Here is an 87,990-nt window from a genome sequence, read left to right on the forward strand (position 1 = left end):
GGCCGCGATCGATCGAAGGTCAAGATTCTGTATTGGGACCGCACCGGCTTCGCGTTGTGGTACAAGCGGCTTTCGCGCGGCCGGTTTCCTTCGCCGGCGACGCTAGCCCAGCGTGGCTTCACGCTGGCCGAATTGAACGCTTGGCTCGAAGGCATCGAGATCCCTGCGGTTCGGCCCCACTGCACCGTCGCTGCCACGCGCATCTTGTGACTTGTAAACCTGCCGGCGCTGGCGCATCATGGCGCCATGCTTCCGGTACTGACACCCTCCGACCTGCCAGCCGATCTCGAGGCGGTACGTACCCTCGCGCTGGAGCAGAACCGGGTCGCCCGCGCGCTGTGGGAGCAACTGGAGATATTGAAGCACCAGATCGCGCAGCTTAACCGCGCGCACTTCGGCGCCAGCTCCGAACGTCTGCCGGGTCAGGCCGAACTCTTTGCCGCGCCGCTCGATCTGCCGTCACCGGCAACCGCCTCAGAGGTCAAAGTGGCGGGCCACACCCGCAAGGGGCGCCCGGCACTGCCCAAGGACCTACCGCGCACGCGGATCGAATACGATCTGTCCGCGGCGGAGAAGGCCGCCTTCGATTCACTGCAGCGCATCGGCGAGGAGCGCAGCGAGACGCTGCATTACGAGCCAGCCAAGCTTACCGTCATCGAGCACATCCGCTTCAAGTATGCGGCCATGAAGAACGATGAGTCCACCATCGTGACCGCCACCGCGCAGCCCTCGCCGTTACCGAAGAGCAACGCCAGCGCGGGCCTGCTCGCCAACATCCAGGTCAATACCTTTGTGGACCACTTGCCGATCCACCGGCAGGAGATGGGCTACGCCCGCCTGGGCATTCATCTGCCGCGTGCCACACTGTGCGAATGGAAGTTGGGGTCGGCCGAGCTGCTGGAGACGCTCCTGCCATCCTTGCGCACCCACATCCTGCAGGCACCGCGCCTGCACCTGGACGACACCACGCTGCCGTTGCTCGAACGCGGGCGCGCCACCACCAAGCAGGCGCACCTGTGGGGCTACCTCGGAGCCGGTCAGCGGCAGGAGAATGGGCTGTGGGTCGATCACCCGCCGGCGGTCATGTTCGAGTTCGCCGAATCCCGTGCCGCCACCCATCCGCTCACCTTCCTGCGCGACTATCGGGGGTACCTGCAGGCCGACGCCTACAGTGGCCACGATGCCCTCTATCGCACCGGCCGCATCATCGAAGTCGGTTGCTGGGCGCATTATCCCGAGTGCGGCTTTATCTGGTGCGCGACGCATTAGATTCTGTCCACACGAGGAGCCAGGGTGGCGCAGCCCCACATAAATCCAGCGCGTTCAATGAGCTTTTGAATCCGATTAGGACGAGCTTGCGTATATGCTTGCATGGACACGCAGTCACCCAAGCCCCAGCCCTCCGAGAGCACACCTAGCGTGCAGGACATTCTGCGCGTATGGCATGGCGATCGATGTATCCGTGCAAGTACCGCGCAGCAGTACCTGCAGTGGATCGGTCGGTTTCGACGCTATTGCCGTGCCCGTGGGCTGGAGGAAGGCGCCGAGCTATCGCGCGCCGGCGTGAAACGCTTCCGGGCTTGGTACACGCGCTTTCGCAAGATCAACCCCGTGCATCTCGGTCTCGCGAGTTCGTCTCTGCGTTCGCTGCGGCGCGTTTACGAAGTCATGGGCTTGCCGGTGTCGCCGTGGCAATCCATCGAACGCCGTCGACGACCTGCTACGGCGGTTCTGCGTGGCTACGCTGACTACCTTGGGCAACATCGTGGCAACCCTGAGATCACGATTCGCAAGAAGCTCGACGATGTCGGCAAGCTCTTGGAGCACCTGCGTCGATCTGGCAAATCCTGGCGTCGTCTGAGCTTGCCCGACATCGACGCATTCCTAATCGAATGCGCCAGTCGCTATGCACGTTCGACGACAGCCGGCATCGCCAGCACGATTAGATCCTTTTCCCGGTTCCTGCTGGCCAGCGGGCGCATTCGCACCAACTTGGCCGATGGGGTAATCTCGCCGGTACAGCCCAGGTTCGAACGCCCCCAACGCGCGTTACCGTGGGAGGACGTTCGGCGACTGCTGCGCGCTGTGGACACAAGCACGGCACGCGGACTGCGCGACCATGCGCTGCTGTTGATGATGAGTACCTATGGTTTGGGCGCTGGCGAAGTGATCGGCTTGCAACTGCAGGACATTGACTGGGATGCCAGCACGCTGCAGATGTCGCGACCGAAGACCGGCGTCAAATTCGTGAGTCTGCCTATGTGCGTATCGCCACACAGTCGCTGCGTGAGGTCTCTCTTCCGGTGCCGCGATGAGCACGAAGACTACCGCCACCGCCCTGGCTCGCGACGCAATGCAGTTCCTGGCGTTCAAGCGGGCCATGGGCATGGGCTACCGCCGTGCCGAGTTCGTGCTCAACGGCTTCGTGCGCTTCGTCCGTGACCGGCACGGCGACCGCCCGGTGGCATTAGACCAAGTGGTGACACAGTGGGTGACGCGGATCGAAGGCCGCAAGGCCATCACGGTGGGTAACGAATTCGGTGTCGTGCGCCAGTTGTGCCTGTTCCGCCGCCGCAGCGATCCATATGGCTTCGCCCCCGATCACGCGGTGGCGCCGGTCAAGGAATCGGTGTTCGTGCCTTACATCTTCAGTCGCGAAGAGGTGCTTGCCTTGCTGGACGCTGCCACGCGGCACGAAGGTCGCAACATGTGGGGTGCGATGTTGCGCGCGCTCACGCTCGTACTGTACTGCACCGGGATGCGGCTGGGCGAAGCTACCAGGCTGCATCTGGCCGACGTCGATCTACGCATGGCCGTTCTGACAGTGCAAGGGGCGCTCGCGCATCCTGGCAATCCGCGACGATTTAGTCGCCGAACTACGCTTCTACCTGCGCCAGCGCAAGGAAGTCCTGTCGGCAAGCCGGGCCGACGATCCATTGACACTCTTCATCCGTCGCGACGGATCAGCGCTCACTGTGCGTGCGGCCTCGGATGCGTTGCGATATCTGCTGCGTGCGCTCGGTTTGAAGCCGCCACGCGGGCGATCGGGTGCCAGGCCTTACGAGTTGAGACATGCCTTCGCCGTACATCGGCTGACCGCTTGGGCCGTTGAGGGTGTTGACGTGCACGCGAAGCTGCCGTGGTTGTCGGCCTACCTTGGCCACCAGAACGTCCTCGGCACGGAGGTGTATCTCAAGGCCACGCCTGAGCTGTTGCAACTCGCGAGCCAGCGCTTCGAACAGCTCTCGCGCCGCAAGCGCAGATTGCCATGAGCCGGTCACAGGATGGGCTGTTCGCACATGTGCAGTCGTACTTCACAGAGTACCTGCCAACGCAGCGAGGTGCCAGCGTCCACACCATTCGAGCCTACCGTGATGCACTGACGCTGTTTTTCAAATTCGTTGCTGACCAGCGCCGCCGAGCGGTTGCTTCCTTGCAGCTCGGCGACATCGACGCTGATGCCGTGACGCGCTTCCTGAATCATATCGAGACGCAGCGATCGAATTCTGCAGCAACACGCAATTGCCGGCGAGCAGCGATCCGTGGGTTCTTCAAGCATCTCCTGCGCAACGACTTGGCGCACTCGCAGCAGTACGTGCGAGTACTAGCGATCCCGGCAAAGAAGGCTCGTCAGCGGCCAGCGACCTACCTTGAGGCCGAGGATGTCCGCCTGATCATCAGCATGCCCAACCGGCGCACCGTCGACGGTTGGCGTGACTACACGCTTCTGCTCTTTCTTTACAACACTGGTGCTCGGGTCAGCGAGGCTGCCGAACTTCGATGGGACGATCTGCAATTGACCTCACCACGACAGGTTCGTTTGCACGGCAAGGGTAAGAAGGAGCGCCTGTTGCCGCTTTGGACGGAGACGGCCAACGCGCTGCACCGACTGCGCGGTATGTCAGGCGCTACCGATGAGCAGTGCGTATTCCTCAATCGAAACAGCCAACCTATGACCCGCGATGGTGTCGCCTACGTTCTCAGCAAACACGTAGCGGCGGCGGCTCGCGACAACCCAGTGCTGCGACGCAAGCACATCACGCCACACGTCATGCGTCACAGTTGCGCCGTTGCGCTTCTGCAATCAGGAACCGACGTGACGGTAATCCGTGACTATCTCGGCCACGCCAGCGTCGCCACGACCGGCCGCTACATCACGACCAACCTGCAGATGAAGCGCGAGGCGATGCTCGCATTCTGGACGAAGTCTGGCATTGAACCGGCGAACGCGAAGACATGGAAGCCAAAGGGCGATATGCTGGCGTTCTTGAAGTCCCTGTGAGCAATCCAAATTTATCTGAAGCTCGGATCATCGATCGACCGCATGAACGCCCGCTAAGCGACTTCATTCAAGATAAAACCGCACTCGGGATAATGCGCCTAGTACTAAACCGCTGACGCGGTAGTGGGAGGTGGGCACAGGTCTATGGCTGACGTTTCATGAAGAGGGTTGTCTGGCGCTGAACCCCAGCGAGGTGGTGAGCGGTGTCGCCAGGAGCAGTATGTGAATGCCCGGTTGGGCATTCCACCCACTGCTTCCAGGAGGCTCGCCATGACGCCACTGCGCCAACGCATGCTGCATGACATGCAGATCCGCAACCTTGCAGAGAATACCCAGAAGTCCTATCTGATTCAGGTATCCAGTTTCGCCCGGCACTTTCGCCGTTCGCCCGAACTGCTGGGTCCAGAGGAGATCCGAGCCTGGCTCGTCTATCTCCGTGAAGAGCGCAAGCTGGCACCCGCCAGTCTCGGCGCAACGATCGGCGCACTGCGCTTTCTCTACCGCGTGACGCTCAAACGCGACTGGAGCGACGAGGACTTTCCCTTGCCGAGGAAGCCGGTCCGACTGCCAGTCATCCTCAGCCTGGAGGAGATCACGACCTTCTTCGAGTCGATCGCCAGTCTCAAGCAGCGCACCATCCTGATGACCGCGTACGCCGCCGGACTGCGGGTGTCAGAAGTCGTGCATCTGAAGGTCACCGATATCGACAGCAAGCGCATGGTCATCCGTGTGAACCAGGGCAAAAACAGGAAAGATCGCTACGTCATGCTGTCGCCGCGGCTGCTCGAGATCCTGAGACTGTACTGGCAGGACGCTCACCCGCGGGAGTGGCTGTTTCCGGGCAACCGATCAGCCGCGATGCCGTGGGCCAGGCATGCCAGCTTGCACGTAAGCGCAGCGGCATCAAGAAACCCATCACACCGCATTCACTGCGGCACGCCTTCGCCACGCATTTACTGGAGGCCGGCACCGACGTGCGCCGGATCCAGCTGCTGATGGGCCATCGCAGCCTTTCGACGACGGCGCGCTACTTGAAAGTGGCTACCAGCACCGTGTGCGCGACCCCGAGTCCCTTTGACCTGCTGCCGCATCCCGCACCCATCCCGCCTGAGCCCACACCGCCCGCATACTTCTGAAGCCGGCGATGCGACCGGCGCTCGAGGTGGCGGACATCTTCCGCCGCTGCGGCCCAAAGTACCGGCAGACCCATGCCGACGCCCTCAGTCGTGCCCAGCGGCGCACGATGAGCGCCATCGAGCTGTGTCGCACCGCCGCGCTCGGCGGACATGTTGAGCAGTGCGATACATGTGGTCATCAGCGCATTGCCTACGACTCGTGCCGCCATCGCTGCTGTCCGAAGTGCCAGTCGCTCGCCCGCGCGCAATGGCTCGAACGCCGGCGCGCCGAACTGCTCCCCGAGGTCGAGTATTTTCATGTCGTCTTCACGCTGCCCGAGCCCGTCGCGGCGCTCGCCTACCAGAACAAGAGGGTGCTCTATGACATCCTGTTTCGCACCAGCGCCGAAACGCTGCGCACGATCGCCGCCGACCCGAAGCACCTGGGCGCGGAGATCGGCTTCCTCTCGGTCCTGCACACGTGGGGGCAGAATCTGCTGCACCATCCGCACGTGCACTGCGTGATACCCGGCGGCGGCATCGCCCCGGACGGCGAGCGCTGGATCGCCTGCCGACCCGGCTTCTTCCTGCCCGTGCGAGTCCTCTCGCGGCTCTTCCGGCGGCTCTTTCTCGACCAACTGCGTCGCGCGTTCGACGCCGGCGCGCTGCGTTTTCATGGCCAGCTCGAGCCGTTGCGCGATCCGCGAGCGTTCGCCGCCTGGCTCGCGCCCGCCGCTCACGCGGAGTGGGTCGTCTACGCGAAGCCACCGTTTGGCGGCGCCGCACAGGTGCTCGATTACCTGGGCCGCTACACGCATCGCGTCGCCATCTCGAATAACCGGTTGCTGCGCTTTGATGGCGATTCGGTGCTCTTCCGGTGGAAGGACTACCGTCACGAAGCCCGCCACAGGACCATGACGCTCACGGCCGACGAGTTCATCCGCCGCTTCCTGTTGCACGTGCTGCCCGTCGGCTTCAAGCGCATCCGCAGCTACGGGTGGCTCGCCAACTGCCACCGGGCGGCGCGCCTCGCCACCTGCCGACGGCTGCTCGGTGTCGAGCCGCCCGCTGCTGCGTCACCCGCCATCGGGGAAGACTACCGTGACCGTTACCAGCGGCTCACCGGCAGGTCACTGCGCGATTGCCCCGTCTGCGGCAAGGGCCACATGGTCCGCATCGAAGGCGGTGTGCCTGGCATCCTGCCGCGGGCTCCACCTGATCCCAGTCATGGACATTGACCGGCATCAGCACCAGCCCCCAGCACGTTGGTCTTCCCCATGCGGCCAACGCGAACCAACTCGTGCTTTGCCGTCTTCGCACCATCACAATGTCGCGAAACTCCGCACTATCTGCCCGCTGACCCTCGCATTCTCACTGTCTTCGCGCGACCGGCTCTGTCAGACCGCCCGCTTCCGGCGTGCGATGGCCACGCGCCGGGTACCGCAAATCACCGCGCCGTTCATTCAATGCCCATAGACGCCAGCGCCTGCGGAGCGGTTTAGCACAAACGATTTTTTATTTACCGCTCGCGGACCGATCTCGCCGGCTCGACTCATGCATCTGAGGCCGCGACCGCTAAACAAAAAATCCTCTGCATTATGCCGAGCTCGGCATAAGGCTCATGCCAGGCGATACTTCATCAAGGCCGAGGACGCCATTCCCAAAGCGGCACGCTCGCCAGATCAGCTACCTACGCGCTTCGTCAGGCTGATTGCCAAGCTCTATGCCGCCGAGGCGCGCAGCGCGCAATGGACGGCTGAACGACGCTTGCGCTTACGCGCGCGCTACAGCGCTCGGGTTCTCGATCTCATCGAAAAGCTGCTCACCGAGCATCGTGATACCGTCGTGCCAGGTGGCTTGCTTGGCAAGGCTTTGCACTACCTCAACGGGCAGTGGCCGAAGCTGATCCGTTACATAAAAAACGGCTCTTGGCCGATATGTAACAACCCTTGCGAGAACGCGATTCGCCCATTTGTCGTCGGGCGCCGCGGCTGGCTATTCGCCTCCACCGTCGCAGGCGCGCATGCCAGTGCCAATCTTTATTCCCTCGTTGAGACATGCAAAGCCAACGGCATTGACCCGTATCGCTACCTCGTCTGGCTGTTCACCAAGTTGCCTCTGGCCACCACGGCCGATGACTATGCCGCGCTGTTACCTTGGGCTATGCCTGAGGCAACTGTGAGTGACGTCGTTTATTGACTGCATACAGTGAAAACCGAGATAGTGCAATGGGTGTGCGACACGCTCAACGCCGCTCGGGAGGCCGCCCCGCAACCGAGCGCCACGCCGGCCTGCCCGAGCTGCCGATCGGCTGGCAGCTTGCGCACCGCACTAGCCTTCCTTCGGCGGCAGAGCAGCCCAGCGAGGACAAGCACGAAGGAGCGCTCCCGCCAGGATGGAAGCTAGCCGAGCGAAAGACCCACTTCATCCTGACAAATGGGAATGACGTCGTCGCCACCATGGCAAGACCGAATGCAGCGACGTACGCAGCTATCTTTTCCGCCGTAATCGTCAAAGGAGCCATCTAAGATGATCGAAGACTGCAAGCCTACCGAGAATTTCCAGGCAGGAGTCCAATTCGCTGAAGGGCAAGATGCAAAGGAGTTGCTCGGCGCAATCCTGGGTATCCAAACCGAACTCCAGTACGGTGCGGTGACACCTGAGAACGCCGTGGAGCGCATGCGCAGAGCTCTGCGTGTCATGCCGCAGCCAGTAACACACCGCGAGGGCGCGCAGGCGGTGGTGGTGAACGCCCCGGAGCACATCGTGTTGGTTGTGGGCGACATCGCCGATAACACCTCATTCGGTGATCTGCATGAGGTCACTTGGTGCGCTGGCCGGCAACACGACGCCGACGTCGAGTACGTGCGCGCAGATCTCACCCGCGCCATTCGAGCCCAGCCCCACGCCCCCCAGCCGCCGGAGCAGTCAGCATTCCAGGCGCGCGTTCAACCCTGGATGCTGGCGTGCTTTGGCGCCGAGATCGCTGCGAATAGCCAGGAACGCAACTACCGCTTCCTCGAAGAGGCCTTGGAACTCGTGCAAGCGTGCGGGGCCACGCAGAGCGAGGCGCATCAGCTTGTGGACTACGTCTATGGGCGCCCAGTTGGCGAAAGAGCCCAGGAAGTCGGCGGCGTTATGGTGACGCTGGCCGCGCTTTGCCTGGCGCAGGGTCTGGACATGCACGAGGCCGGCGAGACAGAACTCGCGCGCATCTGGACGAAGGTCGAGCAGATCCGTGCCAAGCGGGCCGCGAAGCCGATGTCCTCGCCCTTGCCTCAGCACGTCGGGACCGTCCATGACGAACGGGCCGCTGTTGAGTACTACAATCAAAACCCTTCTGCCGCTCTGTTCGACATGAAACGCCGCTTCGCCGGCCCGCACTCGAGCGCCGAGGCGGTGGCCAATGACTCGCGTGCCATGGGCGAGAACTGGTCCGTGCGCGTCGAGCAGGACGGTCGCACGATCTTGACCATCAGCGATCAGCACTTGTCCGGCGAGGAGGGCGCCGACGAGAACCTGATCGTCGGCGCGGCCCGGCATCTGCTGGCGTTTGTCGGCTACGGCCTGCCGCCATCGAACTTCGACCCCGATTCCCGGGAGCTCGTGACCGCAGAACAGCCCTGCATTGAAGGGCATCCGGACGATGCCGCAGTGAACCGCTTCGCCGCCGCCATGAAGGCGAAGATGGCTGCCAGCCGCGTGAAGGGGCGTCGAGGCTGGGATGATCCTGAACGATGCCCGGCGTCGTTTCTAGCGGCGGCGCTGATTGGCCACATTCCCAAAGGGGATCCCGTGGACGTCGGCAATTTCGCCATGATGCTGTTCAACCGGGCCGACTCATTGGGCGCACTCCCAACGGCCTGGCGAGAGTTGCTAGAGGAGGAAGTCTCCGCAGAGTCCCTTACCCAGGCACGCGCCCTTCTAGCCTCAGAGCAGCCCAGCACGGCAGCGGTGATCGATGGACAGGTTCTCCTAGCAAAGAGCGTGTTCGGCGGCCTCAACTCCTTGCGCTGGCTCCTCAACATCACCACCGAGTTCGACCGCAAGGATGTGCGCACGCGGCAGGCGGCGCGTTTGCTCGACGAGTACCAGGACAAGCACGGCCGGACGAACCGAGCACTGCTGGAGACCTTGTGGAAGGCCCTGCATGACAAGCTCTCCCTGGACGATACGCTGGAGTGCTTAGCAGCGAGTCCAGGGCAGCACAGCAACGAGAATCGCGATGCGGAGCGGTGGCGCTCGATTGAGCCGCGCCTGCACGTTGTGACGGAGGACTGCGACCAGGGCGACAGCGTGCCGAGCGTGGTGGTCTCTTTGATAGGGATCCAGCCGGACATGGATATGGTCGTCGGCAAGCACGAAACGCCAGCCGCCYGGGTCGATGCCGTGATCGCCAAAGGAAAGAGAAATTGAGCCGCCCGCATCTGAGGTCGTGCGGCGCCCTGAGTGGACGCAGCCCAAAGACCGGCCTGCGCGTAGCTTCCCGTCACTGTTGGACCGGCGGCGCCTGGGGCAAGGGCACGTGCGAGTTCTGCGGACGCACCCTGGATGAGGTGTTGGCGAAACGTGTTGCTGAGCCTGGCGGCGCGGACCACCTCGCTCGGTCGATCGAGAACAGAGACTTGCCATGACCAACATGACTGAAAACGCGAAGCAGCCGGGCCCCTTCCGTGCCCTGCTACGCACGATGGTTGCGCGCCTGGGTTCTGCCTTGGAGCGTAAGCCGGCTTGCTCGCGGCCCGAAGTACTGGAAGGGACTATGGGGCAAGCCTTCGGCCCTGGAGCGGCTTCGGTGTACCCGGAGCGGCCGCCCTTGCCGGATTCTCAGGCTCCGGAGGCCAACCCCTATGTACTAGCCATCGGTGGCGCACTATTCGACGCCGGCTACCGAATCTCGCCTGTCGATGCCGGAAAAGTGCTCGATGCTGTGCGGAGGGTTCACGACATCACACCGTACCTCACCCCAGAGCAGGCACGAAGGCGGGAAGAAGCCGAAAAAGAGGCAGAACGTCTTCGCCAACAATTGGCCGCCATCGCCCCGGCCCTTTCCGAAGAGGCCAAGAACAAGGCTATTCGTGAGGCTGCTGAGCTGATCGAGGCGGAGGCTGCCAACGTCGCGAGAGGGAATGCCACGGATGGCAACTGGGGAGATGACCACGAACCGAAGGCCGCCCACGACGAGATGCTCGCTAAGGCGGCGGCACTGCGCACCTTCCTGCCAACGGGAGATGCTGCATGAGCGAGAACAGCAAGATCGAATGGACCGACGCCACGTTCAACCCGTGGATCGGCTGCACCAAGGTGTCCCCGGCGTGCGACCACTGCTATGCCGAGGTGTCCACGCCGGCGCGCGTGCTGGGCGTGACGTGGGGCGCCAAGGAAAATCGGCACCGCACGTCGGCCGCCAACTGGAAGCTGGCGGAACGCTGGAACAGAGAGAAATTCTTCGAGTGCGCGGCCTGCGGCTGGCGCGGCGAGGAAAAGGACTCCAAGGCGTGCGAGTTCGGCCACGACTATCCGCACCGCCATTGCCCAAACTCAGCCTGCCACACGACCGAGGTACTGACTCCCGCACGCCGCCGTGTCTTCTGCGCCAGCCTGGCCGACGTGTTCGACAACCAGGTTGATCCGGCCTGGCGCGCGGACCTGTTCGACCTGATCGAAAGAACGCCCAACCTGGACTGGCTGCTGCTGACGAAGCGCATCGGCAACGTGCCTGCCATGATGCTCGAGGTCGCGCAGCACCTTTTCTGGATGGACAGGCTCGAGACGCCGAGTATGCCGGACAGCGTCTGGCTCGGCGCCACCATCTGCAACCAGGACGAAGCCGACCGCGACGTCCCGAAGCTGCTTGCCGTGCCGGCCCGGGTGCGCTTCCTATCCGTTGAGCCGCTGTTGGGGCCGATCAGGCTGCCGCATGATGCACCGTCGCCAATTCCCTTCTACTGCGATGCGCGTGATCGCGGTATCGACTGGGTAATTGCCGGTGGCGAGAGCGGCCCTCATGCACGGCCGAGGCATCCGGCCTGGGCGCGGAGCCTGCGCGACCAGTGCGCGGCGGCGGACGTGCCGTTCCTGTACAAGCAAAACGGTGAATGGGCAGACGGCTCCGGAGACTTTGGTGCCGGCAGATTCGAAACCGCTGCGGTAGCTCTCGACGGTCGAGTTGTGCCAGGCGGCTACGACGCCGTAGCCTATCCGAACGGCGCCACAGCGGCAGACGGCTGGGCGATGGTCCATCGCGCAGGCAAGAAGGCTGCAGGCCGCCTGCTCGACGGCGTGCAGCACGATGGCTTCCCTCCTTCGAACCCTCCGCAAGAAGGGAACATTTAGTCCGTGTCGTCGCCCATAATCGGCATTGCGAGTTGACCCCTCGCCGTTCCCGATGGGTGTAGGTTTTCATTGCCTACACCCTCTTTTTTTGTCGCTCGCGATTGCACAGCCCTCGCACATTGGACCGGCGCATGGTTGCGCTGGTCATTCGGGATTCGAGAATAGGCATCCATTCACACAAGGATGCCCGCTATGGCACCACCTCCACGCCAACTCGATCTCTTCGGTGCGATCGCCGAGGCCTATGCGGATTCCGCTGATGGCTCTCTCGAGAACCGCAGCCTCTATCGCCAGCTCGCACAGCGCCCGGAACTCCGATTGGACATTGAGCGCCGGGTCCCGATAGGCGCCGCCGCCGCGATGCACAGTCCCGCTACGCGCAAAATCCGCTGGCACCAGATCACCATGAGGCAGTTGGGCATCATCGAGCGGGTTGAAGGCGAACGCGGCCTTTGGCGACTGAGCGAGAATGCACGGCAGAAGCTGCACAAGGCCAGCGCCGGTGTTCGGCTAGTCGCCTTCAGCACGGATCTCGGTGTAGCGGTCTGGGCCCGCTCACGGGACGTTTTTCCGCGCCTGGGAGAGCCGATCTCGCTCTGCGTTACGTCGCCGCCCTACCCGCTCCGCCAGGCGCGAGCCTACGGCAACCCGAACGAAGCGCAGTATGTCGACTTTCTCTGCGAGGCGCTGGAGCCTATCGTCCGCGAGCTAGTACCGGGCGGCAGCATCGTGATCAACATCGGGAACGACGTCCACCTGGCAAGAAGTCCAGCGCGATCCCTCTATGCCGAGCGGTTGCTGCTGGCGCTGCATGATCGGCTCGGCCTCTCTCTCATGGACCGCATTCCGTGGGTCAACTACAGCAAGCCGCCTGGCCCAACCTGGTGGGCTTGCGTCAACCGCGTCCAGCTAAGCAGCGCGCACGAGTTGGTCTATTGGCTCACGAATGATCCCGCCCGGGTACGCTCAGACAACCGCCGCGTGCTACAGGCACATACCGAACGGCATAGGAAGCTGATCGCCGCTGGCGGCGAGGCGCGAACCGCCATCTATGGCGATGGCGCCTATCGGCTGCGGCCAGGCGCCTTTGCCGGCGATACAGCGGGGAAATTGCCGCGCAACGTCATCGAGCGTGGCCACGCCTGCGCGGATACCCAGCTATATAGGAAGCGTGCGAAAGAACTCGACCTTCCAATCCATGGCGCGATGCAACCGACGGACATCCCGGATTTCTTCGTGCGCTTCCTCACGGAGCCGGGCGACCTGGTAGTGGATCCGTTTGGCGGCACGGTCCGAACGGGGCTGGCGGCGGAGAGGCTGGGGCGTCGGTGGCTGGTGACCGAATGGATGCTGGAGTATCTGCGCGGCGCGGCCGAGCTCTTTCGAGGCTGCTCTGGCTTCGGCTTGCAACCGGCACTTGCATCCGCCAACTGGTCGGTATCGTAGGTTGGCCACGCCGACCCGAAGAATCGAAGAATCCAACAGGAGAACTGCCATGACTGCACGGACAGACCGCCAACCACTTCCACTTGCGGAGGCAATCCGCAAGCTCGAGCATCTCCACGCGAACGACCGGCGCGACAGCATCCTTGCGGTCACTTACGACCCTGGCTTTGCCACGATAGGTGGCACGCCCTTTAAGCCCGTCCTGGACATCCATCCGGGGATCGATTGGGACGCCGGGCGGATCTTTCTCGATATCGGTCCGAAGCTGATGGCACCGAACGAGGACCTGGACATGCTAAAGGCATTGGTCCGAGACTACTCCGAGGCCATCGGCTTCGTATTGCTCGCCTTGCGCAATACCCAGCTCACCCCAGAGGCTCGATTGCTAGCAATCGGCCGCACGGTCGCGGGAATTCGCTGAGCATTCCTTGCCCGGAGTTGGCGCCCCTGCCTGAGCCCCGGGCAATATGCCGGGTTGCATCGGCTAAACGGTCCGTATCCTAGCCAAAGAGCCTCGGCATTGCGCCGTGGCCATAGCGCAGGAGCGAAAAAGAGAATGGACCCGTGGCGCCCTATCCAGTTTATGCAAGGCCGCTCGCTCGTCGCGCCGGCGATGCAATCGAGGTCCAGCGCGGTCGATTCGCCGGTCGCCGCAACGCCGGAGGTTCGCGCCCTCCTCGCCAACGACTGCGTCGTCGCTATAGGTGTCAGCGGCGTGCCTGCGCCATTGCCACCGCACGCTATCTGGACCAAATTGGCCACGCCGGCCCCCGCGTGCTGGTTCATGCCGATCTCGGCCGATCGTGGCTCCCAGCCTGCTGCCGGCAGAGATTCGCGAGCGCATTGAGCTGGCGAAGGTGGCGGCTACGGAGCGCCAAGCGATGGAAGCCATGCTGCCCGGCCACCTCAAGTATACGGCAGGATGGCCGACGTCGGTACCGACTCACGCCGAGGCAAGCCTGATCGCCCGGGTGCGCCGGCGCGTGTCCAGCCTGGTCGGCATCGACGCGCGGCATGTGACGCCGGATGCCGTCAATGCGAGGTATGCAGATCTGCTGGCTCGCCGCGGGCAACGCGAAGGCGGTGCTGTTGGTTCGGCCCGCATGTACACGCCAGACCTTTTCTCAGAGATCGCGAATCGGGAGATTTTGTTGTAATAGCCATACATCTTGGTGGCATCTTGATTGACCGGAGTTCGGGCCGTCCAATGCCCATCTCGCGCGATCTCAGGAACTCCCGTCACATGCCGCCAGAGGCTCAAAAACACGCGTGCAGGAGGCCCTCTACGCACTCGTCTGCGGTGCAAGCGCCGCATTAGCCATTCCGAGCAACAGGGCTATCTGGTTTTCGCTTTGTGCCCCGTCTGTCACAAACCTGCGGGACGTGGACATTCGAACCTCTCCCTACTCTTCTATCGTTTCTTCTTCATCGAGAAGCCGGGGTGTAAAGTCATCGCGACGCTCAAGCCAACGCAGTCTGCGGCGCGATCGCAATGCGGCGTTGGTGCAGCGGATTTCACTTTTGGAAATGATGCCGGCGGGAGTTGATAGACCGGCATAACTAGGCAGGGAAAGCATGACGGGTCAGTTTCACGACATTCTGACGGCAAGCAGTTACAGCGACAGCCGCAGCTATAAGCTAGCGTTCCACGGATATCGGGGAGTGTGGCAACAGGAACTTGGCCGCGCTAGCAACACATTCTTGAGCGCGAACATGGGAATACCCGTTGAGCGTGTTCCTCTCGCGGAGAAGGCCTGCTTCTTCGACACCGTCGTTCTGCAGCGCATCCCCCTCCACATCGACCAGTCCGGTGCACCCCCCACAACGGTGTGGCCTGACGTCGAGACACAAAGCACGCCCACCACTCCAGTCACACCCGCTAGGCAAGGCCTCACTGAGCGTCAACAGGACGTGCTCACCCACTTGCTTGAAGGGCTGCCAAATAAGCTCATCGCGCGCCGCTTAGGCCTGACGGTAAACACCGTCAAGGAACATGTCTCTGCCATCTTGCAGCGCCTTGGCGCACGCTCACGAACTCAGCTGCTATCGGGGATGAAGCCATTCCGCGCGCATGAGGTGCATGCCGGCAATGCCGCCAACGCGGCGGCACATGATCAACCCGCCGGCGCCGCACTCAGCAGCACCCCAATCAAGCCGGAGGAGCTCGGCCTCACGAGCCGCCAGGGTACCGTATTGCGCCATTTGCTCGACGGGCTATCCAACAAGGCGATCGCACAGCGCCTGGGATTGACGGAGAACACCGTCAAGGAACACGTTTCGGCGATCCTGGAACGGCGTGGCGCGCGGACTCGCATGCAGTTGATATCGCACATGAGGCAGGTCTTCACACCTCCGCCCGCTTCGGAGTCAGATAGCGACTGCCAACAGGCCAGCTGAGACGCTACACTTCGCAGCCGTCGCCTTCGGGGGATCTGGAAACCGTCCCGTTTAGCTTGGCGTTGTATGCGCGATAGGCTCGCTTCCGGGGCGCGCTGTTCGCTGTGATCGCCTCGATATCGAGCACCGTTCGGGAGCCGGCCTCGGAAGTCGTTCCCCGCGCTATCACGCACTTACTCTAACGCCGTGATTGGCGGCTTCGGCAGCATCCAGCACCGCGCGAGCATTCCGCGGATCAAGCAGGAGCGTTGCCTGCAGAGCACGCGCGAGCTGCTGTGCAGCAAGACGCTGTGGCGCCGAAAAGCGCTGCCCGGCAATCCAAGCGTCGACGTCGTCGCGGATCCCATTGGCGTCCGCGTCCAGCCCGCGTATGTCTTCGTCTGCCTGGCCGGCGCCGGCGACGACACACACCGCCGCTATGGCGGCCGCGGCTACGATAGATTGCCAAACTTGCACGGTGTATCTCCCACAAGCGCGCGTGCGACAGAAGCGGCGACCAGCGTTGGTAGTGCGGCCGCCTGGAAGAGCTCAATTGACTTGCATCTGCGAAATTGGCAAGCCCGAAGACCAATCGACCTTGCGCAGGTAGTCCGGTTTCTGGCAGGCGTCCGCCAGTCTCTCGATCCCCGCGGCCTGGAGCCAACGGCCGAACGCAAGTGGATAGCCCGGTTCGTCGACGCCAATCAGACAAAAGACCTGTCCTGTATCGTCGTTGTCCGCCCAGTCGATCCCATCGGCTAATAGGTCCTGACTGGCAGACTTCAGCAGCTCGTCGAGAATCAGGTCACTCAGATAGATCCCGACCGTTTCTCCCTCCTTCCTCAGATGAGGCAACTCCAGATAGGGGTCGGCTTTTAGATAGCCGAGAATCGCCACGGTGTACTCGTCTCAGTCGCGGAAATGATCCACGACCAGCACGCCCCATTCGGTCCGCAGCGCGCGCCGCGGGCGAAGCGCGTCTTCCAGTTGCCCAAAGTCGTCGCCGCCTTCGAGGGCTACCTCGGCCCTCGCAACGCCAATGACATAGTCCGGCAACGGCGTCAATGGCCAATGCTCCAGCGCCTCGACGCCGATACCTCTTGCCAGGATTCCGGCAATCTCTGCGGCCGAGTATTCGCGGTCCTCGTGCATTTCCTTCTCCAAGTTGGCCAGCGACGGTCCGTCGCCGGCGAGTTATCGATCGTTCGGGGCCTTCGCCAAGATGCGGTACAACGCTTGCCGCGAGATCCCAAGCTTCGCCGCCGCCGCTTTCTTCTCTTGGCAGCAGCTATCCAGCGCAGCCCTGACCTCCTCTCGTGACGGCGGTTGCCGGCGCGCCGGCGCATGCTTGCCCAGGTAAGCGTTGCTCTTGGATTCCCTGGAGTGGCCGGCGGCCTCAACAACCCGCTTCATCCCCTCACGGTGCAGGGCGTCCAAAGGCTTCGTTCCCCCTTGGATCGCGGAAAATTCCCCGGTCACCCGGTGGTACAAGCCGTTGAGATATTGGTGCCGTAAGCCGTGCGAGGTGATCTCCAGCTCGCGCTTTGTCACCCCGTGGACCCTCAAGACGTAGTCATAGTGATTGCGCCACTGGTCTAGGCTGTACTCGATAGGAATCGTGGTGCCGCTCATGCTATTGGCCATCCGACATGCATCTTCGAGCAGCTTGTACTGCGCCTCGGTCTCGAGCTGCACCTTGCGTGGCCGCTTTGCTTTCGTTCCATCGTCCACCCGCAACTGCCCATCTGCCGTTACTCGATGCGGCTTCAGCAGGAAGGACTCCTTTTTGCGAAGGCCGAAGGCGGCCTGAAGTCTCAATTGCGTCGCGACGTGCCGGTCGGACTGCTCGATCTTCCGCAATACCCCATCGACATCTACCCCACTGGCGTCCCACGTCTTCTCAACCTCAGCAAAGTACGTGCGTCGGTAGTCGTCAGGACGCTCAATGTAGTCGTCAAGCTTACCGACCAGGTTGTGCTTGCCCATCCAGGCGGCAATCGTGCGCAAGTACGTCAGCTTGTTCTCCACCGTCCCGGGCGCCTGCTTCAGCTCCAGCACCCATTTGCGCACAAGGTGCTCGATGTGCTTCTGCTTCAGGTTCCACGGACTGGTCAACTTGTAGCCGTCTTCCCGCAACTCCCGGAACGAGGCCAGCAGGTTGATGACACGCCGATACTGGGTCTCGAACGACACCGGCTTGTCGCTCAACCGATTTGGGCTGCGAATCTTCTTCAAATGTCCCGCAGCGAGCAGCTTGAAAGCGTCGATGAATGATGGTGGCAAGCCTGATCGCTCTGTGATCGCTGCGTAGTCGATGGTGATCACGGCTCAGCCCTCTTCCCGGAGCGACCGCCCCGCCATCGATCCTCCTCTGTTTCTTCGCAACTGCGTCAGCACGGGCCTACTGCTCATCCCCATCCCAGTCTCCATTCGCGCCGGCGCCGTCGAACTGCCCGCCTCGGCAGAAACCCCAGCATGGCGCTCGACCTCGCTAGAGCTGGCGGAATCCGGCAGGCTGGCCGCACCGGCGTAGGTCGAGGACGCATCGTCCGCCGCACGCCGAGCGTCAGGCTTCACGACGAGACCTCGCCACCCCAGGACACCTGGCCCAGACGCTTGATGCCGGCCTGCCAGCCCGCACGGCAGCGATTCGTGCCGAAATCGAGGGCGTGGGCGGGGCGGCATCCCTGCCAAAGCGGAATCGAGTACGTGACATTTAGAACTCGCAGTGCCGGATTGAACTTGACGGACGCGGCTCTTGCGATTGCCGCCCCGGCCTTGGCGCAAGCTGGACGCCTTCCCAGTGTCTTTCTCGCTCGTACGCCGTCATGCCCACGCCCCAGGCCTTGGAGGGCGGCGCTGGATCTGGCTCCGGAATAGGCGCGGGCCTAGGCTCTGGCCGCCGAGGCTCCTCCCCGTCAGGCGCCAATTGACCCAGCGCCCAGTCGAAGAAAGCCTCCGCCTCTGGCTTGCAGGCCCTGACAATCAGCCGGCGAAGGTTGTACTCGCTGAGAAAGACGAGTGCTCGCCCGCCACTATTGGTCTGGATCTCCTTGCGAACAATTCCCGCATCTGGAAGGCAATGATGGGCCACCATCGCTCTGCTGTTCTGCATTCCGAGACAGTTCCCAACATCTGACGCGCAATACCAACGACGGCCTTCGGTATCCCGGAAACCCCGTACAACGGCACCAGCGCTGCCGAGTGGTAGAGAAAGAAACTGAGCGTCGCCAGGATCAGCACTGATTTGCCCCTCCCCCGTCGCTAGCGAATTGTTCTCATGACGCACAATGGCCATGCATACGTCGGCGGCTACTCGGGGACGCTCGACGCCCCCGAGTTCGCTCTCCCGCACCGCCAAGCCTTGCGCCTCTGGTCCGCGCCGGGACGGAACTAGGTCGTCAAGCACCCAGTCCAGATATGCATCAGCCTCAACCTTCTTGCACCGCGCAATTAGCCTGCGCAAATTGCCTTCGCTGAGATACATGAGAGGCTCACGCTTGCCGCCGCTCTCAGTAATCCGATGGCCGATGCCCCCAGGCTCGCGACAAATGCGTGTGATCGTCGCCCGAAAATTCGTCAGACTGAGGGCGTTAGCGGCGTCGATCGCGCAGTACCACTGATGCCCCTGCGGGTCGGTGAACCCGCGCACCGTCGCGCCCTGCCTCCCGAACGGAAGACGGCCTACTGGCTCACTCCACGCTTCCTCTGACGCGTTGGATGTTTGCTCTTCAGGTAGCTGTCCCATCTGAACCAGGCGCTCCTAAGCCGGCTGGTTGGCAAGTTGGAGCGCCACGAGGGCTTTCCAACCGCTCACCAGGATGTCGACCTTAGCCGCCTCGATGCCTAGCAGGTGCCCGATTTGCCCCGCTGTATTTCCCTTATCGCGAAGCTCAGCGGCCTGCTTCATCTGCGCATGCCGCAGCTTCCGCGTGCTTTCCTGCCACTTGGCGAGGTGCTCGAGCACTTTTACCTCGTGCTCCAGCTCGGCGATTCGCAGATCCTTCTCCTCCGATTGCAGCCGGTACCGAATTGCATCCTGGCGGGCGAATGACAACTGAATCGGCAGCTTGCTCAGATCGGACAGCGCCTCTTCCAAATCTGGGCTAGCGGCGGGGAGCGGCGGGGGCGCTTTTCCTTCGTTCAACGTATACACACCGCGCGTCCGAAGGGCAGGTAGGACTTCGCGCGTCACCCAAAGCCGGAATTCCTTGGCAGCTGGCAGCTTGCTGGCGAAAATCAGCATGTAAAGATTGCTCTCGTTGATAAAGTTCAGAGCCTGGATTCCGCTGGTAGTGGGCACCTCGTGCTTCGCGAGTCCCCCCGCGTCTTCACAGTGCGCGGACACTGCAGCATGTGGATTGGAGTAGCCGAGGACTTTGCAGACGTCCAACGCAGACACCCACGCTTGACCATCCTTGTCGATAAGCGAGCGGACAGTTTGCTCCCCATAGAGAAATTGAACAACGTCCACTGGCCTTCTTGGCCTCCCCTCATTTCGGAGCGTCAAAAACCCCTTCGTCCATACAAACCTCCGTTCCCGATCCTCTAGGAGCGCATATCTCCACTACGCCCGCCTAGCGCGCCCGAATAGGTGCGCCATACAGTATTTATACAACGAAATTCTGGCGACGCCACAACCAAATGCGTCCGTAATTCGGATCGCATTCGCGCTGCGTTAAACCCAAACAGCTCCGTCCTTTAGCGATTCCGCCGATGAGCCAAGCGCGTGGAGCAACGCAACCCGACCGTCGCAGCAACGTCTCCGTCACCGCTCCCACGCGCCCTACCGCCGACCGTGGATTCTGATGGGCATTCTGTGCAGGCTGCCTTGATTGCATCGGGCTTCGTGACCAGTGTCCCCGCCCTCCAGGCGATCGGGATGTGTGTGTATTGGGTGTGCCGTTAGGCGTGTCCGTGTCCGGAGAAACTGTGTCTCATCCAGACGCATTTGCTAAAACAGACCGCTAAGCCAAGCGGGATCGCGTGTCCGGTGTCCTCAGTATTGGCAACCCTAGGCGCACCAGCGAACGAAAAGAAGCCAGTCACCGTAGGAAGCGGACACGCAAGCGTGGCAACCAAAAGGCGACTGGCTATTGGGCAAGCTGCAGCGACTCCATCGGAGCGCTCGGCGAGCTTGGAGATTGAGTTCCTGCCGTTACGGACGGCACCGTTGAATTCTTGAGCCCACTACCGCCAGGGCATACCGCAATAGTCTCGCATTTCAGCTCCTCTGTGGACCTAGAGAGCAGCTGTTTTTCGATGAGTATTTGCTTTTGACTTCAAAGCTCCGATAGAAAAAAATATTGCTACGAACATGCTACGGAATTGATTAATTTTATAGCTTTTTGTACTTAATAAGCCACCCCATTTTTGCTTATTTTTTAAGCATGCTACGAGCATTTCCCGAACAAGGCGAAAGCATGAGAAAAACCGATTCGATTTACGTAGAGATTTGCATAAATCCCGACGACGGCCCCTTGCATAAAAGGCTAAAACAGTATCCAAGCCATGCTGGGAGCCGCCAGCGCGCGCAATATGCGAAGTCGCTTCTCATTCGGGCCTTCGAGATGCTGGAGAAAGCTCAATACGGCACCGTTTCGACGGCGTATTCGCCAGTTGCGCAGCGCCAAGGCGAGTCCAAAATCGGGAAGCACGATTTCTAAGGAGCAGCTTTATGTCGAGTCACAACGCCGCCCGATTCGCGGTAGGAATGGATGTTGGCTTCGGGAACCTCAAGCAGTGTTGGGGCGATGGCGAGYTGGTGTACCCAGCGCGCACCAAACCGGAAGGCACTGGCTCAACGGCCGACGCCCATCGTCTGCACCGCAAAGAGCACAGCCTGGACGAGGTGCGCGTCACTGTCGACGGCCAATACTACCTAGTCGGCCCAGACACGCACCTGCATGCCCTGGAGCCGATGATCGCCGACGACTATTGCAGCCGCCCTGAATACAAAGCCCAGGTAATCGGCGGCCTGCACTACATGTTTTTGAAGACCGGTATCCTCCGTCGAACCATCCCGGTTCTAATCCTCGGCCTGCCGATCTCTACCTTCAAGCTCCATCGCGACCAGCTGCAGGAGCAATATCAGCACAAGGCACTTTCCGTTCCAGTCCCCGCTCCGCTCCAGGGTACGTATGGACGGGAGGTGTCGGTCCGGATCGAGGAAGTGAGCATCCTGCCGCAACCCGTCGGCAGCCTGGTCGCCTGGGCTGTGGACGAAGGACAAGACCGCAGACGCGAGATTGAGGATGACCGCAACAACCTTACGATCGATCCAGGCGCACGAACATTCGACTGGTATGCGTCGCGAGGGACTAAACCGGTCTACGATGAATCCGGCGCCATTTCAGGTGGCGTGACATCGATCGTCTACTCGCTCGCCGATCACATGACCAAGGCGCTGGGAACCTACATTGATTATCGGACCGCCGAGCTGTGCCTGTCACGCCAGCAGTTGTCCTTGGTGGGTCTGGGCAATGTCGATATGCAGCCATTCCATGCGCGAGCCAAGGAACTCGTCGAGGAGATGGTTGACCGCTTCATGAACCGGGTTAAGTCGTCTGCGTTCGACAACGTGCTTCTCACCGGGGGCGGTCTGGGTCTGTTCGAGGAAGCGCTTCGCAAGCGCTTTCCGGCCGCCGACATCCGGAAGGTCTCGAACCCGATCATGGCGAATGCGCGCGGCTATTACTGCTGGGGCGTCTCCTCTTAGGCGAGACTCTATCGGCTTGTCCGGCCCGCCCCCCGCACTCAGGGGCGGGATCGCTTCCCCGCCCCATTCCGCTGTTCACCGTGAACACTTCTGGCCTCTCTAAGTCGTTGTTTTTATTGGCAGAAATGGGAATTCTGGAAAATATTTAGCTAGCTCTTTACCGGAATTCAACATCGTCGGACGGCGCCGCCTAGGTGTCGCTACGCGACAGGCCGAATTGGATGGTGATCGCGCCGACCACATTGGCGTGCTCCTCGAAGCCGCACTCCACCGAATCGCGCGGTTGGCTCCGCGGCCCGCTCGAATTTGCCCGCGCGGGCAAATTCGTGGCCGATCAAGCCATTGATTTATAAAGAGAAATTAACAACTTGTGGCGAAAAATCGGGACCATTTTGGCCGATTATGCTCTCTCGGCTAGCCCCGAATGCTCTATCTCGTTGGCGAATTCCGGCAAATAATTGGCCATCCATTTGCCGGAATTGCTTCCAAACTCGCCGGTGCCAGGCTGAGAGCAGCCGCGTTTTCCACACCTTTCGGCCTCAGTGCTGCGCGCGGTTCCGCATAGACTATCCGGATGCCATCTCCATTCCCTCCCATCCCTCCGCTCGATCACTACTACACGGTTGCACAGCTTCTTGAGCGCGGCTGGAACAAGTCGCTTATCCAGCGCCTCCTTGGTGCCGCCGACGAGGCATATCGCCTGAGCGAGACCAGCTCGGGCCGCCCCTCCCTCCTCTACGGGCGCTACCGCGTCCTGCAGGTTGAGGCATCGGATGCATTCGCCCAGGCCAAGGAAGCAGCCCGCCAGCGCGCCGCCAATGTCATTCCAGCGCTCGAGCGCAAGCGCGCGCAAATCATGGAGGTGTCCGAGCAGACGGCCATCGAAGTACCCGTCGTCGAGATGGAGCAGCTGCTTATCGGCCGGTCGTACCTGCTATCGGACGAGGAGGCTGCCGTGGAGGCGCTGATGCGCAGGATGCGCATATTCGAGTACGAAATCGATCTCTATCATTGGCACGTTGGGATTCGAGAAGCACGGAAGGCGTTGCGCCTCCGCTTCCTCGATGCGATCCCTGAGAAGTATCCCGCGCTGCTGGCGGCATGCGAGGCACGAGCACTCACGGAAACGGGCGCGGCGGACGGGCAGCCCTTTGGCGGCTAAGCGAGTACCAAGCTTGCGCGCCTGGACTTAGCGCACCGCCCCAACCCAGCCGTCGACCGCGGCCTTAACCTTCGGCCAGTAGGCGTCTCGGTACTCCGGCGTCTCCGAATGGTAGGCGCCGACGGCCAGCCAAGAGTTGCCGTAGCGGTCGATCTTCTTCCTATATAGATAGGCCGCGACCATCACGTTCGTGCAGGGCACCATGAGTTGCGGCGGCGCGATGCCGAAACGCCGCAGCTCCGGCAGGTGCACGCTGTTTATCTGCATCGCACCGTAGTCTATTGAGCCATCCGAGTTGCGGCTAACGCTGTCCGCGCGAAAGCCGGATTCGACAAAGGCTATGCCGCGCAGAACATATGGGTTGACGCCATACCGCGCGGCGGCCTCGTCGAAACAAAAGGCTTGGGCCGGCCCGGCCGCAACGAGGAGAAGCGACGCGACCAGCTTCAACCAAAGGAGAGCGGGACGTCTTGGCCTGGCGCCCATCAGTTTGGACAAATCTGATAGGTCACGCCGCCCCAGGCCGACGCGTAGGGTCCTCCATCGTTCCATGCGCCCCATTGGGTCGCGACACCGCCCGGACGGAATCCTCGCGCAGCCATCACCGACACCATTGCGTTATACATCGATCCGCCCGGGGAGAGTTGCGGGTAGTTGGGCCAATCCGCTCGCCCGGCTATCGTCGCAATGACAATTTGGTCGCCACCCCACGCGTATCGCACGGTTACCGAAGCCGGCTCCGAGGAGAAGTCCGAAGCCCACCCGACGATACTAATGAACTGGGTGCCCGAGTAGTAGCACGCCGGTGGTGGCGGTGGTGGCGGCACGTACACCGGCGGCGGCTTATCGTTATAGCAGGTGCCAACACCAGGGACGTATGCGGAGCCGCCGCCTTGGTCGGTGGGCCAGTAGCCGTGGTTTTGGCAGGTGTCAGTAATCTTTGGTGTGCATCGAGCCACTCCTCCGACTGTCCTCCATTCGTAGCCGGGCTTGCAATCTGCAACTGTGATCGGCACCTCTGGAAGAGTAATGAGTTCCGCCCAGGCGGGCCTGAGGCAGGCAAGCGCCGCGGCAGCGGCAAGTATTAGGGGTCGCGACATGGAGATTCCTCACCGAATGTTCTCTGGTTGTCCCGCCGGATCTCTCCCCACAAGAATGTGGGAGACGGCTCTATCGCAGTATGGGTACATCCGGCCCACGCATCGCGCGTGAAAGAACTACAGAAGAATAGCGGATTCGATTGCTACGGAAGTGTGCAACCATTCTTCCCCACTTACGGGGGATGCTATGCCTCAAAGTGTGGTCGTCGAATCGGTGCATGCTAGAGTTGCACGGACAAATGTTCGCGATAAATTGAGGTTGTGCTTCAAAGCACCAACCCATCGGAAAGGTCAATCAATCATGCAAAAGACAATCCTCATTTTGTCCATCGTTGCTGCGCTGTCGGGGTGCGGTGGTGGTGGTAGTGAAGCCGTCAATACTCAGCCGTCGACCAGTTCCCCTACCACGCCCACAACACCTACAACCCCTGTTACGCCGGCAGTGCCCACGTCAGTTTCTCCGGCCACGAGCGTCCCTGCTCCGACGTATGCCGCCACTGATGAACGCTCCAAGCTGTTCGCGTTGCTCAATAACTACCGAGTGCAGATGGGTGTCGGGGCGCTCGCGCAGGATCCGCTCCTCGACATCGCGGCCCAAGCCCACTCCGACTATATCAATATGAACGGTATCTTGCTGGCACATGCCGAAGATCCGCTAAAGCCCGGCTACACCGGTGCGAATCCTCGTGACCGCGCAACGAAGGCAGGCGTCCCCGCATCCACTTGGGTAGCGGAGGATATCGGCGGCGGTGGTTCTGCAGCTTCATGCATCATCGGTCTAACGAACAGTGTCTATCACCTGCAATCACTAACTAGCAATGCTGAGTCAGTTGGACTTGGTTTCAAAACCGCTTGCGTGATTGAGCTTGGCACATTCACCGGACAAACTGGAGTGTCGACGAACAGCGGCACTCCAGTGGGAGGCGGTCAACAGATGTCAGCAACTGCCATTGCCTATTCGCCACTGGACGGAGAGACCATTGATCGGGCGCTGGGCGGTGAAACGCCGCAACCTGCACCGGACATCGCCAATCCCGGCCATCCAATTATGGTCCGGGTTCGCGCAGATCTCATCTCGGACGTGCTGAGTGTCGGGTCGTTCACGCTTGTGGATGGGAACGGGGCTTCGGTCCCCGGTCGAATTCTGATAGCTCCGAACGCGAAGTCGGCATCGGTTGGGTCAGCCGTGACCGACAGCGGGCTGAACCCTGGGGTTGCGTTTTTCATCCCCCTGACCCCGCTTGGCTCTGCAGTCACCTACACCGCGACGTTCAGCGGCGCGCGCAACGGCGTGCCGATCAGTAAGAGTTGGTCCTTTAAGACCTATCCCTAAAGCAAGTTCTGGATGGCCCGCTTCGGCGGGCCGTTTCTCGTAACCAGCGTAGCGCCATCTACAAAGGAGAGCGGGCACTGGGGCGACGCCACGCGTCGTGCGCTACCCCTCCCTGGCCCTACAGCCGAGGTCTCCCGCGCCAACGGATGAGTAAGCAAACTATCACGGCTATTGTCGGATTTATCCTGGCGATCACAGTAACAGCTTGCGGTAAGTCCACCGCGAACTCCCAGAATTTCGGCACAGCCATCAGCACGTATTTAGCGGAAAATGGAGAGCTCTGCCTCGGATTGAACAAGTGGCCGCTGGACATCAAGACAGAAGATTTCACCGACAGCGCCTGGCGCCGGCCTGGTAGCCCGGTAACGAAGATGGACGCTCTGGCCGCAGCCGGGCTTGTGGCCTATTCAGAGGAGACGGTGGACCTTCGCAGTTCCGATGGCCGGAGTCCTTACCTCCAGAAGATGCGTCGCTATAAACCAACTCCAGCAGCGAAGCCATTTTTCCGCACCGGCTCGCGCGGCCAAGGAATGGCGGACGCCGCCGATGGTGATCTATGTTACGGCAAAAGAAGTCTCCTAAATGTCACGAGATGGGAAGGCCCTGAGACTGTCCTTGGTACCCAGCGGGCGCTGGTCCATTACACCGCGAAAGTCGATCTCGCTCCATGGTCCAACTTGCCTGACGTTCAGGCCGCATTTCCCAAGCTCAAAGGGAGCGCTGCTGGCGAACGCGCTGAGATTCTCCCTGTTGTGCTTACGGACCGGGGCTGGATCGTCGCATTCTAGTATCCTCATATGCACGGATTGCGTTGGACGTGCGGCGCTTTGCGCACTAGTGAGGCCACGCCCGCAGCAATGGATCCAGAAGGCGCTAGGCGAGAGACGTGCTTTGAGGGAGGCTTCGAAGCCAGTTTTATCCCCCCAAAGCGGGATTAGATAGCTTCTCGAACAGCCCTATGCTGGAACAGTCGTTAAGCCCCCCCGACTTAGTCGACACACTCCGTGAAGTCGCCGATCCTAGCTAGGACGGCGACTCTTTTTTCCTTGCGTGTGCGATGGTGCCTTGTTGCCCTTCCGCCATAAAATCGACATGCCAGCCGGTCCGAATTTCCCTTGAGGAATTGAGAACGTTCGCCGCAGTGTTAACTGATGGGTCTCTGCTTAAACACGCGACCTTGCGCGTCATCGCTGAGCAAGAGGATCGTCGGCGCCGTCAGGAAGCGAAGGCACTTGAGCAACTAATGCAGCACGACTAGCACGTCAGCTCGTGCGCGAGAAATCGGCTAGGCAGGCCCGCGAGCGCTGGCCGCTGTTTTGGCCTCAAGGCGAGCGGATCGCTGGGACGAGGTAGCACCGGTTCTGCGCGGCTGCGACCATGTACCGGATGTGCCCGCCTAGCACGTGCCCTCATGGCGGGCGCAGAGCAGCCGACATGCCGCTGCCGACCTACACCGGCAGCCGTCGCCAGCGTCCGTCCCAGCAGCCGAGCCCCATGTCGCTCTGTCCCGCACCGTCCCGCTTTCCCGCAGCCCCGAAGGTTGCTCCACCGGCGGCACCGGTACTGCCCCCCCGAGCTGGCAACCGTCTTTGTCCGCCAGGACGTCCGCGGGAGGCCGTCAGGCATCCCTGCGCAGGCACCAGGCCGCAGCTCGATCTTTCCGCGATGCCGGAGGCCGCCGACGCCTGTCTGCACGACAGCAGCATAGTCCCCCTGCCAGGACCGGCGCCGAGCAGGCAGTCCGCCCCGCGGGCGTCGTCGGCGCCCGTCCCAGAGACCAAGCCGCCTCAGCCGTCCCGCTGCCCCGAAGGGCGCACCTGAGCAAATGTCCCGCGCTGAGCCCGACACTCAGACGAAATGCCCTATAATTATTCCGGATATCTGGAATATTTAATAGGTACCTCATGAGACACTCATCATCTTGGGTCCCCTCGTCTGAAGTTGCCTTCATTGCGGGCCTTACGGACAAGGAGATCAACCGGGCCGTCGACGAAGACGTGTTGCCTCACGATCTGGTAGATCGCGAGGATGGGCGTCAGTTCGCCCGCATAGTTGGACCGTTCGCAAAGTTCTATTTCGAAACTAGCGATGATCTCAGCAAGTCCTTGCGCCGCAGAGTGCTTGAGATTCTCACGGATCGGCTTTTGAGCCGAGGTGATTCTGAGATCTTTCTAGCGTTGCATTTTCCGCTCTCCGCATTCGATTGGAAGGTCAAACTCTCATTTGGATCGATCGAGCTGTCCGACTTCATTCTCGTAGGTCTGGATCGTGCCGCCAGCGTCGAACGGGCTAACCGGAGTATCACGGAGGACCCGGCTGTCATGGGAGGTGTCCCTGTATTTGCGGGCACGCGAGTGCCGATTGACATTGTGACAAGTTCCAAAGCTGCCGGACTAAGCCACGACCGCCTTCGGGAGGCCTACACATTTCTAACGTCAGATTTGATTCAGGACGCTGAGGTCTATCAACAAATCCATCCAAGGCGCGGCCGGCCTCGCAAACTCGCAGATGCCAATCCAACGTGGAAAGTTCAGAGCACTAAGATCGTACGTCCAGGAAGCTCACGATAATGGGCTTTAAGTTCCTCATAGACGAATGTCTCTCTCCGGACCTGGTTTCGATGGCGCTATCTGCTGGGCATCCTGAGACCACTTGCGTGCGGAACCGGGGCTGGCTGGGCCTCAAGGATCATGATCTGATGCGCCACGTTCTGGCCGAGGACTACACATTGGTGACTCACAATGCGCGGGATTTCCGAGGACCTACCGGCGGGCCACCGAGCGGCATCCATGCGCGCGCGGAGATCCACGCGGGACTTGTTTGCCTCAATTCTGAGTTTCCGATGGACCTGATCCGACAGCGAGATTTGTTTGGTGTCGTCTTGACGGAACTGGGGGGTTGCGACGACCTTGTTAACACTGCTATCGAGGTCTTTGAGGCTGCAGATGGGCAGATCTCGATTATTCGATACAGCATCCCATAGCCGATTGAAAAAAAGCCCCGCCAGCGGGGCTTTTTCTCGATCAGCATCCCTCGCTCAATAGGCGCACCCCGTCGTGAGGATACCGACCAGTTGTCCGCCCATGTTAGCGACGTCATTGCCGCTATACCAGCCGCTAGCGGACCTTCCAGAAGCCTGCGCGTACCACGTGTTCCCGTTGTCCACCGCAGCATAGTAGCTGCCCTCGATCGTCGGCATAACATGGCCCGTCCCATTCACGAGTAGTAGCTTCCCGGTATACAGCGCCCACGGGGTGCCACCCGGGCAGTTGTCCTTGGCGAAGATCATGCCGTCCGTGACGTTCTCGATCTTGCGGGTGACCGTCATCGCCCCGAATGCCGTCGTCAGTAGCTGATACTGCCCCCCTCGGCAGATGAAGCCAACGTTGCTGCCGCTGGTTGCTATCTGCCCGTTGGTCCCGCAGGCCATGCCGGCGATGATATTGGCGACGGCCGTGCCGACTGGCTGCCAGATGCCATTGCCGCACACCACCAGGCCGGTGCCGTTGGCATTGGTCCGTGTTGATCCTGGCACGGTGCAAGCGGTGTTGGCCGTTGCCGTGCCGCGAAGATAATTCTCCCCCGTTGTCGCCACGTCCTTCGATTGAACGGTCCCGGTCGGATTGGAAAACCCAGCCGCGTTCAACGTCGACGTGTTGGTGCCGTCCGTGACCGTGACACTGCCGTTGCACTTAACCTTAATCTGGCCGTCAAAGCTCGTGATGCTCACGCAAGGCCCGATCAGGTCTGACGCGATATTCGCGTAGCCGTAGCTGCCGAACCCGACCCGAATGCCTAGGATCCCGGCTRGTGTGCCGGCGACCGGATTCGCGGTGCTGCTGCCCCCTGCCCCGGTCAACACTGCCGGCGCCGCCGGGAACGAGATATAGCCGTCGGAGCCGATCGTCGAGCTCGCCACGGCCAGGAGCGGAATCCGCGGCCGCCCTGCCTCGTCGTTCAGTGCCTGCGCCGAGTAGGCAAGCCCCATCACCTCGCAGTTCGCTCCAGGGCATGCCTGTAGGGCAAGCTGAACCTTGAGGGTCTGGCCGAGCGGCGTCCGGAGGCCAAAGCCAGTTGGCAAATACTGCGTGGCGATCAGTTCCTGCACTGTTGGCGCGAGCGCATTCGCGAACCCGGGTACCGCGCCGGCTACGACCTGAGTCTTGTTGCCCACCACGTAGCGATTGACGGCGGTGCGTATGGTGGTGGCATATTGGCCTGCACCGATTGCTTGGTTGTCTTCGATCTCGCGGATCATCTCCGGCAGCTTCACCGTCGCAATGATCATGGCCGCGATAATGAGGTACAGCCCCATCTCGATCATCAGGAAGCCGCCATCGCGGCGCTGCCGGCGAGCGGCCCTATGGATTCGGAGCTTTGGCATGGATGATCGCAAGATGGATGTCGCGTTGGTGGAACTGTGGCGCGGCTCACGGCCGCGCCACCGGAGACTGCAGACGGCCCGACGCTAGTATTGCGCGCCGGACTCAGGTGGTTACAGCGCCTTGATGACCAGCGTGTTCTTGTCGTTCGAGCAGGCAATCTTCGACGGGTCGACGACGCCACCGACCGCCTTCACGACCGAAGCGGTACCGCCATTCGGTGCGATCGACAGGAACGCGACGCTGCTGGCCAGCGCGGACACCAGCGGCAGGCAGGCGCTATCGGGGATCTGCGTCAGCGCATATTGCACCGAGTCGCCGGCCGTATTGACGGTGCCCGTGGTCACCGTAAGCGTGCCGCCACCCAGCGCAAGCGTTGGGGTAGCACCACTCGCGTTGATGCTACCCAGGCCACGGAAAAAGCCGCCTGATGTGAGCGCCGCATTGGTGACGTTGGCGTAGTTGCCCTGATACCCTTGCTTGACCTTGCCGATGAGACTGGTGAGGTCGCCGGACAGCGATGTCGCTTGGCTGGCGGAGCTGTTGCTGGAGAAATACAGGATCACACCGACCAGGGCGAGCGCGACAATGACCAGTACCAGGCCGACTTCGACCATGCTGTAACCGGCCTGCGCGCGCATCAGGGTCAGTTTGGAAGCACCGGCGGCGCGAAGGCGCTGCAGTTCTGCGCGATGAACGGCGCGACGGCGGGATAGCGTTGAGGCTTGCATACGAGGTAGCTCCTTGAGCGGAAATGGTCCTGGGTGTAAGGCCGCGATGCGCCGCCTTCGAGACACAGTTTCCCTGTCGGTGCCCGCAATCTCGGCTCGAATGCGCTAGCAAAGTCGTCCTGATTCGGCGTGCCCGCGCAAAAGCAAATCGGGGTGCCTTGCGGCACCCCGACGTGATTCCCAGCCAAGCGTCTGCCTAGCGCTTCAGGCTCTTGATCTGCGCTTGGTTCTTGAAGTCGTTGATCATGAACAGCGTCGAGCCATAGAGTCCGAACATCAGCACCACGCACGTGAGCATCAGTGCGAACCGGGACTTGCCGGCCTTCTTCTGCATCTCGACTGGGGCCGTCGTCATGATGAGCGCGCCGACCTCGTTGAGCATCGTCGACAGCTCCGCGTATTCCGCGATATCCACCACGCGGTAATAGTTGCGCTCATTGACAATGCCCGTGTTGAACAGCGCGCCCTTGGAAGTCGGCTCTTCCTCCATATTCCGCATGATCTGGTCTATGTGCCATGCCAGCCAACTCACCGAGTTTTGCCGGATGCGCTGCAGCGCGTCCGCGATCTGGATGATCTGCGAGCCGATCAGCTTGGTGACCGAGCCCAGCGCCACAAAGAAGGCCGCGCCCTGGAAGTCCCGGTACATCTCATAGGGCAAGAAATGATTGTCCAGCCACGCGCGGCCGGGCCCGGTGTACCGCGGCAACGACCAGAAGATCCAGACAAGGACGGCGGACACGACAGCGATCTCCAGTGGCCACCAGGTGCGGATCAGCGTCGCCGCGCCGAACAGGAAGCTGGGCAGCAGGCCGATGGATGCCGGGTCGGCATTCGCCGTCATGGCCTTCTCGAGCTGCGGCATGACCATGAATGCCTGAATGGCGAGGAAGACGTGCAGCAGCACGATCAGGACGAGGCCAGAGGCCATGGTCATGATCATTTCCTGCTTGGTCTTGGCCATCGCGACGATGTTTTCCCCCAACGACTGCAGGCCGGAAGCCAGGTCGCCGGCATTCTCCGACACGGCCAGCAGCGTCAGGTCCTCGTCGGGCACAGTGCCACGAATCGATTCGGTAAAGGTGCCCGTCTCCGCGAAACGGATCAGCCAATACTGGGCCATCTTGCCGATCGCACGCTTCTGGTACCGCTTCGCATAGTTCTCCAGGAACTGTGTGATCGGCACCCCACGCATGGCGCGCATGCTCTGCGCGAGGTCGACGTAGAATTCACCGCGCTCGCTGCTGAACTCGTGCTTGGTGGTAAAGCCCACCGAGTGCACCTTGGCAACCGGGTCCGATGACGACTTACGAAAAAATGGCATTGGATGTCTCTAGTGCGTGATGGAACTGCCTAGGCCACGCGGCGCAGGCCCGTCTCGGAGGCGAGCTGCATTTCGTACTGCTCGAAGGTGCCGAACTTATATTCGACCTCGCGCGGATCGATCTCGCCGCGGGAGACCTTGAACATCGAGACTTCCAGCACCGTCTTGCCCGTGCTGGCCTCCTCATAGAATCGGGACCGGTTGAGCGAGCGCACGTAGGCCTTCAGCTCCAGGTTCTGCCGCTCCCGGAACATCTTGAGCATGGTCTGATCCAGCTCGATCATCTCGGCGACGACCGTTCTGCCCTTGACACCATGCAATTCCGGCAGCCCGGCCCGGCGGCAATGCGGGCAGCCCTCTGGATTGGCGAACCGCAGGACCTTCCGGTCGATACCAAACACGCGCTCGATGCGGGCAAGATACGCCTCGCTGATCCACTTGGCCTGCACATGGTCAACCTTGCACTTGGGACAGTTGATCGGCAACAGCGCCTGGTACACCAGCAGGTTCATGAAGCCAGGTGTCGCGATCACGTCGCGCGGGATGCCCAATTCATCGGACGTGAGGCGCATGGTGATGGTGTCGATGGCGCTCGGTGCGTGCACCGTCGAGAAGGCGCGGTGACCGGATTCAGCGATATCTCGGAAGAGTCCCGCGCTTTCATGGTCCCGGATTTCACCGATCAGGACCGCATCCGGGTCCATCCGCTTGAGCTGGCGCTTCACCGCCAGAAACGGGTCGTTGCCAGTATCGTTCATCGACCGGGACACGGAGAACTGGGTGGTGTCCGGGATGATGTACTCGACCGGATCCTCCACGGTGTACTTCGCCATGGTCGACGGCAACATCGTCATGATGGTCTGGGCGGTGGTCGACTTACCCGACCCGACCACACCGGCGGTGATCGTACCGCCGCCGAGGCGGCCGATGGTACGCTTCCAGGCCGCGATCTGGTCKGGCAGGTAGCCGAGCTCCTCGAGCGTGCGAATCGACTGGGCCTCGTCCTGGGTCAGCATCCGCATGACGATCTTGGTGCCCTTCGCGGACTGGTTGGAGGCCCAACGAAACAGCAGGCGGTGGTCGGCAACATCCGCCCGGATCTGGCAGGCCTGCGGCTTGTTCTCGTTGAAGGCGTTCTCCGAACCAGAACGGCTATGGATGTTGTAGAGATACGCCGACGTATCCAGCAGGTCGCCAGTCTTGATCTCGAATTCCCGCGGGCGGATCAGCTTGCCGTCGACCCGGAAGCCCACCTTGGACCGCTCCTGCAGCCGTTCAATCTCGAAGTGCAAGTCGGAGGCGTTGGTTTCGACCGCGAACCCGACGATGTTCTCAAACTGTGACCAGAGTGCGGAGTTTCTGTTGCGCGAATTCAGTCCGCTGGCCAGCGCTTTCGTCTTCGGCTTGTTCTCCATCACCCCATCGCGGCATAGCTCCACCATCACCACGGTCGACGCGATGTAGTAGATCGGCTCTGCGGCCTCGCGTTTGAAGGAAAGGGCCTTGATCAGCTCGTTGGCGATGTCCGAGTTGATCATGTTCTCGGTCAGGATCAGCGCGAAGCGGTTGGCCTCCGTCTCAACGGGGCAGATGTAATGCCGGAATGAGGCCTGAAGGTTGATCTCCTCGTACAGCTTCTTGGTGAACGGCGGCAGGTCGTCAATGTGTTCGACCGGCTTCGGGGCCGTCTGGTAGCCGCCGGCCGCCGCGCTGGCGCGGCGGCCATGACTAGCGGCCGGCGTCGCCGGCGCCAGGCTAACGGAGAGCGGCGCCTGTGGCGTCTTCCTCCCAAACAATCGATTGAGCACGGTCGGTCCTTTGGAATCACATCGTGGGAGCCCAGACGGTGTGTCCGCCCTTGCCGCGCTGCCCGACTGGGGCGAGGACCGCACCTTCTGCCGTCAGGCGCCGTACCTGGTAACCGGCAACACGCGCGCCGGTGCGGATCGGATAGATGCGGCCGTTCCAGTTGAGGCGTCCGTGATAATCCATAGTGCCGTCCGCGTTGCTCACGCCGTAGATAGCCGCCACATACGGCTTCGCTTCCACCGCAGGCGCTGCGAGAACACCTGGGCCGCCTGCCGGCGCTGCCACCGCCACACCCGGGGTGGCGATGCCGGCCACGCCCGCGCCTGGCTTGAGCAATTCGTCGTTGAGCCGCTTGATCGTGAGCTTGTTCTCCAGACGTTCAATTTCCCCCACCGTCGGGACGTCGGTTTGGGCAGTCGCCGCCTGGCAGAGCATGGCCGCGGCAAGCGCGGTGATAATTTGGGTCGTCTTCACGGTCAGGTCCTTTTCTTACTTGGTGAGAACCGCGCCCGCCACTTTGACGGTCGCGAACGATTCGGCAGTGCCAGCCTTGCCATTGCGCTCCAGGTTGAGGGACAGCGCGGTGAGGTAGGCATACTCGGGGAAGGTCTTCAGCACCGCGGCAGTGCGAAGTGGCAACTGCACGGTCCACGTCGCCTCCCGGTACAGACCTGGCACTGCATCTTCGGGAACGCCATCAGGAAGCCGGAAGGGCTTGATGTTGCCCATCTTCGGTTCCGTGCCCAGCACGGCCATCTTTTGCAGTGTCGGGATAAAGTCCTGTGTCAGTTCGGCCCGCGATCGGGCGAGCTTGAGCACGTCCCCAACCGTCTTGGTGCTAGCCAGGGGCGCCGTGATCGAAACCCGCACCGTGCGCTGGTCTGGGTCGAATGCTGCGGACTTCGCCCACTCGGCTGGGGCCGCTGCCAGGAAGCTCTCATTCGACGCCTGGGAGAAGTTGCGTTCGAGCCGGACCACACAGCCCAAGCGCGGGGTGTCCTTGGGTTCGCAATCGACCGACTTCACGCCCCAGCCGCCGACCGACACCGGCAGTCCCCTCACCCAATCCAGGTAGTCATTGATACCCGTGGCGAGGAACAGCGGCGAGGCGCTGACCACGCTGAGCGCTTGGGCATATTGTTCCGCCGGGGTCTGCGTCTTCCGCACCGCCTCTTCCGCGAGCTGCGTTGCCCGCCACTTGCTGTAGGTTTGCCAGCCGACGCCGATGCCACCGAGCAGGACGAGCAAGGCGACACCCTGGATTGGCGTGACGCGCAGTTTCGGCCGGCGCATGGCAGCGCTGGGATCCGCGAGCAGCGCCAGTTCCAGCAGGCTCAGCGTCTCGATGCCATCCAAGCGTGCATCGCCGATCAGGCTGAATGGCTCGCTGCCACAGATCTTGGTGAACTCATCGATCAGCGCCTTGACCTCCGCGGCACGCAGAAAGGCGTGATCGAAGCCCTGGCGTGGCCGCCGGTGATGAATCCCCACGGCAACATAGCCGTCCTGACCGGGAATCTCCGACACGTACATCAGATTCTGCACCCCCGTCGCGCGCAGGATCAGCTGCGCGCCGGCGTAGACCGTCGCCCGCTTCGCGGGGCGCTTGGTCTTCGCGGGCAGCAGGCCAACGTATTGCCCGGCACGGTCCGCCCACAGCATCGTGGCGCCGGCCTTGCGCGCGACCGCCTCTTCACTGCCTTGCCGCAGCAGCACTTGCCACTGCAGGCCAAAGGCCACCGACTTCCCATCAATGGTGAGTATCACGATGCCCCCGCGCTCAGATATCGGCGTCGCGGATCACCGCCGACACCAGCACGATGGTGGTGGTCCGGGTGCGGCTCTGCGTAAGCGAGCCGCCAAGGGCCAATGGCGCGCCGTCGCCCATTGTGCGGCGGTCGTACTGCGAGTTGACGCGGTCGAAGCCCGTCAGGATGAGGGTCTGCCCATTCTTGATCGGCACCTCCTGCGTCGAACCCTCCCCGTTCACATTGGGCAACTGCACGGATTGGGCGCTGCTGCCGCTGCCAGACACGAACGTCTGCAGGCTCTGCAGCACGGACTGGTCCAGCGACAAGGTCAGCATCACGCTGTCCTTGTTGGTGGCGTTGGGGAACAGCACCAGTTTCAGGCCGGTGGAGTCCTGCGCGGTCTGGATACCGGGGGTGGAGCCTCCGCCAGAGATGGAGGCCACCCCCGGCGTGGTGTTGCTCACGTAGGAGAACGTGTTGCGCACGTTGTAGCTGATCGCGTGGCGGTTGCGCGTCGACAGCGGCAGCTCGGTGGAGGTCTGGACCCGGCCGATCTCGGCCAGCGCGCGGATGATCGCCTGCGTGCCGCTGCCCGCGCCCGACATGATGTTCAGCCCCAGCGTGCCGGCATTGCTGCTCACCAGCGAAGCCGGCGAGACCGCCGACAGGCTGAAGGCAGGGATGTGCGCCAGGGCCTTGGTCAGCAAGGCATTCCAGTCCACCCCGCTCTCCCCGGTGTCGGTGGTGGTGATCTGCACCGTCTGGACGCGCAACAGGACCATACGGGACAGAATCTTGATCTGTTCCTTGATGATCGCGTCAGCACGCTCCACCGCATCCTGCGTATCGGTGATCGTGATGGTGCCGGTGGCCTGGTTGGCATTGATCGTGCCCACCCGGGTCAGCACGCTGTCGGCCGCTTCCTTGATGGACGTCAGCTCGTTCAGGCCGCTCGCCTCGCTGCGCACCGCGTTGGCGGCCTGCTGTGTCGTCAGCGCATTGCTGTTGTTGCTCTGGTAGGTCGGCCCCGACAACGCCGTCGAATAGGAGTTCGTGGCCGGGGAAACGGGCAGGTTCCAGCTCTTGGTGACCAGGCGGTAGAACTTGATCGCATTGGCCTGATCGTCGTACTTCCATTGGATCTGCAGCCGGCTCGCGATGTTGTCGAGGATCTGCGCCAACGGCGCTTCCATCCGCGGGAAGTCCAGGTCGGTAGGCGAGTCGGGCTGAACGATCCCTGCGCCGCCACCCGGTGTGGGCAGCGGCAGCGGTGCCGGCGGCAAGCCACTGCCTGCCGTCGGCGGTAGGCCCGTGGGCGACGGCAACGGCACCGGCGGGATCGGCTGGGCGCCCAGCGTACCGACCTTGGCCGCGCCCGTATCCATCGTGCCGCTCTTGGGCATGAGCGACAGCGCCGCCAGGTAGACGTCCGGCGTGATGCTGACGGTGATACCCGTGACCAGGCCGATGCGCTGCGCCGCCTCGGCGAGAGACACCCTGCCGGTGGGGAACAACACGGCCGTCTTGAAGCCGCGTTGCAACGCGCGCGGCAGACGGACGTCCCGGGCCAGCGGCACCGATTTGCCGACCAGGTAAGGACGGTTGACCTCTTGTGCCTGCTCGACGTAAGCACGATTGGCATCGATCGCGCGGTTGATCTCGGCCCGCTTGGTATCGGCCTTGTTGGCGGCGTTCTGATACTCGCCCATCGCGCGCTGAGTCAATTCCGGGGAAACGCAGCCGGCCAGGGCGGTGGCGGCAGCCGCGCACGCGGCGAGTTTGAAGGTGATATTCATTGGTTTCAATCCTTGGTGGGCAGGCTGTCCCTTGCGGCGCGGCTTACTCGGCGCGATCACACAGGGCTGTGGCCGGGATGACGCGCACCACGGCGTTGGTGTGGAAGCACGGCTGCACTGCGGCATCGCTCATGTCTGTGGCACGCAGGACCTCCCGGACGGCGGACTTGAAGTCGCCCGGGAACTGATCGCTGCCGACCAGCGGTATGTCCCGCTCGGCGCTCCAGACCAGCGACCAGCCAGCCGCGCTGGCCCAGCGGGTCAACAGCATGCGCACGTTCTGATCAGCGGGAGTCACTTGCCACCCCGATTGGGCCGGTGCTGGCACCGACGCAGAAACGGGTACGGATGCCTCGCGCTGAGCGATCCGCTCTGCGATCAGGTCCGGTTGTGCTGTGCCCTGGGGGACGCGCCCGCTTTCGCGGACGATGAAGTTGGCTGCGCCGGCTGAACTCGAGACCATCAGGCCCAGCAGCAGGGTCGCGCACGTTTGTTTGATGGCCATCTCGACCTCTCCGTTGAAGAAATTGATACCTGCTCGACGCGGGCCGGGTGGCACGCCACCCATCCACGCTGCTTCACTTCGATGCCACCGGCGACGCCGGCGACACCTCGTTCCAAAGGGAATGCACGCGCATGATGAACTCGGGGTCGCCTGCCGCACTGATCGATGTCCAACCCTTGGCCTTCGCCTCCGCGATCACCGCCCGGATCTCGTCGTCGGAGGAGCCGGGGACGGCGAGCCGCGCGTCATCCGCAGCCGCTGCGGTTGTCACTGGCGCTGCGGTAGGAGCGGTGCGATCCGCCTTTGCCTGCACTGGCGCTGGGGCGGCTGTGGGAGCGGGCGTGGGCGCCGCGACGGGAACCGCGGCTGGGACCGCGGCTGGGAGCGGGGCTTGTGTCGCGGCAATCTCGCGCGGCGTAACCAGATCCACGACATAGGCCTGGCTCGAGTTGCCCGTGCGACGGATCTCGTAGCGGCGGCCGTTTGCATACGCGATGATCTCCACCGGCATGCCGCGCACCAGCAACGCATCCTGCCGACGCACCGCGTCAGGGACGGTCAGGGCAACACCCGGATGGGCCTGGATGTACGTGTTGACCCCGTCGTTGAAGACGATGCGCACGGGCGACTCGGCGCCTTGCGCCAGCGCGCAGGTCGCCGCGCCGGCCAGGAAGAGGGAGGCAATGGCTGTCTTGATCACTTTTCTGCGCTCCATGGCGACATGAGGGTGTCCCGTGACACCACAAACAGGAACTCGGAACCGGCATCGCCGGTGAGCGTTGGCTGGATATTCAGGTTGCGCTGGAGCATGGTTCGCACCGTCTCGGACAGCGACTGCGCGAAGACGGAGCCACCCAGTTGCGTGCCGCCGGCGCCGACATTCACCGTGACGTTCTGCGAGGACTTGGACGCCAGCAACGAAGCCGCACCAACCACCAGCGAGCTGCCGAAGATCTTGAGGAAGTGGTTGTTGACGTCAGCATCCAGGCCGGACATCCCTTGCATGTCAGTGGCGGACGCGCCGGACAGTGGGATCCACGTGCCGTTGGGCAGGATCAGCCGTTGCATCGCCAGAAGCACGCGGGTCTGCCCGACCTGGACTTCGTTCCGATAGACACCCACCAGCGTCGAGCCAGCAGGAATCAGCGGAACGCGCTGCGTGACCGAGTCGTAGACGGTCGACGTCACGCGAGCGGTGACCTTGCCGGGCATGTCGCTATTCACGCCCGTGATCAGCACGCTCCGAACCACGGTCCCCTCATAGACCGCGGCCTGCCCATAGGCCGGCTGCTGCCGATTGGTCAGGTTCGGCGCGTCGTTCGCGGCTTGCTTCAGGAACGCGCTATCGCCAGACCGAACGCTCGCTGCCGGCTGCTGTTGGCCAAGTTGCGACAGCAGCCCGAGTTGGCGCTCGGCGAGGGCCTCCGCGCTGGCCGGCCCCGGTGCCGCCGCTGTCTGCACCAATTGCCCCCCGGCAGATGAGTCCGTGGCACTGGTCTTCTTCAGGGTCACCGTGGCCCCGGTCGCGATGGGCGCGGCCCAGATCTCTTCCTCGCGGCTGGGGCCACCAGCGCCGACGGCTGGGTCCGGCGTAGCGAGCGCGCGCGAGGCCGCGCTTCCGTTCCCCATCGGCGTCGGCATCGGCGCGGGCGTGCTCCTCCCCTCCGCTGCCGGCGTGCTTGCGCTCGCGTCTTCTTGCAGATCGCGCAACAGGCGCTTGCCGGCCAGTTCCGGTTCCGGCAAATCGGCTTTCGACACGGGCGCTGGCGCCGCCACGCTGCTCGGGGACTGTGGCCAGAACATCCACGTCACCACAGCCGCTGCGAGGAGAATCAGTCCGAGGATATGCAGATTGCGGCGTGCCTTGCCCTTGGTCAGCGACGGCGAAGGCTCGCTACTCGCGACGGGCCGCGGCGCCGCCTTACGCGCATCCTCGGCGAAAGGGTCTTTGAGATCCGGCGCCATCAGTTGCCCCAGCTCCACCGCGCGGTCTTGCGGATCACCCGCACTTCACGCTTGCCGAGCTTCAGCAGCAGCTTGTTGGCGACGCGATCGACCACCACGTAGTCGCCCTTCACCACGTAATTCACCAGCGACGGCTTGTCGTCTTCATAGAGGAAGACGCCAGGCTGGTCCTGAACGCTGGGCAGCCGGAGGAAGGTTTGCCGGCCGTCGTTGAACACCGTGGTTGGCTTGAAAGGGGCGTCGCCCTCCATCTCATAGCCGAACTCATAGGCCGTCGGATCTGGCACGCCACCCAGCTCCTGCGATTTGAGCCGCGCCTTATCATTTGCCACGGTCTCAACCTTGTCCCGCTCCTTGAGCGTCAGAGCAGCCTCCACCTCCGGGTAGTGGAAGGTCACCTTCTGGAAGCGCTTCGCGCCCGGTTCGCCCGAGCGCAACTCGAGCTGGTAGGTGCGCTTGTCGGTCACCACCGTGAGCGTCGTCACCAGATTCGGTCGCAGCGGCTTGATGTACAGATTGCGGGGCCCGCCACTCACGCGCCACTGAATCGAATCCCCGATGGCCGGCATCTCGACCACGCCCTCGCCTGCCTCCAGTTCCAGGTGCRTGATCATTCCGGGCGTCGTCAGCACCCGGAAGATTGCGTCGGGACTGTAGGTAAACATGACGATGCGACTTTCGTCCGGCACCTCGATCGGCAGCGCGGCGGCCGACACCTTCTCGTCGGCCGACGCAGCAGGCTGGGGCTTGGCGTGCGCCGCCGGGACACAGATGGCGGCGCCGAGAAAAATGGTCAGGAGTCGTCGCTTCATTTCGTCGCTTCATCATTGAGGTTGAAGCCGGTGATGTAGACGCCGGCGGGATCTTTGAGGATCTCTTCGCGCGTAGTCGGCTTGACCACGTTGAAGTTGATCGTCATGGCATAGCTGCGCGATTCGGGCGCGGCGCCGGGCGCCCGGCGCGTGGTGGTGCGAAACCGGATCAAGGCAGCGTCGCTGCCCAGGAAGTTGATCGAGAGGTTCTCGTACTCGCGCACCAGCCGCGGGTTGTCCCGCAGCAGCACGAGCGGGTTCTCCTTGCGACGCAGGTCACGCAGCTGGTCGCTCGCCGTGCCGATCGTCTTCGAGGCGGCGCGCGCCAGGTTCGCCTCGACCGTCGCCCCGTTGATGGCAAACACCTGTTCGACCCATAGGTTCAGCGCGTATGACAGCGCGGGCTGGTCCGGCACCCAGGCGCCCGATTGGTTGGTGTCGATCACCCGGCGCCCGGAGTCAGACTGGTGGATCACGACGGGCTCCACCGTCTTGAGCGGAAACAGGCGAATCGATGCTGCGCCGTTTGCGACTAGCGCCACCGCCTCGATGCACGCGACCAGGAACCAACGGTTGCGCTCAATGCGCGAGCCGGCGCCCATCTCATAGTGGACACGGCGCGCGGCCTCTTCGGGGGGACCGGGTGTGAAATCAGGCGGGGCCTTGCTCGCGGACCCCGCGTTCACGGATTTGCGGAATAGGTTCATGAGGCCCATTCTTGGACCAGTGGGAACTTTTTCCGCTTCGAATGCTGATGCGAATTCGCTCTGATTCGGAATTCGATAGGGCATGTGGCGCGCGACCAAAGAAGAGGCCCGCCGAAGCGGGCCGTGGTGTGCCTGGACACGCAGCGTATGCGCGCTAGGACTTGCCCCTTCGGGCAGCCATCCTGCTCGCAGCGCGCTGGCCACTGGTGCTGTTCACGGTCTTGAATGGCCGGGCCTGTCCTTGCCCTCCCTTTGCCGAGGGTCCTCTGGACCCCGATCCTCCGCCACTGCGCCCGAGCAACTTGTTCGTGAGCATCGTAGCGCCCGCGGCTGCGGTCTTTACGCCTGGGATCTTCATCGCCACATCCTTCAGGACGCCTCCTGCCTCGCCGGCAGCCTTAGCCGTGCTCTTGCGACCATCCCCAGTCACCACACCGAGATTGCCTGGGAACAGCGTCGAGACAATCTGCGGGATTTGCCCGAAGATCCGTGACGCGATCAGCGACATACCCAATATCGCGAGCGCGTCCAGCGCCACTGTGAGGCCCCCGTTCCCTGCGACCGCCGCGAAGTGCATCGTCGTGCTAAGTCCGTCAAATGGCGCCGCCAACAACTCAAGCACAAGGGCGGCAAAGAAGTTCAGAAGGAGCGCCTGAATCAGGAAACCCACCCAGCTGCTGATCCAAGGCCGCGTCCAACTGGAAGCACCGAAGGCGATGAAGATGGGGCCGACTGCCGCACCCACCGCAGCAAGGAACGGCCCCAGGAAGATCACCGCAACGATGTCTACAATCGCCCTGATCATGACGTAGGTCGCCATCAACAACAGAGCAATGGCCACAACACTCCCAAAAACTACCCCAAGCGTGGCGAAGCCAAACTTGGCGCAATAGAAGGCCGCTACCACATTTGTGAGGCCACCCATGAGTGTATTCAGCATCGATCCCACAAGCTTCAACACCGCCACCCAGGGGGACGAAGCTGCGGACGAGATTAGCTTACTGACACCCACCAGGGCGTCGACAAACTGATCGTAGTAGCCAAGGAAGAGCGCGACGACCGATGCGGGCAACACGACATCGATCACGACTGTAATGGGGGTGCCTTTCTCGGTACCCAGCGCGACGATCAGGCCCCATAGCAGGGAAATCAGTGCAAGCGTCCCGCCAACTACTTTGGCGGGCACCATGAGTTTGGCTGCGGTGCCTTTCGCCTTCGTCAACAAACTGCTCTCAAAGCCCTCAAGGACCTGCAACTTTTCGCCGATCTTTTCCATCCCGGCGAAGTAGTCTGGGGCGGAGTCACATACTCCGGAGGATGCATCGGGCTTCGCCTTGCCTGCTTTTATCGGATAGCCAATGTAAGGGCCGGTCTCGCTGCCGATATCTGCGCTGGCCTGGCCGAACGCAGGAAGCGTACCGGCCAACAGTAGGGTGAGCGCGGCGAACAGCCGCAGGAGGATGACGCTGAGCGGAGTCATTGGTGAGAGCCGTGCCCTATTTGATGCCAAGCTGCTGAAGCCGTTGGCTGATACCTGTGGCGTAGTCGATTGCGTTACGGTCGGCAGTCTGCGATTGCGCTGTATCCGCCGCCTCCTTCTTGGCAGCACTCGCCAGTTGCGCCGAGACAGCGGCTGACTGCAGCTGGTTCTGCTCGATGAGCGTGTCCAGCGCGGCGGTCGCCACCTGGATCGCCTGGGTGGCCCCGGGCACGTTGCCGATCTCGTTGGCGATCTTTAGGCGCTTCTGCTGCGCAATCTGGATACCCTGGTTGAGCGCCTCATGCTTGTTGATCAGGTTCGCGGCGTTCGCATTGCCCAACGCCGCTCGCTGCGTGATCCCATTCACAAAACTCCCGAAATTGTTGGTTTGCGACGCCCCATACAGGGCCGTCACATCGCCGATGAAATCGGTCTTCTTGCCCAGGGCCTGCAGCAGGGCATCGTCGGCACCATTCAGGCGTCCGATCTGCGCGACCATCTGTTCTGCCTGCGCCAGGTCGCTGATCCCCAGTTCGCGAAGCTGGATCATCTTGCCGGAGTTGATCACCATCTGCACCGTTCGCGCCGCGTTGGCTACCGCGATTGCCTCCTGCTTCACAGTGGACGCCGCCGTCACGGAGGTTTGGATCCAGTTGGTCGGATCGAAGACGATCCCGCCGCCGCCGGCATGGGCTTCAGTGCCGGCAATCAGGGACGCGATCAGGGTCAGGTAAACGGGACGGAGTAGATTCATGATGCGGCGGTCTCCACGAGGTAGTTGGCTTTCCAGTTGGGCTTGCCGCTTCGCTTGTGCTCATCAAAGCGGCGTTGCAGGTGCCCCTCGGATCGCAGGAATGCGAGCGATTTCGAATCCAGGGCGGTACGGATGACACGCGCAAAGCCGTTGCTCAGAATCAGGTACTCGCGCTGCGGCATCAGTGTCTTGACGATATCGACGTTCTCGTTCGTCAGGCCAAAGTACTTGATATAGGCCTCGCGATGCGCCTCCGCACTCTTGTTGGCGAGCAGGATCTTCGTCAGGATGTTGTCCGTCATCGTGGCCGAGATCTCCGAGGAGGTAATCGAGGTCGGCGACTGGATCGTCAGCCACAGGAAGGCATTCTTCTTGCGGAAGGTCTTGAGCCAGTCATCCAGGCGGGGGGCGAACGCGGGGTGATTGACCAGGAACGACGCCTCTTCCAGATAGATGAAGGTCGGTCGGCCATCGAGCGACTCATGGATCTTCCGGAAGGCATAATCGATGAACGCGCGCGCCAGCCGATCCACCGCCAGCAGATCCTTCATCTCGGTGCAGGTCCAGCTCGACAGCGAGTAGTCGTCGGTGGAAGAGTCGAACATGCCATACGGCCGCCCCTCCAGCCATTCGCCCAGCTCGGTGCCCAGATGCCGCGGAAGCTGAATGGCGAGGGTGGACAGGCGAATGTCCTGTGTCGACATGGCCAGCTTCTGGATGGCGCTGTCGATGGCATCGCGATCCTCGGCGGTGCAACGATAGCCGCCCTCCATGATCCGCTGGATGACCCATTCCCGGGCCCACAGCTGCCCATCGGGCGAGCCGTCCCGCAACACCGCCAGCGGGTTCAACCGCATCTGGCCGTGCTTCATGTCGATGTGCTGCCCACCGTGCAATTCGGTGGTGATGCGGCAGGAGTTGTCCCGGTCGAAGATGTAGACGTTGGACTGCCCAATCTCCGGATCGTAATACCGCCGGAACTGGCTGAGGCAGAGAGACACAAAGGTGGTTTTGCCGCCGCCGGTGGGCGCGATCAATACGGCATGGCCCACCTGCCCGACGTGCGGGATAAAGTGGTATCGCCCGCCATAGCCGTCGATGAACTGCGCAAGCGCCGAGACGGGCCTGCGCAGGACTTCGGAGAAATAGGGGTGCTCGCGATAGCCCTCATCCATCGTGAAGATGGGCGACGCGTCGGCCACGTTCTCCAGGCTGACCAGATGGTAGCGGGATTGCCTCGCCCACTGCCCCGGGAGCATCGCTTCCCAGGACGGTCCCAGGTTCTGCCGCTCGCGTACGGATTCGAACTCGACATCCGCCAGACGGCCGTGGACCAGCTGGCAAGCGATTGTCAAGTCATGTTCCGAATCGGCATAGACTGCGATGGAGAGATTGTGGTACGCGAAACCCAGCCCCTCGGACGACAGACGGCGCATGGCCTCCTTGCATTCGTCGTGCAGGTCCTGCTTGCCACTATCCGGCTCGGGCGTCGCGTCCGCCATCTTCTRTGCCACATAGTTGAACGGCGAGAACAGCGTCATCCGGTAGTAGTTCACCGCCCCCTTCAGCTCGGTCTTCGCCTGTTCCTTGCCGAGAAAGCGGATGATGTGGCAGATCGTCATTTCGACATCCGACCCAATCAGCGCTTCGAGCAGCAACGGCGACGTGGGGGAAGGCCATTCCTTCACCCCGATGACGCCGCAGTACCGCACGTCCCCTTCGCTCTGGAAGGCCATGACCTGCTTGCCGGTCGTGATGTAGCCGTTTGCGATCCAGCCGTCGAGCAGCACACCCTGTGGCTTCGCGGGCGGTGCCAGGCGTGTCGCCGGGTTGGCGAGATGAAACAGGGCGTTGGAGAACTCGCGGCGCTCCAGCCGCTCGAATCGCATCGTGGGAATGGTCGTGTCGAACATGCCCAGCAAGCCCTCGAACTCCCCTACCGCCTGCTGCAGCCGGTCCCGGTCCCGCAGCACTTCGGTGCTGGCCGAGACGGACCCGAGCGCGCCACGCAACAGYGCGACGGGAAGGCTCCTGCCCTCCTCGTTCATCAGCCGCGTGACGCTATCCAGATAGCCCTCCACGCCCTGGTGGCCGGTGTAGAGCAGGAAGAACCAATGCCGGAAGCGGTAGGAAATGCCCGACCGGAAGGTGTTGCCGATCAGCCGATCGAGCTGGGCTGCCGTGGTGTTGTCGAAGTCGCCTTCCGGATACGTATAGTCCTTGCGCTTGTCGACGATCCACCAGCCAGTCAATCTAGAGTCGAACTGGCCGAAAGCGCGCTGGAGTTGCGTGACGGCCTGGTCGACGAGGTCGTCATCGAGGTTGTCCGGGTCCGGCCCTTGATAGGCGTAGGCCGCCAGCAGGGAGCCGTCCTTGCACAGCAGCAATTCCGGCGTCACAAAGTCGAGCCACGGCAGGATCTCCTGCTGAGGGTGCTCGACCTCGTCCTTCTTGTACATAATCTCTAGCATCGCACCCCTCGCCCATAGCCCACCGGCCGCTGCGCCCCCTTGAAGCGGTCCCGTACGTGCGGCTGGTAATGGTCTGCCGTCTCGGCATACTTGAGATAGATGTCGATCACCTGCGGATCCTTCCGGTACGCCCAGCGCAGCACGGCGTGCATCACGATCCCCGCTGCCAACGGCAGCGGCGTGGTCGCGAGAAAGCACGCCAGCCCCACGCCCGGCCAGATCATGGCCATGGCCTTCAGGCCGATGCCGCCCGAGAGCATGGGCTTCTGCAAGGCGAGGTAGGTGACGGACTCGCGCATCAGATCGAGCAGGCCGGCGGGATCAGCCCGGTGGCGGCTACGAGCGTGTAGGCGGCGACGGCGATCACGCAGCCCAGGAAGATGTACTGGCCCAATTCCGAGAGGTGTGCCTGCTTGTTGAAGTAGCCGATCACCCACAGGAAAATCGCCAGCACCGCGATCGCGCCTACGATCTGCTTGAAATAGTTGATCAGGAAGCAGAAGGCCTGCATGCCGCCGGAGGCGGACTGTGCAGCCGCGGAGGCGGAGAAGACCGCCAGGACCGTCAGCACGACGATCTGGTGCGGCTTGAGCCTAAACTTCTTCAAGTACGTATTGACCATGTTCATCCACTCCTTTGACAAGACAGATTTGTTCCACGCGGCGCTCGATGCCGACTTCGTGGTTGGTTAGCATCCGGGCATGCTTCTTTGCGTACACCACCAGATGGATCGTCTTTGCGAGGTAGCGCCGCGTCGTCCTGGCGTCGAACTGCGCCCCCGGCGGCAAAGACTGCTGAAATAGAATTTCGATGGCATCGAGGGCTTCCTCGGCGCCATTCGCGTGCACCGTCGTGAGCGTGCCGTCATGGCCACTGTTCATCGCGCGGATCAGGTCATAGGTGTCGTCGCCGCGCGTCTCGCCCAGGATCAGGCGGTCTGGCCGGAAGCGCATCGCCAGCTTGACCAGTAGGCGGGCTGTCAGCCCGGCCTGGTGATTGGCTACCCAGGCCACATGATTCGGGACCGTGATGTTGAGTTCGCGGGCGTCTTCAATCGTGATGACGCGCTCGTGCGGCGGCACCTTGCCGAGGAAGGCATTGGCGAGCGTGGTCTTGCCCGAGGAGGTGCCGCCAGCGACCAGCAGGTTCTTGCCTTGCCGAATGAAGAGCTCGATCACCTTGTCGGCCTGCGCCTTGGTCAGCATCTCGCGGGCGACCAGCTGCTCCAGCGTCGGACGCTTGTCCGGGGGCAGGTGCTTGCGAATGGAGAAGGTCGAGCCGTCGGGCGCCGTCGGTGCAATCGCGCCGGCAAAGCGCATGCCGTCGAGCGTCGCATCCACGATGGCATCGGCCGAGGAAGCGACCGCATCCTTGCGAACCTGTTTCGCRATGGCCTGAATGGCGATGTGGATCTCGTGCTCGGCCAGCCTGATGCCGGTATCGACAACCTTGCCGGCACGCTCGACAAAGACGGCCCCACCCGGGTTGACCATGATTTCGCTGACCGCCTCGTCCGCCAGTAGTGGCAGGAGCGGCTTCAGGCTGCGGGCGATCGCGTCGGCGATGATGTTGGCTTGGATCATGGCAACCATGATCCCGCGCCGGCAGCGGAATTTTCCGGCGAAACGCGCACAGAAACTTGCCGGATTCGAGAGTTAGGCGCCCGTCTGCAGGTTGGCAGCCATGACCCAGACAGCCGCGGCCGTCGCCAGGAAGAAGCCGCCCAGCACCATCGGCGTCAGGGTCAGCGGCGTGATGGGCACGAACATGGCGAGCCCAATCGCGAGAAGGACGAAATGCATGCTCGAGTAGAAGAAGATGGGGTTGTGCTGGCCAAAGTCATAGCGCTTCTTGAGCCGTGAACCAATGCCGTCCACAAATGCGGGCAAGGCAAAACCAATGGCCGCCGTGAGGTAGAGCGGGCCGAGCGCAAGCACGCGCCAGAGCACGCGGTACACCAGCATCCAGAAGCCAGTCACCCAGTCCCGAAGCCAGCCGGTCGCGCCGGCGGAAAGCCCCGGGCCGCCCATTCGTTGCGGTTGCGTGAGGGACACGCTGCGCTTTACCCAACCCGGGGCGACAAACCAGCGCTCGAACTTGTCGTCGGCCCTGGCTGTCACCTCCCGATGCTGGCCGCCCCAATTCGACAGGAAGCGCACCTCCGCTGGTTCGACCTGGAATGACTCGGGCGCCATGACGCCCGGCAGGATCAGCAGCGCGACCAGGGGCGCGAGCAACCACCAGAACAGGATGTGCTGGTTGAACTCGCTTTTTTCGGCGAAGAGGATCATGAGTCGGCTGGCTAGTAGGTCCGGTCCCGGTACTTCCGGAGCAGCGTCTCGGCCATCACGGGGGTCAGAAATTGATTGGCGAAGCGCTCGATGGCCTCCGTTTGGCTCATCCCGTTGGGCGTCCAGACGAGCCCATCCTTCCCTTCCGCAAAGGCACTCAGGCTCTGCTGCGAGGGATCCCACTGTTCGCCATCCGTGGTCGTACAGTTCAACTGGTACATGAAGCTCCCATTCTCGATCCAGGTGAACAGGTACCAGCCCATGGCGTCCCCACCGCGCCGCTCCGCGGCGATGTACGCGGTGAGCGCGAGCCGCACGGTGTCCCGTACCAGGAAGCGATAGCTCACCTTGCCATCGCCTACGTACTGCAGAAAGCGAACGGTCAGGTCCTTGAGCAGGGGATGCGCGAACCAAACCTTACGGGCAGYGGGCTGAACGCCGATATCGGTGGCAAGCCGGTTCAGCGGCGTGTATTCGTACTTTTTCATTGTTGTTGTTCTGTCTTCGTCTATGTCTTCGGTCGCTATTGTGCGATCAGGGGAAGGCGGCCTTTGTACAGCGTGCTGCCACCGAGAAATGCAAAGTAATGGAGACCCGGCAGTCTGGTCAACAGGTCCGGCGAGACAAAGGGAGCCTCCGTCTCCTCCATGGACCGCCCGGTGCTGCCCCGGAACTCCGTGAATGCCGTGGAGCTCTCGGACGTGTTGGAGTACGACGTGCTCTGCTTGCGTGCGGTGGTCTGCCCAAAACTTTCCGAGATCCACTTCGCCGTCTCGTAGTCCTTGACGCGCAGGCAGATGACGTTGTTGAGGTTGCCCAGCATCTGGCGCGCTTTCTCCTTTGAGCCCAGCCGCACGATGAAGTCCGCCTCGGTCTGTGTCGCCATAAACGCCTTGAAGCCAGCCCCGCCCGCCTTGTTCAGGATCTGAATCGCCTGGTCATTGGTCAGCTCCGCCGACTCGTCCGCCATGATGTAGACGTTGGTCTTGCCGGTGGTGTTATAGATGGCGCCGGCGACCGACGCCAGATCGGCGAAGAACACACTGCCGATTGCCGAGCCAATGATCTTGTCCGGTAGGGAATTAAGCGCGATGTAGACGACAGCCCGCTCGTTGATCATCTTGGCCGTATCGTAGATTGGCCGCGTATCGTTGATGTCCTCCGGGTCTGGCGAGAGCATCGCGCCTAGCTCGCCCGAGCCGAGCATTTCCAGGATTGGCTCCAGCACCTGGATCATCTTCGAATAGTGCTCTTTGGAGTGTCGCACCATGGCAACCAGGCCATCGATGCACTCGTCAGCATTCCCGGTTTCGAGCGTGTACTTCTGGATCATCAGTTCCAGACGGCTGGCTGGCTTTCCCCCTGCCATGCTCATGAGATCCCGGTCCCACGAGGGTCCCTCGGCGGCGAAGAACCGTTGCGTCAGAAGCTGCTCCAGAAGCGGCTCGACGCCCATCTGGATGTAACGCTTTACCTTCTTGATATTGGGCCGCACGCCGCACGCCACCATGCCAGACATGACACGGTACAGGGACTTCCAGGCGAAGGACCGGAACGACTCGTCCGCGTCAATGAGGTTGGTGAGGCGCGTTGCGGCCTCGCTGATATTGCCCCAATTGGCCAGCGGATTGATCCGAATGCACTTTGACGGATGCGCCGGGTGAAAGTACAGAAACTTGCGCCCTGCCCGCTTGCACTCCGATCGCAGGCGTCGTTCCCACTCCTGGTCACCTTTCGGGTCCAGCACGAACAGCGTGCTATCTGGCAAGTCGATGATCTGCGTCGAGATCAGCTCATAGAGCCGGGTCTTTCCTGCACGCGTAGTCCCCACGATGAGCGTGTGCCCCGTCAGGGAATCCAGCGGCAGCCGCACCGGGATTTCCGTGGGTTCCATGCCGTGGATCCACGGCACCCCGATCGCGTCTTCCTTCAGCAGGACGGAATTCGCCGGGGTGATATGGCGCACGACGCTGTCCGGCAGCCACCGTGGCAACGTGCCAAGCTCTTCCGGGTTCCGGCTGAGAATCTCGCGGGCGATCTCGGAATGACGTTGCTTCCACAGGAAGCCGCTCCCCAGCCAGAGTGCACCCTGGTCGCGGCGCTCCAGATCCCGTGGCACCCGCTCCCTGCGCGAACGCATCAGCACCTCCTCCGCAGGAAGTGTCTCGGCACGCAGCACCGACAGCGAAATGCGAAAGCGATACAACTCGAGCGCCTGGTGTACGCGCAGCGCACCGAGCGACAGGGCGAATGGCGCCCCCACCCACCATAGCGGTGGTTGCGACGCCGACAGGAACAGCGCGGAGCCCGCCCACACGCCGGCCGTCGCCACATCGTAGTTCGGGCGGAACATGTCGCGATACGTGCGCATCAGGCCGCCTCCCCGCCAAACAGGAAGGTACCGACCGCCGGAATTAGAACCAAGTGGGTCGCGGTCTGATCTCTGACCAATCCTTCGTCCACCAGCAGCTTGGTAGCCGTCGCCGGCGCCATCCCGTACCGCACAAGCGCCTTCTTGGGGAAGCGGAAGCCTTCCTCATCGGTAGAGCAGTCTGCGCGAATTCGCGCCACGTCCTTGTCCACCCGGATGGCCTTTAGCAAGTCGGAGACTAACGGGCTCAATAGCGGCATGCCGTCCCCTCCGCCCTGCTTGGGGCTTTGTGCAGCCGGTGTCGGTGCGCCTCCGGGTGCTGGCGCGGTCGCAACCAACTGGGCAGGTGGTGCCTGTCCGGGCGATGGCGCCGGCGCAACCGTCGCCTCAGGCAGCGCGAGAAGGTCGCGCAAGGCAAGCCGCGGCGCGCCCAATTCGTCGATGCGCCTTGCTCTCTCCTTTCCGTCGATCTCGAAGGCCTTGTCCTGGGCGACCCGCACCACCCGGCACAGGGGTGCCTCCACCGCGATGGCGCCCCGCACGGGCAGAATCGCATCGGCAAGTGCCCCAATCACGGACTCCTCGAAATCGCCCCAACCGCCCGGCGCAAAGAAGCGTCCGGCCAGTAACGCGGCGACCATGCGGGAAGGCGCTCTCGGCGTCGGATTCCAATTGACAACATAGTCCTGCACGCCGGCATCCACCAGCGCCTGCGTCAGCGACACCTCACTCAATGGCGACCAACGCCGCCCGGCTACTGTCACGATCGCAACAGCCTCCAGGATCGCGGGCACGGAAGCAAGCGCAGCCGCAAAGCCACTATAGCGATACTGCGGGTCAAGCACGCGGCGCGTCTCGGCCGTGTGATTGGGCGCAAAGATGGTGCTGTCCGCGAGGCGAAATGCCATCAGCCCGCTGACCACACCGAATCGTAGTGCGCCGCCCTGCTCGCAGTAAGCATCCCGCGCCAGGGGAAGGGCCTGGACGCATGCGGCGAGACGATCCACCAGCGGCTGTATGTGGCGGTCGAACTGAGCACGGTTGAATCCCGACGCGGATCGCAGAGTTTCGATCAGATCGGCATCCAGGGAAGCCAGCAGCGCTGCTGGCGGTATCGTCGATAGTTCCATATAGACCAATCCTGCAGGACTTCTACGGCGTTTCATTTTCGATTGGGCACCGAAAACGACCGCGACTTGTCAATGCACGTCCACGTGATGAGAAAACGACACGATATTCGGCGAATTTATGCCAACAAATTCGCCGCTGACATTCAGCTCACGCGAATACGATATCGAGGTCTGAATTGCCCGCGCGGGCAAACTTTCATCACGCCAACACGTTGATTTGCAAAGCTTTTCAAAACGTCACTGGCCAATCTTTGGGCACTTAATGGCCGGATAAGCTTCATATATTCGTGGGTTTCCCAAATCAAAGTCTGGCTCTCTTATTTTTCTATTTTTCATTAGTATCCCTACATGAGTGGGGGGGGGCAACAAATTCCCTTCGGAATTAGCTAGCATTCAACGGCACCATCTCTTTTATCAAATGATCCGTAAGGGATCATCACCAATTTAGCCGCACTAACAAAGGAGGCTCGCCATGCCGTTCGAATTGGGTACCAAGTGCTCATGTCTGGTGGACAGTCAGCTACCCCACGACATCAGGCTCCGCGCGCACGCACTATCCGTTGAGATTCGCAACTCGAGGATGCGCTTATCCAGAGACCTTGTTGCTACGTGCGTCCTGCTGCATCAGTTGAAGGAGATCATGGGCGTCGACTTCGACGAATACGCCTGTCAATCCCTTGGCTTTGCGCGCCGCTCTCTGTGGAGATACCTAAAGGTTGGCGCTGGCTGTGTTGAAGCCATCAAGGCGGGCGGTCTTGAGTAGTAACCCGCGCGACCCTGAGGCCGAGGGTCATCGCGCAAATTGTTGGAGCTTTCATGCTATACGACCCAAACAAAAGGTTTGAGCTACCCGTTGATCTCGATCTTTCGGACGAGGTGAGGATCCAGGTCTACTCGCTTTCCGCAGAGATCTACGCCACAAAGAAGCGATTGGCCAGGGATGTGGTGGCAATGTGCATCTCGTTGCATCAGTTGAAGGGGATCATGGGCGATGCGTTCGAGGAGTACTCCTGTCAGTCCCTCGGGTTCGCGCGTGGCTCTCTGTGGAGATACTTGAAGGTGGGTTCCAGTTGTATGGCCGCCACAAAAGGAATGAACGATCCGAGCGAGTTGATCAATGCCACCACGATGAGAGCATTCCAACTACTCGACGGTGCGAGTGAGGAACTCCTCAGCGCGGTTCGGGAGCGCGCGTTGCGCGGCGAGCCCATCAACGAGCCGTTGGTAAAGGACCTGATGAAAACCACCGAGCGCCTGGAGCAGGACCTGGCCAACGCGGAGGATGACATCCGGAGAAAAGACGCCGAAATCCAGGCCAAGGATGCCGAGATCGAGGCGCACGGTCAGCAACGCGCCGATATTGAACGCGAGATGAAGGGCACCATCGAGAAACTCGAGAGCAAGATCACTGCCATCCAGTACGAGGAAATGCAAACTGCGAACATCGCCACGGAACGCCAGCGCCTTGCCGACATGCTAGCGGAGGATGTCGTCCGATTGGAGGCCAAGATCCGTAGTCTGCAAGCCGAAGCGGAGCACGCCAAGGTGATCGAGAGGGTTGTCGAGAGAAGCCCCGACGATCAACGTATTGCAGCGGATGAACTCCAACGCATCAATCAGCAAATTTCCGATGCCAAGCAGCGACTCAATGATACTGAGTCAACGCTAAGGCAAATGGCCGAGGACTTGGCGCGCGCACGAGCCGATGACGAGACTGTCCGAAACCTGCGATCTGACTTTCAGGCATTCTTTGGGAAGCTATCCACAACATTACTCTTGAAGACATCACAACTCAGCGTGGACTCCAGGGAAGCCCTTTCCGAGATGGCTGAAGCCTTGTCGACCGTCCTCCCGACACTCCAGCGATACGGCAATAAGGAGGCAGCGTAGTGGACCCCACGCCGGCTGGCTTCGTAAATGACGCGCTGTCTCGGCTTGTTCGCACGGAGATTCAGAGCRCCAACAGGGCCTTGATTAGAACACTGGTGACTGCCGCCTATGCCGGAGATGGCTTTGCATCGGAGTTCGTGGGGACGCCTCGGGAAACGCTCACGCTCTTCGCCAAAGCGACACCAACTCAGCTGAACACCATCTACAAGTTGGGCTTCCCCGTGTGGGACGTTGAACTGTCGACCGCCGACTTGGCAAAGGAGCTGAAAGGCGAGGGTACGATTACACGGGGACCAAACGCTCTCCCCCAGCATGCGCTTTCCCAGTTAGTTCGAGCGGAAATTCAGGAAACCAACAAGGCGTTGATTAGGGCATTGGTTGCCGCAGCGACCGACGGAGACACCCTGCTGCAAGCGATCACTGGGGTATCAAAACAAATGCTCGATCTCTTTGCAGGCGCCAGGCAGAGCCAGCTGGTGCCCCTCATAGGAACGTGCCGCCCCCTCTGGGCATTTCGATTTTCCGCCCCCGACCTGGCGAAGGCGCTACTCGACGGCGAGATCGGAACGACTGCGGTGACACACCGTTTTCTTGCCGGGTTAGGAGGGAGAAATTGAAAGAGACACCGATAAGCCGCATCAAGATTCGTCAGGCTAGATTGCTGTGCAAGATGGGCGCGAGGGCAGTCACGATCACATCGGCCACGGGGATCCGGCTCGCCGACGCCCGCGCCATCTATAAGGAGATTAAGGGTTTCGCCTCCCCTTCTGGGCAGACCCCTCACTCGCTGGAATGGTACATGGAGCGACCCGCTCGACAGTTGCAAGCGAGTGTGCTCCTAAAGCTCTACGCCCTTGGGATCAAACACGGCTACGCAGCGCAACAAGCATTCATTGGGGCGTACGAAGCCTATTGGAATCTCTACGGTGAGTCGGGGGGCGGAGACGGCCTCCGCGCAGAGTGTCTGATTGACCCGGAACGCGCTCACTACCTAGTGAAGCGATCAGGCGATTTCGGCACACTCAGTGCTCCAGGCGTCGGCGAGGCAATTGCCGTGCAACCATGTCGCTCCTGCGGACTGGATATCCTTGCTCCGGCACACGATACTTCGTTCGAATGCCCATGTTGCGCGTCCCCGGCGTGCGTCTATTGAGTGCCATCGGCGTGCCTGCGCATTAGCTGCCGAACAGCTTCTCGGCACGCCTCGATGCCAGCGCTGTTGTCGATTCGTTCGACCCGCGGACCACCGCATTCGATGACGCTCGCCAGTTGGAGGTCACGCGCGGAAGTGCCTCCCGCGAGCCAGGCGCGCGCCGATTGTCCAGCCCGCATTCTTAGCCGCTCGATACGCAACTGCTCCGGGACTGACACGCAGACGATTCGCCAATTCTCGTCCAGCAATGGCAGATGCGAGGGGCTGGACGGTAGGCCATCCAGGACAACGCGAGGCCGTGTTTGCGCCAAGGCAATCACTGCGGCTGCCACGCTGTCTGGCAGTGGCCGGCCGGCATCTGCGTGGCGCAGCATGACCATCACCCGGACCGGAATATCGCTCGGCGACATGCCCTTCTGTGCCAGCCGCCGCAGCGCCCCAATGCTGATGTGCCAGTACCCATCGTCCGCAAGCATCCTGCCTATCGTGCTCTTGCCCGCTCCGTGCGGGCCAATCAAACAAAGTCGTTGCATCCGRCTCACGCGATACTAAAGGTCTTGGCATGGACGTTCCCGCGCAGCTTCGTGACCGTGGCTGTGATGGCGTCAATGGTTGATAGAACCCCTTCCTCCTGCAGAAGTGCAAAGACTAGGGGGTCGGTCCGCCTCAATGCAGTGAGGGTGGTGCGCGCATCCCGCATGTTGTCGATCGCATCCCCGATGTACTCGAGAGTGATGATTGGGTTCACGGCCCTCTCCTCGCTAGGTTGCCTGTTCCATTTCGATTTTCCCCATCTTGCTTGCTTAATTGGCCCAAACCATTCGCCATTAGTTGACTTGACCTGTCCGGTGGCGAGATCCGCCAGGTCTCTTGACTACAGTCTTTTGCTGTCCTGTGGGCTAGTGAGCGCCACTCGACGTTTCTCCAGGCATTGGCATACCGAGAAGACGAGCAATGCTCCGAGTCCTACATCAGACGCGATCACGCCGACGCGACCCAACAGGCGAACGTTGAAGATTGACGCTCTACCGAGGGCATACTGACCGATAGCAACTTCGCCCGCAATCCAGCTTGCCAACAACACGACACAGGCAACGAGGCACATGAGAAACGCCCGCTTCTTTAGACTTGGCATCATGATTTCTCCTCATTTTTTGCTCACGTGTTCGAGCATCAGCGCCCAGAGCGCTGGCCAATCCACCCCTTCGCGACTGGCCCAGAGGACAAGCAGTAGGGCCGCTAACCGGCCCAGTGCCCAGCGCCGGCGCATTGCGGGAGGCAGATCCCCGAACATGCGATCAGGAGGCCTGGGCGAGGTTGCCCTGCAGCACGCCACTAGATTCCATGTCGCCATAGCGAATATGCTCGGCGACCAGTGTTCCGCCATTGCGTAACGACACGGTTGCGACTTCCTTGGCGTCGATCCTTCCCCAATTGACAAGCAACTCTGCCGCGGTCACCGTCGACACCTTGATCGTACCCAGGTTAAACAATCGCTTGACAGAGACCTCGGCACCAATCTCTGCGCCTTCCGCAACGATGAGAGAGCCGTTGGGAATCTCGATGCGACCGGTCGKCAGATTGCCGGCAATGAAGAGTCCACCCTCCAGAATCTCAATGGTGCCCTCTATCGCGCAAGATGCCTGCAGGACATGACGAACGTCTTGGGCCGCGTGGTCGATCACCAGTTCCTTCCCATCTATCCGATACCCTGGTAGCTCTTCGTCGTTTGCGATTCGGGTCTCCGGCGAGGCGGCTGGTACTAGCGGTGCCGCAGACGCGGGCGTCAACGGCTGCAGGGGGCTCACGTTGTTCATTCTTTTAGCTCGGCTGAGATGTCGATGGCGGTACTTGCGGGCGCGCAACTTCAGTGGCGGCGCTAGCGGCCGTTTCGTGCGGAGTTGCCCGTGCTGCATCGGCTGCCTTCTGCGGCGTCGCTTTGGACGGGCCTACAGGTGTCCCCTTTAGCGTCACCTTCACGCCTGCCAGATCCTCACCGGAAGGTGTTGTCTGCATCGCGCGCCCCTTGGCACCGTTCTGTAGCGGCGCCGGCAGTGGCAACGGCACAGCGGCTGCAGCGTTGGCTGCGGGTGGCAGGTTTACTTGTGGGATCGTGGCCGCGGGAGGCGGTGACACAGGCGGCAACTTCGCGGGCTCGTAGACGGGCGTGGGGTTCGACGGCGCTGCGGGTACTGGTGATGCCGCCAGCCGACCATCGGCGCCGGCTTCAGAGTGGTTTGATGCGTGAAGCTGGACAATCGGCCCCGCAACGACGGGTCCCTTCGATGCCGAGGCTTGTTCAGCGAACCCTGCTGATACTCCTCCGACTGACGGAGAAGTAGGGGAAACGAAGGCGTGCGCAGTCACTGGCGCTGCGGCTTTCTGGCGATGAAGAAAGTACTGCTGACCAACGAAGCCAAAAAGGACGGGCGACGCAAGCAGGATCGCCAGCCCGATGCGCTTCCGATGGAACTGCCACCAGGTCATTGCGCGAAGAGCCGATCGCCGTGCTGTCGCTCCTGCGTCCCCACTCTCTAGGCTTCGTACCTGTTTGCGGGGACCTTGCTTCGATGGCTGCTGCCCTACTACACCAGATAGGACGGTCGGTCCTCGCGCCACGGTTCGCGCGCCGATAAGGGCAATGGGATTGGGGCTGAGATCGGATTGCATGGAGGTATTGAACGCGAAAACGACCCGCGCGTGGGGTACAAGTTCTCCAGAAAAATGCGGCCGATTCGATCGTGCTCGATGCTCAAGGCAATGCTTCGCTGAGCAAGAGCGGACTCCCAAATAGGCGCGCCCACGATCTAGTGACCGATCGCTGAATAGTTAGTGCGCCGAGTGTGTCCCACCATCCGTTAGCAATCAAAATCACCGGCACGCCATAGTGAAGGTGATAAAGCGGGAGCGACGTGCTCGCCTCAAAGCAGACCAGCAAGCTGGCGGACCGCCCAGCCACCTCGATGACACTGCCCGCCTTGGCATAGTCGGTCGGATACGGTTCGATCAGCGGAATAGGCGCGATAGCGGGCGTGAAGATCCCACCGGGGAGATCCCAAACACCTTTGCGCAGCACACCGTCCTGCGTGGTGATGCCTCCGACCAACAGGCGTTGGTCAGTCTTCAAGGCTTCCCGAAGGTGGCGCATACCTGCCAATGGCAATGTGCCTAGCCAGTTCTCCGGCGCGACAATCACCGTCGCCGAGGATTCCCGCACTTCGTGGGAAAGCTGGATCATCGCGTGGGCGGCCTCTTCGAAGGTTCGTGGCACTGGCGGCGCAGGACTAAACTGCAGGCCGGACCAGCTCGATACGCCTGTCGGAGGATACCTGTAAGCATGCAGGTTCAGACCAGCCGCCAGCATGAACGCTGCGATGACGAAGACGGCCAGCGCTTGACGAATCGTTCCATCCACGCGCCGCCAGCCCGCTATTGCAACGGAAATCCCGACGTACAAGATGACGCCGGCATATCCGGCCCCCGGGAAGAGCCAGCCCGCTCCGGCGAGCGGTGGCAAGGACAGCCAGTAGGCAAGCGGCGGCAGCGACGGCGATGCCAATTGCATCGTACCGCGGAGCCACCACGGGCCAGGCAAGAGTGCCGGCATTGCCATCAATGCCGCATAGATTATCTGCGCCGCCAAGGCGAGCCACAACGATGATCCGGACGCGTATGCTGACGCAGCGACGCACCAGGCGGCACCAAGAAACAATGAAGCGGCTCGCGCGAAGCGTCCCGCTGCGGTTGGATGGTCGGTCGCGAACGGCAGCAAGGCATATCCCAACCCACTTGCAGGCGGCAGCGAAATGCCGACGCCCGCTAGAAAGCAGATAAGACAAGCATTCGCGCGCGCGCGTAACCGAAGAGTTCCTGGAGACATGCTGGCATTTGAGTATAAGGCGTGCACGCGATTGCCCTCGAATAAGGCGCCAAGTTTAGTCCAACTCGGAATTCACCGTATTTGGCGAATTTGTGGCAACGAAGTGGCCGAATGACTCTCCACCACTCTTATAAATCAAGGGCTTACAGCGGATAAATTTGCCCGCGCGGGCAAAACCAGGTGGCGTCATGCAATCGCTGCGGCGACGCGAGACACGAATCGAGCACGTTTTCGCCACGCACTCGACTGCACGCCTTCGCGCGGTTCACGCAGGATTCAGTGACATCCACCCAAAGAAGGAAACCACGATGTCACAACTCACTGCCGTTGAATCCGACCGGGACAGCTTCGAAGGGGGCCTCGGCACGGAGAACGATGAACTTCTCGTGGCCGCCGAGGAATCCCGCGATGCCCTCGCAGCCGACGCCGCCGAGAGCTCTCAGGGTGCCGCCAATGCCGAATCGGCCACCGACGAGGCCGACCGGGCCCGCGCCGAGGAACAGATCCGCCGCGCCAGCGCGCAACGCGAACGCGGCAAGCAAGAACTCAAGCGCAAGATTGCGGGCATTCCGTCGGTGCAGCAGCACGTCACGCTCAACGACCAGGTGGTCGCCTCGTCGTTCACCCGCTTCTTCTACATCATCGACAAGGGTGCCGAACTGATGCGCCGACGCGGCGATGCCGTGATCGGCCAGGAGCGGGCGACCAAGCTGCGCGAGCAGCTGCAGACGCTCATCGGCGCCGTCGAGGCGGACGTGCGCAAGGACCTGGACGCTACGCAGGCCCTGATCGACCGGGACGCCTATGCGGAGGTCGCGATCGCGGTGACCTACACCGCGCCCACCTATAACGAGACGATCCAGATCCGCTCGCGGGAAGGTCTCGCGCTCCAGCGCGTCTTCGCCATGTACGATCAGCTGCTGTCGTTGATGGTCAACCTCGAGTGGAACGGCAAGATCGACCCCAGCGAGGTCGACCAGATGCGCTATCAGACCAAGCAGAAGATTCGCCCGATCTTCCGCTTTGCCGCCCGGGCCAATATCGGCATGAACGCCTCTCGGGCCAGGAATGCCGGCGGTCAGGCTGCGCGCGGTGGTCGCYGGGCTGCGGACACCCGGTCGAAAGGTGACGAAGCCATTGTGGAGGCTGTGAGCGGTCTTCAGTCGAGCCTGGCGGAAAGCGCCGCCGGCGGCGGCACCGACGTAACGCTGCCGATCTGATGGCGAGCGATGAGCGCCTGCTCGCGGGTCTCAACCCCGAGCAGCTCGAGGCGGCACGCTGCCGCGCCCACTGTCTTGCCGTGGCTTGCCCCGGCTCCGGCAAGACCAAGACTCTGGCCGCGAAAGCGGCCTTTTTGCTGTCGGACGGCGCCTCGACCGTCACGGCTGTGACCTTCACGCGAGACGCCGCGCTGGAACTGCGCGAGCGCATCGTTGCCATCGCCGGCGACGCGGCCAAGCCGCGCTTGCTGGTCGGCACGTTTCACTCGATCGATCTCCTGATGAGCTTCCCCAAGGGGCGCAGCGGCTTCGGCAGCGCCATCCTGGCGGAGATGCGCTCGCCCTACGGCGACCGCTCATGGGACATCGTGCGGGAAGGCGAGCGGCGCGGGTATCTGCGCCGGGCCATCGCCCAAGCGGGCCTGGAGATCGACCTCGATGAGGCGACTCGTTTGATCGAGGATGCGAAGGCCGCTGGCAAAGGCCACGGCCTGGAGGACGCGCAACGGGAGATGCTCGAAACCTATCAGCGCATCCTGGAGCGAAACGGGCAGGTCGACTTCCAGGACATTCTCCTGAAGACCAACGAGGCCTTGTTCTCCGGCGCCATGACGCCGTTGCCGGTCGACTACCTGCTGATTGACGAGTTTCAGGATACCGACCTCGTCCAGTACCGCTGGGGCGCACACCATGGCGCCGCCGGCAGCCAGATCACCGCGGTCGGCGACGACGATCAGTCCATCTATGCGTTCCGCCGCGCGCTCGGCTATGAGTGCATGCAGATGTTCACCAAGGAATTCCAGGCGAGCACCATCCTGCTGGGCATCAACTATCGTTGCCGGGACGAGATCCTGTCGTCCGCGGGCAAGATGGTGCAGGCCAACCTTGGGCGGATCCCCAAGCTCCTGCAGGCGGCCAAGGGCGCAGGCGGGCGCGTCGAGTGGGAGCGCTTCAGCGATTTCGACCTGGAGGCTGAAGCCTGTGTCGACGCCATCGCCGCCGCGACGGCTGACGATGCATCGTTTGCGGTGCTCACGCGCGCCAACCGCAGGCTGGACCTGATCGAGGCCATGCTGGTGGCACGCCAGATCCCGTATCGGCGGGCAGACGGCGAGTCGGTGCTGGACAAGCCGGAAGTGGCTCTGTTCGGCGCCGTCATCGACTCCGTGGCCACGCAGAGCGCGCGGGCCGTCGACCAGGTGCTAGGCTGGGCCGGCTTGTCCGAGGACAACCTCGCGCAGATCCACCAGCTCTTCGGCAATGCCATCCGGATCGGCGCGAAGCAGGACTTCGAGACCACTACCCTCTCCCCTGACGGCATTGCCATCTGGAAGGACTTTGCCAAGCGCCATCAGGCCTGGTCCTCCTTGGACAAGGAGGGCCTGTACCACCTGATGCTGCTCGGTATTCAGGAGTGGCTCTTGCTGCATGCAAAAGATGACCGGACCAAGCGCATGTTGGAGGTTGCGGCGGCGATTTACCACCCCGCCGGCAAGGGCCCGAAGGAGCGGCTCGACGAGCTGCGCCTGGCTCGCCAGAAGAAAAAGAAGGACGAAAGCGAGCATAACGCCATTCGGGTGTCGCTCATGACCGCGCACAGTTCGAAAGGGTTGGAGTTTGACCGGGTGTGGATCCTCGGCGCCGAGGAAGAGGCATGGCCCTCGAAGCACGGGTCGCTGGAAGAGGAGCGGCGCCTGATGTACGTTGCCATGACGCGGGCGCGCGAGCAGCTCTGGATCAGCGCGGCCGGAAAGCGCCGCACCAGCCTGTTCGTCGCTGAGACCGGCATTGAGCGGGCGCCGGAAGGCAAGTACAGGACATCCAGCCGGCCGAGCGTGCCCTCTGGGGAAGCGTCCTAGCCGATGCCATGTTCGTCGGACAATTCCTGCGCCGTCTTGCGCGGGATCCGCAGCGCGCTGATCTTGACCGCGCCATACGCCATCAGCACCGGCGGCAAGACGGCCAGTTGCTGGTCCCGATCGATGCGCCCCTCGAATCTCGCCACATACAGGCAGCCATAGGCTTCGTCGAAGCGGCGCAGCAGCCGATACAGGCGCGCCCCTTCCCCCGACACCAGTCGCAACGCCACCTCGGCGTAGATCACCGTGGTCGTCGTCGGGTGGATGGCGCGACAGCGGAGGTCCAGCAGATCGATCTCCGTCTCCAACTGATCCAGGTCGTGGCGGAGAGCCTTTATATAGCCAGGCAGTTGCGCGAAGGCCCGCATCTTCGTGGCCAACAGGTGAAAATCCCGCCTGACCAGGCGGCACACCAGCGCCGTCCGAAGCGGCATGGTCGCGCGTGATTCAACGGGGGTTCGCACCTCTTCGATCCGATGCGAATTTTTGATGACGAGCGAGGGATTCTGGTCCATGGCAGCATTATTAGGGCTTCGCTTGTACCCGGTCAGGGCGAAACCGGCGGGAAATCGCACGCGACTCGCCGCTTTCCTTTACCGGCGCTACCCCTTATCATGAATCCACTCTTCAGCCGTGCAAGCGGCAATGTGTCTCCAGCAAAACAGCACCGGATTTGTCGCGGACTTGCTGGCTGACTCTCAAAATTTTGGCGTTTTGTCGTGCCGGTACCCTCGCCTCTCCAGGTTGGGTTCGCCTGCCCACACGCCGCGCCCTTCCCCTTCGATCGTCGCCTCAGGCCATTCCGGCCCGCCTTGGCGTCCCTTCAATCTCTCCCTGCAAGCCGCCATGGAAATACTCGCCGTGCTGATTCTGGCCGTACTCCTGCTTTTCGCTATCGGGAAGCGCAACCGGTCCGATCACGACCCGCAAATCGACCCATTCTTCTTCTCGCAAGACAAGGACAGCATGGATGACGAATAACGGCTGCCGACGCAGCGGAATGGCCTAGCCATTCCAGTGCACAGGCACATGGACTTCCCAAGCCTCTCCGAGGCACACATGAAGATCCACCGGATTTGCCGGTGGATAAACCGTTACGGCGATTGCCCGTCATGGAGAGAAATCATGGAGAAGTCCATCCTGTCGGACCGACTCAACAACGGCACTGCGCGCCTGAATATATCGGGTCGCATCCGCAGTGGTACCAAGCTGCTCACCGCAGCCGCCGCAAAGAACCCCAAGGCCGTCTCCCTATTTGCGCCGGCGCTCGCCGGCCAGCAGAAGTTCAAGGACGCCGAAGCGGCCATCGCCGCGCAGTGCAACATCGCCTATCCCACCCGCCCCGTGAACACGCCCCACTTCAACGTCTCCGGGGCAGACTTCGAGATGCCGGAATTCGCCCGGCATATCCTCGACACCTACGGCGAGCAGCGCGGGGACGACGTAACCCGTCTCTACCGCTTCCCGATCGTCTTCCACACCGATCAACTGCTCGACTTCTTCCCGCACGCCTTCAAGTCTTATGGCGCCGCGGTCAATTACGAGTCCCGCTATGGGGCCGATGGCAAGCGCTACTGCATGTACCGCGAGCCGGTCACCCCCGAGCAAGTCCAGCAGCAACGCGCGCAGCGGATGAAGTTTCATCCCCGGCGCGAATTGGTGCCGCGCGGCGAGTGCATGCCGGATAGCTGCCCCGAGTACCTGCAGGGGCTGTGCAAGTTCCGTGGTGAGCTGCAGTTCTACATCCCCGGCATTCCGACCGTCGGGCCCGTATCGATCGCAACCACCAGCCAATACGCGGCAGAAGGCATCTTCACCGACCTGATGCGCATCAAGGACGCACTCGGGACCATCCCGCGTTTCAATCCGTTTCGGCCAGGCAAGCCGATCTACTGGCTCACCAAGGTGCAGGAGACGCGGACGTACTACGACGACCAGGGTGCCAAACGTCTGGGTATGCAGTGGGTGCCCAAGCTCACCGCGGATCTGGACATGGCGAAGGCCCTGAGCCTGAACACGGCCCCGGCGCTGTCGCTCGGCCTGGCTCCCGCCGCCCCCCAGAGCTGGCTGGCCGGAACGACCCCCTGTCCCCCGGCAACCCAGTCCGCCACGCCGGAGGCCGATCCTCCCGGCGACTACGACGCCAAGCTGCAAGCGCAGGTCCTGCGTGCCGTCAATGACAGCAACGGCGACCCCGAGTTGATCAGCCAGTGGGCCACACAGCGGTATGGGGAGGATTGGTCCCGCACCAATACCTCGCTCGACGGCGTCCATACGGTCTTCCGCAGCCTGGGTGATGACGGTGAGTACGTCAACGCCCGCCTGCGTTTCGAGATCGCGGCATTGGTGAGCGGCATCGACGAGACGCTGCGCAAGCAGTACTTCAAGGCGAAGCTGGGCAACGGCTGGACGCACAAGATCGACCAGCTGTGCGCCGCTACCGCCGAACTCGAGGCGCTGGGCAAGCGCGGCGCGAACTATGCCAGCAGCTTAATGCTGAGCTTCCTGGACGATCTGCAACTCCCCGCCTAGCGGTCCGCGGTGGTCCCCACACCGCGAACCCCGTGCCGGCAACCGGCACGGGGCGCTCAACCTATTCCATCGCGAGGTAAACATGACCGCAATCTTTACGGTGCTGCAAGCGCGCGCGCACGATCGCAATCGGGTCCGCCTGTGCGCGACACTGATCGCCGCCGAGACCGACACAGAGGCCGAGGCCATCTGGCGGCTCTGGGCTGCGAGACTGATCGAGGCAAAGCTCCTGCGGTACGCCTTCATCAATGCCAACGCATGCGATCGCGTCARGCTGTGCAGCGCGTGCGACATCGAGATCCTCGACATCGAGGCCTTCGAACACTGGCGCCGGATCGCGACAACCCCGTATCACGCCGACGGCAAGCACTACCCGGCTGTCTGGCGGGAGATCCACAGCGAGAACCGTTCGGCGCACGAGATCCAGCTCGGCCTGGAGGATGAGACTGCGTTGGCGCAGAGAAAATGTCCCTTCTGCGGCCTCACCGACACTTGCGACGATTGTGAGTCAGCGGGATCGACGACCGCCTGATCGTGGCAACCGTTTCCCCCCACCCTCCCAACGATTCGCGCGTGCCTTCGTACCGCGCCCTCCCCCGACGTTCGGGGGCTTTCTCTTGTGCGTTTTCCCAGCGCGCAACGGAAAGCCGTTCCCTCGCTTTCCAATCGCCGCGAACGCGGCAGGCAAGGAGGAACTCCCATGAAAATCGCTCACATGAGTGATCTGCATTACACCGCAACTCATCTCGCAGAGTCCAACCGCTGCTTTGCGGCGGCGGTTTCCCACGCGATCGAGATCGGCGCGCAAGCGGCGGTCATCACCGGCGACGCGACCGACCACGCGCTCGACGCGCACGAACCGGCCTTCCGGGAACTCGCCAAGCAGATCCAGCGACTGGCCAATCACTGTCCGGTCCTATTGCTGCAAGGCACCTTCTCACACGAGCCCCCGGGCTTGTTGCGCGTCCTGGARCTGGTTGGCGCACGGCATCCCATTGCCGTTGCGGACCGGATCGGCCAAATCGCGCTGGTGCAGGGCCAGTGGCACAGCAACGGGCTGACATGGGACGCGCCCGCCGATCTGGTGGTCACGTGCCTGCCGACCGTCAACAAGGCAGACCTGATCGCCACGGTCGGCGCGGAACATGCCGCGGCCGAGGTTGGCCAGGCGCTCCATCAGCTGCTGGCCCTGTTCGGCACCGTCAATGACCGGCTGTTCGCGCAAGGCGTGCCGACGCTGCTGATCGGCCACGGCACAGTGGATGGTTGTCTGACCGAGCACGGCGTGCCGATGGCAGGCCAGGACCACGAGTTCAATCTGGGCTCGCTGTTCCAGGCCAACACCGATGCGGTCGCACTTGGCCACATCCATAAGCAGCAAGAGTGGCGGCGTGAGTTCGCCGGCAGACGGCAACTGGTTGCCTACGCCGGCTCCATCGGGCGCTTTCACTACGGCGAGGATGGCGACAAGTCCGCCCTGATCTGGGACATCCGTCCCGGGCAAGCCGAGTATGCGGTCTTCGTGACGCCCGCGCGGGTCACGCTGGACTTGCACTTCGACGGTCCTCCGGATCTGGAGGCAATCCGCGAGTTGGGCCAGCGCTGCGCCGGCGCCTTTGTGCGCGTGCGCTATCTGGTCGACGAGGAACACCTCCAGTCGGTGGACCGCGCGGCAATCAAGGCTGCGCTGGGAAGCGCGGCCGAAGTGAAGATCGAGGGCAAGACCCTGGTGGTCGAGCGGCAACGCGCGGCGGGCATCTCCACCGTTGCGAGCCTGGACGGCAAGGTCAAGATGTGGTGCGAGCAAACGCAGTCACCCTTCGAGCCCTTGTGCGACCGGCTTCAGGCACTGTCGGTCGAGGCTCCAGAGGCTATCGCCAGCAGCATCATCCAGCGCATCAAGACGCGGGAAGCCGCGCAAGACACCGCCGACGCGCTTGGCCAGGTGCCGGTACCCGCCGCCGACAACCCGACCGCTCCGGTACCGCCGGCGATCGATTCCGACGTCCCGTCCTGGGTGACGGAAGACCTGTTTGCCTAACGGCACCCACGGCAGGATCGGGCTTGCAAAGCCGGTCCTGCCAGACACCCTCATCGATCACGTCCCCTCAACATAAAGACAACCGCGACACCCGTCTCCATCATGAACCGGCCGCCCTGCCGGACCAACGACTCGTCGAGGTGACCGGCGAATGGCTGCCAGAAGGCACCAGGCTCGAGGCCTACTGGAACGGCGAGTACTGGAACGGCTGGGTCACACCGCTGTTCCCGCTCGCGTCCGTACATCGGATCGTCGATCTGATGCCGGGCATCGACTACAACCAGGCCGAGGATGCGGTTCTGATCCTCAACGGCACGGAGATCGACAAGTCCCACCCCATCTCCATCACGGTGAATGGCGAGGCCGTCGCCGCGTATGTCGTGGGTGACGGCTTCTGCTGGGAGCTGGCGACGTGAGCACCCAGCCGATTCGAACGAGTCCTGCAATGACACAAGAGGAACTCATCGCCGAGAACGCGCGCCTGCGCAAACTGCAGGCGCAGCAGGTGACGGCGCTGGCAGCAGTCTGGAAGTGCTACACGCCGCTACAGATCAGCCATGCGCGCCTTGACAGTGCCGTCTGGTTGGTCGCAGAGGCGCTGGATGATGCCGGCGTTGCCCGATGCCAGCCTGACGGCGACACGGCAGCATCCAACCACCGCCCCCCTGACACACATAGCCATTCCTAACCATCCCTTGCGGGTCCGCACCCGCAAGGGGCGGGCTCCGCGCCACACCGTGGAGATTCCGACATGGATCTGAATGGCATCACCGCCGAAATGATGGAGTCCGCGGCCGACAACCCGGACCTCGACAGCGCGCTGCAACCGCTCCAGGCGGCAGCGGGCATCACCAGCGGCGACACCGCCGGCTTGTTCTTCGGCTTTATGGATAGCGAGAACAGCCAGTGGTTCGAGGCCTCGCCGGCCGAACGCAAGGGCTGGCTCCGGCAATGGCTGGCGCTGGAACAACGCCACGCATTCCCGCAACGGTAGTCACAACCCCAACCCACATCGCCTGCCTCACGGCGGCGCCTCAACCGCAGGCTGCCCTCGTGTCGGCCAGCGCTTTCTATTTGTCTCAGGAGAAGTAAACATGACTCACGATAAACGCCTGTTCGCACGCGCCAACGCAACATTGCTTCGCATGCTCTGTGTCATCTTTTTGCATGTCGGCATCTTTTTCATCTTCGTCGCAGCGCTACTGCACAGACGCGCTGGCTTCCGTCAAAGGGCGGCCACAACTGGGGCCGGCTCGGCAGTCAACGCGGCAGATCACGCTGTGCAAACCGCAGCGCAAATCCATGACGACACTGCGCGTCGGTGGGTTGCGATATCGGCCCAGCTGGTCGACGACGGCAATCTGGAGGCAGCAATCGCGGCCGCGTACGTCGTCGGCCGCTACGGCGCCGAACTGCCACCGGAAGTCGCCGCACACGGATCGCTGAAAGCGGCCTTTGAGCGAGGTATTGCCGACGCCAGACAGGAAGCGACGGGACGCGGGGCAACCCGCGTGCTGACGCCAATGGTCCGGTAAGCAGCCGCCTTTTTACAACCATCCCTTGCGGGTCCGCACCCGCAAGGGGACGGATCTGCGCGGCTAACCCGCAGACCCAATGAAATTACTGCAACACATCAAGCAGGCGCTCCGCGCCCCAACCGTGAAGCAGCTTGAATCGGTTGGTCGCCTGGCGCATACCCTGTCGGCCGCCTGTATCATTGCGGCCACGTCCCTGGCGTTCGGCAGTGAACCGCTCACGACCGGCGGCGTAGTTCGCTACGTCCTACTGTATTTTTGGGGCGTGATATTATTTGTAACAGGTGTCCTTCTAAGCAAGGGAGAATGAGATGCTCGGTATGCTACTTGTCAGTGCTTTTGGCGTGGCATTTTGCACCCTCTGCTGGGTAATGCTGGACGGTGCAGAAAAAGCCAAGGACCGCAGCAAGAACGAGTCTGTTTGATTGCTCTGCAACGCGAAACAGCCACTTCGGTGGCTGTTTCCCTTTCTGGACTCCCAGCAGAAGCATCCCAACTCGTGCTGCATTTCGCCACCGTTTCGAGTTTCCCCGGCACATTGCATTGCGTTTACACTAGGGCTAAGCCGGGCCTACCGGCACTGTATATAGATGTTGCGGATTGATCCATGCGCCCGCCCGGGCCTATCGATCAGTCTCCGTGGTTTCCAATTCGCCGCACCAGCGGCAGGAGTTGAACATGAAACCACGCATGTTAAGCCTCGAAAATTTCATTGGTATCCAGTCCGGCTTAGGCAAGCCCGAGATCACCCTCGATCTGCGTCACCTGGATGCATCCACCACCCTCGTTGCCATCGCTGGCCCCAATGGCGCCGGCAAAACCACCATCATGGACAACCTTCACCCGTTCCGGGTGATGCCCTACCACGCCACCACCCCCACACCCAACGGCTTCTCGTACTGGGATCACGTTGCCGGCGTGCAGGCCGCCAAGATGCTCGAATGGGAGCACGATGGCCAAGTGTTCCGCACCGACCTGGTGTTTCGCCAATCCGGCAAGACGAAAAAGCAGGACGCCTACCTGACCGTCCGCCAGGGAGAGCAATGGGTCCCGGTCAACCTGCCCAACGGCACGGTATCGGACGGCAAGACGGATACCTACGATGCCTGTGTGGAGCATCTGCTCGGCAAGCCCGAAGTGTTCTTCACCGCCCACTTCTCCACGCAATCCCGCACGTCCCTGTCGGCGATGAACGCCGGCGACGTGAAGTCACTCCTCTCGTCGATCCTCGGTCACGACCAGATTCGCGAAGAGGGCGCCAAGGCAAGCGCCGTCGGCAAGCTGCTGAACCAGGAACGCGGGCGCACACAGGAGGATCTGCGCCTCGTGATGGCGGCGGCGTCTCGCGCCAGCGTGCTGGACAGCCAGATCGTCCAAGCCGACACGCAGCTGACTGCGGCAACCGCCAACGTCGATGCGGCGCAGGCGGACGTCACAAAGGCCAGCGCGGCACTGGCGGCCACGCAGGCGCAACTCGACGCGCAGGCCTCGGTCCGCCAGCAACGCGCACAGCTCGAGCAACAGCAACAGGTAGCCGGCCGGGAGGCCGCACAGCAGCAAGCCGGCATCGACGCCGAGGTGGCCGCGCGCAAGCGCGAGCTCCAGGAAGCCCAGACGCAGGCCCAAGGTCAACTCGCCGGCCTTGCCACCGGGGCCAAGCGGCTGCGCAATGACCAGAACACGCGGCAAGCCATCCTGGCTCAGGAGCCAGCCATTCAGCAGGCGGAAGGCGCTACTACGCAAGCCAAGGCGAAGCTCCAGGCGCTTAGTCAGCAACGGGAGGCGCTCAACGGGGCTATTGCCACCCTGGCACAGCGCCGCAAGGAACTGGCCGAGGTGTCGGCAGCGCATCAGAAGACGATCGCGGACGGCTCTGCGAAGAACCAGGCCGTGCAGTACATGACAGTCAATGCCAAGCTGGCCGATGACGTGCCGTGTGCCGGCAGCGCGCTGCAACCCAAGTGCCCGCTGCTTGCCAACGCGATGGCCGCCAAGACCGCCCTGCCGGGCGAGGTCGCCCAGCTAAAGGACATGCGTAAGTCATTCGAGGCCAGCAAGGCTCGCAGCGCTGCCCTCACCACCGCCATCGCGGAGCTGGAAAGCAAGGATGCGGCAGCCCGCCAACTGGATCAGCAAATCCGCGCGCTGAACGATCAACTCCTGCAGTTGAGCCGCGTTGCCAACCAGCGCGACGCGCTGGCCGCCGCCAAGCAGGCCCTGCCGATCGCCACACAACGCCTGCAGGAGATTGCCGCGACCGAGGCGGAACTGAACCAGCGACTGGCCGGCCTGACCCAACGCATCGGGGCAGTCGATCAGGAAGCCGCAGCGAAGCGCAAGGCCACTGACGCGGCCCACGCCGAGAAGCTCGCGAGCCTGGCGCAGTTGCTGTCCACCTTGCCACGCGTGATGGGCAGCGACGCCCTGCAACAGGCGCAGCATGCCGTCACCACGGCCGAGCAGATCCTGGCCAAAGCCAAGCGCACGCAAGCGCAGGCGCAGAGCCAGCTCCATGGCTTGCAGCTGCAATCCGCGGAAGCCACGGCCGTCGCGGCACGCGCTGCCTCGCTACAGTCACTGTGCATTGCGCTGTCGGACGAAGCGGCCTATTGGGCGCTACTGGCGAAATGCCTGTCGAACGACGGCCTGATCGCCCTGTCCATCGATGACGCCGGCCCTGCCATCTCGGCACTTTGCAACCGCCTGCTGGAAGATTGCTACGGTGGTCGCTTCGCGGTGCAGATGGTGACGCAGCGCACGACGCAGACCGGCACCGTGCGGGAGACATTCGAAATTCACGTCACGGATGTCGAGCGCGGCGAGATCAAGCCGCTCGGCAGAATGAGCGGCGGCGAGAAGGTCTGGGTCAACGAGTGCCTGGTACGCGCGCTGGCACTGCACATGGCGTGCAGCACCGGCATGCATTTCCCGACGCTGTTCTCCGACGAGGTGGACGGTCCGCTCGATCCGGAACGCAAACGGCAATTCATCGCCATGAAACGTGCCGTGCTAGCGGCCGGTGGATACGAACGCGAGTTCTTCATCACGCAGACGCCGGAGCTGTCGGCCATGGCGGACGCCATCATCCACATCCAGTCGCTCTAGCAGCGACATTCATCAGGAGGGGCCACAGGCCCCTCCTGTCTTCCACCCGCGGACCGCCTTGGCGGCCGCCCTCTCCTGCCATGGATCCAAGCAGGCTTTCCCGGCGCCGCCCCAACGCGCCGCAGGGAAAGGCTGTGCCTCCGACTTTTTAGCGCCCAGTCATGGGCAAGAACGGAGAACAACATGACAGAGCAATTGCTCGACCTGTTCGGCGAACAGGTTGCAGAAAGACCCGCGAGGGTCCCCAAAGTCGAAGGCACGCAGGCTGACCTGATCTCGGTCGACAGTATGTCGTCCAACGATCTCGCGAAGTTCTGCACCGGCATCGCCACCGCCCTCTGGGGCGGCGTCCGCGACGCCATCGTGGCCTACAGCGCCACCAAAGACATCCGGGCCGCGAAGAAGGATTCCGACTTCTTCGGCATGCCAAACCTCTGGGAAGAAAAGATCCACCTGTTCGATGCCCTTTGCTGGGCCTTCGACTTGTTCGATCACCGCGCCATTACCCCGTTCGACGCCGTGTGCGATGAACTGGACCTCGATGTTCGGCGTATCCGTCGAAGCATGGCCAGGAATCTGCACAGCGAGTTGCGCGAGCTGTTTCGCGTGATCCGGATGGCGCTAGGTGAACCCAAGGCCGCGGATGTGGCCCTCAAGCTCGATGAATACGTCAACCTCGGAAACTGGAGAAACCAATAATGAAAGCAGATCGAATTGGCATGCCCGCACGGCTGCTCTGGATCATCGTGTTCCTGATCTTGCTGCCGTACGCCCTGGTCGCCGGCAAGCAACGCTCGGAGAAGGCCATCGGCTGGATCGGAGACAAGTTTGGTGGCGAACGTGGCGATGAAACGCTGGAGGACGAGGAACTGGAAGATGCAGCGCCTGCGCCAGCTGTTATGGAGTCCCAGGTTCCGGTAGCAGCGGCGCCAGCACCTGTTGTCGCCAAGCCGCCGCGTCGCCCCCGCAGCATGAAGCAGATTGCAGCAGGTATTGCGCCGGAACCGGCCTTCACCGCAACCGAGAGCATCGGCGCACGGTGCGTGCAAGTCAGGAAGATCGCGCGCAAGCGGGTCTTTTTCTACCAGTACGCCAACCACGTGCGCCGGGTCCTGCCCGGTGAAGTGGGCCAGGCCCGCGAGCAACTTGGCATCCTCACCCGAGCAGAGTTCGAGGAAGCCGGTCTGCCCTTCGGCATTCCCAGCGCGGTGACACTCACCGAGCTGATGCTCAAGAGCGAATCCGGCTCAACGCGGAATCAGCCAAAGGCGGCGCTTGCGACGGTTCACCCGTTGCATGGCGTGGACGTCAACGCTGCACTGGCCGATGCGAGCGCAAGGCAAGACGCACCGCCTTGGGAAGCCGCGGGCTACGAGTTGCCAGAGCCGATAGCATCGGCGCCGGAGTCAGAGCCGGCACAACAGTCTGCCAAGCCTCGCCCCCTCAAGGTAACGCCAATCGCGCCGCAAGCCCGGAAGAAGCCGATCAAGATCGGTGTGGGCCGCATTGTCGACATGGGCGTGCGTCAGTTCACGCCGGACGGCCGCAAGCCGTATCAGTCCTTCACGATCACCCTGGAGAAGCACGACGGCAGCCGCAAGGCATTCAGTGGCGAGCACCTCGCGGAGCTGGTCTCGGAGCGCCATGTGCGCGTCGGCGACACCGTGAAGATCAGCATGCTCGGCCGCGTTGCCGTCCAGGTCCCGCATCCCGAACAAGTCGGGAAGTTCATCGATACCCATCGCAACGAGTTCGACCTCCGGCACGTGCGCTCACTCGCGGCGTGATTCAACAGCAGTAAGCAAAGGAAAATCTATGGCATCCATCAACAAGGTCATTCTCGTCGGTAATCTGGGTGCAGATCCGGAAACCCGCTATCTGCCCAGCGGAGACGCCGTCAGCAACATCCGGCTGGCGACGACTGATCGCTACAAGGACAAGACCAGCGGCGAGATGAAGGAGGCCACCGAGTGGCACCGCATCGCGTTCTTCGGCAAGCTCGCCGAGATCGCCAGTCAGTACCTCAAGAAGGGCTCGCAGGTCTACATCGAGGGGCGCATCCGCACCCGGAAATGGACGGACCAGGCAGGCGTGGAAAAGTACAGCACCGAAATCGTGGCCGAGCAGATGCAGATGTTGGGCAGCCGCTCAACGGGCGCGTCGAGCGGTGATGATGAGGGCGACGGCAGTCAAGCCCAGCGTGCGCCGGCACGCGCGTCCAACAACAGCGGCCGGCAGAACGGCGCCGCAGCACCCAGCAGTCGTGGCGCCCGCACGCCGCCCCCATCACCGCCGCCCAGGCAGCAGTCTGGTGGCTATGGCGGTGGTGGCGCGCCGCGTAGCGGCGGCTTCGAGGACATGGATGACGATATTCCGTTCGCGCCTTGTAAGGCACTTGACGGCATTCCGTTCCGGCGCTGACGCGCAGTGCGGCAGGCCCTTCGGGGCCTACCCGCTGCTTCTTCAACCCTCCCCCCTCACGGGGGCTTTCCTGATGCGCGCTGCGCTTCAGAAAAGCCTCTGCACCTCAGCAGTGGTCTCTCCGCTTTTGAATTGCCTTTCCGAGGCAGGAGAACACGATGAGCTTGAACTTTAAAGATATCGACTGGGTGAAGGTGCTCACGCGCGCCCAACTCGACGTGAAATATCTATCGAAGCGCCAAGGACCCTGCCCTCTCTGTGGGGGCAAGACCCGCTTCCGTTTTGACAACAAGGATGACGCCGGCACCTACTATTGCAACCACTGTGGCGCCGGCAATGGCTACACGCTCCTGCGCGCATTCACTGGCATGAGCGATCGCGATGCGCTTGAGTTCCTGAAGGACGATGCATGCTGTCGCCCGGTAGGGAGGCCAGCCGCCCGCAACGACGAGCGCAGCCTCACGGCGAAGGTGGAAGCCRAGGCCAGAAAGAAGCGCGCAAAGCTGAACGCGGCCTGGTCAGGTTCGGTGGCCATCACGGAGACTTCGCCAGTGTGGGCCTACCTCAGCCGGCGGGTGCCCGGCCTGCAACTCGCGTGGCTCTCGCCCGATCTTCGGTATCACCCGGCCATGGCCTACTGGGATACCGACGATGAAGGCAAGCCGGTGAATCGTGGCGACTGGCCGGTCATGCTGGCCAGGGCAAGGCGCGCAGATGGGGCACCGGTCACGCTCCACCGCACTTACCTGAGCAAAGATGGCTACAAGGCGCCATTCGCAGATGTGAAGAAGCAGATGGCAAGTCCCCAGAAGCTCGCCGGCGCACCCATCCGTCTGAATTGTCCGACTACCGGGAGCCGGAAGGTCATCGTCTGCGAAGGTATCGAAACCGGCCTGGCCCTTGTGGCAGCCACTGGCAATCGCATCGAGGTCTGGTGCTTGGTGAATGCCGGGAACCTCGCCGTTGCCGACATCCCGCGGGATCGCTTCGATGAGGTGATCATCTGCGCCGACCGGGATCCGCTCGACCCGAAGCACGGCTGGCGACCAGGTGAACACTATGCCGAGTTGCTGAAGGCCAGACTGGTCACCGGGGGCTTCGGCGTGCGCTTGCACGTGCCGAAGAATGAGGGCGAAGACTATTCCGACCTATGGCTAAGGGCATCGCATCTGCGGGTTGCCGCATAAACCTTGGCGAGACAACGTAAGGGCGCCGGCAGCCAAACCGCCGCGCACTTGCCCAGCAAGGAGCTAGATTTGATGAGATCGATTTCAGCACTGCTAATGCGAGCGACCGATGAGGCACACCGGGCGCTTTGCGAGAGCGAAGAGGCGGCCGCGCATTACGGCGAGTGTTTCAGCCGTTGGGATGCCTGGTGCTGCTGGTGGCGCGGCTTCTTCAGTGTCGCCCGGCAGGCTCACGTACCTTTAAAGTGATGTACGGGCACTTCTCGCCCGGCAAATCTCTCCTAACGACAAGAGTCCCCTGTTGCACATCGCCGACCCGACGGGGTCGGCTTTTTTTTTTGCCGGAACGGTGCCCTCACTGGAGGAGGGTGCATGTCCCGTACACACCCGGCAACGGGAGAGTACGCGCCCGAGATGCGGCGATCGCGGGCCGACTGCCGATAGGCATCCTTTGTTGCTCCCCGAGCTTCCCCATGCGCGTTTCCGAGGGCTGAGCGAATCACCCCAAAACCGCGTCCGAAGTGCCTTATAGGGCATCATCCACTACTTCCCGATACCACCGCGCATCCAGACAGTCACTCACACGACAACGCCGGCGCGTTGCATTCCACCTAAGTTCATCCCAAAACAGGGTACCTTTCGCTGCGGCCAAAGGTACCCGTCTATGGTAAGGCGGCAGTGCTCAAAGGACTGAAATTCCCATAGCCGGGTACCTTTCCACCATGGCGACCGCCAGCCCTCATGTAATTTCGCCTGTTTCAGCAACAGTGGTCACATACTTACGTTGGGGGAGTGCCGAGTCACAATCCCATAGGCCGGCACCTAAACCTGCTTGAACTAATTTGTGGACGGCCTTCCCCGCGATGACTTGTGGGGCATAAGCAATCCCGCGAAGCCTTGTCTACGCTAGGTTTGCGGACGTTTGGCGCTCATGGAACACGACTTACCATCCCCGGAGCAATTAGTCCCATAGGTGGGTACCTATCGGCGCCTGGGTCCCCAAAAGGAAGTCGATACTCACCCCAAAACCGATCCCATAGCCGGCTACCTACGAGTTCTCCCATAGGCGGGTACCTCAGGAGCCTTCAGGGCGCCCCCATAAACGGGTACCTTTTGCCAAATTTCAGGCCGGCGAGCAGCTCCCATAAACGGGGACCTGTCTCCCATATCCACATACCTTTCTTCCCATTGGAAGGTACCGTCAGTCCCATATCCACATACCTCAGCTCCCATTTCTGGGTACCTTCACCCCATAGCAGGGTACCTATCGGGCTGGAAACCCTTTGTTTATGCGGCTCTCCAGGCTCTAAAGGTTTACTAAAGTAATAAAGTGTTAAGTAAACACGTAAACGGCAGGTGTCTTCTGAAAAGCCTCTCAAACACGGGCATAGGTACCGGTCTATGGGATGGTTCAGCCTCAACCAGGACTGCTATAGCCTCCCGCTCCTGCCCTAACCAACTACGTATACTGGCTCGGTCCGATGACTGAGAGAATCTGCCGGACAGTACAGGTGAAACTGCCCCACGATTGACCACAAACACGGCGCAGGATCGCAGCGGTCCTTAAGGTGTACTTCGACGTTGATATTGAAGGTACCAAGGTGTAATATGATCGCGGCGCCTTTACACCTATGGCGGACTTTTCGGTACCACATCGATGGCCAGACAGAATCGCACACCGCCTACGGACACTCAAATCGCCCTCTTCCAGACCGTAGAGTCCCCTGAGCCATTCCGAAAAGCTGTTCAAGCAATCCACATCGCCCCGCGGTCCGGCATCATCTCGCTCCAGCAGCGCAAGATGTTCAATTCGCTAATCAAGAATGCGATCAGCCAAAACGAAGAGAATGAGGGTCGGACGCTCTTCGAAATGACAGCCGGCAGCCTTTCAAATGATATCGGACTTAATAGCAACAACAGCCAGTACGTCAAGGACACGCTGAATTCGCTTATCAGCACTGTAGTGAACTGGGACTTTCTTACGCCGGACAAACGAAACATATGGAAGTCATCCGGTTTGCTCGCCGGAGCAGAAATCGAAGGTCCTAAGCTTCGTTATTCCTTCTCGGATCAGATACGGACAGAGCTTCTGAATCCAGAAATATATGCGCTTATTGATATGCGCATAACGAGACAGTTCCGCCGCGCCCACTCCTTGGCGCTCTGGGAAAACACGGTGCGCTATGAAGCCATCGGAATTACCGCAAAGTTCCCATTGCAGACCTTTCGGGAACTGATCCTAGGCCTCGACAATGGAACACAATCCTATGCGGAATACAAAGCCTTCAAGAGTAAGGTGATCGTCCCTTGCGTCCGAGAAGTGAATGAAATTTCGGATCATCTGTTAGAACTCGTTGAACACAAGAACGGCCGATCAGTTGTCGCTATTCAATTCAAGGTAAACCGTAAGGCTGAGGCTAAACCGGACGTCAACGAAAAAGAGATTGCTCTTTTAGACGAAGTGGCAAAACTTCAGGTGCCGCGCTCAGAGGYTGCTAAGCTGATTGCTGAGTATGGCGAAGACCGTGTGAATTCCGCCATCGAATATACTCGCGCTAGGAAAGCGAAGAAAAACGCCCCTTCGCTAGACAATGAAGCGGCGTATTTCAGGAAGGCATTGCAGTCAGGTTGGCAGGCACCGACTACTAAGACTGCCGATCCCGCAAAGCCACAGCCTCGCAAGAAGGTCACAACCAGTGACGTGCGAGCGCGGTACATTGCTTCCGAGATCCCTCGAGCCAGGGAGTACTTCAACGAGCTTTCTATTGATGACCAGGCTGTTCTCATCGATCGTTACAATGGAACGGTCGATACCAAAAATCTTAAGATTATCGCCGGGAAGCGCTCGACAAAGCTCGCTGAGACAAGCTTTTTCAGTTGGCTTGTAATTGATACCTGGGGCGATCCTTCCGCAGAGGATCTCTTGAGCTTTGTTGTGAATGGCGGTGCAGCGATYGACGCAGCCTAAGCTGCAGTTACCGCCCTACCCCACGGATGGCGAGCGACAGCGCGTACACTAACCATCGAAGCACTGCAGATCCCTGCGGAAATAGTTGAATTGCAGCTTTCCCATGAAGTTCGCGACAGCTTGGGCCGCGCCTACAATCGCACACAGTGGCTCGATTAACGCCGCGACCTCATGCAGCGCTGGGCGGACTATTTGGACGAACTGAGACAGAATAATGAACGTTGGAAATAGTTTTCCCGATCAAGACTTGCTGGAGTCCTGCAAATACCTGGCGAAGCAAGTTCTCTGGAAAAACGGTGGTAACTCCAGTGACGTCGTCGAAATGCTCGCGAGCCGATTCTATGCGATTGCCGAGGGCCATCAGGATTTCGTCCGAACCCAGCGCGAAAGCGACGATGTGATCGCTCATGCAGTACGCTATATCGCCGATGTTCACGCCATGCCAGCTTATGGAACGGACCTTGATTGGTTCACGCATACGCTAGGCGTACTAATCGAGCTCGCAGTGCCAAATACGCTGCTAAACGAATCGGCTGGCAATCTGCTGAAGGATCTTCAACAAGGGATTGCGCAATCGGCGGGATCGCTTCCAACATCTCGCGAATCCGTGCGCATAGATGATGACGATGCGAAGAGGCTTAAGTTCTTCGAGGATGCTGGCTGCGAATATGGTGCTGTCTCGGACCTACTCGACACCGTCGAGAAGCTTTACTATGGCGACCCCCTCAGCGAAGAAGACGAGCGCACGGTGAGAATCGCAGCGCTTGCGGCACCTCTGACCAGGAATGCCAGAGAGGACAACAAATAGGCCTTTCCGCCAAAATTGGTAACGATAAGGCGGCCCAGTTCAGCGGCGGCTCGCTGGCTTGGACGGCCCAAGAGGGGTCAAACGTCCTAACGCCCCAGCTGCGCGGTGATGGCACTGGGGCGTTCCATTTCTTGCGCACGGCATGCGACTTCCAGCCCGCGCCAGCTACTACTTCGCGGAAGTCTGCGCCCTTTCGGGCCGGGGCAAAGTTCGAACCCCTATCCGGACCATTACAGCCCGTGTCACGACTGGTGACCTGGGCCCCGGGGCAAGGGATTCTTGCAATTTGATTGCAGTAAGGGCCCTTGGTATATCCGGCCAGATCATCTGCGCAAGGTGTACCGGCTGGTGGGTGAGCCGCTCGGCAGCCTGGCGGCGCAGCTCGACGCCCTGGAGGCGTTGGAGCGCGTAGCGGACGCACAGGCCGCGCCCGTCGGCGAGCCGGTGTACGAGTTCCGGCAGTAAGCCAGGACCCAAGACCACAAAACGCCGCCCTTGGGTGGCTTTTTTTCCCCTCATCTCCATGCCGATAACTGGTGTTATCGGCATGGAGCTTTAGGCCACCCGCCCGTCGCATCATGGCTACAGGCGGATCCTCTCGACCTCGTCCAGGGTGATGTTGTCGGGCGCCGGTCATAGAGCTGGGTGGTGCGGGTCGACGCGTGATTGGCCATCGCGGCGGCGTTCTCCAGTGTGCCGCCATTTCGCACCCGCCTGCGTCCCAGGCGAGATCATTTCGTCCTCCGTGGTGTGGCCAAGGTCAGTTTCAATCTCGGTTGAGACGACGGTAGGCCCAAGCGCCACGAGCTAGGTGAAACAGGAGCATGCCAATCGATGCAATCGGGGCGAGGAGTATCCCCGTTAGGAAGTAGGCACGGATCGTCGCGAAAGGAAGCATGTAGCCAGTGGCCTCGGGCCCATCTCGCTCGACCGACAAGGCTAGGACGAAGAGGATGAGAGAGACGACCGAATAGAAGGCGATCAAGCGCGCCGATCGCTTCAGCGTCACGAGCTCGTCCGGATCCAAGTCTCGTGGAGTCGTGTTCTCCCACCAGTTGCCAATGGCGATGACTACGTCGAGGAGTTTTTCCATGTTTTTTTCTCTGGCGTGTCAAAGACATTCTGGACGGTCCCATTGAGCATGGCCATTGTCAAATCTTCCCCTCGGTTCGGCACCAGCCGTGGGCGCTCTTGTTTTCATCCAGCCATTCCCACACGCCTTCCGCGTCAAGAATGCCCTTCGCTTTTTGAACGGCTTCAATCATCGCAGCCTCAAGGAATCGCCGCTTGCTGATGCCCAGCAGGCCGACGATGCCGTCGATTTCTTCGGCCAATTCCGTTGCGACCTTCGCGCAAACGTTCTTGATCTGGCCCGAAGTCTCGACCTGATCGGTCAGCCCGAGATGGTCCGCCAGGTCGGCATTCCCACTACCAGAGATCAGGTGCAGGGCTTTTTCCGTTACGAGTGCATCCAGCGGTGAGCGCATTTTCCATTCATCCTTTGTTTGGAATATAAATTGCATGATATGGATAGTATCTTAGCCAACATGGAACGACAATGGGCGGGGTTTCTGGGCGAAAAGTGCGTTTGTGGCGAGCAAGCGACAAAAGCCACGCGACGCGGCATAGCGCGCGCCTCCAGCGTCTTGCGCCAGGCCAGCACGTGCGCACGCGTGACGATGCGGAAGTCCTCGGCCCGGGCGATGCCTGCAAAGCCCATGAAATCGCGCAAGTCGGCCTGGTAGGCGCTCGGGTGGCCATACAGGGGGGCGCGCAGCAGCCTGGTCCAGTAGCGGGCGTTTTCATACGCTTTCAGGTGATACCCGCCGGGCGCTTCTCCAGAACCTCGATGATGTCCAACTGCCGTAACTGGCGCAGGCCTGCCACCACCACCATCGGTCGCGACAGTCCGGTGAGCGCCTCCAGGTCGTTCAGCGTCAGACGCGCGCACGTAAAGGGCGATATAGAGCTTGAGCGCCGCAGTCGCTTGACGGGTGGGCAGCTTGCGGATGGCCTGATGGGTCTCGGGTTCCGTCTGCCAACTACACGGCATCTTGGCCGAACCCATCGCAGAGGGCATGCATTCGCTGAGTGCGAATAAATTTCGCTGCCAGCGAAATTTGTCCTATACTGGAATCTGGTTGGAATTGAAGACAAAGCCAGCGCATTACCCGGACCTGCTGTTCTGGGTCTGCGGAGAGGCAACTCTCCAAACATTGCCCCGGACACGCGTTCTGGGCGCCCCCGCCCGCCGCCTGGTGCGGCGGGCGGAAACGGATAGGCAGGGGAAAAGTCGTCCCTCTTCGCTTCTCGTTACGTACTGGTMCCGAAGCAATTTTGCCAAGGGGTAACGAGGAATCACCATGGTTAAAAAGACCATACCCAACCAGGGACGACAGTCAGCCGGAAAGTCTTCGCGGCATAACTTGGGCAAGCTTAGGCGAGTCCTGATGAGTCGCAAGACCCTGTCACTGCTGATGGGATGGCTGCGCTTCGCAGTTACGGTAGCGCGGCTGTTCGATCGTTGGTGACGGGGTGACGGCCGACACCCCTGCCTAGTCCTAGTTGTTTTGAATGGAGGCGATCAAATGCTACATAAGGCTCTACGCCACCTTCGCCGATACCACCAGATGACCCAAGAGGACTTAGCAAGGCGTCTGGAAATTTCCAACAACTATCTGTCGGAGATTGAATCGGGTAAGAAGGCCCACGCAATTACCATTGACTTGCTCAATCGCTACGCCGCCATCTTCGACGTACCGGTCTCAAGCCTGATGCTGTTCTCTGAACAATTGGATTCAGGCCGACGCAGCGAGAAGATCCGCGTTGCGATGGCAGCGAAGATCTTGAAAGTCCTCGACTGGGTAGCCGCCGATGAAGAAACAGTCGCATAGGCGTGAGAAGACGGTCGGGCGTGCACGGTTGCGGAAGAACAAGTCGGCACGCTACCCTATCGAGCGATCGCCGCTCTGGCGGTTGTCGAGCATTCACAAATTAGCGGCCTTGATCGGCGTCCCGGTTGAGGATCTTGAAGCGACCTGCACGGCCCCAACGTACAATCGGTTCGACGATCAAGCGAAACCTGGCAAAGAGCCTAGGCACATTCAAGAGCCGACAGAAGCCACGCTACGGATTCACTATCGCATCGTTAGGCATCTGGACAGCATTCAACGGCCAGATTTCCTGCACTCAGCGACCAAGAGGCGCTCGCACGTCACAAACGCCCGCGCTCACGTTGGCAGCGGCGGTGCAGTGGTTGCAATGGACATTCGAAAGTTCTTCGAAAGCACGACTTACCAGCACGTCAAGGCGTTCTTCCACAAGGACTTGGGATGTTCTCATGACGTTGCACGGTTGCTGGCAACGGTTTGCACTGCGGACGGCCACCTACCCACCGGCAGTTGCATCAGCCCGTTGCTCTCTTACTTCACTCATCGCCAGTTATTCGCGGAGATCGAGAAGCTTTGCTCGGCAAAAGGCGTGACGATGACGCTGTACGTTGATGACCTGACTCTGTCTGGTATGCGCGCGACAAAGACCATGCTCTTCCAAGTCAAAGCTCTGGTCAGCCGTCAAGGCCTTCGGACCCAACCGACGAAAGACGCTGTCGTGCCGCCAGGAAAGGCCGCAATCATCACTGGCGCAGTTCGGAATGGTGACCAGCTTCGTTTGCGGAACAAACATCATAATTCCATCGTGGCGATTCAAGATTCGATCGCAGTCGGCCAAGACTCCTCGCTTAACGAACTGAGTGGTCGTGTCGCTGCGGCTCGGGCCGTCGAACCAGGAGCAGCGACTCGTCTTGAAACTCGTCTGGATCAGATCGTGAGCCGCAGACTGAAGAGCAACGGCGCTTGACGGAAACATAGGCGAGCCCTAGCGCCGGTCACAGACGGGCGCTAGGGCGCTTGCTGGACTAAGCCCCGCATGGCTACAGACGGATCCGCTCGACCTCGTCCAGGCTAATGTCGTCACGGCGCCGGTCATAGAGCTGGGTGGTGCGGGTCGACGCGTGGTTCGCCATCGCGGCGGCGTTCTCGAGCGTGCCGCCGTTTTTCAGATAGGTGGTGATCCCGGTGGCGCGGAATGTGTGGTTGCCGATCCGGGTGGCAATGCCGGCTGCAAGCGCTCGGCGCCGCATCATCGCATGGGCGTTGGCCTGCGGCAGCGGGGTCGCGCTGAGCTGGCCGGTGCCGCGCCGGAGGGTGCGAAACAGCGGCCCCTTCCCGTCCGCGCCGAGGCCGGTGCCGTCCAGGTACGCGTGCAGGTACGCCTCGAGCGTGTGGTGGCACGGCATCTCATGACGCTTGCCGCCTTTCTCGCGCAGGCGCACCCACAGCCGCCGGTGCTGGACGTAGACGTCCTCGACCCGCATCGCCAGCGCCGCGCCAAACCGCGCGAACGAGAACACCATCAACCCGATCAACGCGCGGTCCCGCAACCCGGCCGGCGTGCTCACGTCGATGGCATCGAGTAGCTGCCGCGCCTCGGCCGCCTCGAGCACCGGCGTCTTGCCCTGCCGTGCGCTGTGGCTGGGCCCGCGCACCGACGCGGCCGGATTGACCGGCACCACCTGGCCGGTGACCAGCCAGTCGAACAGGTGGCGGATCGCCGCGAGCCGCCGCTTGACGGTCGGCGCCGACAGCGTCTGCGTCTGCAGTTCGATCCAGCCCGCGACGTGCAGCGGCTGACCGGCCGTGATCGATGGTACGCCCGCGCTGGCACACCACGTCAGGAATTCGCCCGCCGCGCGCGCATAGGCGCGGCGCGTATGCGGGTTGCGGGTCGCCGACGCGAAGAATTCGAGAATGCGTACGCCGGCGCGCTCGCCGGCTGCGATGGTGATGCCATTGGGCGTGACGAGCTGGTTCATGAAGCCGCCTTGATCGCTTCAACGCGCGCATCGACGACATGCAGCAGGTGGCTCGCGAGCAGGATGATCTCGATGGCCTCACGCGGACTCTCGATCGGCTCGTGCCGGTGCGAGTGCGGATTCTTGTATGACCCGATTGCGCCGGCGAACAGGTCACGCATGGCTTCGCGTTCGGCGACGTCAACGGTATAGTCCGTGAGTGGCCCGCTCTCCGGATTGAAGGCCTTCTTCATCATCGGCATGCCGTGCGCGGAGTCGCCGTAGCTTGCGGCCTTTCGCACAGCAATCTCTACCTCCCGCATTGCCTCGAACGCTGCGGTCTCGTAGGCGCCGCGCATGAACGACAGCCAGACCGTCGTGGCGATCGCCGGGTGCAGCAGTTCCTTCGGCAGCAGCCGGGCAGTCTGGTAGTCGGTGAACGCCGCTTCGTTCTCGAAGCGTTGCGCACGCCGGCTCAGATGCCGGAAACCATTGTTCCCGTTCATGCCCTCGGCGGGAACTAGCAGCCCCTGCGCTTCGAGCCACGCAAACGCCTCGGCCAGCGCAAGGTCGACTTCATCCAGCCGGTGGCGCGGATACTGGGTATGACCAGTCATGCCCAGCTCCATCCGCAGGTTGCCCAGGTTGAACATGGCCTCCTGCCGTTTTCGCAGCAGGAAAAGTACCTTGGCGGCCAGCTCCTCCGGCTCGAGCGCGAGCAGCACGTCGACATCGGGGATGGCGGTCGGCAGTTCAATCATGGGTCTCTCCGGCTTGGTCTGATATGTGATAACGGAGATTATCAGAGATAGAAACCGCGAATTTACTGTGCCGGGCTGTGGTGTGTTTGGGGTAATGGCCTCCGATGGCGGCGGGTCCACGAGGAAATCGCGCAGTTTCAGCTTGTCGTTATCAGAAGGCTTCAGGGCTAGCGTCTCTCGTTCGAGGGAACGCGTGCGGGCCATCTCGCAACGGAGCTGGTTACTCAGTTGGCCGAGCACGCCGCCCCCCGTGCCAATATGACGTGCGTCACCTATCCCTGATAGCGTTCCGCCGAGCAGATGGGGGTGGCGCTGGAAGCGGCACTGAGCTACGAACTCCATACAGGTAATGAACTGGCCAGCCTGACCCGGCGCGACGCTGACGTCGCGGTGCGGTCGATCAAGCGCCCGCACCCGCACCCGATGAGCAAGCACATCGGGCCGATCCGCGTCGCGCTGTACGCGGCCAGGAGAGGCAGAGCGGCCAAATTCGCCGATGTCGAGGCCGGGAAGCCTGACTGGATCGCACCCGACGATGCGCTACCCGAACACCCTTCGGTGGTTTGGCGTAAGCTGCTACCTTCTCAAGGTGGACCCGCGCTACGGCGTCAACAGCATTCTGTATCGTCAATGTGCACTTTGATGCTGCCCATGCGTACCCCTGCCCCGCCTCGGCAGATGCTCGGCGTTGCCCCTTCCAATTGCGCCATCCAACGTGGATTAGGGCAACTCGCATCAACGCGCCGGACATAAGCGTGCTGCGTGTTCACCTGTCGTTCACATGCCCTACAGGTTGCAATCCGGCGGGAGTCCACTGACGCCACTCTCAGCCTAGACTGAAGTAGAAGCCGATGGCTTTGCGTTGGTGAAGGACTCGACGATTTCCTTTAGCTTATCGGCAAGCGCCTCCTGTTGGGTGGCAGGAATCTCTACGAGTTCAAGATTGATTCGCCCATCAGGAAACGTTTTCAATTGACCAAAAGATTGGCCGTCGGTTTTGAAGTCATATCGTTGGTGATAGCGGGCTCGCTCCTTCTTGCCGGATGAGCTTGGCGTCGTAAGATCCCTCACGGCGAGCTCGAGTTGTCTTACGGTTCGCTTACCATCAATTACGGCAGATAGATTTCGCGTCGCTTGTTCTTCGCCAGCTTTGTCAAAAATCAGTTTGATGAAATAGGCGGCCTGGAGCCCTACCCTATCTGCAAACTCCGCCATGCGCTCAAGTATCGGCCGCGGCAATGCGTTCAGCGACAGTACCTTGCTGACATACGCCTTATCCCGACCGACTCTCTCCGCTAGCGCGTTTTGTTCCACGAAGACCTTTTCCTCGAGCACGCGCCGCCAAGCAATTGCATCATCAAAGATGGTTTGGCGCTCGTGGTCATTGTTCGCTCGATAGGCGATTGAATAGAGTTCGGTAGGCGTTGTGTCTGATCGCAACTCAGCATCAATGAACTTCTCTCCCAAAGAGCGCTTTGCTCGAAGACGTCGTTCCCCGTCGATTAGAACGTACTTGCCCGGGTATTGCGGCAATTGGGTGACCTTGATCGCCTCAATCTGTCCATCACGCTGCAGTGTCAGGGCAAGTTCTTGGACCTTGGATTCAGGATAGAACTCACGCGGGTTGTATGGATTCGAGATGCAATCTGCAATGAGGATAGGAAAGCGATTGCCATTGGCTGTCGCCGGGGACACGGGGATCGCAATGGCGGCTATTGGCTCGGCTGCTGCGGAAGGTCGCGGGCTTAGAGGCGTTTGCGCTTTCTCCTCTGGTTGAGCGCGCTGGTCCAAGGCGGCCCGTTCGTTGTTCAAGCCCTTCAGGAGGCCAGCAGCGAGCGACAGGTTGCCAGCGGGCTTCGCCTTCTTTTGATTATTTTCCTTATTCATTTACAACCTTTTTTTCGCGAGATTGAGCGATGTACTGCGAGAGTTCTAAGGCGAGGCCTTCAATCTCTGCCCTAGCCTCCTTGACGCCGCGCATATAGCGCTTGCACTCGTGAGCTGTGGTGCCAAGTGCGAAGATCTGTCGATAGATCTCCCGTTGCGCGATCTGGCTGGCTAGAAGGTAAGTTCCTACGTCCTGATCGCGGAGAAGGGTCATGATCTCCTCTCGCATTCGAGTTTTGCCGTTGATGTTGTTGAGCATCAATGCGGAAGCCAACTCTGGATTCACTCGACGCTGGACGTTTGCTACTTCACGAATCATGGCCATGGTGCTGAAAAGGTCCGCTGGCGAGGGCCCCATGGGGATCAGACAGAAATCAGCAACCTTGAGTACTTCTGGCGTCCTCGGGTCTTCCAGATTGCCCGGGCAGTCCACCAGGATGAGATCATATTTGCTCTGGAGCTTCCTGATCTCGTTACCTATTTTCTCACCAGCGGGAGCTAGGCTCGTGACCGAAACTTGGAGGGGCTCCGCGCCGCTCGTAGCCCACCGCAGTGACGTGTTCTGTGGGTCCGCATCCACTAGTGCCACTTCGCTGCCACCAGCCTGAAAAGCCGAGGCCAAGTTTAGGCTAAGCGTCGTCTTCCCGACGCCGCCCTTTTGGTTCGCAACTGCTATTGTGAATGCGGGCATACTTGCTCCTGGAATATTCTCGGAATTTTATGCGTCACATTTTTTAGAGGCAAGTAGTGTTACAGATGGGGTGTGGTTGTCACGTAACAACTTCCTGACGCTCATCCATCGACTTGGTCACGCCCGCCTGGGCGGGCCGGCTTTGGGCAGTTGTCACGTAACAACCGGCCCTGGGCGGTGGACTCCACATCGATCCGATTTGCAACAATCTCTGAGTCGGCGATCCGTACCAATTTGGTGCTTTCACGAACATTGCTCGGGCCGACAGCCTTGCGTACAGCGTTAGCTATCCAACCGCCACTGGGAGCCCACTCAGGACGACGCCATGCGTTTCCGGATAATAACTACGAACTGGGCGTTTAGTTATCCAGGCCCTATTGGTTTGCATCTGTTTGCGCATCAAGCCGTCGATTTGAATGGACGTTCTCGTTCTGAATTGTTCTTGCCGTTGCTTCGTATCGATTCGGAGATGCGCACGAGCCCTGAGAGCCCTGTGCGTGTTGACGGTTGTTACGTGACAACCGTGGACCTTTGGACTTCCGGTGAATCCCCCTAGCACCAGTTCACAAGTCCAGCAAGCAAGGGCGGCGACCAAGCATTTTCCGAATCTCGGGGGCTATGGGCTAGATTATGACGTTCCTCCCATGTGAAGAGTCGGAGCCCAGGGACGCCTACCTTTAAAGCATCGTGCTAGCAGTCCAAGAATGCAGATTTTGTGATCGGGCGGACCGCTCATGTCCTTGCAACGAATTCCTCAAGACAGTCGCTGCTCGCCATGTGGCAAGTAGTAAGTCAGCCGGTACTCAGGCTAGCGCCAACATGCCCAAGCGCCGCTGCTCCATGGGAGGTGATGGAACCGCGAATGTAGCTCCCCCATATCCGTCTGCGGCCAACCTGAAGGGCGTTGGCAGAACGGCCTACACGACGTGGGCCCATCCAACGCCTCGGCCTAGCAGACGGCTGCCGCAGCAAGCCGGTAGTGGTTGCATAACACGTGAGCGATAGCGCACTTTCAACGCGTCCCGCCGCCACGGACCTAGCGCCGATCAGAGA

At 61.6% G+C, this 87,990-nt stretch carries 86 protein-coding genes and 3 pseudogenes; 47 read left to right on the plus strand and 42 right to left on the minus strand.

Annotated elements, in window-relative coordinates:
* The 16 genes and pseudogenes from tnpB to AC1DN0_RS17305 all read left to right on the plus strand — a co-directional run.
* Positions 1–210: IS66 family insertion sequence element accessory protein TnpB (gene tnpB, locus AC1DN0_RS17230; RefSeq protein ID WP_477145865.1), on the plus strand; the 210-nt coding region annotated here is incomplete at its 5' end.
* Between the two features lie 36 nt (positions 211–246).
* Positions 247–1,269 carry an IS66 family transposase gene (gene tnpC / locus AC1DN0_RS17235; protein ID WP_477103099.1) on the plus strand — a complete coding sequence of 341 codons (1,023 nt, stop codon included), beginning with the start codon at positions 247–249 and terminating at the stop codon, positions 1,267–1,269.
* A gap of 150 nt (positions 1,270–1,419) precedes the next feature.
* Positions 1,420–2,442 (plus strand): tyrosine-type recombinase/integrase, encoded by a 1,023-nt coding sequence (locus AC1DN0_RS17240; RefSeq protein ID WP_477103100.1) that lies wholly within the window; start codon positions 1,420–1,422, stop codon positions 2,440–2,442.
* A gap of 265 nt (positions 2,443–2,707) precedes the next feature.
* Positions 2,708–2,767, plus strand: a pseudogene (locus AC1DN0_RS17245) (hypothetical protein); the annotation flags it as partial.
* A gap of 121 nt (positions 2,768–2,888) precedes the next feature.
* A complete protein-coding gene (locus AC1DN0_RS17250; protein WP_477103189.1) occupies positions 2,889–3,272 on the plus strand; it encodes a site-specific integrase in 384 nt (127 codons plus the stop codon).
* Entirely contained in the window at positions 3,269–4,282 is a 1,014-nt protein-coding gene (locus tag AC1DN0_RS17255; protein WP_477103101.1) for a site-specific integrase, read from the plus strand. Before AC1DN0_RS17250 ends, AC1DN0_RS17255 begins: the two co-directional genes overlap by 4 nt.
* A gap of 303 nt (positions 4,283–4,585) precedes the next feature.
* Positions 4,586–5,418 (plus strand): annotated as a pseudogene (locus AC1DN0_RS17260) (tyrosine-type recombinase/integrase).
* 8 nt (positions 5,419–5,426) lie between these two features.
* Positions 5,427–6,635 carry an IS91 family transposase gene (locus AC1DN0_RS17265; RefSeq protein ID WP_477103103.1) on the plus strand — a complete coding sequence of 403 codons (1,209 nt, stop codon included), beginning with the start codon at positions 5,427–5,429 and terminating at the stop codon, positions 6,633–6,635.
* Between the two features lie 316 nt (positions 6,636–6,951).
* Positions 6,952–7,596, plus strand: coding sequence for an IS66 family transposase (locus AC1DN0_RS17270; RefSeq protein WP_477103104.1), 645 nt, complete (start codon positions 6,952–6,954; stop codon positions 7,594–7,596).
* Between the two features lie 330 nt (positions 7,597–7,926).
* On the plus strand, positions 7,927–9,813 hold the full coding sequence (locus AC1DN0_RS17275; protein ID WP_477145866.1) for a hypothetical protein: 1,887 nt from the start codon (positions 7,927–7,929) through the stop codon (positions 9,811–9,813).
* 214 nt (positions 9,814–10,027) lie between these two features.
* Positions 10,028–10,639 (plus strand): hypothetical protein, encoded by a 612-nt coding sequence (locus AC1DN0_RS17280; RefSeq protein WP_477103106.1) that lies wholly within the window; start codon positions 10,028–10,030, stop codon positions 10,637–10,639.
* A complete protein-coding gene (locus AC1DN0_RS17285) occupies positions 10,636–11,733 on the plus strand; it encodes a phage Gp37/Gp68 family protein (RefSeq protein ID WP_477103107.1) in 1,098 nt (365 codons plus the stop codon). Before AC1DN0_RS17280 ends, AC1DN0_RS17285 begins: the two co-directional genes overlap by 4 nt.
* Before the next feature lie 192 nt (positions 11,734–11,925).
* Positions 11,926–13,179, plus strand: a complete 1,254-nt coding sequence (locus tag AC1DN0_RS17290) for a DNA-methyltransferase (RefSeq protein ID WP_477103108.1) — start codon at positions 11,926–11,928, stop codon at positions 13,177–13,179.
* Between the two features lie 49 nt (positions 13,180–13,228).
* Entirely contained in the window at positions 13,229–13,600 is a 372-nt protein-coding gene (locus AC1DN0_RS17295) for a hypothetical protein (protein ID WP_477103109.1), read from the plus strand.
* Positions 13,601–14,060: 460 nt separating this feature from the next.
* Entirely contained in the window at positions 14,061–14,336 is a 276-nt protein-coding gene (locus AC1DN0_RS17300) for a hypothetical protein (RefSeq protein ID WP_477103110.1), read from the plus strand.
* A 418-nt stretch (positions 14,337–14,754) separates the two neighbouring features.
* Positions 14,755–15,576: a response regulator transcription factor gene (locus tag AC1DN0_RS17305; RefSeq protein WP_477103111.1), complete on the plus strand. Its 822-nt coding sequence runs from the start codon at positions 14,755–14,757 to the stop codon at positions 15,574–15,576.
* Positions 15,577–15,741: 165 nt separating this feature from the next.
* On the opposite strand, the gene AC1DN0_RS17310 is transcribed toward AC1DN0_RS17305, so the two are convergent.
* The 6 genes from AC1DN0_RS17310 to AC1DN0_RS17335 form a co-directional block, all read right to left on the minus strand.
* Positions 15,742–16,032 (minus strand): hypothetical protein, encoded by a 291-nt coding sequence (locus AC1DN0_RS17310; RefSeq protein ID WP_477103112.1) that lies wholly within the window; start codon positions 16,030–16,032, stop codon positions 15,742–15,744.
* A gap of 72 nt (positions 16,033–16,104) precedes the next feature.
* Positions 16,105–16,452, minus strand: a complete 348-nt coding sequence (locus AC1DN0_RS17315; RefSeq protein ID WP_477103113.1) for a hypothetical protein — start codon at positions 16,450–16,452, stop codon at positions 16,105–16,107.
* Positions 16,453–16,464: 12 nt separating this feature from the next.
* Positions 16,465–16,707, minus strand: coding sequence for a hypothetical protein (locus tag AC1DN0_RS17320; RefSeq protein ID WP_477103114.1), 243 nt, complete (start codon positions 16,705–16,707; stop codon positions 16,465–16,467).
* A gap of 42 nt (positions 16,708–16,749) precedes the next feature.
* Complete coding sequence (locus AC1DN0_RS17325; RefSeq protein ID WP_477103115.1) at positions 16,750–17,880, minus strand: integrase domain-containing protein; 1,131 nt, start codon at positions 17,878–17,880, stop codon at positions 16,750–16,752.
* Between the two features lie 391 nt (positions 17,881–18,271).
* Complete coding sequence (locus AC1DN0_RS17330; protein WP_477103116.1) at positions 18,272–19,303, minus strand: BRO-N domain-containing protein; 1,032 nt, start codon at positions 19,301–19,303, stop codon at positions 18,272–18,274.
* Between the two features lie 15 nt (positions 19,304–19,318).
* Entirely contained in the window at positions 19,319–20,029 is a 711-nt protein-coding gene (locus tag AC1DN0_RS17335) for a BRO-N domain-containing protein (RefSeq protein WP_477103117.1), read from the minus strand.
* A gap of 949 nt (positions 20,030–20,978) precedes the next feature.
* Between AC1DN0_RS17335 and AC1DN0_RS17340 the strand changes: the two genes are divergently transcribed.
* The 3 genes from AC1DN0_RS17340 (at position 20,979) to AC1DN0_RS17350 (ending at position 23,435) form a co-directional block, all read left to right on the plus strand.
* Complete coding sequence (locus tag AC1DN0_RS17340) at positions 20,979–21,221, plus strand: hypothetical protein (protein ID WP_477103118.1); 243 nt, start codon at positions 20,979–20,981, stop codon at positions 21,219–21,221.
* Between the two features lie 11 nt (positions 21,222–21,232).
* A complete protein-coding gene (locus tag AC1DN0_RS17345) occupies positions 21,233–22,273 on the plus strand; it encodes a ParM/StbA family protein (protein ID WP_477103119.1) in 1,041 nt (346 codons plus the stop codon).
* A gap of 574 nt (positions 22,274–22,847) precedes the next feature.
* Positions 22,848–23,435, plus strand: coding sequence for a hypothetical protein (locus AC1DN0_RS17350; RefSeq protein ID WP_477103120.1), 588 nt, complete (start codon positions 22,848–22,850; stop codon positions 23,433–23,435).
* 27 nt (positions 23,436–23,462) lie between these two features.
* On the opposite strand, the gene AC1DN0_RS17355 is transcribed toward AC1DN0_RS17350, so the two are convergent.
* Positions 23,463–23,885, minus strand: coding sequence for a lytic transglycosylase domain-containing protein (locus AC1DN0_RS17355; RefSeq protein WP_477103121.1), 423 nt, complete (start codon positions 23,883–23,885; stop codon positions 23,463–23,465).
* A gap of 951 nt (positions 23,886–24,836) precedes the next feature.
* Between AC1DN0_RS17355 and AC1DN0_RS17360 the strand changes: the two genes are divergently transcribed.
* From AC1DN0_RS17360 to AC1DN0_RS17375, 4 genes are all read left to right on the plus strand, one after another.
* Positions 24,837–25,868: a CAP domain-containing protein gene (locus AC1DN0_RS17360; RefSeq protein WP_477145867.1), complete on the plus strand. Its 1,032-nt coding sequence runs from the start codon at positions 24,837–24,839 to the stop codon at positions 25,866–25,868.
* A gap of 146 nt (positions 25,869–26,014) precedes the next feature.
* Positions 26,015–26,656, plus strand: coding sequence for a hypothetical protein (locus tag AC1DN0_RS17365; protein ID WP_477103123.1), 642 nt, complete (start codon positions 26,015–26,017; stop codon positions 26,654–26,656).
* 1,116 nt (positions 26,657–27,772) lie between these two features.
* Positions 27,773–28,438, plus strand: coding sequence for a DUF433 domain-containing protein (locus AC1DN0_RS17370; protein WP_477103124.1), 666 nt, complete (start codon positions 27,773–27,775; stop codon positions 28,436–28,438).
* The gene (locus AC1DN0_RS17375; protein ID WP_477103125.1) at positions 28,438–28,851 is read left to right on the plus strand and encodes a DUF5615 family PIN-like protein; all 414 of its coding nucleotides are present in this window, start codon (positions 28,438–28,440) and stop codon (positions 28,849–28,851) included. The genes AC1DN0_RS17370 and AC1DN0_RS17375 overlap by 1 nt, the downstream gene beginning before the upstream one ends.
* A gap of 54 nt (positions 28,852–28,905) precedes the next feature.
* Here AC1DN0_RS17375 and AC1DN0_RS17380 read toward each other — a convergent pair whose 3' ends face one another.
* The 22 genes from AC1DN0_RS17380 to AC1DN0_RS17485 form a co-directional block, all read right to left on the minus strand.
* Positions 28,906–30,252 (minus strand): shufflon system plasmid conjugative transfer pilus tip adhesin PilV, encoded by a 1,347-nt coding sequence (locus tag AC1DN0_RS17380; protein ID WP_477145868.1) that lies wholly within the window; start codon positions 30,250–30,252, stop codon positions 28,906–28,908.
* Positions 30,253–30,363: 111 nt separating this feature from the next.
* Entirely contained in the window at positions 30,364–30,981 is a 618-nt protein-coding gene (locus AC1DN0_RS17385) for a type II secretion system protein (RefSeq protein WP_477103127.1), read from the minus strand.
* A gap of 196 nt (positions 30,982–31,177) precedes the next feature.
* Positions 31,178–32,305 (minus strand): type II secretion system F family protein, encoded by a 1,128-nt coding sequence (locus tag AC1DN0_RS17390; protein ID WP_477103128.1) that lies wholly within the window; start codon positions 32,303–32,305, stop codon positions 31,178–31,180.
* 29 nt (positions 32,306–32,334) lie between these two features.
* On the minus strand, positions 32,335–34,113 hold the full coding sequence (locus AC1DN0_RS17395) for a GspE/PulE family protein (RefSeq protein WP_477103129.1): 1,779 nt from the start codon (positions 34,111–34,113) through the stop codon (positions 32,335–32,337).
* A gap of 16 nt (positions 34,114–34,129) precedes the next feature.
* The gene (locus tag AC1DN0_RS17400; RefSeq protein ID WP_477103130.1) at positions 34,130–34,588 is read right to left on the minus strand and encodes a hypothetical protein; all 459 of its coding nucleotides are present in this window, start codon (positions 34,586–34,588) and stop codon (positions 34,130–34,132) included.
* A 15-nt stretch (positions 34,589–34,603) separates the two neighbouring features.
* Positions 34,604–35,881, minus strand: coding sequence for a hypothetical protein (locus tag AC1DN0_RS17405; RefSeq protein WP_477103131.1), 1,278 nt, complete (start codon positions 35,879–35,881; stop codon positions 34,604–34,606).
* Between the two features lie 13 nt (positions 35,882–35,894).
* Positions 35,895–37,661, minus strand: a complete 1,767-nt coding sequence (locus AC1DN0_RS17410; protein WP_477103132.1) for a type II secretion system protein GspD — start codon at positions 37,659–37,661, stop codon at positions 35,895–35,897.
* 43 nt (positions 37,662–37,704) lie between these two features.
* On the minus strand, positions 37,705–38,166 hold the full coding sequence (locus AC1DN0_RS17415) for a toxin co-regulated pilus biosynthesis Q family protein (RefSeq protein ID WP_477103133.1): 462 nt from the start codon (positions 38,164–38,166) through the stop codon (positions 37,705–37,707).
* A 73-nt stretch (positions 38,167–38,239) separates the two neighbouring features.
* The gene (locus AC1DN0_RS17420) at positions 38,240–38,866 is read right to left on the minus strand and encodes a hypothetical protein (RefSeq protein ID WP_477103134.1); all 627 of its coding nucleotides are present in this window, start codon (positions 38,864–38,866) and stop codon (positions 38,240–38,242) included.
* The gene (locus AC1DN0_RS17425; RefSeq protein ID WP_477103135.1) at positions 38,863–40,131 is read right to left on the minus strand and encodes a TraB/TrbI/VirB10 family type IV secretion system protein; all 1,269 of its coding nucleotides are present in this window, start codon (positions 40,129–40,131) and stop codon (positions 38,863–38,865) included. The genes AC1DN0_RS17420 and AC1DN0_RS17425 overlap by 4 nt, the downstream gene beginning before the upstream one ends.
* Positions 40,131–40,943, minus strand: coding sequence for a TrbG/VirB9 family P-type conjugative transfer protein (locus AC1DN0_RS17430; protein WP_477145869.1), 813 nt, complete (start codon positions 40,941–40,943; stop codon positions 40,131–40,133). Before AC1DN0_RS17430 ends, AC1DN0_RS17425 begins: the two co-directional genes overlap by 1 nt.
* Positions 40,940–41,650, minus strand: coding sequence for a VirB8 family type IV secretion system protein (locus AC1DN0_RS17435; RefSeq protein ID WP_477143670.1), 711 nt, complete (start codon positions 41,648–41,650; stop codon positions 40,940–40,942). The genes AC1DN0_RS17430 and AC1DN0_RS17435 overlap by 4 nt, the downstream gene beginning before the upstream one ends.
* Positions 41,651–41,804: 154 nt before the next feature.
* A complete protein-coding gene (locus AC1DN0_RS17440; RefSeq protein ID WP_477103138.1) occupies positions 41,805–43,130 on the minus strand; it encodes a type IV secretion system protein in 1,326 nt (441 codons plus the stop codon).
* Between the two features lie 16 nt (positions 43,131–43,146).
* Positions 43,147–43,749 carry a hypothetical protein gene (locus AC1DN0_RS17445; protein ID WP_477143671.1) on the minus strand — a complete coding sequence of 201 codons (603 nt, stop codon included), beginning with the start codon at positions 43,747–43,749 and terminating at the stop codon, positions 43,147–43,149.
* 131 nt (positions 43,750–43,880) lie between these two features.
* On the minus strand, positions 43,881–46,355 hold the full coding sequence (locus AC1DN0_RS17450; protein WP_477145870.1) for a VirB4 family type IV secretion system protein: 2,475 nt from the start codon (positions 46,353–46,355) through the stop codon (positions 43,881–43,883).
* On the minus strand, positions 46,349–46,654 hold the full coding sequence (locus tag AC1DN0_RS17455; RefSeq protein WP_253932276.1) for a VirB3 family type IV secretion system protein: 306 nt from the start codon (positions 46,652–46,654) through the stop codon (positions 46,349–46,351). The genes AC1DN0_RS17450 and AC1DN0_RS17455 overlap by 7 nt, the downstream gene beginning before the upstream one ends.
* Positions 46,654–46,962 (minus strand): hypothetical protein, encoded by a 309-nt coding sequence (locus AC1DN0_RS17460; RefSeq protein ID WP_477145871.1) that lies wholly within the window; start codon positions 46,960–46,962, stop codon positions 46,654–46,656. The genes AC1DN0_RS17455 and AC1DN0_RS17460 overlap by 1 nt, the downstream gene beginning before the upstream one ends.
* Positions 46,949–47,947, minus strand: a complete 999-nt coding sequence (locus AC1DN0_RS17465; RefSeq protein ID WP_477103141.1) for a CpaF family protein — start codon at positions 47,945–47,947, stop codon at positions 46,949–46,951. Before AC1DN0_RS17465 ends, AC1DN0_RS17460 begins: the two co-directional genes overlap by 14 nt.
* Before the next feature lie 63 nt (positions 47,948–48,010).
* Complete coding sequence (locus tag AC1DN0_RS17470; RefSeq protein ID WP_477103142.1) at positions 48,011–48,646, minus strand: IncC plasmid conjugative DNA transfer DtrJ family protein; 636 nt, start codon at positions 48,644–48,646, stop codon at positions 48,011–48,013.
* Positions 48,647–48,657: 11 nt separating this feature from the next.
* A complete protein-coding gene (locus AC1DN0_RS17475; RefSeq protein ID WP_477145872.1) occupies positions 48,658–49,134 on the minus strand; it encodes a hypothetical protein in 477 nt (158 codons plus the stop codon).
* 35 nt (positions 49,135–49,169) lie between these two features.
* Positions 49,170–51,017 carry a conjugative transfer system coupling protein TraD gene (traD, locus tag AC1DN0_RS17480; protein WP_477103144.1) on the minus strand — a complete coding sequence of 616 codons (1,848 nt, stop codon included), beginning with the start codon at positions 51,015–51,017 and terminating at the stop codon, positions 49,170–49,172.
* Positions 51,017–52,147 (minus strand): TraI domain-containing protein, encoded by a 1,131-nt coding sequence (locus AC1DN0_RS17485; RefSeq protein WP_477103145.1) that lies wholly within the window; start codon positions 52,145–52,147, stop codon positions 51,017–51,019. The genes traD and AC1DN0_RS17485 overlap by 1 nt, the downstream gene beginning before the upstream one ends.
* Before the next feature lie 816 nt (positions 52,148–52,963).
* On the opposite strand from AC1DN0_RS17485, the gene AC1DN0_RS17490 reads away from it, so the two are divergent.
* The 3 genes from AC1DN0_RS17490 (at position 52,964) to AC1DN0_RS17500 (ending at position 55,190) form a co-directional block, all read left to right on the plus strand.
* A complete protein-coding gene (locus AC1DN0_RS17490; RefSeq protein ID WP_477103146.1) occupies positions 52,964–54,037 on the plus strand; it encodes a hypothetical protein in 1,074 nt (357 codons plus the stop codon).
* Positions 54,038–54,132: 95 nt separating this feature from the next.
* Positions 54,133–54,654, plus strand: a complete 522-nt coding sequence (locus AC1DN0_RS17495) for a hypothetical protein (protein ID WP_477145873.1) — start codon at positions 54,133–54,135, stop codon at positions 54,652–54,654.
* Positions 54,651–55,190, plus strand: coding sequence for a FlhC family transcriptional regulator (locus tag AC1DN0_RS17500; protein ID WP_477103148.1), 540 nt, complete (start codon positions 54,651–54,653; stop codon positions 55,188–55,190). Before AC1DN0_RS17495 ends, AC1DN0_RS17500 begins: the two co-directional genes overlap by 4 nt.
* Here AC1DN0_RS17500 and AC1DN0_RS17505 read toward each other — a convergent pair.
* The 5 genes from AC1DN0_RS17505 to AC1DN0_RS17525 form a co-directional block, all read right to left on the minus strand.
* Complete coding sequence (locus AC1DN0_RS17505; RefSeq protein ID WP_477103149.1) at positions 55,184–55,723, minus strand: AAA family ATPase; 540 nt, start codon at positions 55,721–55,723, stop codon at positions 55,184–55,186. The genes AC1DN0_RS17500 and AC1DN0_RS17505 overlap by 7 nt on opposite strands.
* Before the next feature lie 5 nt (positions 55,724–55,728).
* Positions 55,729–55,938: a hypothetical protein gene (locus AC1DN0_RS17510; RefSeq protein WP_477103150.1), complete on the minus strand. Its 210-nt coding sequence runs from the start codon at positions 55,936–55,938 to the stop codon at positions 55,729–55,731.
* 126 nt (positions 55,939–56,064) lie between these two features.
* On the minus strand, positions 56,065–56,328 hold the full coding sequence (locus AC1DN0_RS17515) for a hypothetical protein (protein WP_477103151.1): 264 nt from the start codon (positions 56,326–56,328) through the stop codon (positions 56,065–56,067).
* 160 nt (positions 56,329–56,488) lie between these two features.
* The gene (locus tag AC1DN0_RS17520) at positions 56,489–57,007 is read right to left on the minus strand and encodes a bactofilin family protein (RefSeq protein ID WP_477145874.1); all 519 of its coding nucleotides are present in this window, start codon (positions 57,005–57,007) and stop codon (positions 56,489–56,491) included.
* 935 nt (positions 57,008–57,942) lie between these two features.
* Positions 57,943–58,962, minus strand: coding sequence for a carbon-nitrogen hydrolase family protein (locus tag AC1DN0_RS17525; RefSeq protein ID WP_477103153.1), 1,020 nt, complete (start codon positions 58,960–58,962; stop codon positions 57,943–57,945).
* 416 nt (positions 58,963–59,378) lie between these two features.
* Between AC1DN0_RS17525 and AC1DN0_RS17530 the strand changes: the two genes are divergently transcribed.
* On the plus strand, positions 59,379–60,290 hold the full coding sequence (locus AC1DN0_RS17530; RefSeq protein WP_477145875.1) for a hypothetical protein: 912 nt from the start codon (positions 59,379–59,381) through the stop codon (positions 60,288–60,290).
* The gene (locus AC1DN0_RS17535) at positions 60,290–62,149 is read left to right on the plus strand and encodes an ATP-dependent helicase (RefSeq protein WP_477103155.1); all 1,860 of its coding nucleotides are present in this window, start codon (positions 60,290–60,292) and stop codon (positions 62,147–62,149) included. Before AC1DN0_RS17530 ends, AC1DN0_RS17535 begins: the two co-directional genes overlap by 1 nt.
* Here the strand turns inward: AC1DN0_RS17535 and AC1DN0_RS17540 are convergent.
* Positions 62,146–62,664 carry a hypothetical protein gene (locus AC1DN0_RS17540; protein ID WP_477103156.1) on the minus strand — a complete coding sequence of 173 codons (519 nt, stop codon included), beginning with the start codon at positions 62,662–62,664 and terminating at the stop codon, positions 62,146–62,148. The two genes, AC1DN0_RS17535 and AC1DN0_RS17540, sit on opposite strands and share 4 nt — an antisense overlap.
* Positions 62,665–62,995: 331 nt before the next feature.
* Between AC1DN0_RS17540 and AC1DN0_RS17545 the strand changes: the two genes are divergently transcribed.
* The 17 genes from AC1DN0_RS17545 (at position 62,996) to AC1DN0_RS17625 (ending at position 79,211) form a co-directional block, all read left to right on the plus strand.
* On the plus strand, positions 62,996–63,130 hold the full coding sequence (locus AC1DN0_RS17545) for a hypothetical protein (RefSeq protein WP_477103157.1): 135 nt from the start codon (positions 62,996–62,998) through the stop codon (positions 63,128–63,130).
* 144 nt (positions 63,131–63,274) lie between these two features.
* Positions 63,275–64,681 carry a recombination directionality factor gene (locus tag AC1DN0_RS17550; protein WP_477103158.1) on the plus strand — a complete coding sequence of 469 codons (1,407 nt, stop codon included), beginning with the start codon at positions 63,275–63,277 and terminating at the stop codon, positions 64,679–64,681.
* 82 nt (positions 64,682–64,763) lie between these two features.
* Positions 64,764–65,213: a hypothetical protein gene (locus AC1DN0_RS17555; protein WP_477145876.1), complete on the plus strand. Its 450-nt coding sequence runs from the start codon at positions 64,764–64,766 to the stop codon at positions 65,211–65,213.
* A 168-nt stretch (positions 65,214–65,381) separates the two neighbouring features.
* Entirely contained in the window at positions 65,382–66,722 is a 1,341-nt protein-coding gene (locus tag AC1DN0_RS17560) for a metallophosphoesterase family protein (RefSeq protein ID WP_477103160.1), read from the plus strand.
* A 23-nt stretch (positions 66,723–66,745) separates the two neighbouring features.
* On the plus strand, positions 66,746–67,138 hold the full coding sequence (locus AC1DN0_RS17565; RefSeq protein ID WP_477103161.1) for a hypothetical protein: 393 nt from the start codon (positions 66,746–66,748) through the stop codon (positions 67,136–67,138).
* Positions 67,139–67,167: 29 nt separating this feature from the next.
* Positions 67,168–67,410, plus strand: a complete 243-nt coding sequence (locus AC1DN0_RS17570; RefSeq protein WP_477103162.1) for a hypothetical protein — start codon at positions 67,168–67,170, stop codon at positions 67,408–67,410.
* Positions 67,411–67,473: 63 nt separating this feature from the next.
* Positions 67,474–67,716, plus strand: a complete 243-nt coding sequence (locus AC1DN0_RS17575; protein ID WP_477103163.1) for a hypothetical protein — start codon at positions 67,474–67,476, stop codon at positions 67,714–67,716.
* 100 nt (positions 67,717–67,816) lie between these two features.
* Positions 67,817–68,257 (plus strand): hypothetical protein, encoded by a 441-nt coding sequence (locus AC1DN0_RS17580; RefSeq protein WP_477103164.1) that lies wholly within the window; start codon positions 67,817–67,819, stop codon positions 68,255–68,257.
* A 79-nt stretch (positions 68,258–68,336) separates the two neighbouring features.
* Positions 68,337–68,567, plus strand: coding sequence for a hypothetical protein (locus tag AC1DN0_RS17585; RefSeq protein ID WP_477103165.1), 231 nt, complete (start codon positions 68,337–68,339; stop codon positions 68,565–68,567).
* A 380-nt stretch (positions 68,568–68,947) separates the two neighbouring features.
* The gene (locus AC1DN0_RS17590) at positions 68,948–71,362 is read left to right on the plus strand and encodes a hypothetical protein (protein WP_477103166.1); all 2,415 of its coding nucleotides are present in this window, start codon (positions 68,948–68,950) and stop codon (positions 71,360–71,362) included.
* A 183-nt stretch (positions 71,363–71,545) separates the two neighbouring features.
* Complete coding sequence (locus AC1DN0_RS17595) at positions 71,546–72,061, plus strand: hypothetical protein (protein WP_477103167.1); 516 nt, start codon at positions 71,546–71,548, stop codon at positions 72,059–72,061.
* A 20-nt stretch (positions 72,062–72,081) separates the two neighbouring features.
* Positions 72,082–73,149 carry a hypothetical protein gene (locus tag AC1DN0_RS17600; RefSeq protein WP_477143606.1) on the plus strand — a complete coding sequence of 356 codons (1,068 nt, stop codon included), beginning with the start codon at positions 72,082–72,084 and terminating at the stop codon, positions 73,147–73,149.
* A gap of 28 nt (positions 73,150–73,177) precedes the next feature.
* Entirely contained in the window at positions 73,178–73,783 is a 606-nt protein-coding gene (locus AC1DN0_RS17605; protein WP_477103169.1) for a single-stranded DNA-binding protein, read from the plus strand.
* Positions 73,784–73,941: 158 nt separating this feature from the next.
* On the plus strand, positions 73,942–74,970 hold the full coding sequence (locus AC1DN0_RS17610; protein WP_477145877.1) for a DUF7146 domain-containing protein: 1,029 nt from the start codon (positions 73,942–73,944) through the stop codon (positions 74,968–74,970).
* Between the two features lie 1,657 nt (positions 74,971–76,627).
* The gene (locus AC1DN0_RS17615) at positions 76,628–77,938 is read left to right on the plus strand and encodes a RepB family plasmid replication initiator protein (RefSeq protein ID WP_477145878.1); all 1,311 of its coding nucleotides are present in this window, start codon (positions 76,628–76,630) and stop codon (positions 77,936–77,938) included.
* A gap of 214 nt (positions 77,939–78,152) precedes the next feature.
* Positions 78,153–78,746, plus strand: coding sequence for a hypothetical protein (locus tag AC1DN0_RS17620; RefSeq protein WP_477103172.1), 594 nt, complete (start codon positions 78,153–78,155; stop codon positions 78,744–78,746).
* Positions 78,747–79,025: 279 nt separating this feature from the next.
* Complete coding sequence (locus AC1DN0_RS17625; RefSeq protein ID WP_477103173.1) at positions 79,026–79,211, plus strand: hypothetical protein; 186 nt, start codon at positions 79,026–79,028, stop codon at positions 79,209–79,211.
* 117 nt (positions 79,212–79,328) lie between these two features.
* Here AC1DN0_RS17625 and AC1DN0_RS17630 read toward each other — a convergent pair.
* The 3 genes and pseudogenes from AC1DN0_RS17630 to AC1DN0_RS17640 all read right to left on the minus strand — a co-directional run.
* Positions 79,329–79,456: pseudogene (locus AC1DN0_RS17630) on the minus strand (tyrosine-type recombinase/integrase); the annotation flags it as partial.
* A gap of 56 nt (positions 79,457–79,512) precedes the next feature.
* On the minus strand, positions 79,513–79,839 hold the full coding sequence (locus tag AC1DN0_RS17635) for a hypothetical protein (protein WP_477103174.1): 327 nt from the start codon (positions 79,837–79,839) through the stop codon (positions 79,513–79,515).
* A gap of 58 nt (positions 79,840–79,897) precedes the next feature.
* Positions 79,898–80,269, minus strand: a complete 372-nt coding sequence (locus AC1DN0_RS17640) for a hypothetical protein (RefSeq protein ID WP_477103175.1) — start codon at positions 80,267–80,269, stop codon at positions 79,898–79,900.
* A 1,065-nt stretch (positions 80,270–81,334) separates the two neighbouring features.
* On the opposite strand from AC1DN0_RS17640, the gene AC1DN0_RS17645 reads away from it, so the two are divergent.
* Positions 81,335–81,640 (plus strand): helix-turn-helix domain-containing protein, encoded by a 306-nt coding sequence (locus AC1DN0_RS17645; protein ID WP_477103176.1) that lies wholly within the window; start codon positions 81,335–81,337, stop codon positions 81,638–81,640.
* Positions 81,621–82,604, plus strand: coding sequence for a reverse transcriptase family protein (locus tag AC1DN0_RS17650; protein ID WP_477103177.1), 984 nt, complete (start codon positions 81,621–81,623; stop codon positions 82,602–82,604). Before AC1DN0_RS17645 ends, AC1DN0_RS17650 begins: the two co-directional genes overlap by 20 nt.
* A 73-nt stretch (positions 82,605–82,677) precedes the next feature.
* Here the strand turns inward: AC1DN0_RS17650 and AC1DN0_RS17655 are convergent, their stop codons facing one another.
* The 4 genes from AC1DN0_RS17655 to AC1DN0_RS17670 form a co-directional block, all read right to left on the minus strand.
* On the minus strand, positions 82,678–83,619 hold the full coding sequence (locus tag AC1DN0_RS17655) for a tyrosine-type recombinase/integrase (protein ID WP_477103178.1): 942 nt from the start codon (positions 83,617–83,619) through the stop codon (positions 82,678–82,680).
* Positions 83,616–84,794, minus strand: a complete 1,179-nt coding sequence (locus AC1DN0_RS17660; protein WP_477103179.1) for a TIGR02391 family protein — start codon at positions 84,792–84,794, stop codon at positions 83,616–83,618. Before AC1DN0_RS17660 ends, AC1DN0_RS17655 begins: the two co-directional genes overlap by 4 nt.
* 396 nt (positions 84,795–85,190) lie before the next feature.
* Entirely contained in the window at positions 85,191–86,246 is a 1,056-nt protein-coding gene (locus AC1DN0_RS17665) for a ParB/RepB/Spo0J family partition protein (RefSeq protein ID WP_477103180.1), read from the minus strand.
* Complete coding sequence (locus AC1DN0_RS17670) at positions 86,239–86,937, minus strand: AAA family ATPase (protein ID WP_477103181.1); 699 nt, start codon at positions 86,935–86,937, stop codon at positions 86,239–86,241. The genes AC1DN0_RS17665 and AC1DN0_RS17670 overlap by 8 nt, the downstream gene beginning before the upstream one ends.
* Between the last annotated feature and the right edge of the window lie 1,053 nt (positions 86,938–87,990).

The organism is Cupriavidus sp. 05N39 (assembly GCF_056397325.1).

Bases quoted from the DNA above. Each gene is read 5' to 3' on its own strand.
- tnpC (WP_477103099.1), top strand. From the start codon at position 247: ATGCTTCCGGTACTGACACCCTCCGACCTGCCAGCCGATCTCGAGGCG.
- AC1DN0_RS17255 (WP_477103101.1), top strand. From the start codon at position 3,269: ATGAGCCGGTCACAGGATGGGCTGTTCGCACATGTGCAGTCGTACTTC.
- AC1DN0_RS17265 (WP_477103103.1), top strand. From the start codon at position 5,427: ATGCGACCGGCGCTCGAGGTGGCGGACATCTTCCGCCGCTGCGGCCCA.
- AC1DN0_RS17270 (WP_477103104.1), top strand. From the start codon at position 6,952: ATGCATCTGAGGCCGCGACCGCTAAACAAAAAATCCTCTGCATTATGC.
- AC1DN0_RS17280 (WP_477103106.1), top strand. From the start codon at position 10,028: ATGACCAACATGACTGAAAACGCGAAGCAGCCGGGCCCCTTCCGTGCC.
- AC1DN0_RS17285 (WP_477103107.1), top strand. From the start codon at position 10,636: ATGAGCGAGAACAGCAAGATCGAATGGACCGACGCCACGTTCAACCCG.
- AC1DN0_RS17290 (WP_477103108.1), top strand. From the start codon at position 11,926: ATGGCACCACCTCCACGCCAACTCGATCTCTTCGGTGCGATCGCCGAG.
- AC1DN0_RS17295 (WP_477103109.1), top strand. From the start codon at position 13,229: ATGACTGCACGGACAGACCGCCAACCACTTCCACTTGCGGAGGCAATC.
- AC1DN0_RS17300 (WP_477103110.1), top strand. From the start codon at position 14,061: ATGGAAGCCATGCTGCCCGGCCACCTCAAGTATACGGCAGGATGGCCG.
- AC1DN0_RS17305 (WP_477103111.1), top strand. From the start codon at position 14,755: ATGACGGGTCAGTTTCACGACATTCTGACGGCAAGCAGTTACAGCGAC.
- AC1DN0_RS17320 (WP_477103114.1), bottom strand. From the start codon at position 16,707: ATGCACGAGGACCGCGAATACTCGGCCGCAGAGATTGCCGGAATCCTG.
- AC1DN0_RS17330 (WP_477103116.1), bottom strand. From the start codon at position 19,303: ATGGGACAGCTACCTGAAGAGCAAACATCCAACGCGTCAGAGGAAGCG.
- AC1DN0_RS17340 (WP_477103118.1), top strand. From the start codon at position 20,979: ATGAGAAAAACCGATTCGATTTACGTAGAGATTTGCATAAATCCCGAC.
- AC1DN0_RS17350 (WP_477103120.1), top strand. From the start codon at position 22,848: ATGCCATCTCCATTCCCTCCCATCCCTCCGCTCGATCACTACTACACG.
- AC1DN0_RS17360 (WP_477145867.1), top strand. From the start codon at position 24,837: ATGCAAAAGACAATCCTCATTTTGTCCATCGTTGCTGCGCTGTCGGGG.
- AC1DN0_RS17365 (WP_477103123.1), top strand. From the start codon at position 26,015: ATGAGTAAGCAAACTATCACGGCTATTGTCGGATTTATCCTGGCGATC.
- AC1DN0_RS17370 (WP_477103124.1), top strand. From the start codon at position 27,773: ATGAGACACTCATCATCTTGGGTCCCCTCGTCTGAAGTTGCCTTCATT.
- AC1DN0_RS17375 (WP_477103125.1), top strand. From the start codon at position 28,438: ATGGGCTTTAAGTTCCTCATAGACGAATGTCTCTCTCCGGACCTGGTT.
- AC1DN0_RS17385 (WP_477103127.1), bottom strand. From the start codon at position 30,981: ATGCAAGCCTCAACGCTATCCCGCCGTCGCGCCGTTCATCGCGCAGAA.
- AC1DN0_RS17390 (WP_477103128.1), bottom strand. From the start codon at position 32,305: ATGCCATTTTTTCGTAAGTCGTCATCGGACCCGGTTGCCAAGGTGCAC.
- AC1DN0_RS17410 (WP_477103132.1), bottom strand. From the start codon at position 37,661: ATGAATATCACCTTCAAACTCGCCGCGTGCGCGGCTGCCGCCACCGCC.
- AC1DN0_RS17415 (WP_477103133.1), bottom strand. From the start codon at position 38,166: ATGGCCATCAAACAAACGTGCGCGACCCTGCTGCTGGGCCTGATGGTC.
- AC1DN0_RS17425 (WP_477103135.1), bottom strand. From the start codon at position 40,131: ATGGCGCCGGATCTCAAAGACCCTTTCGCCGAGGATGCGCGTAAGGCG.
- AC1DN0_RS17435 (WP_477143670.1), bottom strand. From the start codon at position 41,650: ATGAACCTATTCCGCAAATCCGTGAACGCGGGGTCCGCGAGCAAGGCC.
- AC1DN0_RS17440 (WP_477103138.1), bottom strand. From the start codon at position 43,130: ATGACTCCGCTCAGCGTCATCCTCCTGCGGCTGTTCGCCGCGCTCACC.
- AC1DN0_RS17455 (WP_253932276.1), bottom strand. From the start codon at position 46,654: ATGCGCGAGTCCGTCACCTACCTCGCCTTGCAGAAGCCCATGCTCTCG.
- AC1DN0_RS17470 (WP_477103142.1), bottom strand. From the start codon at position 48,646: ATGATCCTCTTCGCCGAAAAAAGCGAGTTCAACCAGCACATCCTGTTC.
- traD (WP_477103144.1), bottom strand. From the start codon at position 51,017: ATGCGCACGTATCGCGACATGTTCCGCCCGAACTACGATGTGGCGACG.
- AC1DN0_RS17485 (WP_477103145.1), bottom strand. From the start codon at position 52,147: ATGGAACTATCGACGATACCGCCAGCAGCGCTGCTGGCTTCCCTGGAT.
- AC1DN0_RS17490 (WP_477103146.1), top strand. From the start codon at position 52,964: ATGCTATACGACCCAAACAAAAGGTTTGAGCTACCCGTTGATCTCGAT.
- AC1DN0_RS17505 (WP_477103149.1), bottom strand. From the start codon at position 55,723: ATGCAACGACTTTGTTTGATTGGCCCGCACGGAGCGGGCAAGAGCACG.
- AC1DN0_RS17515 (WP_477103151.1), bottom strand. From the start codon at position 56,328: ATGATGCCAAGTCTAAAGAAGCGGGCGTTTCTCATGTGCCTCGTTGCC.
- AC1DN0_RS17535 (WP_477103155.1), top strand. From the start codon at position 60,290: ATGGCGAGCGATGAGCGCCTGCTCGCGGGTCTCAACCCCGAGCAGCTC.
- AC1DN0_RS17540 (WP_477103156.1), bottom strand. From the start codon at position 62,664: ATGGACCAGAATCCCTCGCTCGTCATCAAAAATTCGCATCGGATCGAA.
- AC1DN0_RS17545 (WP_477103157.1), top strand. From the start codon at position 62,996: ATGGAAATACTCGCCGTGCTGATTCTGGCCGTACTCCTGCTTTTCGCT.
- AC1DN0_RS17550 (WP_477103158.1), top strand. From the start codon at position 63,275: ATGGAGAAGTCCATCCTGTCGGACCGACTCAACAACGGCACTGCGCGC.
- AC1DN0_RS17570 (WP_477103162.1), top strand. From the start codon at position 67,168: ATGACACAAGAGGAACTCATCGCCGAGAACGCGCGCCTGCGCAAACTG.
- AC1DN0_RS17575 (WP_477103163.1), top strand. From the start codon at position 67,474: ATGGATCTGAATGGCATCACCGCCGAAATGATGGAGTCCGCGGCCGAC.
- AC1DN0_RS17580 (WP_477103164.1), top strand. From the start codon at position 67,817: ATGACTCACGATAAACGCCTGTTCGCACGCGCCAACGCAACATTGCTT.
- AC1DN0_RS17585 (WP_477103165.1), top strand. From the start codon at position 68,337: ATGAAATTACTGCAACACATCAAGCAGGCGCTCCGCGCCCCAACCGTG.
- AC1DN0_RS17590 (WP_477103166.1), top strand. From the start codon at position 68,948: ATGTTAAGCCTCGAAAATTTCATTGGTATCCAGTCCGGCTTAGGCAAG.
- AC1DN0_RS17595 (WP_477103167.1), top strand. From the start codon at position 71,546: ATGACAGAGCAATTGCTCGACCTGTTCGGCGAACAGGTTGCAGAAAGA.
- AC1DN0_RS17600 (WP_477143606.1), top strand. From the start codon at position 72,082: ATGCCCGCACGGCTGCTCTGGATCATCGTGTTCCTGATCTTGCTGCCG.
- AC1DN0_RS17605 (WP_477103169.1), top strand. From the start codon at position 73,178: ATGGCATCCATCAACAAGGTCATTCTCGTCGGTAATCTGGGTGCAGAT.
- AC1DN0_RS17620 (WP_477103172.1), top strand. From the start codon at position 78,153: ATGAACGTTGGAAATAGTTTTCCCGATCAAGACTTGCTGGAGTCCTGC.
- AC1DN0_RS17635 (WP_477103174.1), bottom strand. From the start codon at position 79,839: ATGGAAAAACTCCTCGACGTAGTCATCGCCATTGGCAACTGGTGGGAG.
- AC1DN0_RS17640 (WP_477103175.1), bottom strand. From the start codon at position 80,269: ATGCAATTTATATTCCAAACAAAGGATGAATGGAAAATGCGCTCACCG.
- AC1DN0_RS17645 (WP_477103176.1), top strand. From the start codon at position 81,335: ATGCTACATAAGGCTCTACGCCACCTTCGCCGATACCACCAGATGACC.
- AC1DN0_RS17650 (WP_477103177.1), top strand. From the start codon at position 81,621: ATGAAGAAACAGTCGCATAGGCGTGAGAAGACGGTCGGGCGTGCACGG.
- AC1DN0_RS17655 (WP_477103178.1), bottom strand. From the start codon at position 83,619: ATGAACCAGCTCGTCACGCCCAATGGCATCACCATCGCAGCCGGCGAG.
- AC1DN0_RS17665 (WP_477103180.1), bottom strand. From the start codon at position 86,246: ATGAATAAGGAAAATAATCAAAAGAAGGCGAAGCCCGCTGGCAACCTG.
- AC1DN0_RS17670 (WP_477103181.1), bottom strand. From the start codon at position 86,937: ATGCCCGCATTCACAATAGCAGTTGCGAACCAAAAGGGCGGCGTCGGG.